We start from the raw sequence: 114976 nt of genomic DNA on the forward strand, positions 1-114976 counted from the left end.
ATGCGGGAGGCGGTGGAACAGGAAAATGAAAAACTGAAAAAGGAAAATGAAAAAGTGGCCCTGGATTTAGAATTAATGGCCTCGGAAATTCAGAGGATTAAAGAGGGGAGGGAAAGTGAGCGTGACCTCTTGACGGCGCGTGAGGCCGAGGTCGTCAAAAAAGGCCAGATCCTCACGGCAAAATATGGAAAAATTCAGCAAGAATACCAGAAACTTAAAAGCCAAAATCGCGCCTTGAAAGATACTATTCAGCGTTATCAAAAAGAATTGAAAGAGGCGCGTCAGGCAAAAGTGGAACGAGAAGCTGAGGCTCCCGAAACGATGTCTTCTACAATGACTTCCTCAGAACCGAATTCTGTCGTGGCTTCTATTCCCAAAACCTCGTCTGAACCAGCGCCTGTGGTGACTCCGAGCAAAGGAGCCCTGGCGCCCGTAAATATCAATACAGCGTCAGCCAATGATTTAGTTCTCTTTTTGGGGCTCACCAAAAATATGGCGGAAAAAGTTATTGCCAACCGTCCGTACCGTCTTCGAGGAGAGTTGGTCGCCAAACAGGTGGTTCCCAAGGCCACGTTTGATGTGATTAAGGATAGGATTACCGCCGCAGCGAAGTGAGACGTGATAACTTATGCGTGACGTGTGAAGCGTAGAATAAAAGTTAATTTTCGTAGCAAGCTTGGGAGTTTGCGTGTCACGAGTCTGGTTCCCCGGCAATTTTCCCATCCACCATATGAATGACCCGATCTGCTTGCTCGGCAAGGCGTTCGTTGTGCGTCACAATGACAAAGGCCGTGCCTCGTTTTTGATTCAACGTTTTTAATAATTCAAAAATCGTCTCTCCGGTGTGAGTATCTAGATTACCCGTTGGTTCATCAGCCAAAACCAGGTCCGGGCTTTGAATTAAAGCGCGCGCCACCGCCACACGTTGTTGTTCCCCTCCCGAAAGTTCTCCGGGCTTGTGATGGAGGCGATGTCCCAACCCGACATCGGAGAGCAGAGCCTTGGCCTCTTGCAACATTTCTTGCTTGGGACGATTTTGCATCAACGCGGGAAGAAACGTATTTTCCAGCGCCGTAAATTCAGGAAGCAAATGATGGAATTGAAATACAAACCCGATCCGGCGGTTTCGGAAAGTGGCTAATTCCGTTTCGGACAACCGGAACACATCTTGTCCTTCGAACAATACTGTGCCGGTGGTGGGCCGATCGAGGGTGCCCAGAATATGGAGAAACGTGCTTTTGCCAGCACCGGAAGCCCCGATCATCGCCAGCATTTCTCTTCGGCGAAGAGTCAAATGGATTCCCTTCAATACCTCGACGGTTTGGTGGTCAAGCCTGAACGATTTGCACACGTCGTTCACTTGGAGAAATGGACTGTCCATTTTAGGGTGAGCCATACAATTTATTCATATCGGAGGGCACTAACCGGAGCGAGTTTCGCGGCTTGCCAGGATGGATAGACGGTTGCCGCAAAGCTGATGAGAATGGCCGAGCAGGCCACCAAAAGGACATCCAAGCCTTGGACATGAACGGGAATGTGGGAGATGTAATAGACGGTCTGGTCAAACGTCCAATAATTTTCAATGAGATAAAGGAACGTATATCCCAACGGTATGCCAATGATTGTCCCAGTTAATCCAATGACCAACCCGTTGAGCATAAAGATCCGCATGATGGCTTTGGGGGTCGCCCCCATGGCTTTGAGAATCGCAATCTCCCGCTGTTTTTCATTCACGATCATGGTGAGCGTACCCACGATATTAAAGGAGGCGACTAACGTGATCAGGACCAATAGGAGGAACATCATGGTCTTTTCGAGTTTCAAGGCAGAGAACAGATTGCGATTCAATTCCATCCAATCCCTGGCGGAATAACCGAGGCCGAGAGCGTCGTCGATGCGTGAGGCAATGGCGTTGGCAGCGAAGACTTCAGTCACTTTCACTTGAATGCCTGTCACTGTGTGACCCAACCCAAAAAACTTCTGGGCTTCTTGGAGCGAAATATACGCCAATGATGAATCGTATTCGTACATTCCTGATTCAAAAATGCCGACCACTTGAAAGGGCCGAATTTTTGGTGTCATGCCCAACGCACTGATTGGACCCACAGGCGAAACTACGTTCACACTGTTTCCCACAAACAATCCAAGGCGCAAGGCCAATTCTTTACCCAAAATAATGCCTGGTTGGGGAGTGGCCAACGAACCGTCATCCTTGGTGACAGCGGGCGGATTGGCTAAATCATTTAGGTTTCCATGCTTTACATTGTCTGCAACTTCTGTGACATCTGGTTCTTTGGCAGGGTCGATTCCGCGAAGAATGATCCCTTGAACTCCGGTTTTCGAAGTCAGCAACACTTGTTTGAAAATATAGGGCGTGGCCGCAATGACCCCAGGGACGGCTTCCACTTTGGTGACGAGGTCCGTATACCCAGCCATGGTTTGGTGACCGCGCTCCTGAACCACGACGTGTGATGTTGTACCTAAAATTTTTGCCTGCATATCCTCTTTAAACCCCGTCATGATACCGAGAGTCCCGATGAGTGCGGCCACGCCAAGCGTGATTCCCGTAATCGAAATGAAGGTATTAAACGAAATGGTACGTGTTCGGCGTTTGGCGCGAAGATAGCGAAGCCCGACAAAAATTTCATAGGGTAGGGTCACGGATGTTTCTCCGGGCGGAGCTGCGGAAAGAGAATGACATCCCGAATAGACGCTTGGTTGGTAAATAACATGACTAGGCGATCGATGCCGATGCCCTCGCCAGCAGTTGGAGGCATGCCATATTCCAAGGCACGGACAAAGTCTTCATCGAGATAATGGGCCTCTTCGTCACCGGCTTCTCGCTGAGCCATTTGGGTTTCAAAGCGTTGGCGTTGATCGATCGGGTCATTCAACTCAGAAAACCCATTCGCGATTTCACGGCTGGCAATAAACAATTCAAATCGGTCTGTGAGGGAAGGATCGGAATCCTTTCGCCGCGAAAGTGGGGAAATTTCCGTGGGGTAATCGGTGATGAACGTCGGCTGCGTTAATTTCGACTCCACGGTTTCTTCAAAGATGATATTCAAAATGCCGATGAGGGTGGCATCTTTGGGAATGTCCAGGTTGAGGGTTTTTGCCGCGTCTGCCGCAGTCTCACGACTTTCTAGCACCCTTCGATCAAATTGATTAAATTCTAAGATGGCCTCAAAATACGGGAGTCGTCGCCAAGGGGGTGAGAAATCGATCGTCTGGCCTTGGTATTCCAATGTCATGGTCCCGCAGATGTCTTGTGCCAATTTTCCCAAGAGCTGTTCTGTCAAAACCATTAAATCATGGTAATCCGCATAGGCTTGGTAGAATTCGAGCATTGTAAATTCGGGGTTATGAATGGTGGAGATCCCTTCGTTTCGAAAGTTTCTATTGATTTCGAATACTCGGCGAAACCCACCAACGATTAATCGCTTGAGATACAATTCCGGCGCAACTCGCAAATATAAATCGGTGCTTAAGGCATTATGGTGTGTGACGAAGGGTTTGGCTGTTGCGCCACCGGGAATGGGATGCATCATCGGAGTTTCCACTTCAAGAAACCCCTGTTCTGTGAAATAGTTGCGGATGCCGGTGATCAATCGGCTACGGGTTTCAAATATTTTGTGTACCTCAGGGTTTGCAATCAGATCGACATATCGTTGTCGATAGCGTGTCTCAATGTCAGTCAGCCCATGCCATTTCTCGGGAAGCGGGCGAAGGCCTTTCGACAAAAACGTCATCTTCTGGACTTCGATGGTGAGTTCATCGGTTTTGGTTCGAAACAAATGTCCTTCGACGCCGATCCAATCGCCCAAATCCAATTCTTGAGAAACCCGAAAGCTATCATCTCCGAGAACATCTTTTTTCAGATACACCTGCATACGATGCGCGCCGTCCTGCAACGAGGCAAACGCGGCTTTCCCAAACCGGCGAAGTGCCACAATGCGTCCGGCAAGACGACAGTCGATTTTCTGTTGTTCAAGTTCCTCTTTGGTTTTGGATCCGTGAGTAGCCATGAGAGGTTCAATGTGATGTGTGACGTCAAAGCGCGTGCCATAGGGCTGAATACCCATATTTCGTAGGGTATCGAGTTTTTGAATCCGGAGCGTGCGTTGTTCGTTTAATTCTTCCATGGGCCCATTCCAATGTCTGTATAGATGAAAGTCAGATTGTTGTTGACGAGAAGAAATGCCTTAGGGGGTCGAGTCTGCCATCTTGAATTTTAAATAGGCTTCGATAAACGGATCAATGGCGCCATCCATCACGACCGAGATATTGCCGGATTCATGATTCGTTCGGTGATCCTTGACCATTTGATAGGGTTGAAATACATACGACCGAATTTGGCTGCCCCAGGCAATATCCTTTTTTTCTCCAATAATATTTTGAAACTCCGCGTCTTTCTTTTGTTGTTCCACTTCAAAAAGTTTGGCTTTGAGCACCTTCATGGCGCCCAATCGGTTTTGTAATTGCGAGCGTTCATTTTGACATTGCACGACAATGCCCGTGGGAAGGTGGGTCATGCGAATGGCCGTCTCAACCTTATTTACGTTTTGTCCGCCCGCGCCACCAGCCCGAAAGGTGTCGATCCGTATGTCTTTATCATCAATCTCAATTTCTACATCGTCATCAAGTTCCGGGCACACTGACACCGCAGCAAAAGAGGTATGACGACGTTTATTCGCATCAAAAGGCGAGATGCGGACCAAACGGTGAACTCCCGCTTCGGATTTCAGGTAGCCATAGGCATATTCACCTTCAACGCCCAGGGTGACGCTCTTTATGCCAGCTTCGTCACCGGGGAGCAAATCGATCGTGTTGACCTTGAAGCCATGTCGTTCAGCCCAGCGGACATACATCCGCATGAGCATTTGTGCCCAGTCTTGTGATTCCGTTCCACCTGCGCCAGGATTTATACCGAGGATAGCCGAATTGGCATCATGTTTCCCCGACAACAACTGTTCCGTGTGCAGTTGATCAAGGAAAGTTTCTAACTCTTCAAGTCCCTGGGTGAGCTCGGATTGAAGGTCGGGATCGTCCGCTTCCCCTATAAGTTCGAGGGTGGCCTCCAAATCCGATTGCCGACGCTCAAAATCTGTGATGCGGGAGAGATCACGTTCTATATTGGCTTTGCGACGCCCAACCTTGGTGGCATTTTGTGAGTTGGTCCAAAAGTCGGGTTGTGCACTTTCCTGTTCGAGTTCTTCTAATTCGTTGCGAAGCCGAGGCAGGTCAAAGACGCCTCCGTAAATCTTGGATAGTGTCTCCAGTGGTTTCTAAACGGCTCCGAATGTCGTCAAGCATTCTTTACTCCTTTTCGAGTGAACGTGGTGTTGGAAACTGAAAGATGGTGTCCACCGCGGTTGGTTTGCGGAAAAATCGAGTAAACCATAGCAAAAACAGCGTCATTATAACACAGCCCCATGCAAACACATCGCCAAATTGCGTGTACCAGGATGAGGGGTTGCCAAGAGGAAGAGCGTAGGTGATGGCCTGCTCTGTAAAAATCGGCGTGGCATCCACAATTTTCCCTGAAGGGTCGATTATCCCGGAAATACCGGTATTTGCTGCGCGAGCAAATGCCATACGGTTTTCCACAGCTCGGAAGACTACCATGGCAAAATGTTGGTAGGGGGCTACCGTCTCTCCGAACCAGGCATCATTCGTGATGGTGACCAGGAAATTCGCACCTTCTTTAGCGAGTTTCCGAACCAGGTCAGGAAAAATGACCTCATAGCAAATAGCCACGCCAAAAAGTGCCTGGTTTTGATCTGCACCATGGCGAATCGACAAGAGTGTCGGTCCAGGACCTGGCTGAAAATCCCCAATGCCTACCACGAGTTTTTCTAGAAAAAAGAGTAATTGTTTGAGGGGAATGTATTCTCCAAATGGCACGAGATGTTGTTTGTCATACCGACCGGTGAGTGTTCCATCGGGATTCAACACATAGGCACTGTTGAGCAGATAGGGTCTACCATCGTCGTGCCGACGAACCGCAGGGCTCCCAAAAATCAGGGGAACTTGGGCCTTTTTCACAATATCGAGAACCAGCGATTGGTAGCCTGGTTCTTGTTCAAAGAGAAACGGTGTCGCAGCCTCTGGCCAAATGACCACGTCGGCCTGTGGCGAGATGGCTTCGGTAAGCCGTGCATAGCGCTCAATCGTATCGACTCGATAAGCGGTGTCCCATTTCAACGCTTGGTCAATATTGGCTTGTACTACGCCGACGTTGAGTGTCCGCGAATTTAGAGAGCTCGAGGAAAAATTTGTAAGAGCGACAGACCCATAAAACCAGATTGCGAGAAAACTCCCTAGGGTAACGGCTAAAGGTTTCCATGGAGGAAGAAGTGTGGCGCGAAGTTTTGATTTCGCCAAGACCCAACGTAACAATAAAAATATTGCCACGTTGACTAACACCAGAACAAACGACACGCCATAGACGCTGGTGATATCAGCAATTTGAATAATCGGGAGCCATTGAAATTGGGAATATCCGAAGAGTCCCCAGGGTAACCCACTCAAGGCATAGGTTCGGAGGAATTCTAGGGAAACCCATAAGCAGGGAGCGAACATCCAGGCCATGTTGGACCAGCGTTTTTCCATCCAGAGGAACCCCCACGCATACACCCCTACAAAAAGGCCAAGGTACGTGGTCAGCAAAAACATGAGAGCGATGCTGATGGGGAGTGGGACTTGTCCATAGAGATGCATGGCCACCACGACCCAGTACATCGTTCCTACAAAAGAGAAAAATCCCGCCAGCCATCCCCGAAAAAATCCCTGACGGGGTGTGATGTCCAGCAATATGCGATGGAGGGGCAATAGCGCTATCCACGCCAAACTTCCCCAAGGAAATCCATCAGGAAGATTTGACACGGAGAGGGAGTAGGCAACGCCGGTGAGCAGGGCATAAAACCCCACGCGCTTTTTTGACATGACGCGGTACGGTAGGGGAAACCACCCATTGATGCAAGCGTGAACACCGAGAAGGTAAGTTAATTGGATCCCATGACAAGAGACCCAAGAGGGCCTGCGAGTACAGGGGCGAGCATGATGCCGATTTGAGGAAGTTGTTCGCCCAGCGTGATGGAAAGGTCGTGGTCTTTGAGCCAGGCTTGAGGGTCGTGAATTCTTCCCTCGTGGTGATCCCGTTGAAGAATGTGACGAGCCTGGGCACTCAGCGTTGTGGCGGCGGGTCCATACGTGGCCATAAGCATTAATGTGAAACTGGTTCCCCAGAAAACCGTGATGGCCAGGGCCGTGTTGGATGCTGCCGATTGGAAGGATGCATCCTGGAAAAGTGAGGCTGGCCATTGCAGCCAGGCATGCATATGTAAAATCCCAGCGACCAAGGCAATGGATCCAATGTTGAGGGTATTTCGTAATTGATGCATCTGAGTCGAGAGGGTATCCAGTGTGGAGGGAGACTTATCTGGGGGTGTGGCGAGGGCGCTGCTGGCTGCAAGGATAATAATGGCTGGTACAATGACCGCAAAAGTGTTCAATATGAGGAGAATGAATTTGACATTCGAGAGAAACTGAGGATGGAAAAGACCTGAATGAGAAAACGTTGTAAATGTGAACCCAAAGATCAGGCGATACATGGCGGCTTCGGATTGCACTTGATAGATCAAGCCAAGTATTCCGATTCCCATTAGGACAGTCCCGATAGAAAGAATAAGGGGCAGACGGCTTCGGAAATGACTGTGCCAAATAATCTGGCATCCTGCTACGGTTCCATAGACAAATGCCACCAAACTCAATAACGCCATGGCGAGCCAAGCATATCGGCCTCTGCCTTCTTGGAGAACCCGAATATCCAGAGATTCGGGGTTTTGGTGGGCCAGGCGTTCGAGAGCGGTGGTGACTCCTGTCATTGAAGGGGCAGAGGTGATTTCAAATAACAATTGTGCCAGACCCAATATTAACAGGGGTGGAATGAGAGCTAGCAAATAACTGTGTGGGGTTAATTTGGAGGAAGTATTCATGAACAACGTGAGTCAGATGATTTTTAATGAAGAACTAATTGTGCATGTGAAACTACAGATACCTTCAATACTTGTGTGACTGTCGCAAAGTCCATGACCCTGAAGGAAATCGTCGGCTATTCTAGGGAGAGTGGGTCTAAGGGTCAATCAAATTTGAAACATGAAAGCCAAGGGATGCTGGTGACTCATAGATACAGGGCGGGCGCTGCAAGGGTTATTCTCGCAGCGCCCGATTTGGTGAAGTGAAAGGCGAAGCCGCCAGAAAGTTTAAGCTCGTTTGGTCATACGATAGCCAACCAACCCGATCAGTCCTGATCCCAAGAGAATCATAGAGGAAGGCTCTGGAGTTGGTGTGGTCCCGCCAATTTCGTTTACGAGTTTGGCAGTAATGGCCGATTCGAAATCCCCAAATCCATTGGCCACTTGCACGAAGGCATCTGTACCGCCAATGACATTATTGGTGTAGTAATCATCCAAATTCGGAAAGGAGGATGTGACAATGGGCAAGCCATTGATGATAATGCCCGATGCCACTGCCAAGTCTCGTTGTTGAGTGACGGAAGTTGGATTGGCTCCGACGTTTTCCTCCCCATCGCCTGACACATCCATAACCATTTTCAGTCCCTCAAACCCATTATTGCTAAGCAAGTTCGCCGCCGAAATCTGAATGCCACGAGCGATGCTGGTTGAAAGGCCCGTGTTTTCTCTGCCTAAGGTGCTGAGAAAAGTTCCAAAATTGCTGGCGGTGGCGCTCGTGACCAAATTCCAGCCTGTGGAAACTATCGCGTTGGTTCCGAATTGAACGACTTGAACTGCAATGCTTTGGTTCGTTCCACTGTTAATGGCATTTTGGACGGCCGCGCTTTGGAAGGCATTGGCATAGCCTTGTCGTTGGAGGTCATATTCAGATGCGCTGATGCTTCCAGAGACATCCCACACGAGAGACAATTCCACGTCCACAGGCACGGCCTGTGCTTGAGAGGTCATGGCGAGGCACAGGGCAGAGATTGCAAAGAAAGAGACAGCGGCTTTTTTCATGTTGGTCATTGTGATCATGGCATTCCTCCTATGGTTGGCTTTTTAATCTCTAGGAAATTTTGGCGCTTCCCAGACTTTCTTGTTGTTCGCATCCTGCTTTTAGGTAAAGCAGAATGTGTGCCAGAGGAATATTAGGATAGGCGTTGGAGCCAACTCGTCCTCGTTATTAACCATTATGGGTGGATCCGAATAGAAGGCATACGTATCCTTAAAAAAAGAAGGTATCTGAGCCAGAGGATGGGTGTGAAAGTGTAAAAGAATTTAACGGGAAACTGCGTCTCTGGATGATGAATGAGAAATTGTTACGCGAAATGACGTAGTTAGATGGAGGGGGGAGTGGGAAAAATTCCTGACAGGGTTATTCTAGGAGAGTGCCACAATCAGGGAGGTTCTCAATCATCCATAAAAAACAAATACCAATCCAAATCAACATGCCTAGTAAGGATGGCGACAAGAGGGGATAAAGTGATTAAGGAAACCGAGAGGCGAAATGAAAACGGCCGGCTTGGATGAAAGTCCAAGCCGGCCGTTTTTTTAAGAACAATCCGGGGTTCGTGTCTTACGCTTGTTTTTTCATACGATAGCCAACCAACCCGATCAAGCCTGATCCCAAGAGGATCATCGTTGAAGGTTCGGGCACGGGGTTGCCGCTAATTTCCGATACGAGTTTTTGCTCAATGGCTGCTTGGAAGTCCGCAAAACTGCCAGCCAAGATCACAAAGGAATCTGTCCCACCTTGGACATTGTTTTGGTACCAAGTTTCTAAACTCGATCCACCGATGGGTAAACCGTTGATTTGGTCGATTCCTGCTAACAGGGCTGCGTTGCGAGCTGCGCTGGTCGAGGCGCCATTGTTCTGCGTGCCATCTCCGGATACGTCCATAACCTGGAGCGCGCCATCGAAACCATTGCCGCTAAATTCACCGACCCCGAAGTTAATCGCGGAACCTGGGGCGGTGAGTCCTGAATATGGGCGCCCGGCGGCAAGGAGAGTGGTTTCAAAAGTGTTGGCAGAAGCCAAACTGTTCATTTCCATCCAATCCACGGCCACTGATTGTTGGCCACTTCCGGACCAATATATTAATTGAACGGCTATCGATCCAATGGTCCCATTGCTGATGGCCGTTTGGACAGCGGCGCTTTTAAACGCATTGATATAGCCAGTTCGTTGCAGGGCGAATTCGGTGCTATCCACACTGCCAGAAATGTCCACGAGGAGCTGTAATTCAACATCGACGGCGGTGGCTTGGGCTTGGGTTGTCATGGCCAAGCACAGGGCGGACATGGCGAAGAAGGAAAGGGCAGTTTTCTTAATGTGTGAGAAGTTGATCATGGCGGACCTCCTTGAGAATGAGTGAGTAAGTTACGAACAGTTTGTGTTCCGGTTCGTTTGGCGTCTTGCCATGACATAAAGCATAAGGTGTGCCATTTCCCGCGCAGCGCGTGGAACTCTAGGTGTTTGGTGTTCCTGACAAATGTTTGTGTCAATTGATGTCGGATACTGATGGAGAATTTAGAACAAAGTTGTGAGGTAACATCGGGCAAAGGCAAAACTATTGTAAGGGATACCGACAGGTTATGGCCTATTACCAGGATGGTTCACGTAAAGATAGCTGGAAAATCAGTTGGTTCGGTGGGCAATGGCAATTGATAAGTCTTTTGACGTATGGAAAAGGGAACTCAATGAAAAAAGAAAAGCCTCACAAAATCAAATGGTAACCGGAGGAATCTTACGTCAACGTCTAGTGAAAATTTTCCTGACACCTCTTTCTGAATTTCTGAATTAAGGAGGGCAATGAATTTGGGAAAGATAGTCATTGGTAACGTCCAGATAAATTAGGAAAAGTAAATCGTTATCGAACGATTGAAACAATTAGTTCAGGTGGGCGGTAAAGAAGTCCAAGACTCGGAGTTCGTAGTGAAATCCTGCTATTGCATGTGCCTGTCCATGGTCTGCTCCTGGAATGAGCCAAAGGGTCGTGTGAGTTTGATTCGCGTTAGTGAAAATTGCCTGGGAATGATCGGTTTGGATTTGGGAGTCGTCTTCTCCATGAATGAGTAAGAGAGGGGTCTCGAGGGTGTGCACAGTTTTTTCAGGTGATGCGTGATCCATTTCCAATCCGAAGAGCATTCGGGCGTACAGACCGGTGAGGTTGACCATGAAATTATTTAAGGGGCGGGGCACGAAGAAATACTGGTGCTCTACGATTTTGGCGAGCGAGGCGTAGGGACTGTCCGCAACAATGGCTCGAATGCGTGGATCTTGAGTTAACACAAAAATTGCCGCACTCATTGAAAAGCCCATGGCCCCGATTCGGGTCGTATCGATATCGCCGCGTTGATTTAGATAGTCCAGAGCGGCTTTCACGTCGAGTGGTTCTCGAATGCCTACCGTAGTGATCCAGCCTTCGCTTTCCCCGAAATATCGAAAATCCATCAAGAGCAAATGAAACCTTTGGTGTAAAAAGAGGACGTGTCTCAGAATATTGGCTTTGTCGAATGGGTAGCCATGTCCCACAACTATGGTAGGAATAGTTTTTAGGGATTTTTGAGTGGGTGTGGGGGCTGAAGGGGATGCTGGAATAAACCAACCACGGATGACCAAATGATCCGCCGTGGTAAATTCGACAGGTTCATAGGCCAGCCCAAAATGACTCGGATCTACATCGGTCTTAAACGTCAACGGATGGAGACCCAACAGAAGGTTGAGCAAAGGAAGAAACAAGATGAATCCGAGCAAGAAGAACAAAAATTTGGACATGAAGGATTTCAGCGAGGATGCCATTCAACCTAACAATCTGGGATCACAATAATAGAGGGAAATGCGAATCGTAATCAGAAAATCGGATATGGGCTCGTGATTCTTCTCAGCATCATCCAACCCTGGGAAGTAGTCAACAAATGTGGGAGAGATCTTTAGACTTGCGCAAAGGGTCATGTCTCCCTAGGATTCAAACGCCGTCAATATTCTCCAATTGTTCAAGGAAGTGCCTGAATGCCACGTGTGGTGTCATTAATCCCAAGTGCCACTGAGCTTGTCTGTGCCCTAGGCGCTCAAGATGATTTGGTGGGCCGCTCGCATGAATGCGATTTCCCTCCGAATGTAAACCATCTTCCGATATGTACTTCACCCAAATTCGATCCTCAAGGCAGCAGCCAAGAAATTGATACTCGGGTAAAAAATCTCCTGCGTGAGGCGGTGTCGGTATATCGTATTGAGGCCCAGCAACTTCGGGACTTACGACCTGATTGTATTCTCACACAGGCACAGTGTGAAGTTTGTGCGGTCAGTTTGGCGGAAGTGGAGGAATTAGTCGAAGGGTGGGGTGGGACTCGACCCTCCATCGTGTCGCTTTCGCCGAATCAATTGTCCGATGTATGGAATGATATTCGGCGAGTGGCGCAGGCTCTGAGGCGGTCCCAAGTCGGTGAAGAACTGATTGTTCAATATCAACAGCGCGTGAAGTCGATCAGTTCACAAACGGAACGGATCACCACTCGACCGACAGTCATATGTATTGAATGGCTAAACCCTTTAATGGCATCGGCCAATTGGATGCCCGAACTGATTAACTACGCTGGCGGACAGAACGTATTTGGGCAGGCAGGAGAACATGCACCGTGGATTACGTGGGAATCGGTTCAACAGGAAGATCCCGATATTCTATTATTGCTCCCTTGCGGATTTTCCATTGCACGGACGCGCAAAGAAATTCATTTGTTGACTGATCGTCCGGGGTGGAAGGACCTCAAGGCAGTACAACAAAAAAAAGTGTTTCTCACGGATGGAAATCAATATTTTAATCGTCCAGGACCTCGGCTGGTCGACTCAATCGAAGTTTTGGCAGAAATCTTTCATCCAAATATGTTTACCTTTGGATATGAAGGGCGAGGTTGGGAGCGGTTGTAGGGGGCTCTTTAAGCCCAGGATCTAAGCCCACCATAAGATTTCGCAAAAAATAGGGTTAATCCCGGTGAGTATTCTCTTCCTGATCACTTCCAATGTTCCGGGCCCGTTGAATAAGTCGACCAAGTTCGTCCATAGCTCCATAGGCCCGTTTCAGCATTTCCTGGAAACGGTCGTGATGGTTCAGGTCTGCCAAATCGCGGACAAGGCGTGCATAGCCGTGTCGAGTGCGTTCGTCCATGGACGGGATCCATACCCTTTGGAGTGGTTGGGGGTCTTGCGATGTTTGATCGCAGGTTCTTGTTTGTCTTTTCGTCATTTTTGAAAATTTTCTTGCAATCAAAGTGTTGATTGCTCTTTTTGAGATCTGTAAGATGCCGCCCCAAGAGTTTGTCAAGAATTAAATGGCTGCAGGATGTGGCCGTGTTGGGTAAGGAAACACATGAATATTTTTTGGCATCGTTGGCTAGGCATTCTTTTGTTATTGGGAATTCTGAGTAGCATCCCGGCTCATTCTTTGGCAGCGGTGGAAGCGCAGAATGTCATTAAATTTGGGACCATTGAATTGGGTATCCAGTCTGGATATTGGCAAGCGTTCACGGGATTGGGGAATGCCGTGTCCTCTAACCGAAGTGCGGTGTTTGTCCTTCCACAGATCGGGGTTGTTGTCACGGACAAAATTGAAGCGGGCTATTTCAGTGGGGCCATCGAGGTTCTCGCCGAACCAGTTGGGGCCCATTTCTTTGAACCCTTTAGTGCCTCGTTGGCAGGATTTTCTATCGTGGGACGATATAACTTTTTGGCTTTTGGTCGTTTGATGCCCTATTGGGATTTTGGCATGGGTGTTTCTTGGACGGATTTAGCCCCACGAATTCCTGAGCAAAGCACGCCCTTTGAATTTTTGCTTGAAACGGGTCCAGGGCTTCAATATTTCTTGACTCAAAACTTTGCGCTCACCGGCGCTCTTCGATTGCATCATATCTCCAATGCCAATATTGGCTCGAGAAACACTGGGATCAATGCCGTGCTCGGGCTCCTTGGTGTGTCTTACTATTTTGATTAGCCGGGTGGTCCCGCCTAGATAACTTGTCTTTCATGAACCCCTTCCCGTCCTCAACTTCGGGATTCCACTTCTACAATGAGATGGAATCCCGACTTCCTAGGTTGGGCCTTATTCAAGGGACACCAAGTCAGTCCAGCCTCATTCGAGACATTCAGAATGCCCCATTAGATAAACTGCTTGGTTCGGCCGTTCAGAACCAATCAATGGCAGAGGCAGTGAAGGCAGGTTTGTGTGTGGGCTTGGATGCCTGGGAAGAGGCCCATGCCATTGCGCAGGACCTCGATACCGTCGAGGGGAGTTATTGGCATGGCATCGTTCACCGGCGAGAACCAGATCCTGGCAATGCCAAATATTGGTTTCGTCGTGTAGGACTTCATCCTGTTTTGAAACAATTAGGGAGTCAGGAAACCCTGGAAGAATTAGCATCCCTGACTGTCTTTGACATCATTGTTCAATCGGGCTCATGGGTCCCTGGCCGTTTTATCGATTTGTGCATGGAATGTGAGCGTGGGGAAACTCCGGAAATTAAACCCGAGTTGCAAGCGCTTCAAAAGAAAGAAATTGAACTCCTGCTGACCTATTGCATCCAAAACGCGATGGGTGCATAAATTTTCTTTCCCTCATATTGTCCCACTCCCCCTCCCCAAAGTAGGGAATAAAAACATCATGAATCTCTCTCAGGATATCATCCAGAAATTCCGCGAAGAATATCTCACCTCCCTTCCTCCCATCATTGACCGTGCCTCGACCGTGCGTTTATCTCACCGCTGGGATGGGTTGTTTCAGTGTTCGATCACGCCTAGGGCTGAGTTAATATCGCCAGACTTGCTTTCTTCCATGTTGGATTTGTACCAGGTGCCATCCTTCGAACAACTCCTTCCTAAGTATTTAGGTGAGGATGCTCAATGGGGGGGCATCGTATCTCCCCGTGTCGCCAATATCACTCGTGAACCCATTGCCTATGTGGAGCAGTGGTTTGTCTCTGACCCTGGTGACCTAAAAACATTAATTGAGGCCATCAAAACTCGGTGGCCTTTCCCTTTCGCCGCTATTTGGATTCCCCTGTCTCCGCGGCATCGATGTGCTTCAATTCTTCCGGGGTGGGAGTCAGCGCGGTTGGCGGAATGTGCCTATGTGGCCGATTGGGGTTGCACTCGGCCCGATGTGCCGTCGGTGACAAAATTCAACCAATTTTCTTGCGCCTTGAATCAAGGATTGGATGAATGGTGGCCAGACCTGTTCCAAGAATTGAATCGAGACATCTCAGCTTCAAAAGCAGACTCCGAAATTTCATCACTCAAGAACAGTCTGGAGTCTTGCCTGAGAACTGGAGGAATTCTCACTCTCCACGATGTTAGGGGAATGGCGGCTGTTATATCTTGGGCTCGGGGCAGTGACGCAGAATTGTTGATTCCTCAATGCTGGAATATTCCGTGTATTTTTGTTCGGCCTGATCTTCGAGGTCAGGGTTTGGCCAAACACCTCTACGCTCTTGCCTCTCAGAATATGCTCCTTGAAGAAAATCCATTCATGTGCGCGCGTGTTCATGGTGAAAACCAGGCGAGCTGTAAAGCTTTGGAGTCTGTGGGCGCTGAACGGGTGATGGAAATCTTTACGGTGGAATAAGTTCTGAAATTAAAACACGCCAATGGCATGAATTAGTACGATGGAGACCGCAATGGGGGCGATGAAGCGAATGAGGATCTGCCAAAGGGAATAGCCAGCCTCAGTGTTCATATTCAGTTCGGCATGACTGGTGTCCTTAGTCATGAGCCAGCCAGCAAAGATCGCAATGCCAATCCCACCTATGGGGAGCATGAGGTTAGACGTTAGGAAGTCGAGGAGATCGAAAAAGGTCATTCCAAAGACTTTGACGTTGGTCCAGAGATTAAAGGAAAAGGCCGTGCCCAGTCCCAGAAGCCAGGTAGCCAATCCGGTCCACAGCGCGGCTTGTTTCCGAGTCATGTTGAAATTTTCGATCATCATGGTAACAGCAGGTTCAATGAGTGAAATCGAAGACGTCCAAGCAGCGACCAGAAGCAGCACAAAAAACAATGTACCAAACAACATGCCCGCGGCCATGTGCCCGAAAGCCACAGGGATGGTCTCAAAAATAAGGCTGGGCCCGGCTCCGGGTTCGAGCGTATTTGCAAATACGATGGGAAAAATCGCCATGCCCGCAAGAAGGGCGACCATGGAATCGGCAAGAGCAATGGCCACGGAGGTACTTGCGATGGATGTGCCCTTGGGCACATATGAGCCGTAAATCATGATGGTTCCCATGCCCAGGCTCAGGCTGAAAAATGCTTGCCCCATAGCGGTAAGCATACTTGTTCCTGAGAAATGGCTGAAGTCTGGAGTAAATAAAAAGGCCAACCCTTTCATGAAATATCCGGTTGTCATGGCGTATCCCACGAGAGTGAGCAGTAGCACAAAAAGCGCGGGCATGAGGTAGGTCACGGCTTTTTCTAGTCCGCTTTGAACCCCTCGGCCAACAATATACATGGTGATGATCATGAATAGCGTATGCCAGCCCACTTGAATCAATGGACTTCCGACAAATTCTTGGAAAAGAGCCGATGCCCCCTCTCCGTTCAGGCCGGAGAAACTCCCCGTAGCGGAATGGATGATATACCCAATCGTCCATCCTCCGATTACGCTGTAATAGGAAAGGATGAGCATGCCGGCAAGGGTTCCGCTCCATCCGATGAGTTGCCAGCTTTGGCTGGCGTTGTTTTCCTGAGCCAGCGCACGCATGGTGTTGATCGGTGTTTGGCGTCCCCGCCTTCCTATCATGACTTCCGCCATCATCATGGGAATGCCTAACGCGGCTACGCAGAGGATATAGACCAACACAAAAGCGCTGCCACCATGAATTCCTGTGAGGTATGGAAATTTCCAGATGTTTCCCAGCCCTACGGCTGCGCCAGTTGCGGCCATGATAAAAGTCCAACGTGAGGACCATTGACCATGGATGGATTGTTGATCGTTGCTAATCATGCCTGTGTTGATCAGCTTTCTTTGCGGCGGCTTGGTTTATTGGAACGGGTGTATGTAGATAAGTACAAAAAGACATTCTTTATTGCCGGCGGAGTGTAGCCGTCAGTATAAGGGGTTGCAAGGGTTTTTTCTTACAATAGTTCGGGTTGAAAAAGGGACGACTTGAGATCGAATCGTCGGCTGACTATAGTGAACCGCTTTGATGCCCTCTGGATTTCCAATGGAGGACAGTAGGAGGATTTTGCCCCATGTCAGATAAGGAAAAAGCTACGCGTCGGATTGTCGTCCTGGCTCCGATGCCGCCGGAAAAATCGGCGTATGCCCTGGCGCGGTATAGCCGGTCTCCGGATTCCATTGAAGAGAGCTTACAGTGGGTCCACGGTCATTCGTCGGAAAAGTTTTGGGAACAATTTTATTTTGCCTATGGTCATGGCTCCATTGCCGATCTTGGGCATGTGACGATCTCCTTGGAAAATATTTCCGAATTAGCTGCGATTCGTGTGGAAGACGAACCGTTGTGGGATGGGCAGGCCAAGTCGAGTCGCTACCAAAATTTTGCGGTATCCGGGTGTTACATGCCCTCGAATATCGAAGGCACGGAAACCGAGGCGCTGTATCGTGGCGTGTTGGGCAGCCTTTTTAATCTGTACCAGACCTTTCACAACCCCTTACAGCAGTTTCTTCGCGAACAATCCCCCAAGCCCGATGCGATGAAGCAAAGTGATTATGACCGAACCATTGCTGCGCGTACTTTTGATGTCACGCGGTACCTGTTGCCGCTGGCTGCGAAAACGAATGTGGGTCAGGTGGTGAGTATTCGTACATTGGAAAAACAAATTACCCGCCTGCTTTCAGCGCAGTTGCCGGAATTAAAAGCTATTGGGGAAGAATTAAAAGATGCCTGTGCGAAGCGGCCCTCGGATGTTTGGCCCACGCTTTGCGGAAGTGATGGTTCTGGACTCGAACCCCTCGCTCCTACCTTAGCACGTCATGCGAATGCCAATGCGTATCAAGCGGAGGTATATCGAGATCTCCAACGCTATGCCAAGAAGGTGTTGAGAAAAGCGGGCCTTGATACCCCAACAGCCTGGGCTCATCGAAATGACCCTGTGGATTTAATTGAACCCCATCCTTTGCAAGATGAATTAGTTGCGACCCTGCTGTATCGGGCAAGTCATGCGCCGTATCGCAGTATCTTGGAGGTGGTGCAAGGCATGTCGATTGAGGAAAAAGAAGAGACCATTCAAGTCGCCTATCGACACCGAGGTCCCTATGATGAACTGATTAAGGAATTTCGATGTGGGTATCCCTTAATTTTTGATGTGCTGATGGATATAGGCGGGTGGCGCGATATGCACCGCCATCGTCGTTGTCAGCAAGTGCAACAGAATTTCACAACCATGCATGGGTACGATATGCCCAAACCGTTGGTCGAAGCAGGATTGGACCGGGATTATCAATTGGCCATGGATGCGGTGAAGCAAGACTTGGAACGTATGCGCGGGCTGGATCAAGAGTCTGCGATTTATGCAATCCCCTTTGGTTTCAAAGTGCGCTGCTTGTTTAAAATGGATTACGCGGAAGCCGAGTACATTTCGCAACTGCGCTCTGGGGTCAAGGGCCATTGGTCGTATCGGACCATTGCTTGGCTGATGAAGAAAAAAATGACGGAGCAATATCCCTACCTAGGGGAGTTGATCCAAGCCACGCCTCCTGATGTCGAAGATACTCTCACACGATGATAATAGGTAGGAGTTACAATCATTCATGAATATATTACGAGAACAACATGTCTGACGGGGCGAAAGTTGAGGACGCCATTACCCAAGGTAATTGGGAGCAAGCCTGGGATGTGGCCACGCAATGGTCCCAATCCGAATCCGCTGGTCCTCCCGCATTTTTTGTGCTGAATGTGCTTCATCTCTTGAGGGGAGAGTTTGCCCTAGCGTGGAAAATGCACGCCAAATCGCTTCATGAGGAAGAGGATATTCAGCAAGTGCGGGCCTGGGTGGATGGTCTGCTTGAGAAATATCCACGCGAAGGCTATGTGCACTTATTTCTTGGATTGTTTCTCGCACAATCCGGGCAGTCGGAGAAGTCTTTGGAAAGTTATCAAGAGGCGTCCCGCCTGAGGCCAGAGTCCCCCTTTCCTTATTTTTTTCAAGCCCAAATTTATCAATGGATGCGAAAGACGGATCAAGTGATCAAGGCCTATCGTCAGGCCGTCAAACTAGATCCGAATTATATCGCTGCACGGTTAAATTTAGGAGTGGCCTATCAAGAGCATGGTCAATTGGAAATGGCCATTCCGCAATATAGGGAAATCATTAAACTTAGGCCGGACGAAACCTTGGGACATAGTAATCTGGCCTGTGCGTTGGCCGAACAAGGTAAAATTGATGCGGCGATAAAGGAATATAAAACGGCCCTGGAATTAAATTCGGAAGATGCCGAACTTCACTTTGCCTTAGCGGGAGTCTATGAACAAAAGGGGCGGATGGATATGGCCCTTCGGGAATATCAGGAGACACTACGGATCAACAAGGAGTTTGCCCCGGCTGCTACCGCCGTTGGGTGGATTCTCATGGAAAAAGGTAGAGTGGATGAAGCCTTGGATAATTTTAGTACTGCATTGAAGTCCAATCCCGATGATGCCCAAGCCACGTTCGGCGTGGGTCGCGTGTATGACAGAAAGGGTAAACCAGATCTGGCCGGCGACCATTTCCAGCGGGCGTTACAATTGGAAAAAGATCCCACCAAGAAAACAGCCATTTTGAATTTTATTGACAAGATTGTGGGCGGGTATCACGATTAAGTTGTGATGCGTTAACTAGTAGGCGTGAAGCGCAAAAAAATAGATTGTTAGGAATAATAAATGGGCAACAGAAGAAACACTTCTTGGGTGCTTCACTCTACACGAAGATTCTAAATGTCCTGAATCGACTGTCGAAGTGAAGTGATTTGTTTCGGTGGGTCCCCGAGTTTGCCGAGTTCGGCCTTGATTTGGTCTTTTAGGTAGGATGAATACCCGACGCGATCTAAGAAAAATTCAAGCAGCTTGTCGCCCAGAATCGCGCTTTGTTTTTTCAATTCTTCGACGTCTTCATCGCTGACCGGCACATAGGTGCTGCCAATGTGCAACAACACCTTATAATAATCACCTTCTGCTCGCCGTTCGAATCGTAACCCGTTCATCATCATAAATAACCGGTTGTTTTTTCCTTTCCGATGCCTGGCGGTCCGCATTGTATGCAAACCGGCCTTGGGAAGACAAGAGAGAAGGAATGAGGTATTGGGCATAGCCTTCTATTGTGACGGGTGGCACTCACAATCCTTGACCCCCATGAGGGTGTAGTGGTAGCGTAGGTTCCTTCCAAACTGCACCGTGACTCGATCCTCTGTTTTCCCAGTTTAACAGATTTGATAGGAAGAAGATTTTCTTGGTTTTGAGGTAAATTTTGCGTAGGATCTATTCGGGTTTTATCACAAAGCGTAGATCGTCGATGACGATACTCTGTGTGGGGCTGATGTTGGAGATATTGGGAGTGTTACAAAATTTGGAGAAAGAATTGTATGGGTAGAAAATATAATTTTAGTGCTGGACCGGCCATGTTACCGGAGGCGGTGTTACAGCAAGCTCAAGAGGAATTGTCGAATTGGCATGGTGCTGGGGCTTCCATTATGGAGATGAGCCATCGGGGTAAAGAATTCGTGTCAGTTCATGCCGAAGCGGAAAATGATGTCCGTGAGCTATTAAGTATTCCTACCAATTACAAGGTGCTTTTTTTACAGGGTGGGGCAACGGCGCAATTCGCGACTATTCCCATGAACCTGTTACGTGGGAAATCCAAGGCGGATTACGTATTAACGGGGTCTTGGGGGAAAAAAGCGATCAGCGAGGCGAAGAAATATTGTACGGTGAACCTTGCGGCTTCGCCTGATGGAGATAAATTTACTTCGATTCCGCCGAATGAACGTTGGTCCCTGAGTCAGGACGCGGCTTATGTCCATTACACGCCCAATGAAACGATTGAAGGCGTTGAATTTCACTGGATTCCCAAGACCGGCGATGTGCCACTGGTCGCGGATTTTTCTTCCACAATTTTGTCAAGACCGATTGATGTTAGCAAATTTGGCCTGATTTACGCTGGTGCGCAAAAAAATATTGGTCCAGCGGGGTTGACCCTAGTCATTGTGCGGGACGACCTCATTGGGAATGTGTTGCCGATTACCCCAAGTCCCTTTGATTATGCGAAGCAAGCCGAAGCGGATTCCATGTTAAACACCCCACCAACCTTTGGGGTGTATTTGGCAGGATTGGTGTTTAAGTGGCTCAAAACTCAAGGCGGGCTTTCAGCGATGGCCAAGGTCAATGAACGCAAGGCTCAGAAGCTCTATGCGGCAATCGATAATTCTAGTTTCTATAGCAATCCGGTGGAAAAGGCCTCACGCTCCTGGATGAACGTGACCTTTATCCTGGCGAATGCTGAATTGGATAAAGAGTTTCTGGCCGGTGCGGAGGCTGCTGGATTAACGACCCTCCAAGGACATCGGTCAGTGGGTGGCATGCGAGCCAGTATTTATAACGCCATGCCGGAAGCGGGAGTAGATGCCCTCATTAGCTATATGGCGGATTTTGAGAAACGGAAAGCCTAATCCTCGCAGCGAGCATTAAGGGTGTCAGGGGAATACATTGTTTCAGATCTGAGTGAAAGAATAGGGAAGATTATATGAAGATTCTGGTGAGTGATAGTTTATCGACACGTGGCGTAGAAGTTCTGCAACAGGCTGGGTATACCGCGGATGTTAAGACGAAATTGAGCAAAGAAGAATTGCTCGAGGAAATCAAAAACTATGATGGCATCATTGTACGGTCGGCAACCAAGGTAACCGCGGAGGTCATTGAGGCCGGGGCTCAACTGAAAATCATCGGACGTGCCGGATCGGGTTTGGATAATGTGGATAAAGAGGCTGCAACTCGTCGCGGCATTGTGGTGATGAATACCCCGGGTGGGAATACAATCACAACGGCTGAACATACGATTGCCATGCTGGTGGCCATGAGCAGAAAAATACCTCAAGCCACTGCCTCGACTAAAGCCGGCAAGTGGGAAAAAAGTAAATTCATGGGCACGGAACTCTATAACAAGACCCTTGGTCTTGTCGGTCTCGGACAAATTGGAACCGTGGTGACCAAGCTCGCGCAGGGGCTTTCTCTGAATGTCATTGGTTACGATCCTTTTCTGGCTTCTGAACGGGCGAAAGAACTCGGTATTGAACTGGTGGAATTGCCTGAATTATTTCGGCGGTCCGACATTATTTCCGTACATACGCCGCTCACCAATGAAACTCGGTCCATTATTAATGCCGCGGCCTTTCAGCAAATGAAAGATGGGGTCATGATCGTTAATTGCGCGCGTGGAGGAATTGTCAACGAGCAAGATTTGTTTGACGCGTTGCAAAGTAAAAAAGTGGCTTCGGCAGCGTTCGATGTGTTTGAAGAAGAGCCGGTGAAGCCGGATCATCCGTTACTCTCGCTGGATAATTTTATTTGCTCTCCCCACATCGGAGCCTCGACTGAAGAGGCCCAGGAAAATGTAGCTATCGCCATTGCCGAGCAATTCGTTGATTATTTCAAAAAAGGTGTGGCTCGCGGAGCTGTCAATATTGCTTCGGTTCCACCGGAAGCCCTGCCTATGCTGCAACCCTATCTGGGCCTAGCCGAGCGGATGGGATTATTTCAAGCACAACTTATTGATGGGGCAATTGAGGGAATAACCGTTGAATATTGTGGCGAAGTGTCCAATTTAACGGTGGCTCCTCTCACGGTGGCCGTGCTGAAGGGCTTGCTGTCGCCGATTTTGGAAACAGTGGTCAATACCGTCAATGCACCGTTCATTGCCAAAAAACGTGGCATCGAAGTGAAAGAAATTAAAAGTAGTGATGCTGGTGAATATACTAGCCTCATTCGAATTCATGTGGAGGCGGGAAAACAGACGCATCGTTTGGCGGGAACATTAATTCATAAAAAAGATCCTCGCATTGTGGAAAGCAATGCCTATCCTGTTGAAGTCATTCCCGAAGGCTATATGTTGCTGATTTATAATGTTGATCGTCCTGGAGTCATTGGGATGGTAGGCCAAATACTTGGCCAGTTTGACGTCAACATTGCGCGCATGCAATGTGCTCGGGCCAAAAAAGGTGAGAATGCTTTGTTGATCATTGGCATGGATGGTCCACCTCCACCCAAAGTCATCGAAACGATTAAGCAAGAAAAAGATATTTTGTCCGTGCGACTTGTTGATTTGACCCAGTCGCCGTAACCCCACGATACGTTCCATGGCTTCTCGTCAACCTCAACCCGTGGAACGCCGGTCCTTTCTGCTAGGCAATCCCACTCGCTCCCTTATTCCCATGGGCATGGCCACCTTGCTGCCGGATGCCGCACAGCGGGTTCGACATCTGGAAGCCATGATTTTTGAAGGCTTCGGTCGTTGGGGGTATCGCGAAATCATTCCCCCGACATTTGAATATCTTGACGTCCTCTCGACGGGCTTACCTGCCGAAACCCTTGAAAAATGTTATAAGTTTGCGGATTGGACCACGGGAAGGATTCTCGTGCTTCGTCCGGATGTGACGGCCCAAATTGCGAGAATCGTGGCTATGGGAATGGCAGGGCAAGGCCTTCCACTTCGCCTAAGTTACCGCACCACAGTATTTCGTTATGAACCCGAACATGCGGGACGAGAGCGAGAGGTGTTTCAGTTAGGCGTGGAGCTTATTGGGGTGGATCAGGCTTCGATGGATGCTGAAATCCTGACCCTTCTCGTGGAATCCTTGAAAACTTTAGGAGTCTCGGACTTCAAAGTCTCTCTCGGCCATGTGGGCTTTTACCAAGGGTTGTTGGCCAAGTCAGGCATGTCGCCTCAAGGACAAAAACAAGCCGAGATTGCGGCTGCCCACAAGGATATTCCCAATCTTGAGCGAATCCTCAAATGGGAAAAGGTCCCATCCACTCTGTCCAAGGCTATTCTTGAGGCACCGGGACGATATGGCCGGGAGGAGGTATTGGAATGGGGTCGTCGGGTAGCCGGTCGGGATTTGCGTCTTGTGAAACCAATCGAACGGCTCACGCAAGTGTATCGATTGCTCGAAGGTACAGGGATTCAAGAGCATCTTCTTTTGGATCTCGGAGAATTTCGTGGCTTTGATTACTATGATGGCATTGTATTCGATGTATTTTCAGGGAAAGTCGGCTGTGAATTAGGAGGAGGCGGGCGTTATAATCACTTGATCGGTCGGTTTGGCCGGGAATTGCCTTCAACGGGATTTGCCTTGGATATCGACCGGGTGTTTCATGCATTGGATCATGTTAGCAGCGAGCAAATTTTATCTTCCTCATCGGTGCTACTCATGTCTCCTCACGTTCGTTATGGGGAGGCATTTAAGGCGGCGCAATATCTTCGATCCAAAGGATTGACCGTGCTTCAGGAGACATTATCGAGTCCAGCCTCTTCGCAGAATCGAGTGGCTCGGAAGCGAGCCATGGAAGCTTCTGTTGGTTGGTTGGTCTTGTTAGGTCACCCTCGTACCAAGTCTCAAGCCTTTGTCGCCATTCGCATGGGAGCGAAAGGGAATCCACAACGAACTCTTCGGCTTGAAGAGTTACCGGGCTTGATTCAGAAGGAAACTCATGCCTCAGACTGATCACTCCGAACTTCGTCTCCCTCCTCAGAACCTTGAAGCTGAACAGTCGGTTCTTGGCGCCATATTGTTGGATAATACCTCCCTGAGCAAGGCCTTTGAGGTCATCACAGAAGAAGACTTTTATCGAGGGTCCCATCGGATGATCTATCAGGCCATGGTCGAATTATCCGAATCTAATGAAGTCGTGGACCAAATTACTTTAACCGCACTGCTGAAATCCAAGGGACAGCTAGAGCAAGTGGGGGGAGGAGCCTATGTGGCCGAGCTGGTTCAGGCCGTCCCGAGTGCGTCCAATATTCGTTATCACTGCAAAATTGTTCGTGAAAAAGCCTTGTTACGCGGGTTGATCCGAACGGCAACAGAAGTGGTCACGAGGGGCTATGATGAGGTTGGCCAATCCGATGATTTGTTAGAATATGCGGAACGAGAAATCTTTCAACTTGCCCAAGGTCGATTGGGACGCTCCTTTGTCCCGGTGAATCAAATCATTAAGGAAAGTATCGAGATTGTCGATCGGTTATATAACCGGAAAGAAAAAATCACGGGTGTCCCGACAGGGTTTACGGAATTAGATGAAATCACAGCAGGGCTCCAAGCCTCAGATCTCATTATTATTGCGGGTCGTCCCAGCATGGGAAAAACCAGCCTTGCATTGAGTATGGCAGAACATGCCGCGATCAGAGCGGAAATGTCGGTGGGGATTTTTAGCTTGGAAATGTCCAAGGCGCAGTTAGTCCTGCGGATGCTGAGTTCACAGGCTTCGCTGGATTCCCATGCTTTGCGGACTGGCCAATTGACGGAAAAAGATTGGCGCTATCTCTGTGATGCGGCTGACCGGCTTGAGCGGGCCAAAATCTTTATCGATGATTCCGGGGCTCTCACTGTGCAACAAATGCGAGGAAAGGCCAGGCGCCTCATTGCGGAGCATGGTCTAGATTTGCTGATCATTGATTATTTACAATTAATGCAAGGGCGGAGTGATTCGGAATCTCGCCAGCAAGAAATTTCGGATATTAGTCGTGCCCTGAAAGCTTTGGCCAAGGAGCTCAATATTCCAGTCGTGGCCCTTTCTCAGTTGAGCCGTGCAGTGGAAAATCGGACGGATAAACGGCCGGTTCTATCAGATCTTCGGGAATCTGGAGCGATTGAGCAGGATGCGGATGTGGTCATGTTCATTTATCGCGACGAGGTTTATAATCCTGATACAGAGGATAAAGGTATAGCCGACATTCTTGTCCGAAAACATCGGAATGGTCCCACTGGTGACCGACAGCTGTTCTTTCATGACCGCTATGCTAAATTTGCCGACATTGCTAGAAATGAAGTGACCTAACCAGCCGGGAAATCTTGAAGGGAGGCAATTCGACATGTTCAATCGGGTATTATTATCCCCGCGAAAACATCCCCTCGTCCGGAGGTGGCAAGAGCGCTTGCTGGTCACGTTTTTAGTCGTTCCGGTGGCCGTGGTGTCCTGTGCAGCGGTGCCAGAGCCTGCATCAGAATCCATGCCTCAACCAGTTTCTTCTGAACTCGCACTTCCCCCGTTAGCCTACTATCATTTTCTGCAAGGGTACTTGGCTGAACTGGATGAAGATTTCCCTGGAGCCCTTGAGCAGTATCGCGCGGGGCTCCAATTCGATCCCAATTCTGCCTATTTGCGGTTTCGAATGGCGAGCTTATATTTCACCTCTGGAAACATTCAAAAATCCATGGATTTGTTGGAACAAATAGATGTGAATGCGTTTAGCGATACTAGGGTGTTGACCCAAATGGCTAAAATGTTTGCAGGTGCGGGGAAAACCGAGTCCGCTCTGGAATTATTTGATCAGGCGATTGAAAAAGGTCCTGATCGCTCTCAAAGTTACCTTGAAAAAGGGATCTTTTTACTGAATATGAAACAATTGGCTGATGCCGAGACCTTCATGGCTCGAAGTGTCGAATTGGCCCCTCATGTTCCTATTGGGTATTTCTATTTAGGCAAGGTCTATCAGGAGCAGGGAAAAACTGAAGAAGCCAAAGAGAATTATCGGCAAACTATTGCTCGCGCTCCGTATTTTGAGCGGGGACACCGTGAATTGTTTCAATTGTTGGAATCAAATGGTCAAGTGCAAGAAGCCGTGTTGGTTCTCGAGGAATATCTCTCAGAGGTAAATCCCCACCACAAAAAATTTCGGCAAGAACTGATTCGATTGCTATTGAGCCAAAAAGAATATTCCCGTGCCTTACAAGAATTAGACTTTATGATTGAAGATGATCCTGAGGATTTAAACGCCCAGGTGCGCCGAGCTTTGGTTTTCGCGGAAATGAAGGATGCTCCCCGAGCCATTGAGGAAATGACGAGTATCGTGAAACTTCATCCTTCAAAGTTACAAGTTCGAGATTATTTGGGCTTGCTTCATGAACAGACCGAGCAATTTGATCGAGCCATCAAAGTCTATCAAACCAATATTGACCTAGATCCCACATTCTATGATAGTCGGATTCATCTGGGATATTTATTGTACCGACTGAAGCGGTATGACGAAGCCGTACCTCATCTCCACCATGCGGTGGAACTGAATCCTGGAAATGCGGAGCCGCATTTGTTGTTGGGTCTTACCTATACTCAATCGGAAAAGCATCGATTGGCTTTGGATACATTTGAGCAAGGCCTTGAGCGACATCCTAAAAATGTGGATCTACGATTTAATCTTGGCGCAGCGTATGACAAGGTAGGACGATTCCCCGATGTGGTTCGTGAAATGGAAGCGGTATTGGAACTCAATCCAGATCATGCGGATGCCTTGAATTATCTTGGGTATAGTTATGCGGATCGTGATGTCAATATTGAAAAAGCGGTAGCCTTAACCCGACGAGCAGTCGCGCTGAAACCTGACAATGGATATTATGTCGATAGCTTAGGCTGGGCGTTGTTTAAAATGGGGCGCATCAAAGAAGCTCTCAATGAAATCAAGCGTGCCGCAGAGTTAGTCAAGGATGACCCCGTGATTTTCGAGCATATGGGTGAAATTTACTTAAAGGAAAATGATCGCGATAATGCGAGACAAGCCTGGCTGCGATCGCTCAAATTGGATCCCACCAATGGAAAGTTGAAAGATCGCTATAAAGGGGAGGGTTTTGGGGACCCCGGAGTCGCCAGTGAATCATCGGCCCAGCCCCAGGTGAGTCAATATGCGGAGTAATACACCGAGGGATTTCCCACCAGAGCTCAGATCGGCTAGATCCAACATCGAAGGTTAAGTTAGGCTAAAATCTACCGATGATCTCTATCGACGCTAGGTCAGGGCCGAATTTCTCTAGGCCATATCCACTCGGCAACTTAAAGGAGAGTCCCATGTTCAGTACGAATCATCCTCAACGGGGGTTCAGCTTGACCGAGCTGATGATCGTAGTGGCCATTATCGGGATTTTAGCCGCGATCGCCATCCCCAATTTCATGCGGTACCAAGCCAGGGCAAAACAATCAGAAGCCAAAAGCAATCTCGTCGCAATCCATACCGGGGAAATCGCCTATTTTGCAGAGAATAATAGCTATATTGATGATTTTAATGCCATTGGTTTTGCGGTGACCGGATCTTCTCAGCGGTATTACTATGAGCTTGGTAATACGAGTTCAGGAACTCTACCACCTGGCTGTACTGCGTCGACGCTTGATAATGTGTCGACGTCAGGATTTACCGCTGTGGCGATTGGAAATATCGACGGAGATCCAACCTGTGATGTTTGGACCATTGATGAAGGAAAAACTTTAGTCAACGTCATCAACGATGTTTCGTCCTGATGGCCAGGCCCGCACCCTTTCCCCGATAATAAAAATTCTCTATTCAACAATCATAACAATGTGGCCTAGTCGGAAATGGGATTATGTTGGGTGCTTGAATAAGGTTGTCTTCGTGTCCTATCCCATTTCTCTTGACCAACTTCGACCCCTCTGGTATAAGCCACCAGGTGTCGACCCCTATGTGGTAGGTTTTCGTCGTATGTCGTTGATATTGTGATTGTTCTAAGCATCCACCCTCACAATATTTTCATTAAAAATGCGCTTCTATCATGGATCTATTTAAGAATATTTTAGGGCGTTTATCTGACAGCTTTTTCACTTCGGTTCAAGTCGGATTAAAGTCCAGGCCACGAAAACGAAAGAGTCCTTCCCTGAAACTTGTTTCTGACAATCCCAATCCCGTCCCGATGGTTGAGCCCCTCCTCGCGAAATCGGGGCATTCTCCCGTTGGCCATGCAGAAGCTATTGAAGAGACGTTGCAGCGAAGTAAGGCCTGGTTATTGAGCCAGCAGGATGTTGAAGAGGGATTTTGGGTAGAAGAATTAGAAGCAGACACCACGTTGACCTCAGAATATCTTATGCTTCGCCGCTATCTTGGTCTGGCAGATGCGGAACGAGAAGCAAAAGCCATTCGATATTTACAGCATACTCAATTGGAAGATGGAGGATGGCCAATTTTTAATGGGGGTCCTATCGATATTAGCGCTTCAGTGAAGGCCTATTTTGCACTCAAATTAGCTGGGGTGTCTCAGGATGAGCCCTATATGCAAAAAGCCCGTCAGGTCATTTTGGACAAGGGGGGAGTGGTTTCAGCAAATGTGTTTACCAAAATCACCTTGGCGTTGTTTGGGCAATATGATTGGCGGGGAATCCCGAGTATGCCCCCTGAAATCATTTTAGCTCCCAAGGGATTTTATTTTAATCTCTATGCTGTTTCCTATTGGTCCAGGGTTGTCATCGTTCCCTTGCTCATTATTTTTGCCTTTAGACGAACGTGCGAAATATCTCCGGAAGAAGGCATTGATGAGCTGTTTCTCATTCCACGTGACCAGGTTCAGTATCGAGTCGAACCTCCATTCCAAAAGGATCGCTCCTTGTGCAGCTGGAGAAACTTTTTCGTTTGGGTTGATGGCATTCTGAAAGTCTATGAACAGTATCCCATTAATTCATTACGCAAAAGAGCTATTAAAAAGGCAGAGGCATGGATGCTGGAGCATATGGAAGGCGATGGGGGTATCGGTGCCATCTATCCAGCCATGGCTAATTCTGTTTTTGCCCTTTGTGCACTTGGCTATCCCACCACACATCCTCTCATTGCCAAAGCCCTTCGTGAAATTGAAGCGTTGGAAATTGAAACTCCTATTACTGAAAATGGGCAATGCCTCGATCGGCTTCATATGCAACCTTGTCATTCCCCTGTATGGGATACGGCTCTGACATTAAATACGCTTATTGAAGCTGGCCTCCCTTTGGATCATCCTGCACTTCTTAAGGGCGCTTCTTGGTTGCGGTCCTGCCAAACCTCGACGGTGGGCGATTGGATTGTTTCTTCACCGTCCGCCAAACCCGGCGGGTGGTATTTCCAGTTTGAAAATGAGTGGTATCCTGATGTCGATGATACCGCAGCGGTGGTGACCGCGTTAACCAAGCTTTCCCCTCATCATCCGGCTGATGTAGACGAGGCAGTTCGGCGTGGAAGCGAGTGGGCCCTCGCCATGCAAAGTTCCAATGGTGGATGGGGCGCGTATGACAAGAATAATGATCGACTAATTTTTAATAGAATTCCCTTTGCAGACCATCAAGCGTTACTTGATCCTCCGACCTCGGACTTAACGGGTCGTTGCCTGGAAATGCTGGGTACGTTTGGCTATGACCAATCTCATCCGTCGGTGGCTCCCGCTTTAGAATTTCTACGAAAAGAACAAGAGGACGATGGCAGCTGGTATGGCCGCTGGGGAGTGAATTATTTGTACGGGACCTGGTGTGTCTTGGCCGGTCTTGAGGCGATTGGGGAAGACATGTCCTCCCCCTGGATTCAAAAGGCGGTGGCCTGGTTGGAGTCAAAGCAAAATGTGGATGGCGGGTGGGGCGAGTCGTGTACCTCCTATGCCGATCCTTCCTGGTCTGGCGAAGGCGAAAGCACCGCGTCACAAACGGCTTGGGCACTCATGGCTTTGCTTTCTGCGGGTGTCGCCGACTCCCTTAGTGTCGTGCGTGGCGTCAATTACCTTCTCCGTCATCAGCAATCTGAGGGTACCTGGCAGGAGCCGTTTCATACGGGCACGGGTTTTCCTCGTGTATTCTATCTTCGATATCATGGATACAGTAAATATTTTCCAATGTGGGCGTTAGCCATGTATCGGAATGTCCGAAGCCATGGTTGTACCAGGGCGGAAGAAATCCGTCATAAGGCCCAACTCTCCAGAAGGCCGAAATAACGGCGCGCGATTTTTTTTCATCGCTATACTCTCAATCTCCACCCCCAATCTGGAGTGCCTCCTGCAACGGATTGCCATTTTTACAGCAACTCGGTGGGAATTTCAGGCCATTCAGCAGGCCCTAGCTGGAGGGCGAACTAAAAAGACGGAAGGCCTGCGCCAATATACTGTAGATTGGCCCAGTGGGTCTGCAACGGTGATTCAAACGGGGATCGGCCTTCAAAAAGCTAAGAAGGCATGTCGACAAATCTTGACCGGGACACATTATGATTTGGCCATTTCTTCTGGTTTTGCTGGGGCGCTTATTTCTTCTTCCATTGGGGCCTTGGTGATACCGAATGTTGTCGTCCTGGGTAGGGGCGAATCTGCCGAGGGATCGGAGTCGTTCTCCTACCATTGTAATGTAGAATATTCCTCGATTATCCGTCGGGTTCAAAAGAGTCTTAATCTCCAGTGTGTGTCGGATGCGTTAGTGTCGGTCTCTTGGATTGTCTGTTCAGCTTCAGAAAAACGAGCGCTTTCCAAGAAATATCAAGCCAGCGCTTTGGATATGGAAAGTGCAGGGATTGCAGCGGTGGCACAGGAATATCAAGTTCCTTTTTTAGTTATTAGAACGGTTTCGGATTTAAATGATGAAACTCTACCGCAAGAGTTCAATTTTTTTCTTTCACCGACTTTCTGGATGAAGGGTCTCTGGCGAATGGTGAGTCGTCCTGCACTTTGGTGGCATGTTTACCGACTTCGACAGCAGTCGAAGGTTGCTTCCAGAGAATTGACGCGATTTTTTGAAATGTTTGTCACCCATCTCAGACAACGTGAGACATGTCAACTGTGAAAAAGTCTTGGGGGCAAAGAAGGTGATGCTGTGGATAATTGGAATTGGAGAACGTACGCTAGCGCTCGTTCAAAGTATGGGCCATATGGTGTTGTTTCTTCTTCGTGCCATTGCATGGTTTTTTCGTCCCCCTTTTCGGTTTCACCAGATTCTCAAACAATTACATTTCATTGGATATAAGTCCACTTTTGTAGTGGTTCTTACTGCCGTGTTTACGGGAATGGTGTTAGCTCTTCAGGGGTACTATTCCTTACAAAAATTCGGGTCAGAAGCGCTGCTAGGATCAGCGGTGGCACTGAGCATGATTAGGGAGCTTGGCCCAGTGTTGGCATCCTTGATGGTAACCGCCAGGTCAGGGTCCGCAATGACGGCGGAAATCGGAATCATGCGGATTACCGAGCAGATTGATGCCATGGAAACCATGGCGATTAATTCCTTGCAATATCTGATTTCTCCGAAAATAATAGCCGCTCTGGTTGCTGTTCCGCTGCTGGTGGCTATTTTTGATGTCGTAGGGATTTATGGCGGCTATCTCGTTGGGGTGAAGCTATTGGGTGTGAGCGGAGGATCCTATTGGAGTTCCATCGAATCCGCAGTGGAATGGCGTGATGTGTATGGGGGCATTATAAAGTCTCTAAGTTTTGGGCTTATTATCAGCTGGGTCTGTTGTTATAAAGGGTATTTTACGAAGATGAGTGCCGAAGGACTGGGGAAGGCGACCACGGAAGCCGTGGTCTTGTCTTCAGTGTTTATTCTTGTCTGGGATTATTTTCTCACATCGGTCTTGCTCTGATGAACACATTCGGCTTGGTCTTCATATTTGACGTCCTCGATCCCTTCCCGATGCTACAAATGATTGGGTGTAATTCATGATTACTCTAAAAGGTGTCGAAAAGAATTTTGGCAAGCAACGTATTCTCCAGGGGGTGGATCTGATTATACCCACGGGGAAACTCACCACCATTATCGGTCCGAGCGGTGAAGGAAAAAGCGTACTGTTGAAACACATGATAGGATTACTGAAACCGGATCGTGGTGAAGTCTGGGTGGATGATGTTGAAATTTCCCATCTGAATGATCGAGACCTCAATGAAGTCCGTCGTCGTTTTGCCATGTTGTTTCAAGCGGCGGCGTTGTTTGATTCCATGAATGTTTTTGATAACGTGGCCTTTCCGCTCCGGGAAAAAGGATTGGCTCCCGAATCTGACATTCCCCGAATTGTCGATGGTCTGTTGGAGCGCGTGGGGTTAGTGGGAATGGGGCACAAGCATCCCTCTGAGCTTAGCGGAGGCATGAAAAAACGCGTTGGGTTAGCTCGTGCCTTGGTGATGGGACCGGAGATTATCCTATTTGATGAACCGACGACCGGGTTAGATCCCTTGATGGCTAAGACGATTCATGATTTAATTCGTTCCATGCATCGAGTATTTGGGTTTACCGCGGTTATGGTGAGCCATGAAATTCCTGAAATCTTTGCCATCTCTGATTGGGTGGCCATGTTGAAACACGGCAAAGTTATTGCCATGGCTCCATCGAAAGAATTTCAATCTATTAAAGATCCCATAGTTCGTGAGTTTATCTCGGTGAACGAGGGAAGCGTTGCTTAAGAAGTTTGAGGACCCGCAACTTCCGTCCGGTTAAGCCCGTGACGAAGGTTGCCTGTTGGGCATGGAAAGGGAGAAGGTAGGAAATTCATATATGGAACGACGTCTTGAATTTTCCGTTGGGGTGTTTGTCCTGATTGGGCTGGTTTGTTTGAGTTATTTAGCCGTCCAACTAGGAAAACTTGAGTTGGTTGGTGGGGACTATTATGAAGTTCAAGCCGAGTTCTCTTCCACATCTGGACTTAAATCTGGAGCCCCCATTGAAATAGCCGGCGTGCAAGTAGGGAGAGTCCGCGGCATCAAATTACAAGATTATCATGCGTCGGTAACCTTGGCTGTTGATGAGGGCGTCAAGGTCTATAGCGATGCTATTGCGTCCATAAAAACCCGAGGTATTATTGGTGAAAAATTCATGGAATTATCACCCGGTGGTTCTGGAGAGGTACTGAAGCCTGGAGATACGATTCAAGATACCGAAGCCGGGATTGACCTTGAACAGGTCATTGGGCAGTTCATTCATGGAAATGTGGAGTGAGGGTTTCAGTTGTTCAAGAATGTCCTATCTTTCTAGGGAAGGAAATTTGTCATGAGCCATTGGTGGTGTAAACGGGTACGCTCTTTGTGTCGGTGGAGTCAGGCGATGGCTTTTTTGGTTTTTTCGGCTCTTGGTGCCTTCGTCATGTTTCCCGAATCAGTTGCCGCAGTGGAAGCAGGTTCGGCAACAGAAGCTCTCAAGGAAACGATTGATCGGGTGCTGTTGGTATTGGGTGATGAGCAATTGAAGAAACCCGAGCGCGTGGACGATCGGGTCGCGGCCTTGGAAAAAATTATCGAAAAACGGTTTGATTATGAGGAGATGGGAAAGCGCACTCTTGGCCTAGAATGGCAAAAGCTTTCTCCTGATCAACAGAAAGAGTTTGTTGGTTTATTTCAGAAGTTTCTCTCAAGTACTTATGCTGGCAATGTCGATGGGTATTCTGGGGAACAGGTGGAATATCTCAAGGAGCGTCGAAAGGGAGATTTTGCGGAAGTTCAAACCAAGGTATCTTCTAAAAAACTTGTGGTGCCCTTGGATTATCGCCTCCTGAAAAACTCTAGTACTTGGCGCGTGTATGATGTCGTCATCGATGGCGTTAGTTTAGTAAAAAATTTCCGTGGTCAGTTTAGCCGGATCATGAAGGCCAACGGATATGAAGGTCTGGTGGGGAAGCTCCGAGCAAAAACGAGTAAAGGTGGCGTGAAATAATTATCCTTCTCCCCTTATCACTCGCGGATGTTGAAATGTGTCGTCGGGCGTGGCTTTATGTAGGGTTTATAGTTGGGTTATTTGTTCTGCCTTTTTCTAGTCTTTCCAACCCATTGGACTCTAAGGATATTGATTACCCCGCCTCTCTCGAAGCTCATTTGCAAGAATTACATCAGGCGTATCTTGACTCTCCCAATAATTTCACAATTTTGATAAACCTTGCGAGCACCTATCTCGATGCGGGGGATGATTTTTATATCGACACCGTCAAGCGGATAGAAGCCTATCAGGCTGGGGCTGATTTTGCGAAAAAAGCCCTTGCTTTAAATCAACAAGATGCCCAGGCCCATTTTTTGTATGCGGCGAATCTTGGTCATATAGCTCAACTCCAAAGTGTCTTGGTTTCGGCGTTTCTCATTCGTGAAATCAAGGGGCATGTGGAAGAATCGATTCGATTGTCGCCCAATTATGCTCCAGCGTTACATATGATGGGAATGATCTTGGATGGGTTGCCGTGGTTCTTAGGAGGAGATGCGGATGAATCGGTTTCCTATCTGGAGCGCGCTGTGGCCGCCGATCCTCATTATACTCATGCCAGGCTCAACTTGGGAAAAATCTATCTTAAGCAGGGCCGAAAGCAAGCAGCCCAGGAACAATTTTTATTAGTCACGCAGGCTTCATCCCCGAGGGGAAGATATGCCTGGACTCACCGTTACAATCCTGAAGCGCAAAGACTTCTTCGTCAATAAGTTGTGAGCCTCTTAGGATTGTAAGTGGGGCAGAATGTGGAGTAGTTTTTTTGTATAAAAAGTTGCTGGCTACTGTAGATAGGGAGTAATGTGTCCAAAATTGTGCCTCACAGAAGTGATATATTTCTGGCCGATCGAGTTATTTTGTCCCTCACGATTCCTTGACAGTCTATGGTAAGTATGCAAACATTTGAATGTTTTGGAAATTTTTCATTTTCTTAATTGTGAACACTCCCACCTGAACGATATTCCATAAAGAGGTAATCGGTATGTCCATCCTAAACAGGATTGAAAGCCCCAGTGATTTAAAAAAACTCACCGCTGAACAGCTTCCACAACTCTGCGAAGAAATTCGGCAGCAGATTATTCCGGTGATAGCCAATGTGGGCGGCCATTTGGCGTCTAATCTTGGTGTGGTGGAGTTAACAGTTGCGCTCCATTATTTGCTGAATACCCCAGAGGATCTCATCGTGTGGGATACCAGTAATCAGGCCTACACCCATAAACTCTTGACGGGTCGTCGGGAACAGTTTCATACCATCCGACAATTTGGCGGAATGAGTGGATTCTGTAAACGCGAAGAAAGCCCCTACGATACGTTTAATGCCGGCCACGCCGGAACAGGTGTTTCTGCCGCGGTTGGCTTTATGGCGGCGCGTGAACAAAAAGGACAATCGCATAAAGTCGTGTGCGTGGTTGGGGACGGTGCTTTGACCTCGGGATTAACACTTGAAGGATTGCAACAAGCCGGTGGTTTGCAAAAAGATCTTTTGGTGATTTTGAATGATAACCAGATGTCGATCTCCAAAAATGTCGGAGCAATCTCTGCTTATCTGAATCGCACCATTACTGGGGAGTTCTATTCCAAGATCAAGCATGAAACTTCACAAATTTTAGGATCGATTCCACAAATTGGCGGGCCGGTCAAGAAAATGGCAAGTCGCGCCCAAGAACTGGCCAAAGGATTGGTGTTGCCAGGATTGCTATTTGAGGAATTAGGCTTCCAGTATGTTGGCCCCCTTGAAGGCCACAATTTTGAGCATTTACTGCCGACCCTTGAAAATGTCCTCAAACTCAAAGGTCCTACGTTATTGCATGTGGTCACCAAAAAAGGGTTAGGCTATGAGCCGGCTATGAAGAATCCCGTGTGGTTCCATGCCTGTTCGCCCTTTGATATTGAAACTGGAAAACCCGCGAAAAAACCTACAAGGCCCTCCTATAGCTCCGTGGCCATGGGGACCTTGGTGGAACTCGCCAAGACCGATAAGCGCATTGTGGCCATTACTGCTGCGATGTGTGAAGGAACAGGGTTAAGCGTGTTTGAAAGGGCTTTTCCAGAACGGCTGTATGATGTGGGTATAGCCGAGCAGCATGCCGTGACCTTTGCCGCAGGGTTAGCTGCACAGGGAATGCATCCAGTCATTCCGATTTATTCCACCTTCCTTCAAAGGGCCTATGATCAAGTAGTCCATGATGTGGCGACACAAAATCTTCCGGTGACCCTTTGCATCGATCGAGGTGGATTGGTTGCTGAGGATGGGACAACACATCATGGTGCGTTTGATTTTGCATATCTGCGCCATATTCCTAATATAGCCATTATGGCGCCGAAAGATGAAAATGAACTGCAGCATATGATGAAAACGTGCGTGACGTATAATGCGCCCTCTGCTGTACGTTACCCACGTGGTTCGGTACTCGGCGTGGAAATGGATCCTGTGGCGGAATCTTTGCCAATCGGAAAAGGCGAGTTGTTGAGATCAGGTCACGATATTGCCCTCGTCGCAATTGGGATCACTGTTCATCAAGCAGAGGAAGCGGCTGAACGCCTGGCGCAGGAAGGTATTTCTACGGCAGTGATTAATGCGCGGTTTGTCAAACCTTTGGACGGCGACCTGATTCGGCAGATTGCTCAGCAAGTAAAGTGCCTCCTCACTATTGAAGAATCTTCACGAATGGGTGGGTTTGGCTCAGCGGTGCTGGAATTTTTATCCGACGAGGGTATTGTGAATATACCTACCAAATGCCTTGGGTTGCCAGATTGGTATATAGAACAGGGCCCGCAGGATTTACTGCGAGAAAAGTATGGCTTAACTGCGGATGGTATTTATGAGCAGGCCAGGCAATTACTCGATCGTGTTTCCGCGCATACCGTTCTTACCTAGGCCCTAAGGTGTGTTTTTATGCACATTACACGACGTCCAACTAAATCCATTCGCGTCGGTTCCGTCAAAATCGGTGGCGGGGCTCCAATCTCTGTGCAATCAATGACCATACCACATCCTCGCGATGTGAAAGCGACTGTGTCGCAAATTCACCAGTTGGAAGAAGCTGGCTGCGAATTGGTCCGAGTTGCCGTTCCAGATGATGAGGCAGCTAATGCCTTGCCTGCTATCAAATCACAAGTGTCCATTCCCATCATTGCTGATATTCACTTCGACCATCGATTGGCCTTGAAGGCGGCGAAAACCGTGGATTGCGTAAGAATCAATCCCGGAAATATTGGGCCGTGGTGGAAAATGGCGGAAGTTCTGCAAGCCTTGAGGGATAATGATATTCCTCTTCGGGTGGGTGTGAATGGTGGATCTCTTGAACGTCCCCTGTTAGAGAAATATGGTTACCCCACCGCCCAAGCCTTGGCCGAATCGGCCCTGAATGCCGTTCATGCCATTGAAGATGCCGGATTTACGAATATGAAAGTTTCGTTAAAGGCCTCTGATGTGCACATGGCGGTTGATGCCTATTGGTTGTTTGCCCATCAATCAAACTATCCCTTGCATATTGGAATTACGGAAGCGGGAACTGCCATGACGGGCGCTGTAAAATCGTCTATTGGCCTGGGGTGGCTTCTTTCTCACGGCATTGGAGATACTCTCCGAGTGTCCTTAGCCGCAGATCCGGTGGAGGAAGTCCGAGTGGGCTTCGAAATTCTTAAATCTCTCGAATTGCGGCATCGAGGAGTGAATGTCATTGCCTGCCCCACCTGTGGGCGGGTAGAGATCGATGTTGTTCGTATGGCCAATGAATTGGAAAAACGGTTGGGACATATTACCAAGCCCTTGAACGTTTCCGTATTGGGGTGTGTAGTCAATGGGATTGGAGAAGGCAAGGAAGCGGATATCGGCATTGCTGGTGGCCAAGGCATGGGCATTCTGTTTAAAAAAGGAAAGCTCGTAAAAAAGGTCCCTTCTGAAGAATTAGTTGATCGTTTGATCGAAGAAGTTGAAATAATGGCGCTTGAAACGGAAGAAGAAACGTCAGCGTCCCTCGCCGCATTGCCTGATTTTGAAAATGCCCTTTCTCTTCCTGATTCTGATCGAGAACTTCCCGTCTTGCCCAATCGATAATATTCTCTTCTGTGTTGAATGCCTACAAGTTGATTGCGCGCGCTGTTGAAACTTCCGTTTTCCTTGTCAGGCTGTAGGGGGCCTCGTTATAATGCCGACGTTGGCGCCGTACCCAAGTGGCTAAGGGAGCAGTCTGCAAAACTGCGATTCAGCGGTTCGAACCCGCTCGGCGCCTCCAATATTTGTTTAGGATAACCGATCGAAAGGGAGGTTACCCTTTGTGTTTGAATCTGATTTCTTCTTCTTTTACCTTCTGCAGATTCAATTGACCGCTATCAGGGCGGGTGGTACTATCCCAGTGTTTTAGGGCGAAATTTTTACGGTTTGTCCGATAGAGTTTCTAAGGAGAATCAAATGGCCGTTCCCATATCCCAGATGTTTACCGTTTCAAGTTATGTGATTGCGCAAAAACTCAAAGGTGTAAAGCGGTACCCGCTGGTATTAATGCTCGAGCCAATTTTTCGATGCAATTTGGCATGTGCAGGATGCGGAAAAATCCAATACCCGGACCACGTCCTGGATCGACGGTTGACCCCCGAACAATGTTGGGCCGCCGCCGATGAATGTGGTGCCCCCATTGTCAGCATTCCCGGGGGTGAGCCCCTCATTCATCCCGAAATGCCTGAAATTGTGCGTGGATTAGTTGAGCGAAAAAAATATGTCTATTTATGCACGAATGCCATTTTGTTAGAGCGAAAAATCGAAGAATATCAGCCTTCGAAATATTTAACCTTTAGCATTCATATGGATGGGCTCCGTGATGAGCACGATCTCGCCGTATGTCGTGATGGGGTATACGATGTGGCTGTGAAGGCGATTAAAACGGCGCTAAAAAAAGGGTTCCGTGTAACGACGAATACGACCCTTTTTGACGACGCCAATCCTGATCGTGTGCGGAAGTTTTTTGACGAGATGATGGGGCTAGGCGTTGAGGGTATGATGATTTCCCCAGGGTATAGCTATGACAAAGCCCCTGATCAAAATAGTTTCCTGAAGCGTGATCGGACCCGCGAATTATTTTCTAAGCTTCTTTCGAATCGAAAACGAACATGGCAGTTTAATCAATCTCCATTATTCTTAGAGTTTCTCATGGGGAAACGAGATTATGAGTGCACTCCCTGGGGAAATCCAACCTACAATGTGTTTGGATGGCAAAAACCCTGTTATTTATTGCAAGATGGATACGTGTCAGATTTTTCTACCTTGCTGAATGAGACCGATTGGGAAAAGTATGGCACAGGGCGAAATGATAAGTGTAAGGATTGCATGGTCCATTGCGGGTATGAGGCTTCTGCGGTGGAGGCTACCTTTAGCTCATGGTCAGGTTTTACAGGGACAGTCAAGGCCACTTTGTTTCCAAATGCGACCTAAATATTCCCTCCGACTCGCAACCTTAATTTTTATAAAATGTCTCAGGATCAACTTCCCCAACACCAAGAAAAAGATTTACAGGGCTCGGAGCTTCGTCCGAATACCGATGAAGAGCTTTGTGGTGCGGTGGATCAGGCCTTTGACTATCGTGGAGACGTGACCATTGAACTCAAATCTGGGGAATCTGTCGTGGGATATGTGTTTGGCAGAACGAAAACAGATTCTCGGGCAGATTTAAATCTGTTCCCCACGAATAAACCGGGTTACATTACCATTCAATATGGGGATATCGCGGCTATTATTTTTTCTGGGAAAGATACAGCCTTTGGGCAATCTTGGGAATCTTGGATTCAAAAGAAAAAAGAAGAGGGGAGAAAATAGCCTTTCTCACTCTCGAATTGTTTCCTTAGGGGTTTTGTTGGAGTAAGCACCTCTGCACATTCCCGGTTCACCCACCCATTCACCCTCCCTTCCATCTTACAGTTCCTTCTGTCGCCGAATTAATTCATCGTGTATTCTTGACAACTTTTTGGAGTTTATTTCTTAAAGAATATAGGAAAAAAGTCTGACTGTGTCCGCCAAGAGAGAGAAAGTCGATATTTGGATTTAGGGCAATTGACTCGAGGGAGGGCGAAGACCTCCCTTTTTATTGACAGGCCAAAGGCCCATATGCTAGAAGTCACGGACCTTTTGCCTAGAAATTTCCTGCCTAAACATAATGGGGATTGCGTAAGGGCTGGGGTGGTGCTACTGGGCTCTTCTATGAAAAGGCGTATTATCTGGATGGGTCGTCTCGAGTGGCAAATCTCGGAATCGATTCTACGCAGCCAGTCACCTCTTATTAAGTTCATAAATTATATGTCCTAGTTGTGGTGTGTAAGAGAAGCCAGGGATGACTCTTCTTTTTCGTTTTCTGAAAATTGAAAATTTATGGTTCGAACAAATTTAAACTCTGAATCTGGATATGAGGGAATGGATTCATGTACTGACTTCTTAATGGAACTTGCATGGGAGAAGTCGTTTTTTTTACAAAGGGGAGGGTCAAGGGATGGACTGTCCTTTTAGACTCGATATGGAACATTTAAATAAAGTTGGTGGAGGAGCCATTATGAAGAGTGGGATTTTCCGAATGTTATTCACAGGGCTGTCCATTGCAGCCATTGGATTTACTTTATCAGCATGCGGGGAAGAAAAGCCGCCTGCTCCACCACCGCCACCGCCACCAGAATATGCGGATAAACATATGCCCGATGGATATTGGGGAAACCCGGACATCCTGGAAGAGGGTAAAGCTATCTTTACTGGTGCACAAAATATTGATGTGAATTGTGCCAGTTGTCATGGGAAAGATGGGAAGCCGGTCAAGGCTGGTGCCCGTGATTTCCGTAAGGGTGAGTTCATGAAATTATTCTCTGACTCCCAATGGTTCTGGCGGATATCTGAAGGGGTCACCGGTACCAAAATGAAGGCTTGGAAGAGCAAGCTTTCCGAAGATGAAATCTGGAAGGTAATTGTGTTTGAAGCTAACTTCGGGTTGCCAGGACAAAAATATGACCCAGCCACCAAGGCTTGGGTTCCCATAAACTAGGAAGAGACGAGGTGCGAAGAGGGTCTTGCCTTATGGCGATGGCCCTCTAGTCAATGTGTTACAGACTATTATTGTAAAGGGAGGCCACGATCCCAGATGACACTGCGTCGCAGTTTACTCATAATGACTGGATTTTTGCTGGCAGGAGCCGCGGCGGCTTACGCCCAAATTCCCGAAGCGCCGCCAGTTGAGTTTCCTTATGCTGGAAATCGAACTGGTGTCTGGATCGTGGCGCAACTCCACATTTTATTCGCCGCGTTTATCCTTGGGGCCCCCATTTTTGCGGTAGTCTCCGAATGGTTGGGGTACAAAAATCAAGATCCTAAATATGACCGTTTAGCCAAGGAGGTAACCAAGGTTACAGTCATACTCTATAGTATGACTGCCCTGACGGGTGGGCTATTTATCTTTGTGCTTCTTGCCACCTATCCCGATTTTACTACTTGGCTGATTAAACATTTTTTCTTGATCTTCGCTTTAGTTTATCCCCTCCTGTTTATTCTCGAAACAATTATTCTCTATACATATTTTTACTCGTGGGATTCCATGAAGGGCAGCCGGAAAGCTCGGCATATAGCCCTGGGAGTTCTGTTGAATATCGTGGGGACGGTGACCTTATTTGCCATTGATGGTCCAACTTCCTTCATGAATACCCCGGCGAAAGCGGCTGGGGACCTGTCTCTTGTTGAGTTTATCCAGACAGCAGGCTTATGGGACAAAATGGCCAACTTTAGCTGGATGCCACTAAACCTCCATCGCCTTGTTGGAAACGTAACCTTTGGTGGTTTTATCGCTGGTCTCATTGCTGCGTATATGTATATGGGGGCGAAGACGGATGAAGATCGTTCTTATTATGATTGGATGGGGTTCGTAGGCAATATGATCGGAGTTGGAGCGCTCCTCCTTCTTCCCTTTATGGGATATCTCCTGGCCTATGAGCTTTGTGATTATGACGCTTCAATTTGTCCTTATATGATGGCAGATCAGCTTTCGATGTTCTTTGAAATGCAGGGGGCCATGGTCGGGCTGATATTTTTGGCCAGTAATTACTATATTTGGCTCAGTATGAAGCGGATTGAGGGGGTAGAAAAAGTCCGTATGTCCGGGATGGTCATGATTGCCGTCTTGCTTATACCCGCCGTGATGGGGGTGGCCTGGAAAATGTTCCCACCTCCGGACTGGAGGTCCTTAATTTTCTTGGGTGCGTTAGTGGCCTTGCCGCCGATTCTTAGTCGTTTGCCTGGGCTTCGGTTCACTGTATCAGCCTTTGCCATGATCAAGGTTGGATTTTTAATGATCGTGGTTGCCGATGCAATCTGGATGACCCCGCATGGGTTTGTCGCGACTCAAGCTATGGCGACGGAAGAGAATGAATTGCCGTCTTGGGCGAGTGAATTAGCCCTGATGCCAGCAAAAAATGCGGCAGCCTTTACCCTGGTCTTTCTCACCGTGGTAAATTATATTTTATACAATAGGGCTATTCGTCAAGGGACTATCATCTGGGGAAAAATTGACTTTGCTTCGCAGTTTGTATTGATCTTCCTAGCCTTTAGCGCCATTTGGACCATGGGTCTTATGGGAACGGTGCGATCCCTCACGAGAAAATATTTTCATGTATATAATCTGGTGCCCGACTTTACACCGGAGGCTTTTACGCCAACACTGACATATTCGGCATGGTGGATCACAGCGGTGACCATTGTATTTTTTGCGGTGGTTAGTTTTGCCATAATGGTGACCTTGCGCCCTGGAGGTGGGCAAAAGGCTGAGGTCCCTCAAGGGGTCGCGGTTCCTGCCGGAGGCAAATAGTAATTGTGGAGAATGAAAACTATGGCTGAGCAAAGCTTGACTCGGAACATTATGAAAAAGGGTGTAGTTGGTGTGGTCGTCGGCATTATTTTGGTGATTGCTGCGAGGGCGACCCATTTTCCGGAAGTTTTCCAGATCATGTTTTTTCTCTATGCAATGCTGGGAGCGTTGGTTTTTATTCTATTGGATGCTCCTAGCATGCCTCGGCTTGAAGGGGCCAAGGCGGCTATTGGACTAATTATTTTTTATGTCATCCTTTCAGGTGCCTACATCGGTGGTGCCTCTATTCTTCCACAGTACGATCCTGAGGATGAAAAAGGGAAAATTGACAAGGTGCTAAGAATGCGAAGGGCCATGAGTGAACAAGGTAAAGCCGAAGAGTTAATTGCTCGGGCCAAAGAGTTGAACGATCGAGCGGCTTCGATTGAAAAACAATTGCAGGCTCTTGGCGGTGGCGCAACGGTAGTGGTGGAGGAGCCTGTAGGTTCATCATCTGGCGCGGCTGCGGGTGATTTGGTCGCTCTAGGTAAGGAACAGTGGGAATTGCAAGAATGCTACAATTGCCACAAACTCTTTGGTCAGGGTGGAAAAAAGCGTGGTCCGATCTTAGATAATATTGGAAACCTGATGACACCTGAAGCGCTTCGTGAAAAAATCTTGGACCCCAAGAGCTGGATGGCCGAGGGTTTTGATAAGCAGTATAAAAAAGGCAAAATGCCCGACAAATATAAAGATTTAATGTTCCCTCAAGAAATTGATGCGCTGGTAGCCTTTTTGGCGACATTAAAAGATACGTCGGTGGATACTCCCAAACCTATCAAAATGAACTAACCTGATTGAGAAGGTGTGACGTTTCGATGCAACCAAAGTTAACAGCGAAAGCTCGATGTGTTGACGGAGAAGTTGGGAAAATTTCCAAGGTTATCGTTGATCCTCTCTCCCATGAAATCAGTCATGTGGTGGTGAGGGAATACAATGGTCAGCAAATGGATCGGCAGGTGCCGATGTCACAAATCCAGGAAATTCCCAATGAAGAAGAAATTGTGTTGCGTTGTACCTCCGCGGAATTTGGTCAATTCCCTGTGCTGGATCGTGACGGCTTTGTCACCATTCATGATGTGGAAATTGCGCATTTGGAAGATAATTTGCATGTGACGCCTGGTGAGGTGTTGGTGCCCTATCCCCGGTTGGAGCATCCAGTGCCGCGCCGAAGTTTCTTCGCCAATATGACACATGCCATTGGGGCATTAATTGCCTTGCCACTTGCCTTTCCTGTTTTGAAATATCTCATGAAGCCTATGTATCAACCGTTTGATAACTCATGGTTTTCCGTGGGCAATGTCAACAAAATTAAAAAAGAGAACATTGGGTATCAATTCAAGTTTACTCGAGGGTTTAAGGAAGCCTTCATGCCTGAACAGCAAATTGAAAAAAACATTTGGGTCGTTCAGGCAAGTGAGAAGGTCCGAGAGGCAGTCTATGGAGGCGAAGACAAGAAGTTTTATGATAATAAAGGCGATGTCGTTTGGGTGAATAAAGCCAATGCCCCTTTTATCGGTTTTTCGGGAAAATGTCCCCATCTGGGGTGTGGTTATAAGTGGAGAAAAACCAGGAATTTCCCAGACGGAGTCTTTTTGTGTCCCTGCCATTTAAGCCTCTACGATGAGGCGGGCAAAGTCCTTGATGGGCCCGCTCCCAGAGCTCTTGATGTCCTTCCGATGGAGGTGAATGGAGCCGGGGAAGTCAAGATCATCGATATCGAATATAAAGCCGGCGTCAAAAAACAAATTCGGCTCTTGTAATACAACTCTTGCGTAAATTAAGGATTGCATGAACGGCCAATCGAAATCAGGCAACGAACCTAATGTGTTTGAAAAAGTCGTTGACTTTGTGGACGAACGAGTCGGCCTGAAAACTCTTCAGGCGAAAATGTTGAATGAGCCTGTTCCTGGTGGTTCGCGTTGGGCTTATGCCTTCGGCTCTGTGCTGCTCTTCATTTTTATTTTGCAGGTGGTCACGGGCATCTTGTTGATGTTCTATTACGTGCCAAGTACGGACCATGCGTATGCCAGCACCCAATACATCATTCATGAAGTCGATTATGGTTGGTTTCTCCTGAGCTATCATTTTTGGGGATCCTCGGCCATGGTCGTCATGGTATTTGCGCATATGTCTCAAGTTTTTCTGTGGGGGGCCTATAAGAAGCCAAGAGAATTGATATGGTTGGTTGGCCTTGCTCTGTTTGGATTGGTCATGGCTTTTGGGTTTACAGGATATTTACTTCCTTGGGACCAACGGGCCTATTGGGCTACAGTGGTCGGCGTTGAGATTATGGATAAGACTCCGATCGTTGGGGATTTCATGGCCAGGTTTTTAAAGGGTGGTCCTACGCCTGGGCAAATGACGTTGAGTCGATTTTTTGTGATTCACGTGATGGTGTTACCGGCTGCCCTCATGGGTTTGGCGGGCCTCCATATTTTCCTCTTTAGAAAAGCTGGTCCCGCTGGTCCTTTTCGGGGAACTCCTGAGCAGATTAAGGCCAAAACCGATTACTTCTTTCCAAGGCAAATTTGGAAAGATATTGTGGCGATGGCCTCCACCTTCCTGATTATTTGTAGCTTAGCGTTTTTTGAACCCGTGGTCCTTCTCCATGAAGCCACCCCTGATCCTGGTGATTATCATCCCGAGCCTGAATGGTATTTTTTGTTCTTATTTCAACTCTTGCGCCTGAAAATTTTTGGCGGTGAGTTTGGCCAATTTCTTGGCGCCATCGCGATTCCTGGGGCCTTTATGGCATTTTTAGCCGCCTTGCCATTTATCGATAAAAGCCCTGAGCGGGATTTATTTAAACGCCCATTGGCGTTGGTTGGATGGATTGTGATTATGACCGGCATTTTAATCTTTACGGTGTCGGCGATTATCAATAGAGAATTTTTGCATTAATTCCTTATGTCCAATGCCAAACTTGGCCTCTTAGTTTTTTGGCCTACCTTCTGGACGGGCTTTCCCCTCAAAATGGTAATAGCCTTGTTGCTATTAGCTGGGCACGTGCATCCATGGGAGGGCATTGGGCTTCAGGCCCTGTTGGTGCTTTCAATTCCCATTGATATTTGGGCGTTGGGCCTATGTTCTCGAACGGTATTTTTGGAAAGGTTGAGCGTGGATCCTCCCAAGGGATCGGCGCTTCGCTTATGGGCGCAATGGGCTGTATTTTCCATAATTTACCTTCCACTTTTGTCCATGATTGTCGGAGGAGTAAAGGCGTTAGCCAAATCGGCGACTGAAGCGACGCTCCACTATTTCGAAGAAACATTTATGGTCATCCCGGTGGCTGAAAAAATTACCATTGAGTTGGTCATGTGGGGGATTCCAGCGACTATTGTGTTAATTATTTTGCTTTATGGCTGGTTATTTGGATTAGGGGCTTTAGCCCAGCGGCATGTCCGGGCATCCACTCCCGTTAGTGGGTCATTTCAAGATATTGTGTACAAATGGGATCTTCTCAGGATTCCCAATGATCAACCCTTGACCTTGGTGGCCTTTACTGGCGTCGGCCTAGTGTTGGTGTTTTTGTTTTGGGGACTTATTCCAGTCAGTACCCCCCATCCGCATGAGGAATATCAGTTCATCAACGTAAAAAACGAAGAAGTGATGGTTGAGCCCAAGGCAGTTCTGAAAAATGCGGAACAAGTCTTATTGCGTGCTGAAGCCACCATCAAAGAATTAGAAAAAGATAATCCTGAAAGTCAAAAATCTGAAGCTGACAAAAAATCAGCAGAAAAACCAGAGACAAAATCATCGGCCCAATAAGGTCAACAAGAGGCGTATCGCAAATAGGCTGATGTTTTTTGAGGTAGGGGACACATCGATGAGGGATTACATATGAAAAACCATGGCACATTTGAAAAATTTCAGTGTTGGTTGCCAAAGGTAAGACTTTCATCCCTCTCTGGGTGGAGTATATTTTTGGCGTTGGTCCTTCTCCCAGCATTGGTCTGGGCTCAGGATGCTGCCACCCAAGCCATGTCGGTGGAATATCGTGACATTCCAGGCATTGGAAGTCGAAATCTTATATGGGTTGTAGCGCAACAACATTTACTCTTAGCGGGGTTTGTCCTTGGAGTGCCCATCTTTGCCTGGGTTTGTGAAATCGTTGGCTGGAGAACAAAAGAGCCTCGTTACGACAAGCTGGCCAAAGAGTTTACCAAACTCCTGACATCCGCGTATGCCACGACAGCGTTGTTTGGAGGAATTCTACTTTTTCTCTTGATAGGTCTTTATCCAAAATTGATGGCCTATTTGTCTGATGTCTTTTTCCCTTCGTTTATTGCCTACTGCCTATTGTTTTTATTAGAGACGGCCACCCTTTACATGTATTGGTATGGTTGGGATGCGATGCAAGGGAATAAAAAGGCCTTTCATGTCTTTTTAGGGTTCCTATTAAATTTGTTTGCCCTAGGCATCATGATCGTACCTAATAGTTGGGCTACGTTTCAGGCAAGCCCGGTGGTCATTGGGGATGGCACCGCCATCGAAAAAGCTTGGGCAGCTATGCAGAATCCCACTTGGTGGCCGGTGAACATTCATCGGCTCATCGCTAATGTTGTCTTGGGTGGATTTATATGCGGGGCTTATGCCGGTGTGCGCTATCTTCTCGCGCAGTCCAGGGAAGAAAAGGAGCATTACGATTGGATGGGCTATGTCGGTAACTTCATTGGCGTATTTGGAATGTTGCCTTTGCCGTTTGCTGGATATTGGCTTATGCGCGAAGTCTACCAATATAACCAACAAATGGGCATTACCCTCATGGGCGGTTTTCTCGCGTGGCTCTTTATCTTGCAGGCCATGTTGATCGGAGTCCTGTTTCTTGGGGCCAATTATTATTTCTGGATGGGAATTACCTATCGAATTCCCGGATCGGCCCAAGGCTACAAACGCCCAATTCTCGCCATGTTAATTGTGCTTATGGTGTGTCTGGGGGTATGGATGACGCCACATTCTTTGGTGGCGAGTCTTGAGGAAGCCAGAAAAATGGGAGGGACCCATCACCCGCTCCTTGGCGTGTTTGGTGTGATGTCGGCCAAAATGACCGTCTCGAATTTGATGATCCTGGTGACGTTCATGAGTTTCATCATGTATTGGCGAGCCGGGAAGCAGGAAACTGCAGCATGGGCAAAAATTGCGAAATCCGTCATGGGAGCCCTTTTAGTCATTGCGGGAATTTCGGTGGTGGTACTGGGGGTGTGGGGATATTTTGTGCCAGCCATCATTCGGATCAATTACTTTTCCGTGGCCCAGGTGCTCATTGTGTTATTTATCATGGTGACGTTTACGCCGTTGACGGCATTGCTCATGAAGAGTGCCAAGACGACCACGGAGATGGTTTGGGGGCAGATGCCTATTCGCGCCGGCTATGCATTAGTCCTCAACGCGGTCATGGTGATCTTGTTGATGTCATTGATGGGCTACGCCAGGTCTTCCTCCCGCGTGCATTGGCATATCTATGGCGTGATGCGTGATACATCGGAATATGCATACTCCCCCGCATTGGGATATGCTGCAGCCTTTATGTCCCTGAATACTTTTGTCTTTTGTCTCCTCGTAGCGTTCATCTTCTGGGTGGCTACTATGGGCGATAAAGCGAAAAAAGGACCGGAGCAAGGTCAACCTGCAGGTGAAGGAGAAAAAATTCCCGGAGGGGTGACCCCAGCAATGGCTGGAGGAGCGCCTCGAGAGGGAGAGAGAGCCTGATAGGTTCCGAAAACGGATATAGCGTCTGGCAAAGGATCTATTTTTGAATTGGGAATTACCTAACCTGAGCGAGGACATATGAGTGAAGTAGCGTTACTCCAATTAATCGGTCTTATCGTCGTAGGGCTTGGGGTCCTTATTCTGCTCTTTATCAAGGCAAAGTTCTTCAGGGTGATTGGTTTTGTGGTCATTGTGTTAGGGGGGTTTAGTTTAATTGCGTTGAGTGTACCCCAAATGGCGTCTTTGCCGCCGGCCATTGAAACGTTCGATATTACGCAGGTCAAGACCCCAGATGATTTGGCCTCCATTGGCCAAAAGATTTTCTTTAGTAAAGGCCAATGTGCCTTGTGTCATTCAATCGGCCCCAGTGAGTCAGCCAGGTGTCCGGATTTAAACGGAATTGGGGCGAAGCTTGCGCCAGAGTTTCTTTATGAAAGTCTGACCCAACCTCAAGCCTATATCTACCTAGATTTTAGACATGGAGGCGTGCCGGAAGAGTACCCAGCGAGAATGCCGTACATCAATAAAAACCCGATTGCTTTGTCCAATCAGGAAATTTATTCGGTCATCGCGTTTTTGCAAAAGATGAGCGGTGAGCCTGTGAGTATTAAAGTTGAAGATGTCCTTCGTGAAGGGAATGAGGGTGAAATGAAGGTGGCCTCTGTTGCAGTTCACGGGACCCCGTAACCAAATCTTTCCGTGCCATTCGTGCTGGATGAAGGACTTGTTGAATAATTAGTTAGGAGAGTGAAACATGAAAAGCCCCCTTGCGAAAGCCGGAATCTTGTTAGTGGGAATGTATGTGTTTCTCAAATTCATTCTCCCGTTAATGACTGCGCCACTTCCAGCAAGTTTAATTTTCTTATATCTGGCCCTGACGTTTGCCGCTTCGGCGATTTTCTTCACGATGAGCGGCGATGGCCTCGATGAATTTATGGGGCCGGTGGGGAGATTTCTTACTGGGGAAGGCCAAACGGGCATTGCCAATACGGCGAGGATTTTGGTCTTTTTAGTTTTTCCGTTACTCGTCGGGTGGCAAACCTATACAAAATTAGCCCCTAGTGATCAGCCGCCAGCAGAAAACAGAACCATTCATCCGGCGCCCCCAGGGGAATTCGTGGGATTAGCCAATCCTTTCCCCAAAACCGAAGAAAACATCATGATGGGAAAAGGCTTATATGCGGCTTTCTGTTCACCCTGTCATGGTGCAAATTTTGACGGAAAGGGACCGGCGGCGCCAGGGTTTAATCCGCCTCCCGCGAATTTTAGTGATCCAGGGACTATCGCCCAATTGCAAGAGGCCTATCTGTTCTGGCGAATCAAGAAAGGTGGCGTGGGTCTGCCCATTGAAGGAATGCCGTGGAAATCAGCCATGCCACGGTGGGAAGTGGAATTGCCCGATGACTGGATTTGGAAAATTATCATGGGTGAGTATGATGGTGCCCATCAATCCCCACGAACTTGGGAAGAAGAAGAATAGGAGTGCTGAACACAATGGGACAGGTTGTACAGCATTCGAGGAGTATGCACATGGGACGTGAAAAAGTTCTGGGTGTCGCATTAGGAGCGATCTTGATGACGACGGGATTGAGTGCTTCTTTGAGCATTGCCAGTGAACCACCCCCTGAAGGGGATACAGGAAGTGTGGCCGTTCGTTTATATTTGACTGAAGGCGCCTTGCCGACCAATGATCCCAATGCCGCATCGTGGAATACCATCCAACCCTCAGAATTTAAGCTAGCGCCACAGGTGCATTGGCCTGACCGAATTCAAGAAGTGACCGTCAAGTCAGTGAAAGTTCGCGGAATGCACAATGGCCAAGACTTAGCCATTATGGTGGAATATGAAGACCCATCCGAAAGCCCGGCGGATGCTGCTGCGTTAGAATTCATGGTGGGGGATAAAATGTCCCACTTTGCGCATGGACAAGAGATGCTTCAGGTGGAAGGTGGACCGGTCAATATTTGGTATTGGAAAAATTCTGATGGTAAGGGCACGGATATGAGTGCCAAAGGATTTAAAACCCTACGGGTACAAGACCAACAAGATGTCTCTGCCATGGGGACCTGGCAGGGTGGGACATGGCGTGTGGTTTTTTCTCGACCCTTGGCTACGGGGGATGAACATGATGTTCAAATTACTCCTGGGGAGTGGCGGAACATCGCGTTTGCATTTTGGGATGGCGAATTAGTCGATGGCGAGGCAAGAGAGAAAGGCTCGCAGAAAGCTGTCTCCTCTTGGTGGTCGGTTCGGGCTGAACCTTCACCCGACAATTCTCTTTATGGATATGTCGTGTTGGGTATTGCGATTGCTGCCGGCTTTGAATTTTTCTTGATAAGAAAAATCCGGAGAGGGAACCAAGCATGAAGGGGGAACAAGGCATGCATCGGGTATGGATCAAAGGTGCAATCGGTGTGGCACTGGGATGTGCAGTTATAAGTGGCTGTGCCTTGCTGGAAAGTGAGGAAGCTGCAAAAGGACGAAAGCTCTATAATCATTACTGCATGCATTGTCATGGAGAAAGTGGTCAACAGCAGGAAGGATTCAATTGGGGGCGGATGCCAGATCCACGTCCTCGAGATTTGTCCGAATCCTCGGCCATGTCTACCTTTTCCGACCAAGAAATTTTTAACACCATTTCCAGGGAAATGAGAGATACGTCATTACAGGAAGTACTCGATGACGAAAATTATTTTGCGGTTCCCACGATGCCTACCTTTAAATATACCCTATCAGAAAAAGAGGTGTGGGCGATTGTCGGCCATGTGCGGACTCTTCATGGTGGGTCCCTGGAATTTGATGTAGAAGGTCGAGGCGCACAGTTGGAATCTGAATTTAATGCGGCCAAAGCTGAGTATGATCAAGCAAAGAAGGTGATGGAAGAAGCCGTCGCCAAAAAGGAAGCGGAGGATGCTGCCAAAGCAGAGGCCGCGGAAGCCGCTGCGATCGCGGCGGGAAAAGACCCGGACGATATTGAAGAAGACTACGACGAATACGAGGATGAAATTCTCCTTCCCGAAGAAGAAGCATTTGAGGTCGCGGAAGAAAAATTTGAAAAGGCTAAAGCGGCGTTTGAGGGCTTTTCCAAGAGACCCAAAATGGCCCAAATCCGGCGACCAGATTTAACGGTTTCGGATGATGGAGAACGTGCCAAGCTGGAGGAGGAAGGAAAGCATCTGTATTCCAAAAAATACGGATGTCATGGATGTCACAGTATTGGCGATGAAGGCGGGTTAGTGGGGCCAGCCCTGGATCGTGCTGGGTTCCGTCTCAATGATACCTGGGTGTACCGGTGGATTCGGTATCCACAAGGCATGAAAAAGCATACCCGCATGCCGAATTTAGGGTTTGATGATCATGATGCCAGAGCGGTCACGGCGTATTTGGAAACTCTGCGTGCCCCAAAGCCGGAGAATCCCATTCCACTACCAGAATAGAGTCGACTAAATATTTTATTTTCTTTTAAAAAGGCCGCATCTTGCGGCCTTTTTATTTTATGAAACAGAGAGGGTTGAGAGACAAGTTCTTATATCGTTCCCACCCAAATACCTGCCAGAACGACCAGGCCCACTCCAACATGTTGGCGGAACATGGCAAATGCCATCGAGGGGCTGATGTCTTCCCGTAACTTCAGAACTTGTTGACTTAAAAAACCGGCCAATCCAGCTAATCCCCCATAGAAAGCCAGATTAAGATGTTCGAGCCATCCAGCTAGTGCCAAGAAAAGGATCATGATGATTTCTATGATTCCCACGGCTAGCCATAGGTAAGCACCAAAAATAATTGCTGAGGATTTCACTCCGATGTGAATGTCATCAGCTCGGTCTTGAAGGGCATAGATGGTGTCATAAGCCAAAGCCCAACAGGTGGTGGCAGCAAAAAGAAACCACATGGAGAGATCCAACTGATTTCTCGTGGCAGCCCAAGCCATGACGGCACCCCATCCGAAGGCCAAGCCTAAAAAAAATTGAGGAACATGAAAAAATCGTTTCGTAAATGGATAAAACGCCGCGAGCCCAAGTGCAATCGGGCTTAGCCACATGGTCAGCGGATTTAAGAAGGAAAGCAGGCCGATGGCGAGGACAAGAAACGTAACGAGAAAGAAGATGGCTTGAGAAGGCCGAAGGGCTCCACTAGCCAAGGGCCGTGCTTTGGTCCTCGTGACCTGTCGATCAAACGCTTGATCAGCCAAATCATTCATGATCACACCGGCACTTCGCATCACAAAGGCACCTAAGGTAAAGATAAGTAACAGCCATGGAGAAGGCGTTCCATTCGCGGCAAGGACCAAGGCCCAGAGAGAGGGAAGCAAGAGTAATAATGTCCCAGTTTGATTTCGGAGTCGAATCAATGAGGCCAGATGTGTCCAAGAATTGCCGGGTGTTGGGGAGGGCAGCACGGGATGGCCTTGTTCGGATGTCGGCATCGATGCTGAACTTAGCCTAGGGAAAAAATTACTGTCAACGTTTTTTGAAAAGAAACATACCGAAGCAATAAACAACCACAAAGGGTCATGTTCGTGAACGTGGGGCGATCGAATCGGTGTTCTAGGGTAGGGCGCGGGGAAAGAAGGGTAGATTGAAATCAATTATTTCACGAGAAAACGTGCGATACATAAGACCTCCTTGGAATCATCATCTAAGGAGACCACAATCATCCATTCCCCGAGATGTAAGGTGGGGTGAATGTCTTTCGTGCTCCACATCCGAAAGGACGAAGAGGCTTGAACCTTCAAGCGAATGTTGGCCATGGGTTCCCAGCCATCCTTAGTTTTTTTGTGCCAAAGATGGCGAATAGTGGTGGCTGTTGCTGAGGTCACACGATTCCAAAAAACCACCTGCCGATCGTTTGCTGCGGTCACGATAGGAAGGGAGGTGTCACGGTTCTGGTCTTTTTCGCAAAAGACTTGTGGAGCATAGGATTCAGCAGGCATTCGATCCACAATTTTTCTGGCGAGGTCAACCTCAAGCACTTCCGTCTGGCTCCAGCCAATAGAGGGGAGGAGAACGGATGTGCTGAATAGCAAGAACAAGAATGAGAGGAAGAAGCGAGTCATGGCACTGAAGAATAGCGAAGGCGAGCTTTTCATAGAATTCGAAGACCGTAGGTTATCTAGGAATCGATGTCAATAAAAGGATGGCTAGAGTATAGAGGACGATCCACCAGAGTAGTGTGATGCGTATCACGCAGTGGAGAGGAAAGCATTCATAAAAAGGCCTAGTGGTCAATGCTTGTGATGGAAAAAGGGAAGGGAAAAAAGGATCAAAAAATGGTGAGCATGTGGTCAAATGATCAGATTGGGTGAGTTGACAGGGGATATTCTACGAAATATGATGACGGCTGTTTTTGATGCGGGTTCCCTCCCAGATTGCGCAATCCTTCCATTCGAGAGCCGGCGTAGCTCAGTGGTAGAGCAGCTGATTCGTAATCAGCAGGTCGGTGGTTCAATCCCACTCGCCGGCTCCATATTTTTTCAGTAACATGAGATCGCTGAGCAAGGGACGGAATGTATTCTTCCCTTGCAACCAAGAGATAATCCTAGGGGCTGACAGAAGTGAGTCAATCCAGGAAATCAGGACATCCACATCGACCCGTACTCTCGAGAGCCTTGAGGGAGGAGGTCCTTCAATATCTCAAGGATCAAGGGGGACCCGCCAAGCACACAGCCATCTACATTCATTTTGCCTTGGAACGCCATGAGGACATTCCGGACATTCTTGACGAGTTCTTTTCGGAAGGGTTGATCCAGCGCAAGGGGGATAGTCATGTTATCCTGACGCGGAATGGGAAGAAAGCGTTGGAGCGTTTGAAGAGAGTGAAAGAAGAGCAACGTGGAGGCGCCAAAGAGTAAGGTTCTATTTCTTGTTTTTACCTTGCCTCTTCCGCATATTCTGCTGTCAGAATGTTCTCCAACAGCACTCGAAATTCTGGACGAATTGAATAGTACCCGGCATAATCGCACTGTACAAAACTGACTCGGTCGGCTAAGGATTCGCCGCGGGTTGGTTGAGCTCTGAGCCCTCTGACTTGCTGTAACGCGCCAATATCACTTTCCCATAGCCCCTCTTGCACTATCATTTCTCGAATCACCTCTTGATCAGCTTCTTCAAGATTGCGCCATTCTTCATCGACTTGTGCCTGTGAGATGACAGCGTTGTTCGCGGGAAGTGGATGAGTCAACGGTTGTGGCGCTGTGTGCGTTGGCGGGTGTGGTGGCGTGAGAGGTTTCGGGCGTTTTCTTCGCGGTCGTTGTTTCGTTTGTCCAAAGACAAGCAGTATTCCAAGAACGCTCAATGAAACAACCAAGATCAAAAAATTCGATACGGGAAGTGGCGCAAGCGCCACGTGCATAAGTAGGTCCATCCACTCCGTGGCCAATCCTGTCTCTTCAATCAGTCCTGCATGAATGAGTTGTTCGAGCAATAATCTGAGTCCAGCCAACAGGCTCACAATGAACGCAATGTAGTGACTGAGTGTCTTCATGTTGGATTCCTTCGGTGTTTTCTTGGTGATACAGAATGTCCAGCGCTGATCTAAGGCATTTCCGGTTTTCACACCCCTTCAGTTGCTCCATTCTTCCTTAGTTTCTCATCGACAGACCATTGCAACTTATTGAAATATAAGAGGTAAAAATTTTAATTGACTTCCGTTTCTCTATTTTGTAACCATTGGTTACATTAAAGAGGGCAAGCTCATGAAACCAGAAAACTTGGTAGCAACACGAAAAGCACTGGGGATGACACAGGAAGAGCTCGCGGCAGCATTGGGGACAACGCGGACTAGCATTGCGCGGTACGAGTGTCGGCAGCGGCGTATTCCCTCGATGCTTGAAGTGGCCTTAGCCAAATTAGCGCAGCCGGCTCGTGTGGTGATGGCCGGTGTCGTGGCGGCAGGGACGCCCATTGAATCCATTTTGCAATCCGAAGTGGTGGACGTACCGCCGGATATGATCGGCCAGGGCGATAATTTTGCGTTGCGCGTGAAAGGGGAGTCCATGCGCGAGGAAGGCATTTTGCCAGGCGATGTCATTATTGTGCATCGGCAGGAAACTGCGCGGAGTGGCCAGACAGTCGTGGCGCTCGTCAATGGCGATGCAACCGTGAAAACGTTTTATCAAAAAAACGATCGCATTGAATTGCGACCGGAAAATGCCACCATGCAGCCAATTGTGATCACGCCGGAAGACGACTTGCGCATTCAAGGGATTGTCGTCGGTGTGATTCGGTATTGTAAGAAAGGGTAGGGATTCACTATGTCACAACTTGTTACCACATTGCAGAGGATTTGTTTATGCAACGCCACGTTGTTTGCTATCGCATTCCCGCTTTTCAAGTGGCGTTGGCACGATTGGAAGATGTCTCTCTGCGCAACCGACCCCTTGCGATCGCACCGTCTGTAAATCCACAGACGATCCTGCTCGAGGCTTCAGACGAAGCGCGGAAAGAAGGCGTGTGTGCGGGGATGCAGGTGGGGCAGGCCACGCGCTTGTGCCCAGGACTGAAACTCGTTCCCCCGGATCCGCCAAAAATTCGAAATGCCACAGAAGCGATTGATCGTATTGTGAGTCGCTTTGCGCCGGTGTGGGAATCCGCGAGCCCCGGCCATGTGTTTCTCGATCTCACCGGGACCACGCGCCTCTTTGGTCGAGCTTGTGACACGGCCACGAAGGTCGAAGGAGAAATCGCTGAGCGATTTCAGTTGGTCGGGGTCGCAGGCGTGGCCAGTAATAAACTGGTGTCAGAAGTCGCCTCAACGGTGGTGGCTCCCTTGCAACTCTATGATGTGCGGCCCGGCGCCGAGCAAATGTTCCTTTCGCCGTTGCCCATTCGCACATTGCCGTTGCGGACCATGCAACGGCAATTCATCCATTCGCTCTTTGCTGATCTTAATATCAACACCCTTGGCCAGCTTTCGACGTTGGCCTTGGCCGATCTCGAAGCGGTCTTAGGACCGTTGGCAGGACAAGTCTGTGCTTGGGCGCAAGGGATTGATGATACTCCGGTCTTGTCCCCATTGAAGCAGCCTTGCGTGGAAACCACGCGAACGTTGGACGAAGATATGGTTGATGTGGAGGAGTTACGGGGGCTCTTGGATGGAACCTTAGAAACGCTATGTCGTGATCTGCGATGGCAACAACACTGTTGTCAACGCATCATGCTTCGTGTGCAGTATCGTGATGAACGAGAGGCAAGCGGCAACGAGCGCGTACGGCCGGGGAGTTATTGGGAAGGCGAGCTACAGCCAGTATTGCATCGAATTTTGACGCGGTGTCTTCGGCGACGCGTCAGAGTTCGTTCGTTGACGGTCACTTTGGGTGAGTTGCAGCCAGCCAGACAACAACTCGGTCTCATTGAGGCTTGCGCAGACTTCATGCCGTCGAAACATTCTGCAACCAACTGTCTCGCCCGTTCCAAACAACTCTCAATCGCACTCGATCGCATCCGCGCAAAGTTTGGCCATCATGCCATTAAGTGGGCGCATACGTAGCGTGCTATTCACCCATCTCCACGTTCATTCGGAATACTCCATGATGGAAGGCGTGTCATCGCTGGAACAGCTCTGCCACGCCGCCAAACAGTACGGCATGGATGCACTCGCACTGACTGATACCAATGGTCTATATGGCGCGATACGCTTTCTCGAAGTCGCCAAGCAGTATGGCTTGAAGCCCATCTTGGGCGCAGAACTTAGACAGGGTGCGAGACGGGCCGTGCTCTTGGTCAAACATCCTGAGGGCTATGCCAACCTGTGCCGACTCCTGTCGTTGCTACATAGTAGGGAGTCATGCGACATGATCAACGCCGTGGCCGAGTACAGCTTCGGGTTGATTGTGATTTCCGATGATGTGCTTGCGCTCAAAGCCTGGAAGAAACGCAAGCTAGCCGATCTCTATGTCGAACTCACGCCCGGTGCCATGATGCATCAGTCGCTGCAATTCAGCCGGGACTACAAGTTGCCGGTGGTGGCGACGAATCGCATACGGTTTATCAGTCCGCAGCAACATGTGCTGTACAAGGTACTCAGAGCTATTGCGTTGAATACGACGGTCTCTGCCCTGCCCAGAGAAGAATGCTGCGCAGAAACACATTGGTTGGCGCCAGCGTCGTTCATGGAAGAACAGTTTCCGCATGTGCCGGGGGCGCTCGACAATACACAACGCATCGCCGAGATGTGCCGGACCGAGTGGGATTTCAAAAACACCATCTTTCCTGCTTTTCGCCAACTCTCAGATGCGCAGGCGTTTGTGCTGCTTCGAGACAAGACCTACGATGGCGCAGTTTGGCGTTACGGCACGATCACTAAACCCGTCAAAGACCGTATCGAAACTGAACTGCAGATCATCCAAACCAAAGGGTTCGCGCATTGCTTCCTGGTTGTGGAGGAAATCGTACGACAGGCACCCCGAACCTGTGGACGGGGATCAGCCGCGGCATCGATCGTGTCATACTGCCTCGGCATTACCCATGTGGACCCCATCCGGCACAATTTATTTTTTGAGCGGTTCCTGAATATCGGACGGTCCGATCCACCAGATATCGATGTGGACTTTGCCTGGGATGAAAGAGATGGCGTTCTGGATTATGTGTTTGCCAAATATGGCGCAACTCGTGTGGCCATGGTGGCCAATCAAAACACGCTGGGGCTCAGGGCTGCGATCCGCGAAGTTGCTAAAGTCTATGGCATACCTACGGGAGAAATGAACGCGCTCATGCCACGTTTGGAGCGACATCCAGTGTTCAATCACCTGAGCGAGAGCAAGTCTATCAATGCCTGGGCTGAAACGCTGTGCCAATCGTTGCATTTGAGTAAGCCGTGGCTGGAAATTTTCACGGTGGCGGTGCAGCTTGAAGGGCGTGTACGAAACTTGGGATTGCATTGCGGGGGCATGGTGATTGTGCCCGACGAAATCAGGAAATACGTGCCTGTTCAAATTGCGGCCAAAGGCATTCCCGTTATCCAGTGGGAAAAAGACCAAACCGAAGACGCAGGGCTTGTGAAACTCGATATTCTAGGGAACCGTTCATTGGCCGTCATCCGAGATGCGTTACAGGCCATCGCCAAGAACACCGGTCGCGTGATCGACTACGCCACCTGGGATGCGATCAACGATGATAAAACTAAAGAGCTCATCTGTCGCGGCGACACCATGGGCTGCTTCTACGTCGAATCTCCTGCTACGCGACTCTTGCTCAAACGCTTATGGAAAGGCATGCCGCCTGAATGCAAAGCCCGCGCCGACGTCTTCGAGTATCTCGTGATCGTGTCGTCGCTTATCAGACCGGCAGCCAATCGGTACGTGCGAGAATTCGTACAGCGCGCTCATGGCAAAACTTACGCTAGCCCACATCCACTACTCGACGAGGTGTTGAGCGAAACGCATGGCATCATGGTGTACCAGGAGGATGTCACCAAAGTCGCCATGGCCTTGGCCGATTTTCCGATCGAAGACGCGGACCAGTTGCGAAAGGTGATGAGCAAAAAACATAAGCAAAAACAACTTCAGGATTACAAAGTACAATTCTATCGTGGCGCGATATCCAAGAATGTGTCGAAGTCAAAGATCGATGCGATCTGGGGCATGATTATGAGCTTCGTGGGCTATAGTTTTTGTAAGCCCCATTCGGCGTCCTATGCCCAAGTGTCATTTAAGTCCGCGTATTTGCGTGCGCATTACCCCGCGGAGTTCATGGCGTCGGTCATCAGCAATCAAGGCGGGTTCTACTCGACCAGCGCCTATCTGTCCGAAGCCAAACGCATGGGGCTTACGGTGTTGCCGCCGGATATCAATGACAGCGAGTGGGCCTATGTCGGCCATGGCTCCACAATAAGAGTGGGGTTCATGCAAATCAAAGGATTGCAAAAAGAATTCATCAACGCGATTATCAACGCACGAAACACCAACGGACCCTATGCGTCGCTGAGGGAATTCTTGGAGAGAGTCGACGCCGAATCTGCACAGACACGACTGCTCATCAAGGCCGGTTGCTTCGATAGCATTGCCGGAGAGGTCACGAGGCCGGGATTGCTATGGCGGTTATATGCGAGCGAAGGGCTTTTTCCTTCGAAGAAGGGAAGATGCTTGCCTTCCCTTTACGCTTCATCTCTTATGCCTTATGCGACATGTTTATCTTCCGACGCTTCGCGTTTTAAGTCTCACGCTTCACGCGCCTTGCCCATTCCACCGGACTATAGCGATAACCAAAAGATCAAAGACGAAATCGAACTTTTCGGCTTCCCGCTGAGCAAACACCCACTGGAGTTATACCACGATGTACTTGTAGGTTATGAATTTGTTCAGGCGTCAGAAATACACTTACATGTTGGCAAACAAGTGCGAATGGTCGGCTGGCTCATCACCGAAAAGTTTACCGAAACCAACGACGGTCAGCCCATGGAATTCGCCGTCTTCGAAGATCTCACTGGCCTCTACGAGGCCACGTTCTTTCCCAAGACTTTCCAAAAATATGGCCAGTTGCTCACTGGCAGCAAACCGTATCTCGTGGAAGGCCTTGTCGAAGAAGATCTCGGCGAGTGTACGTTGACGGTGAAAAAACTTGCAGTAGTGAATTATTTGGTCAACAGGAAAGGCCATTATTAATATGAAAGTTTCAAGCGATTGAAATCGAACGTTAATATATTTTCATGTATCAAAAGGCGTTTGACCATTCTTGTTCCTGGGGATTGTATCCTGGCCAAAGGTGGCGAGGTATGTCGTGTGTCTGCACTAAATGCTCGACATGCCCCGCCATATCAACCATTTAAAATCCGCGTAGGGTCTCCACGGGATAACGTAATTTTTTGACACCTGCGATTCGTGACAGTGTTCGCGTAATAACCTGTACGTCATTGTCAAAGGACCCATGGCTGAGGGGAATGGCTCCTTGTCCGTCCCACACTTCTTTTTGCCTTTTGCCCAGCAACTCGGGGCCTGGCGCACTGCCCCAAAACTTTTGCCATTCGGCCACGTGCTTGCGACAACGTTCATTCCAAATAGTGGGGCTTGCCGTTGTCTTTGGATTCCAAGCTTCTGACATCCCCAACAAGGGGGTTTTGTGAAAGTCCTCCAAGGCACGACTGACGAGGTACAAGAGCGATTTTCCATACGGCCCGACCGAGTCTGCTTGTTCCTGCGGGTCGGTCAAAATCTCCAAGTTGAATTGGGGTTTTTTCAGAATTTTCTTTTCAATTGCCGGCTGATAATGTTCCAGCGCAAATTCGAGGCTGCAGGCGGGAGCAAATAGCGTGCAACTCTCGATAGGGAGATTCTGTTTACGGAGGAGGTCCAGGAAGTATCCAAATAAAATAGAGCCAGCGGAATGTCCGGTGAAATGGATTTCGGTCTCCGGGTGATTCTCCCGGATTTGTGCCAGGTAGCTGGTCGTTAACCCTAGGGTGGATTTTGGGAAGTAGGCGGCGGCTTCGGCGTTTTGCTTCATCTGTGCCCAAATGGCTTTGACCAACACCTCTTGGCAAATGGCTTCAATGGCACGGTCTTTCGCTTCCTTCACCGCTTGTTTGAGAGTTTTGAACGCATCACCCCAGGCTTCTTGTGGCATCGTTCCCTCGATATCATCCTTGATGATGCCCAAAAGACTTTCGAGGAAGCCGGTTTTCCAGGTGAAGAAAATGGGATACAAGCCATTCGCCTCAAAATAGGGACCAAGAATTTTCACGCGCTTGATGGAAGCTTCTTCCTTGTTCAACCCGCCATGTGCATAAAACACGAGTTTTTTGTGATTTTTGTTCTGCAACCATTCCAGCGGTTTATCCAGCATGAGATCCTTAAAAGCATCCAAGGCCCCTTCGAATTGAATGCTCCGATTGAGCAGCAGCCCATTATTTCCTAGGACCACGGAATGCCGATAGGCTTCGTCTTCACTCCACGGTTTGACCGCCGAGTTGCGATATTGAAACGATGTGTCAGATTTTTTCAAGAAACCGAAAAACTGTGCAGGTTCTGCGCTCTTGCGGGTCAGTGCCTTGGGGGCCTGGTAATGAGGAGACTTTGCACCTACCATCGGCGCACCGAGCACCGCGACCCAGGCATCCGTTCCATTTTCGACCCAATCGGAATACGACAGAATAGCAAATCCGTTCGTGCCCCAGCTCGTGCCCCACGAGTTTTGTACGATAAAGCCATGCCGGGTATATCCCACAATTGCGAAGGCATGACCACCACGCTCACGATCGGAAGGTGGCTCAATCAGGGCGATGTGGAAATCTGGATCCTTCTTCCAGCGGCTGGCATCCCAACCATTATGAACATCCGAGGAGACATAGATCGCGCCCACTTCAAGAATGGCCGCTTGCATATCGGTGATCGAATTTTTATCAATCCGATAGTATGCTCCGAGCGGCCGAAGCGCCGCATCTTCATCCCATCCTTTATACGGTTTAATAAAGCGTACCCTTCCCCCTTTATCCCGATAAGGCCATAAGTTCTCCTCGCACACGCCATGACGATGCCAGCCTTTCATGGCACCGCGGCAACTGGAGCCTTCGTAATCTTCTCCCGGCCACTCGTCATAAAACCGAGCAAGATGATACAGCATGCGTGGGCTGACCGTTTCGGGAATTGAAAGCCCAGACCCTACTGCTTGTCTCCAGGTCAGGTAATTGATCACCGCTGCCAGACCAAATCCTGTACAAGCCCCTTCCCGCCCTTGATCCAAAATCCTATTGGCCGTCACATAGCTCGCCAAATGTTGCTCCACCTGCTGTGGCTCTGGAAAGGATGGCGGCAGGGATTGCAACAGTGGTTGATAACGGCGGTCTCGCAAGTCAACACGATCCGGTCTGGCATCGAGCGTACGCGATTTCAAGGGTGTCGTGGGCATACCAATCCTCCTTTGGTACTGGTGTCATCAGTTGGATTACTCATGGATCACGCCTCCTGCGTGAGAAATTGAAGAATCATCTGGCGAGGTAATGCGAAAAATTTGACCTCAGTATTCTGGTGAACGGAACAAAACCATACTCCATCTTCAAAAATTCGTCCATCGAGGTCCCAATGCAAGTAGAGTAGGTGGCATTTAGGGAGATTGCATGGACCATGCCATTTTGCATCCCTTGTGAAACGTCAATTTTTCTTATTGGTCAGGGGTGAGAATGTATCTTTCCGGATACATCCCTGTCTCAATCAGATACAATGACTGGAAGTCGGCCAGAAAATCAGGAAATCCTAAGAGCCCCGCGAAGCAGACGAAGGCGTTCAGCAAGGTCTTTGTCTGTAAGCCGGACGGGTTCATGGGAAACACTCCAGACCGGCTTTAACGGGGCGGGATCGGCTATCAGTCGAGGCACCACATGCCAGTGAATATGCGGGACCTGATTGCCCAGCAATTCAGAATTGATTTTCCGAACCGAATAAACTTGCGTTAAATTTTCCCCAACCAGGCTTACCTCTTCCATCAATTGCCCTCGTTCCCCTTGAGTCAACTGAAACAACTCAGTCTGGTGTTCTTTAAGAACCAATACCGTCCATCCGGGGAAAAATTGATCCTCAAAAAGATAGGCATCGGTTAGTCCAAGGGCCCCAATGAAATGATTCGCAAGAGGCCAGGCCTTCTCGCATATTTTGCAATTTTTCTGGGTTTGGTCATCCATTATACAATGTGAATTCCTTTTCACCGATGAAGTGGGTAAAGGTATAAGTATTGACTTTTTGCATGGTTCCAGCAAGGCATATCTTGTCAGGGGGCTGATCGAAAAGGACATTCGGCGAATGTCCTTTGATGGTGCAGCGGTTAGAAATTGTCTTAGTCTTGGACCAAAAACCTTACTGAGAATGAAATTCCTGGAAGTGTCATGAACCCATGTGGTGAGTCATTATTTCTAATCCACCCAGCCTTTTTCAATTAGATATCTCCGTATATCTTGCGCGGCTAAATCGTGCCCGAGAGCATTCCAATGTCCATCAAAAGGGAAACGGAATCGGAATTTATTCCCTTCTGTCTTTTCATGAAATAAATGAAAAGAGTTTAAATAGGGAATCTCAAGGCGTTCACAGATTTTCTGTAAAACAGTTGTCTCCGCATTAGCCTTTCCGTCGCTTGTGAATTCATAGACAAGAAATTTTGCCCCTGCATTTTGGGCTTTATTGTTCATGGCGTCAACAAGTGCTTCTGTAATTTTCCACTGATAATCCAGGATACGTTGAGGAATATTGACTGGCAAATTAACTGTCATGAGTCCCAAACGGGTAAACACCGAAGTGAGGAGGCTATTCCGCTTGATTAAATCTTTGAGTGCCCCTGGAGTCTGAAAATAAGAAAGGTCATGTTTTAGATGGTCGAGCGCCTTTTGCGGATCGTGGGTTTTTTGTTTTTGTTCACTTTTCTTTGGTAGACCCTGATTGTAATAAGCCTCCAAATCTGGATCCGACATGATCCACTGATCGAAGGGCTCAAAAACTTTGGGAACTGGTACCCCGGAAAGAAGTAAATTACCATTATGGTCTAACCGGAAATAGGATTTTCCGAAAGTCCGATTGGGTTTGTGAATCGTGACATTATTTTCCGGATCGTTGGGCACAAAAATATAAATGACAATATCAGGTTGAAACCGCAGGCCAGTTTCTTTCATGAAAAGATACGACTGATCAGTCCCGTATCCACGAGTCCCGCCATTAATTACTTCAAACTGTCCTTCGGAGGATAATCGGGATTCAAGTCTTGTGTCGATGACCTCCTCTTTTTCAACCTCCAATCCCACGGTAACAGAGTCCCCGAGAAGGAGAATGCGACCAGTTCCGTGTGGTTTTTGGAAGGTATATTCGTCATCTCGAAGTCCAAGAGAATTGGTTTTTACTTGAGTCCGCATGCGCTTCTTTTTCCTGATAAATTCAACCTCAAGGTCGGCGGTTTTTTTCCATCCCAGTAATGAGTCATATTCCCAAAGGATGTCCTCATAACTATGGCCAGGATACTGGGCTTGAAGATACATCGCATAACTGCGAAAGCCTATTTCAGTAAGAATGAAGCAGAAGCCAAGACTAAAAATGAAAATGCGTAGATTTACGGGAAGGGAAAGAGTGAGCCAAAGAGCAAACCCATAGAGCAAAAAACGACCGGCAGGGTAATTGAGTGCCAGGAGCCCAAGCCCTGCTACTCCCATTATCAAACCCAAAGAATACCAGGTCGCATTTCGCTTCTTGAGAGACAATGTCGGCCCGCCTCTATTGGGGCCAGGTTTCGCAGGTAAGGAATCGGTCAACATTTTCTCTCCACGGGTATTTTCACGTTTAGGTGTTGGCCATTTGATTCAATGATGAAAATTTGTCTCCACAAGGCCAAACCCGCGAAGTAAGTCATACCTTTTGGCAGAATGATGTACTCCTGCCCTAAGAGCAGTGAATAAAAGAATCATCTCTGGGAGTAACAGAAATCCCAGTTTTAAGAAATAAGCCAATCGGCGTAATACGGAAAATTACTTACCGAGGGATAGCCCCTAAGTTGTGGAGCGTCGAGCGAAAAAGGTTTGGGCAGGATTCGTAATATTCATGTTCTACGGTGATCTCAACGACAGGTTAGCCATTGATAATTTTTTTGTTTTTTTTAGGCGAGGCTTCGGATACAGTAATCTCAGCGCTTGAGCTTCTGGATTTTTTGTTTTACGTAACGGGAATCGTCTTCCTTGTTATTTAGCTGAAAAGATTTTCCATGGCAGTCGCCACTGGTAGTCGTTTAATACATTGAGTGCTTTGCATAGGTTTTTCCCCACTTAGGCTTAGATTTCAAGTTGACTATGGAACCTCAAATTTTACCTTGGGTGGATTGGTCGGATGAGCAAATCCTCGATCTTCGTTTTTGCGACTTAGGGGTCAAACTTCCTGGGAGCCCTATTGCTCCCTTTATTCGCCAATTGGACCATGAGTTGAAGCAGCGTGGATTGGAGTTTCGTCCACATTGCTGGTTGTCCGATGACTGGTTTTCCCCCGATGGCGTTCCCGGGATTGCGGTCCCCTTTTATATGGCCCATCCCCGATTGCAACGCTTGGAACTCAATCAAATGTTGGAAGTCGAAGGCGGAACCGCGGAATGGTGCTTGCGTATTCTTCGACATGAAGCGGGGCATGCCATTGAAAACGCCTATCGACTCCGGCGGCTGCGTCGTCGACAAGAATTATTTGGAATTTCCTCCCAAGCCTATCCTGATTGGTATACGCCCAAACCTTATAGTAAAAAATATGTCGTGCATCTGGACATGTGGTATGCCCAAAGTCATCCAGACGAGGATTTTGCCGAAACCTTTGCCGTATGGTTGGACCCGGAATCGAAATGGAAGCAACGCTATGCGGGGTGGCCTGCCTTCCGCAAACTTCAGTACGTGGATGATTTGATGCAGAGCCTGGTGGGAAAAACCCCTCCCGTAGCGAATAAACATCGGGTTGATCCACTTTCGAGTCAGAAGAAAACACTTCGGCAACATTATCATGAAAAGCGCGAACGATATGGCTTAGACTTTCCGGATTTTTATGAACGAGACTTACGTCGGCTCTTTTCAGATCATCCCGATTATAGCCAACATCCCCGAGCCGACCAATATTTGTCAAAAATTCGGAAAGAGGTTAGGAAGCGAGTCACGTATTGGACGGGGGAATACCAATATACCATTGACCAAGTTCTTAAAGAGATGATTGCCTATTGCCGGAAGCATAAATTGCGATTGGTGGGAACTGAGGAGCAAACAAAAATGGACTTCATGGTGTTGTTGACTGTGCAAACAATGAACTATTTGCACGGTGGTCATCATCGGGTGGCGTTATGAAAAAACTTCGCATTCTGGCTCTTATGCATGAGGATTTGGTTCCGCCGAATGATGTGGAAGGGTATGATCTTTCCACGGTGCCTTGGAAAACCGAATTTGATGTGGTGGAGACGTTAAAAGATCTGGGGCATCAAGTGTGTCCCGTGGGCGTATGGAATGATTTAGCAGTGATTCGGGATGCTATTGAAACCTTCAAGCCACACATTGTTTTTAATTTGTTAGAGGAGTTTGCCAGTCAACGAACCTACGATCAAAACGTTGTGTCTTACCTAGAGTTACTCGGTGTCCCTTACACCGGGTGTAGCCCAGGCGGGCTGATGTTGGCCCGGGATAAGGGGTGGACCAAAAAAATCTTGTCGTATCATCGAATTGCCGTGCCAGAGTTTATGGTGGTACCGGTGGGGAGAAAGGTAAAACGACCTAAACGTCTGACGTTTCCGTTGATTGTAAAATCCATGACAGAGGAGGCTTCATTGGGAATCTCCCAGGCTTCAATCGTCGAAGATGATGAAAAATTGCAAGAACGAGTCGATTTCATTCATCACAGCAATTCCGTGGGAACGGGGGCGTTGGTGGAACGGTATATCGAAGGACGGGAGCTTTATGTCGGGGTCCTGGGTAATACCCGGCTTCAAGTTCTCCCGATTTGGGAATTGGTGCTCAGTAATTTACCAGAAGATGCAAAAAAGATTGCGACGGCCAGAGTCAAATGGAGCGATAAGTATCAAAAAAAATATCAAATCCGATCGCAAGTGGCCGATGGCCTCTCTCCTGAGTTTCAACAAAAAATTCACAATGTGGCCAAACGTGTGTATCGTCATTTGGCCATTACCGGGTATGCTCGAATCGATTTACGCCTAGACCAAAACGATCACAATAAGGTGTATGTGTTAGAAGCCAACCCGAATGCCCAATTGGCCTATGGCGAAGATTTTGCCGAATCAGCGGAGCATGCCGGCCTCTCCTACTCCGACTTGCTTCAGCGGATCATTAGCCTTGGTTTGCGGAAACATGCCGACCGAAGTCAACGGTAAGGCCTAAGGATGATCCTTCTTCAGTCTGAGCTCGATGGCCCAACGCAATAATCTCCGCAGTTCATGTCTGAATATTCCTACAATTGACTCCAGTCGATAAACCATTGGAAGAGAATGATGTGATTCATCTTGTCCACAAGGTGCTGACCACTGGTATTAATGGATTGGTTTTGGTACCCAAAATCGAAACTGAGGAGGGCATTGACTGTTCGGTGAATGCCCACAAACACACGGTTTTGGTCGAATCCTGATTGGGGGCCACGGCTAATAGTATTGAGGTTGACAAATAACTCATCATAGATGACCAGTCTCCAAATTCCTTCGCTTCCGATAGGAAAATCCACTCGAAGCATTTCTCTCGCTCGTAGAGCCACGCCAATCGTACTTCGTACAAACCGTTCTTCCAGGCGGGTTCGACTGAAAATTCGCAACCCTGAAAGGGTCGGTCGATAACTCAGCTCCTGGTACAGACGATGTTCGTCTCGAAAATTGGGTTGATAGTTCGTAATCCACCCATAACCTTGCCAGAGGGAAAGATTCGGGGTGAGTTGATAGCCAAGCGCGGGACGAATCAGTAGTTGATCAATCTCGGACATGTTATCTCCGAATCGTGGATTAACCTCGAACCAGCCTCGGAAACGTTCGGACAAGGTGAGTTGATTATAGAGGGGAACCCACACCTGGCCGTCATGGTTTGGCACGGCCCAGGCCGTTTCTCCCCCTATCGTATTTGACAACCAGAGAGCCGCAATCAAAACGAATCGTCGAACTTTTTCCCAATCTGTTCTCATAACTTTTCCATCGAACTTACATCTCGCAGGATCGATACGGTTTGAGTAGGGTCGCCTTTATCTCATGGTAGCGTTGTTGCTTTCAATCAACCTGAATAAACGGTACCAGTCGACACCTTCGCATTAAGGCGACCATTTAATGCTTTCTCGTATAGGTAAGTTCCATCATTTTCATTTTGCTGCTGCCTGGATGTGTTCCGTACATGACGAACGTCTGTGTATTGGCATCTACCAATGTCCACACGGCTCGATGGCTCATGTGCCCTCCACCTGGGGCCTCATGGTGCCCGGTGAGCGTAATTGTTTTTCCGTCTGGGCTTGCCGTCCCTTCCATCATAAAAATTCCCGTGGCCATCGTGTCCATCCACGCAGTGACGTATTTTTGTTGAATATTGTCATACGCATCGATGCCAATCCCCGAGAAGGGTTGGCCCATCATTTGACCAGTGATCTCCTGGTAGAGGAAGCGTCCGCCCAGCAACATCTTCAATTCGGCACTGCCTGTGGATTCCATCGGAGGCTTGCCTGGCTCCATCCATTCTTTCATGTGGGTCGTCCAACTTCCGGCCAGGCTAGCAAACAATGTATGCGGCTCCCCTGGGGTCGCCATCTTTTGATACATCTCCATCATTTTTTGCATATCCATCGGCATGTCTGAATGCTTCTCTCCAGCATGTCCGGGAACGGTAGTCATCACGAGGAAAAAACAGATAAGTGCCAAATTCATGAATCGCATAATGCCCTCCTTTTCGTTGTGTGATTTTCTTTGATTTGAATTAATGAAATGTTACTCGTATGAGTATCCGAAGCTGAATGGACAAATCAAGAGTACTTCTTACTTGTTCATTGGCAAGTCAGGTATGGGCCGTGATTCTGAGGAATGTATTATATATAGTTCTGGTCCCGTAGAAAAAGAAGGGGTAGGCTGAGTTATTGTTGAGCTATGGAAATGAGACCCAGGTCTTTTGTTTCGGGATGAGGGCTGGATTGATCCCCCTTCCCTTGGGATGACAGGAATTAGCCTTGGTTGTGCGAGTGCGTTGGCCTGGCTCCTTGGAGCATAACCTGACTCACATCATACAAAGCCATTGACCAGGCTAAGTGCATTTCCGTGGACCAGGACTCCCCAAGAAATTCCTGAAATGTCTTGAGCAACGTGACCCGAACGGAGTCGTAATCCTGAGGGCGGACTCCATAGGTTTTATGCTTCGCCCCAAGTTCCAGAAGGGTGTGTGTCAATTCCTCACGATGACGAAATCCCTGGGCTACAACCGTTAAGGTCGACCAGAGTTTTTTGTGCTGGTCCTTCATGGAGATTCCATGGAAAAGAGGCATGAGGTTTGGGAACTCTTCAAATAACCTTTCGTAAAATCTTGTGGCAAATGCCTCTCCCTTTGGTGCAAGTTGGCTTACACTTTGATCCAACAAATGTGCCTGCCATTCCATGGGATCCAAACTCCTAGTCTTTAATCTATACCAAGGCTCTGAATGTTCAGTTTCGGTTCGAGGATACATGGCATTCTTAAAGAAAGAGCCGGACGCATAGCCATTTAAGGCGGGCAGAGTCCACGGGTTTGACAAGAAAATCCCTGGCGCCACCGATGAGGGCAAAAAGAAAATCAAAGTGCATTTTCTCTGTGCCGACCACGACAATGGGAATCTGACGGTTTTGGGCATAAAGGTTATGGAAGACATGAAGATGGGACTCCTCTTTCACGTCCAAATCTAAAATGATTCCATCGTATGGCAGGGATTTGGAGGGCTCCTTCCCAAATTTCGACCCAGACTCTACCGTTACCTGAAGCCCCATCCCATTCAAGTCATCACCCAAGGCATAGACAAATTCCTGATCTTCGGAAAGGAGGAGGATTTGATTTTGAGTTTGACTCAAAATGGGAGGGTGGCCTTCCTTCATCCTAATTTCCCTTGGAAATTTTGCGATAGGAGTAAACATGTGATGATCACTAGTGCTTGACGTTGAGGCTGATAATGGCAAACTCCACGGGACCCTCGATTCCCGAATCTGTGACGATCAATTCTCCCCGCATGATGGGATGCAATTCACAATGATAGGGATAGCGCCCTGGTTTGAGCCCAGTGATGGTAAAGCTCTCATTGGGGGGCACGGCCCCTGAATCAAAGAGGCACGGCCCTGCATTGGCACAATCATCATGTCGAACCGTGTGCGGAGAGGCCGTGGGATTCCTCCAGTGAATAGGCACCTGCGATGGAACAGCTGCTTCATAGGGCCGGTAGTAGGGAGCCCAATTTTCCATATTGATGAGCACCGGAGAGTTATTCATATTCCCGGCTTCTGCCACGTTGGCCATACCAAAGAAAATAAAAAGGGAAAAGCTCAAGCCCCATTTAATTAGGTGTGACATCACGGAATCTCCTTTTCAGCAACGTCCCCCAGCGATGCAGGGTTTTTCAATGCCTTCCATATGATATTTTTACCTCCAGGGACTGTGAAAATTCGATTCTTTGGACGACAGTTCTGCATAAAATTTCCATAAAAAATTTAGGGAAAACCATAAAAATCTGGATACCTGTGAAAAGATATAATGGTTGAGCGGAAGGAAATGTAAAATTCAGGCAGGTTCAGATTTGAAACGATAACCCACACCGGGATCAGTGAGGATAAAGCGAGGTTGGGCCGGAGTATGTTCTATTTTTTTTCGTAATTGTCTCACGAGTACCCGTAGGCTTTGTGTATCCTCCTCGTGGCCTGGCCCCCATATCGCAGTCAACAGCATGCGTCGCGTGAGGACCCTTCCGGCGTTCTGGGCCATATATTTGAGAAGTTCGAATTCCATCGGTGTGAGCTTGATCGGTTTTCCGCTGAGACAGATTTCTCGCTGTTCAAAATCGATTCCGAGATCACCAAACGTCAGGGTGGGGGTGAGATCCTTTGACCCCACGGCCCGGCGCAAGACCGAACGAATCCGTGCCACAACTTCTTCGATGCTAAAGGGCTTGGTCACATAATCGTCAGCACCCTGCTCCAAGGCTTCCACTTTCTTTTTGTCGTCTCCGATGGCCGAGAGAATGATAATGGGGAGCGGTGAACGCTCTCTAATCTTTTGGGTCAGCTCAATGCCATCGATGCCTGGCAGCAATAAATCGACAATGGCGACGTCCGCGGGACTCTGTTGTAAGAGGTCTAAGGCTTTTTCCCCGGTTTCGGCGGGGAGAACGGCATAGCCCTTCTCTTCCAGACTCATTTGCAAGCAGCGCCGGATTTCCCGCTCGTCATCGACAACTAAAATCCGTGCTCCCTTATTCATGATGAGAACTTTCTTCTGCTCCTGGTCCTGGTGGTCCCGGTTTCTGGTTATCAAAATTCAGTGGAATCGTGAAGATGAACCTGGTGGTGTGCTCAGGAACAGATTCTACCCAGATTCTACCACCATGGGCTTCGATAATGCTTTTACAAATGGCTAATCCTAAGCCAGTCCCTCGAATGCTGCGGTCTCCTCGGGAACGAACGCGATAAAACCGTTCGAAAATTTTGGGGATCTCTGTTGGGGTGATGCCCTCTCCGGTATTGGATACGCGTGCCTCAATTGAATCGTCTACGCGAACGACCTGCAGGGTAATCGCAGAGCCTGCACGAGAATATTTAATGGCATTATCTAAAAGGTTCGCCAATACTTGTTGAATTTGGACTCCGTCAATGAAGATCGGAGGCAAATCATCTTCCAAATCCAGCAGGAGTTCCCGTGCGCGTAAACTTTTCCCAAGAGAGTTAATGGCTCCTTCAACCAGGTCTTCAAAAAGTTCCCAATCGCGTTTGGGTTGGAGGGTTCCGGCTTCAATTCTGGACATGTCTAAAAGATTTTCAACGAGACGGGTGAGGTGATCAATTTCTTGATTGATCGAGTTCAAGTATTCCTTTCGGGTGGTGGAGGATTCCTCCTGGGATGAATCGAGTGCCCTTGAGACCATAGCTTTAATGGACGTCAAGGGAGTTCGAAGTTCATGTGAGACTGAGGACAACAAGGCAGACTTGAGGGTATCGCTTTGCCGTAATGCGTGAAGGACTTGGGCTTCACTGTGTCGTAAATCCTCTTGGGCTTTTTGGCGTTCGAGCGTCTCCCGCTCTCGCTCGCGGTTAACTCGTGTCACCTGCAGGGTGAGCAAGATCCCAAGAAGGCCAACCATGACGCCGACCACGATCTGTCCTTCGAGCATTTCGGTGACTTTGTCCCGAGACGCCCTAGAGAGCATCTTTACCGCGTCCTCACTGATATTGTGAAGGTCCACATATAGACCACGAAGTTCCTTCAAAGCATCTTGGTAAGGCGGATCAGTCACCGCGAGTTTGAGAAACGCATCAGCTTTGAACGTAAATTGTTGTATGAGGTCGTGTTGCTGTTCCAGGATTTGGCGGATGTCTTGAGTAGGAGCTGGTGGCAACTTCTCTGTTTCATCTTCCCCAAGATTGATGACGGCTTCTCCCCCATAGGTCAAGGCCTTCAGGGTTTCGTCCAGAATCCTGCGGGTATAGTGATAATCCGCTTCTCCCCCGTGAGAGACAAGAAGGATTTGCATCATGTGCCGGGTGTTGAGCATCCGCTGGCGACCGGCGAGATCAATGACCACCGCATCCGACCGTTGGCTTTGAAACGTCATCAAGGTGTAAACAACCATTCCCACCATCGTAATCACATACAGTGCAATGATTCCGGCAAAACTTGCGCGAATGCCAAAATTTGGCTTTAGAAATAAAGGGAGTCTGATATTTTGATGAGGCATGGTACTACCACTATATCTCAAGATGGCCGTCTTATTCAGGATAAAATTCAACGAAAGTTGGATTTCTCATGAATTTGAAAAATTGGCAAATACCCCGACGAGCGAAGGGAAAAATCCCTGAGCGATGGTGAATACCAGTTCTCATCCGGGGAAGGGGATCATTGTAAATCGCATAATAGTCTCCTTGCTGTTGAGGATATTAGTTGGTATTACCAGATTCGGAATAAACGAATTCTTTAGGACTGGGATCAGTGCGCCAAGGCTCAATGGAACTACACAAGAGCACTTTTCATGCAGAGAAACTGTCATGAACCAGGGTTTTCACTAGTACATTTTTCACCGTAATTAAACCAAGATACTTGCCAGCATGTGAAAGGAGAAAGCATTGAGAATGCACTTGTGTTGTTGGAGAGCAATCGGATTTTATGGAAGGGTATTGTGCGCGGGCCTCGCTTTGTGTGTGGGTGGTTGGGGGATCGCATCTTCAGCCATGGGCAAGGAGTTACAAGCCACGCCGTATAGACCGACGGTGTCGAATCCAGCTTATCTGCCGGTACCCAACTATGTAGAAGTTGAAATGGGTTGGCAATCTCTGAAGGCCAAGTCCACAGAGCGTCATCGGCATAGCATCCCTTATCTCCTCAAGTATGCCTTTACCGAACGAATCGGGGTATTGATCGGTGGAGAGGCCGTGGTCATGGAAGATCAAGCGAATCGTCCAACCCAAAGCGGGTTCGGCGATATCACTGGGCTTGTCAAGCTTGTCCATCCACTGAATACCATCATGCCGTCGGCATTCGGTCTTGAAGGAGGAATGAAGTTTCCTAGTGCGCCGAGCACCATTGGAACGGATCGCACGGATTTCTTACTCAATGGAATCTATAGTCTGGCCTATGGCCAATTCGGCCTGGATTTAAACCTGCTCTATACACGGTTGGGAGGTGCCCAAGGGACGCAGGGAAAAAATGAGGTGGGTTGGGTGACGACTGCCTCTTATTCCGTGACTGATCGAGTCGGTGTTGCCGGGGAATTTTTTGGCTCTCACCGGGAAGGGGTTCGGCCCTTTCTCCAATATTTAAGTGCGCTGAGCTATGCGATCACACCACGAGTCGTAGGCGATGCCGGCGTGGCGTTTGGCCTGACCGGTGCCTCACAAGAATGGACATTATTCACAGGGCTAACAATACTAACCTGGTCGCCTTTTTAAATGTATCGTAGCCGAACGGTTTTCCTTTGCATCCCTTAATACGTGTGAAACACTTTGGAGGTGATGATCCATTGGCCATCTTCTTTCAACAGCGTGAACAGATCGGTAAAGCGGAAGCCCAGCCAATTGTGGAGTTCTAGCCGTGCGGTGGCTACGGTATCCGCAACATCGATGTTCACGATGTACGCCACCAAGTCCGAGGCAGGCGGATTCGTATCCACCCAATCAAATAATATGGTGATGGGGCCGGCGAGGAGACTGGCACCAAAATATCCATGAATCGTGGCATTGTCGTGAAACGCGGGCCTCATCAGCGATGCCTTACCTTTGCGTCCACCCTGGACGTATCTCTGGATGACGGATGAGATGGCATCGAGTGCCTCTTCTTTTTCAGAAACTGTATCCTTGATAAGTACGGTGTGTGACATGGATTGCCTCCCTTTCTTCTTAAAATTGATTAAGCGACCTGAGATAAACTTTCCGTGGCTATCGTGGAGTCCAAGAATGGATAATCCGTGTAACCTTTTTCAGTCCCACCATAAAATGTTGAGGGATCCGGTTGGTTCAACGGCGCGTTCAATTTCAAACGCAAAGGCAAATCCGGATTGGCAATAAACAGGGAGCCAAAGGCGATGAGATCCGCGTCTCCGGAATTAAGCCCGGCCAAGGCTCGGCTTCGATCATAGCCGGCGTTTGCCATATACATTCCGTGAAACGCCTCTCGCAGCTTTTGCTCGTCGAACGGTTGCCCGGAACGAACGGGATAGGCCCCATCGCCGTACCGACTTCCCACCACATGGAGGTATGCGAGCCCGAATTGGTTTAATTGTTTCGCGACATTGCCAAACGTGAGGTGTGGCTGCGAGTCATACATGCTGTTAAAGATATGGACCGGCGAGATTCGCACGCCCACACGATCAGCACCCCATACCTCGGTCACCGCTTGTGTAACTTCCATCAAGAGACGTGCCCGATTCTCAACTGATCCACCATAGGCATCGGTACGATGATTCGTGCCATCACGCAAAAATTGATCAAGGAGGTAGCCGTTGGCTCCGTGAATTTCCACGCCATCAAATCCGGCTTTGAGTGCGTTGCGGGCAGCGTCGCGAAATTGTTCGATGATCCCTGGAATTTCGGAGGTCTTGAGTGCGCGCGGGGTCACCATTGGCTGAAGGCCCTGGTATGTGTAGGCGTCCCCGTCTGGCTTGATGGCTGACGGTGCGACCGGCAGTGCTCCGTTGGGTTGCAGGGACGGGTGAGAGATTCGACCTACATGCCACAGCTGGAGAAAGATGCGCCCGTGTTGTTGATGGACGGCCTCCGTGACTTTTTTCCAGCCTTTCACTTGCTCTTTCGTATGAATGCCCGGCGTGTTCGGATAACCGACCCCTTGCGCAGAAACCTGGGAGGCCTCCGTGATGATCAGGCCCGCCGTCGCACGTTGGGCGTAATATTCAACATTCAGAGGTTGGGGTATATTGCCTGCGCCAGCTCGATTTCTGGTAAGCGGTGCCATCACGATTCGATTGGATAATTCGTAAGGTCCGAGACGAACCGGTCTCGTGAGGATGTCTTCAATTACGTTGAGGGGCATAGGTGTTGAGGCGGCCGTCTGCATGGAGAATCTCCCTTGAATGAACGAGTTGGTGTTGAGTAAAAAATCTAAGATCATACTGTCGCGCTATTACAAGGTGCATGCCATGTGGTGAGTTTGCACAAGTGCTTGATTTTGAAGAATATAAGAAAATCCATCTCATTGATCCTCATTGAACAATCTAGTGACATTTCGTGGGTGACGAAAACTCGTTGTGAGTCCGCGGCCTATAGTCTGTGACGCAAGGCCTTCCAGCAAACAGGACAGCCGTCCTGTTACGCCGCAGTTCTCGTAGACTCCAAGGTAAGGTTCAGATTGTTAATTTGTGTGTGGGAATGCTCCCGTCCGGTTCTCCGAGTGGGGAGCATGAACCCCGCATCTTCTAATGTTTTTCCCGATACCGTGGACCATTGAGAATGACCAGGTATCTCTTCCAGCAGTGTATAAAGAGAAAACCCTTCTGTGTGGTTTGCGCCTTCCTGCCATCCGACATAAAACGCTGGGGCGACAAGACGTTTCTTCTGCCCAACGATTTTATGTGGCAAGCGCATTCGCCCTGGTGTCTTGAATACGGGAACCAGGTTTCCTGGAATCCTTCTCGGGAGTTGTAGATTTCTGCCTTGATTGAATGTCGTCATGATCCTCACCATATTCTAAAACGGCCCGTGGGCGTATGGCCCACGGGCGTTCTCTTGGTATGTCATCAAAGATCCGCTGGGGCTTTGTCTCGGATCTCTTTCCAATTTTCATTCGCAGTCTTGATGTGACCTGGTATATCTTTGTTCCATTTGGCTTGAATGTTTCGATCCAAATTCACGTAAAGTGTTCCATTCACGATCTTCCAGACTTCTGGGTCGGCCACGAATTTCTTTCCAACCGCCACGCCATAGGCGCACCATCCCCCATAGGCTGGGGCATACTTGCTCGGGTTGGCTTCGAAAATGTCTTTGTGTTTTTCACTGGAGAACGCATAGGTCACGCCCTGGTAATCTGCGACATGATACCCGCTGCCGCGTTTGGCCGCGCCTTCGGTGAAGTAGGCGACCGGATCATAGCCACCAATGCCTGGTGTGCTATGGGCGACATCTTGGGCGAACACCGGGGTGGCCACCATGGCGACGAACAAGGCGACCACTGGTAAAAAGGTTTTAACGTTCATGGTGTATCTCCTTTTCAGCGTTTGAAGGTTGTTGTGGTTAATGTATACAGATCTGTATATTTCGAATGTAGTATACTCAACGGATCATTCGTTACAGGGGGAAGAAAAAATTAGTGCTCAATGAAAAAGGGAATGGTGGGACATGGCCAATGAACTCCACATCCACGAAGCGTTTAAAAATGGCGATCTTTCAGCGCTAAAACTGGCGTTAGGTGATCCCCCGGATTTTCCAAACTGTTGCGGACCATTGGGTATCGGTGTGGTGTTGGAATATGCCATTTACCATAGCCCCCTCGCGTTTATACAAACGCTCCTGGAATTGGGCGCGAATCCCAACTATGAAGATCATGCAGGCTTTCCTTCCCTCATCGCGGCGTTGTCTTGCCCCGAGCGATCGGACCGACCAGAACTCCTGAAACTGTTGCTCACCTTCGGCGCCGACATTCAGCAGCGGGGCGTGAACGACTATACGCCCCTGCACTATGCCGCGGCTGGGAACGACGTTCCCATGATTGAGTTTCTCTTAGCGCATGGAGCGAATCCTGATGCCAAAACAAGGGTCGATGATTATGCGACGCCCCTGGAGGAGGCCCAGCTCTTGGGACAGAAAGAAGCTGTCGCACGGTTAACGCCAAAAGATGAACGAAAATGACGTTGTTGGGAATTCCGCGTGATGGCGCAACATGAGTTGGTACTCACGACTCATGCCAAACTCCTCATATTCTCTTACTGGCGCCTCTAATTTCTGATGGGGTGGTGCTCTCCATCTCAGGAATGGTATGGCATAATGCTACTGAACCCCATAATCAAAAAAGATTGAAATGCTCTAAGCAGGAGCGAATTTTTTCGGGAGTAGGCCTTTCGTCGAGTCTTTCTCGATGAGGAAATAAGGAAGGACACAAAAAATGGCGCGTAGGAACGACAGCGATCAACAGTCGAGGAAAAAACTCAAAGCATCGGATCTCCTTGTACGTGCCTTGGAAGCAGAAGGTGTGGAATATGTGTTCGCGCTTCCAGGTGAGGAAAATCTGGATTTGGTTGAGTCCTTGCGACAGTCAAGCATCAAGCTGGTGTTAACCCGACATGAGCAGGGGGCTGGATTCATGGCCGCTACGTATGGCCGTCTTTGCGGGAAGGCCGGTGTGTGTTTGACGACCTTGGGTCCTGGCGCGACGAACCTGGCCACTCCGGCCGCGTTTGCGCAGCTTGGGGGGATGCCGCTTCTGATGATCACCGGTCAAAAACCCATTAAACAATCCAAGCAAGGGCAGTTTCAGATTGTGGATATTGTCAGTTTATTTTCGCCGATCTGCAAAATGGCCAAACAGATTGTTCATGGTAATACCATTCCTGCGCTCGTCCGCGAAGCCTTTCGCTTGGCTGAGGAGGAACGCCCCGGACCCGTGTTATTGGAGTTGCCCGAAGATATTGCCGCGGAGGAGACGACCCAACCGGTGCTGACACCTCACGTTCGGCATTATGCGGTTGCCGATGATGCCGTGCTTCAGGAAGCGGTGGGTCTTATCAAGGCTGCGAGGATGCCGTTGGTGCTCATCGGGGCTGGGGCAAATCGGAAAGAGGCGCATCGCGCGTTGTCGAATTTTATCGAGACCACCCGTATTCCTTTTTTTACGACCCAAATGGGCAAGGGGGTGGTTGATGAACGTTCTGATTTCTTTCTGGGCACGGCAGCGTTATCCTCCGGCGATTATCTTCACTGCGCCATTGATCGAGCAGATTTGATCATTAATATCGGACATGATGTGATAGAAAAACCGCCGTTTTTCATGACGGAAAGTGGGAAGAAAGTCATTCATATCAATTACAAAGCCGCCCGGGTTGACGAAGTGTATTTCCCACAGCTGGAAGTCGTGGGTGACGTGGCACGGTCGGTGACGCGTCTACAGGAAAAACTTGGTGGGCCCGTTTCCTGTGATACCGCCTATTTCGATACCGTTCGTGGTGAAATTGAAACCCATATTGCGGAAGGACATGACGATCTTCAATTTCCCATCATTCCCCAGCGTCTGGTAGCAGATACGAGAAAGGTCATGGGTGACGCCGACATCATTGCGTTGGACAATGGGATTTATAAAATTTGGTTTGCGCGAAATTACAAAGCCCATCAACCCAACACGGTGCTCTTGGATAATGCGTTGGCCACTATGGGCGCGGGGCTATCGTCAGCCATGGCGGCCGCGATGCTGTATCCTGATCGGCGTGTCATGGCGATTTGTGGAGACGGTGGATTCATGATGAATAGCCAAGAGCTGGAAACGGCGATTCGGTTGAAGCTGAATCTAGTGGTGACGATATTGAATGATTCCGCGTATGGCATGATTCGATGGAAGCAAACGGCCTCCGGATTTGAGGATTGGGGATTGGAATTTGGTAATCCTGATTTTGTGAAGTATGCTGAAAGCTTTGGCGCCACCGGCCATCGCGTTCAAGCAACGGAAGATCTCGTTTCAATTTTTGAACAGGCCTTTACGGCTGGCGGGGTTCATCTCATCGATCTGCCGATTGAATATTCCGAAAACCAAAAAGTCTTGGTTGAGGAACTCGCACAGAAGGTCTGCAAGCTCTAAATGCGTTTGACGAATAGGCAACGAGAGGGAGCTGGCCATTGATCAAGAAGGAATGAAGGCAGTCACACGTGTAGATCTATGGAAGCCTAACCTCTCCCTTCCAACTTTTCCCTCTTCGGAAAAAGTTTCCCTCCTGACAAAGGAGGGGAATAAAGAATCAAAAATCATCATCAGTTAAGCTCCTGGCGAAGAGGTTTGCATGTAATCATTAAGTGCCGAACGAACTTTGGATCGGCCCCGATGCAAGAGCACGCGTTGGTTGGATGGCGAGATAGTCAAGAGCTCACAAATTTCTTCGGACTCGAGGCCTTCGATATCACGGAGAATCATGACCTGCCGTTGATTCGCCGGAAGGGAATGGATGGCGTTCTCCATGAGCGCCATGCCTTCCTTCGATAACAGCCGCCGTTCCGGTGTCTGTTCATCCCAAGTGGATGGAGGTAACGCCCAATGTCCGGCAAGGGCACCAGATGTGTGAAACCGTTCCGGCTCCAAACCAAGATCATCATCTTCATCACCCGGGAACGTAGCTTCGGTAAACGATACATACCGGCTTTCGCGTTTCCCTCGGGTCTTGGCACGGTTGGTCAGAATTTGAAAGATCCACGTTTTCAAAGAAGACCGGCCTTCAAATCGATGAATGCCCTCCAGTACACCCATCCACGTTTCTTGAACCACTTCTTCCGCCACGGCGTCGGAGGGCACATAAGACTTGGCCAGTCGTAGCAAACGAGTATGGTGGCGGTCGACCAACGAGCCGAATGCCGCTTCATCTCCATTGCGGAGAGCGTGCAGCAATTCCTGCTCTGGGGACTCAGCATCCAGCACGACAGATTGATATTGTACTGAGTTTAGGGCCGGGGAGTCAGGAATGAGTTCTCCCAAAGAATATTCAAGTTCGTTTATGGCCACGGAAACAGAATGCGTAAGTGAAGGTTGAGTAGAATTCATCATGGTCCGGCCTCTTAATAAATTGGGTTAAGGATTGTATTGGTCCTTTGTATCTTTGGGGCTGTTGAATACAGTAGGTAATGCAAGTTCCAGGTAAGCTCGACATCACCAATGGGATGGGAATGTTCAAAAAAGTCCGTCCAGCAAGGCCGCAGTCTTTTTGACGCGCGGAGCGTACGCTGAGTACGTGAGCACGGCAAAAGGGCGAGAACGCCGCTGGCGGCTTTTTTCAACATTCCCATTGTTAGTCGTGAGCAATCGGTGTTGGGTTGTATGGCGACGCATCCAAAAACTCCCAGGTCACGGGAGCGGCGGGCGTGGTCTCCAACCAGCGATCAATGTGCAGTAGCCAATACCGTTTGGTGCCACCGGTCTCATCAGGCAGATTGTCCACGTCATAAAGAATCTCCGGTCGGCCAATCAGTTGCAGCGTGCGACCGGACTCGAAATCGGGAAAGATCAACCCGGCGCGGGGATGCGCCGTAAAGTTGCCCAGGGTGTTGAACATGGAGTTACCAATGTAATCCGGGATGCGAAGGGTCCGATCATCGACAATGTTCACGAATCCGGATTGGCCGCCACGGTGCGACGCATCCACACCCCGTTCGGGATGCATGCTCGCCACAAAAAACGTGTCGGCTTGGGAAATGATGGAACGTTGGGTAAGACCAAGCCCCTCCCCCGAAGCGGTGGAGATCGGCACCAGGTCGAATCCAGCCGAGTCGAGTCCGATTGACGAAAGCGTCAAGTGGCGTTTCTGAATATACTTGGGGCAATTGGGATACGACTCGTCCACATGAAGTTGCAGCACGGAATCGGAGACGCGGGTAATCCGGCCGTTGATCCGCAACCGTCGACGCGAGGCCAGTTCTATAGCCAACATGCCGACGCTAGGATTGCGTTGAATGTTCTTCCAGAAAGGATCGTCAGGATTCGGCAGCATGCGGCTGAGGTCGAAGGTGACCGTGCGGTCATCCTCCGCATGCATGAATCCCGGCGTGCCGATGAAGAACGAAGCCCACACATGGTCATCCTGGTCCAAGCTGCCAAAAACCGCCATGGGCAGTTGATTCAAAAAACGCAACGCCCCTTTAATGATGGAATCTTGAATCACGCGCGAATTCATCGCGCCCTCATCCAAAACTCCCACACGATCCTGCACCGCTAATTCACCTTCGTGATATGGGTTTTCAATCTTCATAGTCCTGCTCCTTAAACCTCTTTTCCTCCCCTTTGTAAGGGGCGCAATTTCCAAAGGGAACTGCGGGTGGGGTAGCCCTCCTAATCCCATCCTCCCCTTTGTAAGGGGAGGGAAGGTGGGGTAGAGTCTTTCACGCTTTTATCTGTTCTCATGACAATCAATAATTCTACTGACCTTCTCTACCTCCCAACTTTTCCCTCTTCGGAAAAAGTTCCCGTCCTTACAAAGGAGGGGAACCAAGACCCAATAACGTGACTAAGACTAAGTAGGCTTGCTTTTCCCTTTCCTCCCCTTTGTAAGGGGAGGATAAAGGTGGGGTAGAATCTTCGATTCGAGTTAAAACGTAAGAACCGTCGAACCTTCCGCAACAGCCGTGCGAAAACTGTTCAATCCGGAAGTGCCGGGAATCGGATTGTTCTTAATCAAATCAAAACCGGACTTCTGCGCTTCCTCTGCACCGCCGAACACATCAGCACAGCCACAAGACACACCGGCGACTTGATCCTTCACCGCCTCAAACAACTCATGCGCCGGGTGATCTTTCTTGGTGAGCTCACCAATCCAGCGCGTGCCCGCACCTTGAAACACAACAGACACCTCGTCGCCCGCCTGTTTAAAGTCATAAGCCGAGGCCAACCCATTAAACACGCGACCGAGAGCTTCCTCTGAACCATTCTTGGGATCTGAAAAAATAGCGACGGTGACTTTCATAATGTAGTCCTCCTAAAAAGTTGAAAGTGAATGATATTACCGAACGTTCGGTATAGTTATAGGGCAAAAAATATATGCCCCGGGTAGAGTTCTTAATTCATTCCTCTCCTTTGTAAGGAGAGGATAGGTGAGGTAGAGTTTTCCACGCTTTTGTTGGTTTTCATCACATTGGATAAGTTCATAAAGCGCCCTCTTACTCCCCACCGCCCCTCCTTGCAAAGGAGGGGAACAGAGAAAAGTCTTCCTCCTATTCCTCCCTTTTCTAAGGGGGCGAAGGTCCGAAGAGGGCATGAGCAGGTGGGGTAGAGTCCTCATCAATTCTTCCGTAACAAAGTCCTCGGCAAATCATCGAGCATGCGTTCAAACGGCCCATAATCCTTTATCACGCGGGCGACCACCAACGTACCTTGAATCTGACTCACGGCATCTTGCGCCTGCTGCTTCGCTTTCTTTGGGGAGACGCCAGCTTCACGCGCAACCTTCGCGAGTCCATCCACCCACGCGCTCATCCCTTGCCGGATATTCTGTTGAATGATGTTGTCATTTGACCCAAAGGAAAGGGAATCAAATAAGCAACAATTCTTGCCTCCGGCATAAAACGCGTGGAGTTCCTTCCCCATATTCCGGATGCGTTCTTCCGGGGTTCCCGGGCCGGAAAGTGGACCTAAAACCCTTGTCGCGAGCCATTCCCCCGCGCGGCCCAACACGGCTTTGGCCATGTCTTCCTTTCCTCCGGGGAATCGGTGATACAGACTGGCACGTTGGAGACCCGTGGCCTCCGAAATGACGCTCAGGCTCGCCCCTTCATACCCGTAGGTTCGAAACACGTGCATGAGCCGGTTCAGTAATTCATCTTCATGGACTTTTGTGATGGGCATGCTTGCTCCTTGGTTGCCGCATTATTTACCGAACGTTCGGTATAAGTCAAGAGTCAAATGAAAAAAAGTTTTGTTACAGCTCAAGGGAGAAAAAATAAATATGTATAGGAGGGGATGTTAAAGAAACAAAGTTTGAAAAATGTCTAAAAAATTAAATGGTTATAGTTATAAGATGATGCTAAGGAAGAATGACTTTTGTCCTCACCATTGGACTGTTCAATGTGGTTTGGAAATTTATGAACTGAAAAGAATCAATGAAATATTACGTTTGTCTTCGTATTTCGGCTTCTATTCTATGCCGGTGTGAAGATTGAGCAAACCATTCAGAAATACTTCTAAGCAACTGGGAGACATGGGGATGTGTAAGGCGACGCTGATCTGCCCATTGTGCATACTGAGCGGAAAGTTCCGCGTCGGGTTCCCCTTCTCCAACATAGCGAAAACCTGGCTTTGCAACTGCTCCTCCAGAGAATCCACTTGAGATTTGGGGAGACCAGTATCGCTCCAAAACATTACAAACGTGTTCTGGTGGCCAGGGTTCTGCCGCATTGATGTCTGCTCTCGCCAATGCACCACCAATTGTCTTTTCAGCGTCTTCTTTTCTGTTTACTGTATCGGCTACATCTAATGCCTGTTCAATCCAGGAGTGAAGCATCTGTTCGTTGTTCGCATTAGTTCCATTGAGTCCAGGAAGAGAGTCAAATTCATTAAGAATTCTATATGCAACATGGAATAAGGCTTCATCATGACCATTAGTAGACTCTTCTTGCTCAGATTGCTGTTCCTGGTCTTCAGGCGGATAAAGAATTTTGAGAAGCTCTACAAAAAAACCTGGATTATTTTTGAGATGGGTTTTGATTGCTGGGTAGCCTCGTCCCCGACGTTCAATCAATGGGAAATGAGCAATTTCCAATCCAACTAATTTTTCGATCGGAACATCATTATTTCTATCAAGACATTCAAATAGGCTTGTGACAGTGTATCCAAAGTTATTCGTAGCGATGGGATTCGGGAGTCTTTCTAAAACCTCAGGCAACCTTTTTAATGCCCCTATTACAAGATCACTTGGAACTGGGCAGTGCGCGAAGGCAATGGTGTATATTGCTCGTTCGACTCTGTGATAGCGTAACATTGATTTGACAGCACGCACTACTTCTTCAGGGTTATTTCTCCTGTCCAAATCACCGTTCTCCCAATACGTACTGGCAGCATCCTCGCCTCGTTCTTCGACTGCATCCCAAACAATGGAGCAGGATGGTAATCCCAAGGAGAACTTGGCAAATTCCTCGTCAGACAACGAAGTCGCATATCTTTGAATAAAGGCAGGGATTTCTAGTCCTTCAATTCTAAACAGTTCCCCAACCAAAGAACGGGCAATGGTTAACGCCCTTACATCAGGCTGATTCAAGAAGTGCAAAAGTATAGCTTTCCTCTGATCCTGGTTGATTTCAAGGTGCGCAATTGCTTCTCCCACAAGTCCTGATGGATCTATGGTTCCTGCCAGGCGCTCCAAGGATTGAACGCCCCCGTCTTCAAATATCCTTTTAGCTGCTTCTATACGACGAATCTTTATATTTTCCTCTCCATTCTCCCACAAAAGATCAGGCCTTATATCCGCAAAAAGCCATTGAAAAACCTCTACCGGGTCTGATGGTTCAACCGATATGGCTAATTGTTCAATGCGATCGATTTCCTGAGGATGTAAAGCCCAGTCCGTATGAGAAAACGCTCGATGATGACGGACCAGTTTCATTATTTGATGGTAGAGGGGAATCGTTGATAACGAGTGCCCATCTATTGAACTGATGAATGCCTCCAGAGATTCCATTACCTTGGTTCTTCCATTAGGATGGAGATCACTTAAGACATGAACAAGGTCTATCCGTCTCTGAATCTGACTGCCGCCAATCTCAAACAGAAGGTCAAGTAAATGTTCCACTCGACTCTGATACTCCCCCCAGGTTTCTGGGATATCAGGCGTAGAGTTTATTTCACGAAACTGGGGAGGGTATTTAACAAGACGCATTTGTGGTCCTGGTAGTAATGAGACTAGTAACGGCCATGCCGCTTCTGGATTGTCGAGGCCAAGCGATCGAAGGAAAGGGAGTTGGCTTGCAAAGGGTTCACCGTTTGCTGGCTCCCTAAGACAAAAAGTTTCAAGGAAGGTAGTACGTGGCGTTGGTTCAGAATTGCCGCCGGGATCTAGCTGGTTGAGTTTAAGAAGGGCTTCCGCGCAACGCCTTAGATGTTCGGAAAACCATCGAACCCTCTCTATTGCCCACATTATGTAAACGATGGATGAAGTAGAGAACAGGGAGTTAGCATTGTCGAACAATCGTCTGGCTGACTCTTCATTGGCAAGCAGAAATTCTAAGCAGTCAAGGAATTGGTCAGGCGCGGCTTCAGCAAGGTCGGGCAAATGAACTTGTAAAGACAGCCATCGTTCAATATCCCCAGCTGGCGATAGGCACTCTGAAAGAATATGTCTTCCTATGGACGTAGCACTTGGGTGCACCACGAGCCTCAAGCGATCTTCAGCACCCGCCAGCCTTACAAGTTGTTCAACCATTCCTTCTCGCATCAGTTTAGATTCACTAAATTCCATTCCATAAATCGGGCCTGCCCAACGGTGTCCGGACGGTAGATCAAGAGTAGGATCCCGTTGACTTAACAAATTGATAAGAACAGTTGTATATCTGTCCCATGCTGTTTGAGTAAGATAAGGTGCTAGGAGGGACAAAGCATCCAAAGGCGAGGCGAGAAGATATGTGTCACCGTACTGCCGCACGGGCGCATCGGTCGTGTGAATCCATTGGTTTAATTGGTCTTCGACAATTGCATAGGGCTGTCCTGCAAGTTCGGCGACCACTTTTCGATCCCCTTCGTGGTTTCGGTTCCAGCGACCTGCCAGCAACAAAGGAATTAGGGCTTGAGCACAGTCAGGTGTTGCCCATGGAGGGGAGCGCCGTTCCGGCGCCTTGGCAAGTTGCCGCATCAAAACCTGAAGACTCCGTCCCGAATTGTTAGAAAGTTTCCGCGCTTTTATTTCTTCTAGTCCAGCAGATTGGAGAGCAGTTCGAAGTTGTTCTCTTTCAAGCCAAGGGGCAATGATCATTCCATCCTGGGTTTTCCCATCCCATCCGCTGGGAATTACCACCCAGTGTGCATTTCCAGTTAAATCCCCTAAGCCCAGATGTCCACGGTTAAACAAAGGCATAAATATGAGGGGGCGGTTTGTAGCCGTTATTTGTCGCCATGCTTCTTCATCATGAACGACTACAGCATTAGCAAAGAGATATTCCATTGTGGGTCCGCCTGCTTTTTGTGCCCACGCACAAAGTAAGAGTAATGATTCATCAAGGGTATCTGCTCTAATCCGAAGAATTTGATTCACTCCTTCAGCCCAATTTTCAAACTTTCCATATAAAGATTCACGACCTGCTAAGATTATGTCGGGTGTCAGTTCAGGTTCTGAGTCCGAAATAACGCGACGCCAAAAATCGACGAGCGCTTCAACTCCGTCGGGTTGCTTGCCAATCGATCTCGCAAACCAGGAGCTAACCCCTGGGCACTGCTCTAACCACAATTCAAGATTGTCAGCATCAATGATGGTTACTTTTTTCCAACCCCCTTTCCTGGCTTTTTCTTCCGCCCATTTGGTTTTATTTTCTTTCCTGTACAGCCATCGGCGAGGGGTTACGAATAAAAATGTTGTCTCTTTACGGATTTTCTTTGGAGTTTCTTTATTGCGTTTTTCAAAGTCATCATTAGCCTTTTTTTTGGCATTTTTATTTTTGCCAAATTCCCAGACGGATAAACCATTAGGGACGGGAAATGAACAGGATTCTGCATGTAGTTGTCCGTCCCAACCAGGTCGGAAAATGCTATCGCCACCGGGAAAGGCTAGACTACCAATTTGGCTAGCAGAGGCAAGAACTAGTCGTCGAATAAGGAGGGGTAGATCTTCCTCGGCCTTACGAGTGTTCGCCCACTGTTCAAGGTCTGTTGCAGTTACCCAACGCATGACTGAATCCTGGTGTATCGTTTTACTCTATAAAAAAAGATATTTATTTAGCACTCTAAGGGTGCTTGTTTGAGAATTCCTGATCTTGGCCTGACCTATTGTAATCTTTTCCGAGGTTTCGTGAACAGAGTCATAGAGTATAGGAAAAAACAAGAAAGGGGCACGATTAGCAATAACATATGCGGCCTAGCAATTATCCCGAAAACAGGGCATTTATATCTTAGGCCGTTCAGGAAAATCCAAAACCTCAAAGGAGTCTATTGGCATGATCAAATTTGTGATGTGTTTACGCTGGAAATCAGGTATGACTCGCGAGGAATTTCAAGAGTATTGGATACATCAGCATGGCCCGTTCTTTATGAAAAACGCTGCCACGATGAGGGCAAAGAAATATGTGCAATCGCTGACGGTCGATACACCGCTAAACGAAGGGCTTAGGAATTCGAGAGGCATGTTGCCGGAATATGATGGTGTCGCCGAGGTGTGGTTTGACTCAGAACAAGACGTTATGGCGGCCATGAATACCCCGGAAGGGCAGAAACTCAGCGCCGCACTCCTCGAAGATGAGGGGAAGTTTATCGACCACTCCCAATCATCGGCCTTCATTTTGAAGGAGCATGCGCTTTCAGAATAGAAAACCTTTCTCGCTTTTTTCTTCCAACTACGGCTATTAGCCCTGAATTACTCCACCGGCCACTTATCACAAAATCTTCTCTTTCTTGATTGACAAATGATGGTAAATATACCATCATTATCTATGGCACGTCGAATCTCATGGATTAAGGCTGCGCAGAAGGCCTTTCTTGGTTTTCCACTCGATGCGCAGGACCAGATTTTGACCGCGCTTCGTCTGGCGGCGACCGGGAGAAAGGCCGATATCGCGAAACCGTTAAAAGGGTTTGGTTCGGGGATTCTAGAAGTTGCCCTCGCGCATAGAGGCGATGCCTATCGCACGGTGTATGCGGTTCAATTTGGTGATGACTTGTGGGTCATCCATGCGTTTAAGAAGAAGTCCTCGCAGGGAATTAAGACGCCGAAGAAAGACCTGGATGTCATTGAAGAGCGGATCAAGCATTTAAAAAGGGAGTTGCGATCATGAAAAAAGATAAACTCGAAGTCGTCAGAGGAAGCGATAACCCGTTTCGTGACATTGGTTCGCCCAATGCGGATACGAAGCTCTTAAAAGCTGATCTGAGTGGAAAGATTATTGATATTCTGGATAAAAAAGGATGGTCGCAACGGCAAGCCTCTAAAGAGACTGGCATTGATCAAGCCGATATTTGCCGGATTCGAAATGCCGATCTTAAAGGCTTTACCATCGACCGGCTGGTTAAGATTCTGAATAACCTCAACTATACCGTTGAGGTCACGGTCCGTCCGAACCGCCGTCGTACTCGCGTCGCGGTTCATGCGTCAGTGTAAGAGCGAAGACGCCATGTCCTATCAAGGCGTCCTGCCTTTTCCCTTAGGCAGATTTTCGTCGTTTGGTTGCTTGGTCCAAATCGTACGTGGCCTGGAGATTCATCCACAGCTTGGCTGATGTCCCCAAGACTTTGGCTAAATCTAATGCCGCATCCGCCGTAACCCCGCGCTTGCCTTTGATGAATTCATTCACTCGAGTTCGTGTCCACCCTATTTTTTGCGCAAATTGCGATTGATTCATTCCTGCAGGTTCGAGAAATTCCTCTAACAACATTTCCCCAGGGTGAAATGGATTTTTGGGTTGGTTCATAGCCATCCTCCGCATGCCAGTCTATTTATGATAGTCAAGAATTTGTACGTTGAAAGCATTGCCACCTTCCCAACGAAATACCACTCGCCATTGATCATTGATCCGAATAGAATGATGACCCTTTAGCTTTCCCTTTAGCGCCTCAAGTCTGTTTCCCGGGGGGACTCGCAAGTCTTTCAGTTCTGCCGCATCATGTAGATATAGGAGTTTTCTTCTCGTGATGCGCCTCAATTCTGACGAAAAACGCCTTGTGGCTGATGAATGGACATCGTGAAATAGGTCCTGAGCTAGCTGATTTCCAAACTGTTCGATCATTGTATCATGTTATCGGAATATGACAACTCCTTCAATAGCTATGTCGTCATGATAGTTGCGCTGGGAGGAAATTCAGAGGCCTGGAGCAGATTTGCAGTTTCTTTATGAAACATGGCGGCGATTTGCGGGCTAGAAAATATGTGCCGCGCTCCTCGAAGATGAGGGGAATTTTCTCGATCGCTCCCAATCGTCGGCCTTCATGGTGAAAGAGCATGAGCTGTAAGTGAAGAAACGGTTCCCGACCTCTTTCTAACCCCCTTTTGCGTGTCCTTTACTTTATGTTGAATGAACGGTAGGTTCTTTTTTTCGTTAGGTGAATGCGCTGTAGTTCTTCTGGTCGCTCGTACACGGATAGTATTCACATGTTTCAGATCAAAGGACTCGATCACATCGTTATACGCGCTCAGGACGCCGAGGCTTTGGTTACGTTCTATTGTGACGTCCTCGGATGCGTCGTCGAACGCAAGACTTCTCCTGAATTTGGGATTGTTCAGTTGCGTGCCGGTCGTTCTTTGATTGATATTGTGGCGGTTGACAGCGAGATTGGGCGGATGGGTGGTGGACCCCCCGGAAAAGGGAACCGAAACATGGACCACTTCTGTGTCCGTTTGGAGACTTTCGATGAGGACACCATTCGCGAGCACCTCAAGCATTACGGGGTCGTCGGTAGCCAACTGGAAACACGCTACGGGGCTGAAGGGAATGGGCCGTCCATCTATATCCAAGACCCGGAAGGCAATACGGTCGAACTCAAAGGGCCTCCGACTGACTAACCACGACCGATCACGATGTACTGGTTAGGCAATGTCTCTTTGCAAATCTCGCCGTTAAAACCCTCCACCTGGAGTTCGCCATGACTTTCTCGTGAGGGAGTCGCTGCGAAACAGAGACCCTAGGGTGAAAAACCTAGGTACAGGGCCTGCAATAACACACTTCCCTTCAGCTAATTCTTGAAGCCTTCTCCCCAAACATTTTTTCTCCGAAAATTATAAGAAAATACAAAAAGATATCTTCCTCCAAGTAGATCAACGGCGATTAACCTCAATTCTTCATGCCCAACCTGGCAATTTTTTCAGTTGATACCACGGGAAACCGATAAAAATGGTAACCATTCAAGTGGCTTGGAATTGGCCATACAAAATCCTTTGGGTAATTTTCGAGGAAGAGACTAACAGGGGACACGTCTCAAAATAAGGCTTTTTATGGGAGCACGGAAGCCGGGCGTATGACTTCGCAGTGTTGGGTGCAATAAATGGTGAATTGAATTTGGGGCTGAAACCGACATTTCGGAAAAAGAAGGTTTTGGGAAATATCCGAGAACTGATTGTCACATGACGAGGAGAGACCAAATGAAACAAACTTTATGGAGTGTAGGATTTTGCTTAGCCTTGGTTGGTCTTACTGCCAATCCGGCGAAAGGGGTAACCTTGGATTTTGAAAGTTTGTTGCACGGAGATGTCGTGAGAAACCAATTTGCCAGTTCTGGGGTGACTGTCAGCGTCTCCAATCCTAACGAGAGTAATGACATGTTTGACCTGGGGGTTATCTTTAATGCCGATCCTCTGGCCCACCCAGGAATCTCCGATGATGACCTTCAAGGGCCAAATTGGTCTACCGGCAATCTAAGCACAAACACGGTCTTGGGAAACATTTTGATCATTCAAGAAAACCTAAACAACCGACCCTTGGGCTCCGATTACGAAACCGATTCAAGCGGGCAAGTGGTCAAGATTACCGATCCCCTTAAGGTCGATGATGAAGGGAGAAGACCAGCGGGGTCTATTTTCTTTGATTTCACCTCTAACATTACGAATTTTGGGTTTGATTTGGTGGACATTGAACAAGTCAGCGCCGATCTCGGTGCGGTGCGTTTTTTCAGTGACAGCAGTTCAGTTACTCCAATACTCGATATCGACTTGAACACGCTCCTTACCGCCAACAGTGCTGTGGTTGGGAATAATTCTATCAATCGGATTGCTCCCATCGATTTGACAGGTTTGGGAGCTATTCGACGAGCAGAGGTAAAATTTGGTGGATCTGGAGGGTTGGATAATGTCACTGCTGATGCCGTTCCCGAACCTAGCACGGTTTTATTAATGGGCTCTGGCCTGGCGGGGCTAGCCTGGTGGCGCTGGCGAAGAAAATCATCCTCCTAAAATAAAGTTGAAGTGGACGAAGAGGAGGCCATGATGGCGAATTCGATTAGGTCACCGAACCAAAATGTGGCCCTCGAGGTGAGACACTCGTTAGTGAAAAAGGCCAGGTAGCTGTCCTTCCATGATTTTTTATCCAAGCCTAGAATGTGTTCCTGCAGGACTTAAACCAAAATTCGTTTGAACCACCCCAGGTACTCTATCACAAGCACGCAACCTGATCCCTTTTCCTCTGCTGAGCGATTCCCCGGACTGAGCGTGAAGATCAAGGCGCTGGTGACAATGGCGATTCAAAATAGAAATAGGGATCAAATCTTTTGTTGAGAGTTTTGGGTTTTGGCTCAGGCTTGAGTTAAGCCCTTTTGTCATCCCGAGTCGCGTGAGCCGGTTTGGTTGAGACTGGATTCATAGCCTCACATGCCGGTTGATGTTTATCGAAGACCAGGCCAATTGAATTACTACGTGTGAAATTAAGACCTGACGCCACCCCCGCCCCCTCCACCTTACAAGGCAAGATCCCGGAACGGTTCATTGACTATTTGATCGTGTTTTCCCAACAATAGGTGCCGCGAGCGCGTGGAAATTCCTATCCATTCTTTTCGATGAGGGAGCGCATTATGTTGCATATGTTTCAAAAGATTCGCCAATCACTCACCGGCAATCATTCCTCCTCTACCTTTTTTCAACTACCTCTTTTTATGACAGGCAACGTATTTGTCTGTCCTTTGATCTTCGCGATCGGATTTTTTCTGCAAGCCCTGTTGTTCCCTATACCGGCGATTTCGCAACCGCAAGAGATTTTCCCTGAGGGTGATCAAGAATATTTTCAAGCCCTCCTGGCACTCGAAAATGACAAGGAGTACAAAAAATTCTTGCTGGAAAGTGTTTCTTACGCTGATGGCAAGAAAGTGGAATATCGTGATTATAAAGGGGTCAGGCCTACTGGCGATGAAACAGGAGCCGAATCTGCTGATACGAGGGAGAATGCCGGTCATTTTGGAAAACCTACATACGATGCCTTGCGCAACATGGATTGGTTCAGGAAAAACAATTATCAAAATTTCATCCGAAATGTTGGTCAGAATATTTACCCGGTCATCATTGCGAGTGACTATGAACCAGGGAAAGAGGGGGTCGGCAGCTCCTATTACTTGTATCGAAGGGGCCATCCTGTCAAAACGGTCACGCCTACTTCAGTCATGTATGAGATGGAAAAAATTCTTGCCCACATCCCAATGGGCGTCTTCATTCTAATCTCTCCCTACTTTGATAATGTGGCCGATCGACCCGAGGGGTGGGAAGCACCGCTTATTGAATATAAACAACATGTTGAACATATCAAAGGGCTTTTGGAAAAAAGTGATTCGCATCACGCGACATCGATCAGAGCCATACAGATGTTAGATCTGGTGAATCACTATTTACAGGACTGTATTGAAAATGGTGCTGGTGATGAACAGTCGTATAGTGCGTTTGCTCATCGAATAATCCCCTACGTTGCGGAGGCCATGAAAGCCGCCGTGGAATTGCAAGTGCAAGCGGGGGTGCGCGCCATGAGCCAATGGAAACAAGAGTTAGGTCCGCAAGAATGGGACAAGCTTCATGTGTTAATTCCCGTGGTGTGGCCCGTGGCGGAAGGCAATCCGCGACGGCAGATTTTTGAACATCTCATGATACCTGAGCGGGCGAAAACAAACATCTTTGAGGTTCATGCACGATCGCATGATGAGGCCCGAACGACATTAGGCAGAATTAAAGGGGATTCGGTGATGGCGAATCTCACATTCGATAAGAGTACCCCCTTTGGCATGGGGAGTTACCTGCGTTTATCATCGCCAACCGATCTCGTTCAGGGGGTCACGGCCGAAGAATTGAAGAAGTACCCTAAACCCAAGGCAAATCATCTCCCTATGAACACACCCGACAGCGATTAAGAAAAGGATTATTTTATAGAGAACCCAGGGTCAGCAACCGTTGCTGACTCTAAACCCGCTTCTCGAAGATTAAGGGAAGTTTATCGATTACTCCGAATCATCGGCTTTCATTGTGAATGAGTATGAGCTGTAGGATAAGAAAACGTTTCTGCTCCCTGGTCTTTCTCTCGCGTTAAGATTTGGCTTCTTCGTCTTTAGGGCGCTCAGGAGAGGAGCAAGTGGGACAAACCTTCTTCAGGCTTTCCTCGAACGGACCCGTACATTCGGAATGTGCGGAAGCATACCATGGCACCGTTTGTTCAGTACTCGACCCTTTCGGGGTATCATTGATCAGCTCAATCGCCAGTGGAACCATGCCATGTTGCTGGATTGAGTTGGGTCTATCGTCGGGGCTGAGCCTATCCGAATACGCGAGTCTCACCTCAATGATCCAGGGCTCCGGGGGGAAGAGCATCTTATGAAAGATCCGTTGGAAGGCCAGTATTTCTCCTGATTCATAAATTCGAAAGATGCGTGGTTCTGGTGCACGCCCGTTGCACGGACAATTGTTTAACGGAGACTCATCGATACGGCTTGTGTATGCCGTTGCCGAACTTGGATCAAATGCATAGGCTTGATCGAACCACGGTTTGTAGGAATGTCGATCATATGTCATGACATGTAGACATTCACTCACCAAGTACGTCGCCGTTGATCTGGAAAAAGCCTCTCGCAGGATCTCTTCGTCTGCAAGAGGCCAATTCGCTTTGCATTATCATTATGGAATTTCAACAATATCCGATTTCATTGGTCCAAGCAGACTTAACAATTCCGCTTGTTCGGCTTTGGGCACGTTTAGCGTATTCAGGGCGGCGACCAGATCGCTCACGAGCGCTGAAAACTCCGCATTCGTAATGCCCATCCCCTTATGCGTGGTGATCATATCCCTCCCAGAGTAGGTGCACGGTCCATCTGTAGCTGCACAGACTTGATCCACCAGGTGTCCCTTTAATCGCGGGATATTCGTCGTGGCAAAGCGACCATTAATTCGATTGTCCTTGCTGACATTCCCGACGAACTCATCGATGACTTTCACAATAGCGGGTTTCCCCCCTAACCGGTTGTACAAAGAATCCGTCATCTTACCAACGGGGGGTTCGGTCGAGGTACAGGCTGCTGAGGTGAGCCATACCCCGATGATCACGCTGGCTTGAACTGTTCTCATGAATGCATGCATGTTTTTGCCTCCTTGTGAGTATATGATTAATAGTATCGAATCGATACAATTAACTATCGCAGAGGATTGGGTATTTGTCAAATTTGTATCGAGGCGATACAATTCATTCATGAATGTCGGGGATGTACAAGACCTGTTAGAAAGACTGAACAACCTTCTTCGGATGGAGGCGCGGACCTTTGGACTGAAATATGGATTGTTACCCGTCCAAATCGAGGCCCTGACTTACCTGACACGATGCAATCGCTATTCAGATACGCCACAAGCGGTCACGGAGTATTTGGGGCTGACAAAAGGAACCGTCTCACAATCCCTGAAAATCCTAGAGCACAAGGGCTTTTTAAAAAAACACCAAGACACTAAAGATAAACGGATTACCCACCTCACCCCAACCGCGAAAGGACGAAAACTTATTGAGCAATCCTTTCCAGCCAAAAGCCTGAAAGCGGCATTAGCCAAGATGAAGTCGTTACCGGTAGGAAACCTTGAGGAAAGCCTGCGAACGCTCTTGCGCGAGATGCAGTACATCAATAGCCGTAACACATTTGCCGCTTGCCATACGTGTCGATTTAATGAACAACATCCAAATGGGTACGTGTGCGGGTTGACGAAGGAACCGTTGAGTGATCGAGAGATACAATTGATTTGTCGTGAACATGAATACCCATCATGAACGAATTGTCTTTTTATTCATGCCCATGGTTTAGTATGAAAATGCCGGCATCGGCGTTTGCTCAAACACTTGCGGCTTAGCGAAACGCCAAAGAGGACACCATGACTGAACAACGTATGGACGCTGAATTGGACTCTCCTACTCCTAAATCTCTCGTAGAACAGTGGGTGTGCGCCTTCAATAAGGCTGACGTGGAGGCTCTTGTTACTTTCTATGCCCACGATGCGGTGAATCATCAGGTGGCATTCGATCCTGTGGAGGGCAGAGAGGCCATTCGAGCAATGTTTCAACGGGAATTTGCGAACGCCACGATGACCTGTCTAGTTGAAAATCTGTTTGAGGATGGTGAATGGGCTATCTTGGAATGGCGTGATCCATTAGGGCTACGGGGATGTGGCTTTTTTCATGTTGTTGGTGGCAAGATCCAATTTCAGCGAGGGTATTGGGATCAACTAAGTTTTTTACGGCAACAAGGCCAACCCTTGCCGACCGAATAGTCTTTATCCGTCTCTCATATAACCGCGTATCTGTGAAAAGCAAAGGTGTTAGAAACCTTTGCTTGTATTCTAGAACTGCGCACCTTAGATTCGACGCAACGGTCATGGAGTTGAAGCTTCACAATGTCCTTTCCTTTTCATATCTACAACACAAAGCTCTACTGTTTCTTGAGGGGAACTAGTGCCTCAATCTAAGAAAGCACGAACACAATACATGTGTTTGTTATGCGGCATATTCTCGGAAACCGGTCCTGGTTTTTGCGCGGTCAATCTTCATGACTTCAAACAGTTGAAATTGAATGAATTGAAGAATGGATATGCGGAATCCTTTCAGAAAGGGTATGCCCATTTGTCTTGCCTCGAACAGTTTATTCCTTCCGGTGAATCTGACGAAAACAATTGTGCTGTGTGTCGTTCTGTGATTCATCAACCATCTACTGCTCTGAAACTTGCGGTGTACGTATATCGCAAACGCGGCTGTTATACCGTCATCCCTATTCATGAGAAATGTTTTCGCAAGATTAAGCAAGAACAGTTTCATCTCTTACGGTGAGATGGGTTTGGGGTCAAAACCTGGCTCCACCCCTTAATTGCAGACAAAACCGCCCATTATTTACACATCAATTTCCTTTCAAATAATCTTTTTTTGCACATTTTGGCTTTTTAATATCCATTCGATCTTGTTTGGCAAAATTTTTTGTCTTTTTTCCCCATAAAATACTGGGCCATCAAAGCGCAACGGTTCTTCATATCTACCGATAACAATCTCATTGTCTATTATGTGGCCTGTTAGGTGGAGAATGGCCAGTGAAAACACGCTGAAGGAGGGAACCGCTATGGGATTAGGTGCTATTGCTCAAAATGTTTCCACAGCAATTAACGGGTTAATCGTCAATTCGGTTTTTCAAAATTCCCGGAGTCAGGCGACACCGATTGAACAAAACCAACTGGGGCAAACCGACTCCGTCAGCATTTCCTCAAAAGCCAGGGAGCTTTCAAGCAAGTCCAAATAATAATAGGCCGCGTGCGAATCCTATCATGGGCCTTACCTTCCAAAGTCGAATTCAAATACTTTAAAGCCGGACTGGTCTTCTCGGGTTGATAAATCAAACGTCGAAGATCCCCCTGCTCCCTGTCGCGGGTACAAATCTACGTCGCGGAGCTCCATCGAACGGGACGGTTCTGGGCCAGCATCTGTACGCCATTCTATTTGTGGCGAAGCTGGGGCCCGCCACGCATTAGGATTAGGGGGAGGTTGACGCCATTTCGAGGACTTGAAGACTTGGTCAGAGAAATCGGAGCGATAGGCACTCTGATCGGGCAAGTGAGACAAGGTGGTTGCCTGTTGAATTTTTTCCGATGCGAGAAGCAACGGGATGAGGAGCACCAATCCCCACACCAGGTTGATGGGGGCAGGCGGTTCGAGGCAAAGACGATGGGCCGTCATTTGCCTGACCCGACTTCTGCTCGCCAATCCACCGACTCAAACCAATAGTTCTGCGTGGAATCCAACCACCCGTCTGCCTCATGCGCGGTGATCCAAGCGTTGAGGAAATTCAAAAAATCCTGGTTTCCGTGATTGACGGCAAAACCGGCATAGGTTTGGAGTAAAGGGCGAGATAAGGGTTCATCGACTTTTTGAGGATGATCGATGGCCAAAAATGTCGGAATGGGATTGTGTTCAACATACCCGTGCACTTCGCCTTCCAACAGCGCATGAATCGCTTCTTGACTATTGGCGTACAGTGTAAGATTGGCCTTAGGAAATACCCGACCCACCAAGTCTGCCGATACCGTTTTCGAAATGGCTGCCAGATTAATCGCAGAATGGTTGAGGTCCTTGAGCCCGGTAAAATCCTTCGTGAGTCGAATATTGGTGGCTAACCCTACACCCGAATTGGCATAAGGCTGACTGAAGCTGACTTGCAGTGCCCGTTGGGGGGTGATGGTGATCCCCGCCACGATGATATCAATATTCTTTTTGTGCAGGGCCGGAATGATGTCTTCCCAGTCAAAGGGTTTCAATTCTACTTTCACGCCAAGGTCTTTCGCCAATTGTTTGGCCACGTCGATTTCGAACCCGATCAATTCGCCCTTCTTGTTTTTCATTGTCCAAGGCGTAAACAGCGACACGCCGACACGCAATGTCTGGGTCTCCAGGACGCGTTTCAGCGTTCCCTGATGAACCGTAGCGGTTTGATCAGCCATCAGGAATGTTGGAATACACAATAGATAGAATCCAAGCATGCCGATGACTAATCGGCGAGTGAAAGCAGAGTGGAAAACATTCATGTGCAATATCACCTTAGAAATATTGGGTAAATGAAACGTGTATAGGGTAGACCGAGGGGTTGTGATGCCAAACAAGAAAAGCACAAGTGATGGTCGGTATTGAATGACGTCATCACTGTAAAGCTTTTTGTCGTTAATTATCAAATCACTTGGTTTTCGTTCCCCTTCAATTGAATAGATGGTTTTTAGGAAATTCCCTCCTCGCAGCGTTAGTCGTGCGCCAGAGGCTTATCGGTAAACACATATTCTTTAAATTCTTTGCTGAACGTCGGGTCTTGCCGGCGGATTCACTCCAGCACCATGGCCGCATGATTTTTTTCTTCATCTCGGTTGTGGGCCAAAATAGCCTTCAACTCAGAATTTTTTTATAATTAGGGTCAGACACGAATTAATTTTCTTCCGTCGATTTGCTCTCCTGTGCTTCGCACCGAAGCATAGCAAGCCCTAACGCGGACCATCTGCCACGGTGTCCGAGGTTGTGATTTCGTCGAATCCCAGCTCATGGCTGTCGTCGACGATGATGTCCCTCAGTATAACTAAGAAGGAGGTGGTCAGGCCTTCAATGTTCTTAGTATTATTGGATCAAAAATGGTCATGGCCCTCTGCCCAAACGGGAGAGGGCCAGAAGTGGACTTTCTCGATAATCTTTTACTTCACCCCAAAGAGGTCAAAACACGTCATTTGTTGTTCATGGTTGCAAGTTGCGCGAGCCTTTCCTTTTAATCCTGCGCAATTGTCGGCAATCAATGTCGAAATACATTGGCCAAGGTTTTTAAATTGAGGTGCTGGTTCAAAATCATAGGAGGCATCGGCATTCGTGCCGGTGATGTCGACTTTGTCAAAATAGCCGATCTGTCCTTGATTAAAACTTCCTACTCCAACACTGACGGCTACAAGATCGGCCTGGCCAAAATCCGGGGTCAGTGTAGTCAACCAATCGGCTAACGTGGGACAGACCGGAGCACCACATCCACCTGCGCCATTTGGTGCTCCAAATCCGCCAGTCGTCCACCAGCCACCAACTATTTGATTAAGGTCAGATCGCATCCAGACATCTTGTGCCGGATTATTGCCAAACCCGTTTTGATACGGTTCGTAGACGAGGGTGGCAAAACAATCACCCCCAATTGTTTCATCACACACCGGGTTAAAAAAGGTTAACTTAATTGATGGAGCCGCGTTGAGATTTTGCCCGGCGTTGCTGGCTTTGTGCCACGAGTACCCAATTCCTATCGTTGGAATAATACTGGAGGCCGTTCCAAAACTATTGGCCACTGCTACTTCCGCTTTTGCGGGATTGGTCGAGTCAGTCGTTAATTTTGCCGCACCATTAGGCAAGGGTTGATTGGTTTCGAGATCCCCACCCAGTCCCGTCAGGTCCGCAATACTTGCCGTTCCCCCAATACGGACATCACTTTCAAACCATACCCCTGGGGTTGGCGGATTTGGCGTGGGATTTGGAGCGAAGCCGGTGACGGTGGTTTGAGCAAACACAGTCGAAGCGAACGCAAGGACACCGAAGAATGAAACCATGCATGGGATTGAATGAAATTTTTTCACCATGAGAACCCCTTTCTGATTAAAAGTAATCGATAAGGACTTCACAAACTCGCGCTGAACATTTCTAAAGGGAAAAGATAAATCCATGGTGACTCTAGCAGTTCTATAATTTCGACAACAATTGGGATACTTCCCTAATGGCATTCGTTGGGAATTTTGGCCCTTGGTAACGTGTAAGTAGATGGGCTTCGATCTTGCTTGACAGGTGCTGCCTATCCATTTTCCCTATCAGTCGGGCATTCATATTTTTAGTTTGTCAATGAAAGGTTCTTTACTTTTCCGCCTTTTCGAAGAAATGAGGTGGTGATCACGGTGGTCAAACCGTGACCCTTCTTTATAGAGGAAATGCCATCTCTTGTGGCGGGATTGGTAGAAAGCCCTGGAAATCGAACAATCAAGGGTATTGTTGGGTGGTTTAAGAATATTTGGCGTTGTACAATTTAAACAATTCAAAAAAGTCGGGGTTTTATCCATGGAGGTATTTATGAAATACGTTTTTACCGGATTGCTCGTTGGCATTCTTTTTAGCAGTGGTACGGTGTCTGCCCAAGAATTCCCGGATACCCGGTGTCTCACTTTGGCCAAAGAGTTTAGCGAGACTCCCGATAGCCTGACTCTCCAAGAGTTAGAGCGCTTGCGGTTTTGTGTGCAGCAGACCTTGGCACATCGCGAAAAGAATTTAAAAGGGGAAATTTTGAAGGGCACGATTATTGAGCCACCATCCCCGTCAGATGGACCAGTAGACACACCACTCCTGGCAGACCCAAAAACCTTGAAGACCATTCCATAGGTGCATTGTTAGAGGAATGGCTCGAGTTGGTGGCTATCCGGCAACGATAATTGGATTCGGAAAGTTGCAACCTATCCCTTGCTTCAAATCTTGATCTTTTCTCAGAATCCTTTAAGCACGATCTTGCCCCGTGTGCTTTGCCGAGACGAAATTTAGTATCCACGGGGTTGGCTGTCCCGGCGATGATCTTGGCGGGAAGAATCGAGGCCTTCGACTTAGGATCCCTCTAGGGGAATGTCCTGCACGGCATCTTCCAGGGCAATGGGGTCACGGCTTTTATAGTCAGTCACCCTTATCAAGAAGATATTTTCTTGCAGATAAATTGAGTGACGAAGGCTTTTCCAGTATGAAATGTCCCTTCACGTACATCCCGTTCGGTTTCTCTTTGATGAATGATTTGCTGTCCAGAAAAATAGGGAATCAGGTCATTAAGCGTGACTAGCCACTCTACGTTTTTGGGGCCGCCTGTCTCATATTGTAATTGTTTGGGATGATAGGATTCCAAAATGAAGATGCCATTTTCTTTCAGCCCCTTAAGAGATTTGCGGTAGACACGTTTCCGTGTGTTTGGATCCGTATGTGCGGAGATAGAAACAATGACGTCCCATGTTTTTTCGCCAAAATCAAAATCGTTGACATTGGCCACAATATATTCAAACGACACGCCATGTTCTCGCGCCAGTTTTTCGGCTTTTTCTTTTCCGGACGCCGATATATCAACCGCCCACACCTCATACCCTTGTTGAGCTAAAAACAGCGCATTTCTCCCTTCTCCCTCTGCCAGACAAAGAACGCAGCCCGTTGTAGGGAAATGACTGATTGAGGCTTGTAAAAATGTGTTTGGATCTGTGCCGTACACATATTCCGGCTGGCTATATCGCTCATTCCAAAACGTTTCATCCATGGTTTCCTTCTCCTTCGCAAATGGGGGATAGATCTTGCGTCAACATGGCCTTAATTCGCAACATGGTATGGTCTCATGCCTCATTATAATATGACTTGAGAAAGGAAGGCTCGGAATCTGGATAGAGTCAATGTCCGTTAGTGGGTTCCTAACCTTTTTCATGGATATCTGGCAGGGAGAGGAGGTTGCATCCTTGGTAGTGTATTATGACAAGAGAGCAGTCGCTCATTTGGAACCCTGGTTTTGGCTTGAACAGTACCGGGGGAAACGATAGGGTTGTTTCTAACGAAAGTAAAATCTCTTTTCGCAAAGGAGTTAACCGTGGGAGCTGTCTTATTTCATGTAGCCTTTCCCATGAAAAATGTTGAAGATACGAAGCGGTTTTATGTGGACGGACTTGGTTGTGCCTTAGGGCGTGAGTCAAAAAACGCTTTGACGCTCAATCTGGGTGGCCACCAAATCGTAGCACAGATGACGACCGGGGTGTTAGAGAAACCTCAAAGTATTTATCCCCGCCATTTTGGGCTTGTGTTTACGTCGAAGGAAGAATGGCAAGCCATGGTGGATCGGGCCAAAGACAAGAAGTTGTCTTTTTATCAAGAACCCCGTACCCGGTATGCGGGATCTCCGTTGGAGCACCACACCTTCTTTTTGGAAGACCCCGCACACAATCTGCTTGAGTTCAAGCATTACACCCACGAATCGGCCATCTTTGGAGAACGGAAATTCAGTGACGTGGGCGATGACGACGCATTGCGGTAACGAGAGTTTCCGAGTTCTTGACCAAGAACATCGCTCCTGACATGTTTTTCATAAAGCAGGGTAGTCGACAGATTTGCATTGGTTCTTATGTGGCAATGTTAGACTTGATCCCTTCTCTTCTGTACACGTAAAAAGTAGACATGAAGTTTCTTTGTTTCACCATGTATCAGGCTGTTGTTTGCATGACAGTCCTTTTGTTTGCCCAAGGCTTACTGCCTCCAAATTTAGCGCATGCAACTCCCCCTATTCATGTAGGCGACTGTACATCATCTTTTCACTTTAAAACGCTTGAAGCACGAGAACAGTGTGCGCAGAGTTTTCTGGCTGATCCTGCTTGTGTACGTATGAAAGGTGTGCCCCGTCAGCGAATGACGGAATGTGTGGAAATGACCTCAAAAGAAGTCACGGCACTGTGCGATGCAAAGACATCTCCGGAAGAAACCTATGCCTGCCGTATGGAGCATAGAGGACAAAATCCTTCAGGAAATCGACAAGCCAATCCCGAAGATGAATTAACCCGCCAGGCCAAACTAAAAACATCTGCAAGAAAACTTTGTCATTGGCACTTGCCGAATAGCGTGCCGTTTTGGTATCGCGGTGACTATGCGCATGGAATGTACGAATGCCGATGCCCCAAGGCTCTTATACTGAATACTAGCGGCACAGCCTGTGAGGCTAAACGATAAATGGTGAGAAGAAATGGACAAAGAATTCTGGTGGCCAATCGCAAATCATGCTCAATGTCATGCACACATTTCCTATCCAAAATGTCTAAGGAAAGGCTTGGCAATCGGACACTTTGGGAAGCCGGAGGAAACCCGAACTCAAAAACCACGACGGCCAAGTCCCGTTAGATTTGATGCATCCTGCAAGACGTAACCAATTTTAAAAGCTGATATCTCACCAAGAAATTGGTCAATGAAGATACGCTGTAAATAAGAAACTCTTGACGAGATTAGACAACCTGTTTCCACGTGACCTAATGAGTTATTCGGCAAACGGGCGGATAGCACCGGGGGAAAAGAAATGACTCCCGACCCTTTATTTCCTCCCTCACGATTCATTGCTATGGCTAATGGTTTTTTCCCCATAAGGAGAACAAAGGACTAACTGATTTCCCTCAAAAGATTTTTTACGGCTTTCACATTGTCGACGCAATTTAAAAAGAAGATGTCCATTTAACATATAAATAATTACTAATATAAATAGCCATAGACACAAGGAATAACAGATTGAGCCTCTGAAATATTTGATGTGCGTGAACGTAATAACCAGCGCCGCCAAAGCGAACATATAAAGGTGTGATTTAAGAATTTCTGGCATTATCCAAAATGGGATTAAACGCTTCCAGAATGTTTTAGAAAAACCTTCGAAATCAATTTTGTGACACGGATCCCAACCTGGGCTAAATTTATAAAGGCCAAGGATTCTCTCTAGCCCTGCAAGCACAATCTGTAGGGCCCGGTAGGTATAACTAACATTTAACAAGTAAATCACACTGCTTAAAAGGATGGCCATTGAGAGGTAAAAGGAAATCGTCGTAAGGTCGGCAAATTGGGTTGCCTTATCTTTGGATTCTATGGTTTGAACCCAAATCCAGCCAAAACCTGTAAGGGCAGCAACTAGTGGAGTGTAAAACTTAAATGTTTCTGTAAGCCGCGCGTTGACCATTTGAAAAATTTGGTCATGGTATTTTTGTAAGGTTTCCTCATTTACCTTTTCGATAGGTAGATTCCTTTTCTGAATTTCTGGTTTAATTTCGTTGTCCATGTCTACATTATTAATACAGGCTGTGAGGAACTTTTTTAGGGGGTTGATCGGGTTTTGAAAATTGCTTCTTCTGGATTGTTGATAGCAGAAAGAATATTCTCAGCCACTTTCTTGATCAGTTTGTCACCCCAAAAAGGATCATTCACATCGTAATAGATAACTCGAATATGCTGAAGATCAAATGGCACATCTTCTTCATTCGAGGAAATTAATACTACCGGCTTTTCAAGTGCATGAGATAACCCAAGCTCATAATACACATTGGGATTTCTGGTAGTAAGCTCCGCAACCAATACTTTTGCTTCATTGATGCCAGTCCAAATCTGGTCCATTACTTTGCCAGTTGCAAAAATGTCGGTATCTGCTCGAACCGCTTTCATTCCGGCTTTTTCAATCGCTGGTTCATAAATTGATTGGTAATAAGATCCAATAGGGTCTGCGAAAGGCATAATTACAAAACAGGAATCTCCTGATTCGACTTTTGCCTTTTTCCCAAGTTTTTTAATATTTTCATCGGTTGTGCCTGCAGGGGCTAACTCTTGGGATACATCAAGGATTCGTCGCTTGCCGTTATGTTCTTCAATGAGATGGGCAGATGTCAGTGTTTCAATAAATATCTCGGTAAATTCACCGACCTTATCTCCAGGAATTTTAAACTTGTCTGTGAGAGCATTATTGAAGAATTGATTGTCGGGTATATTCTCACCCCGATAGTGCTGGTAGACCGAAGAGATGTCTGGGGCCTTTAAAGCAGCTTCCCGGTATCCGTCGATCTCATCTTTTGGCTCCTGCGGGCGAATAATTTTTTTTGCAAGATCGGTAACTCCAACTTTTCCTGCTTCTGGCCTGTCTAATAAGCCGTATTTTATCGCTGAGCTAAGTTCTACTCGAAATGGACCATTGAGACCGACTCCGACGAATTGGGCAGCTTCCTTGTCGCTACAAATTTTTCCCGCATTTTGATCAAGAATCGCTCGTGGAACTCGAAGTGCTTTTAGAACGGAATGTCTGGGATATTTTGGGGTACCGTCGCCAACAGTGTTGGTTTTAGCTTTACTTTTCAGCTTCTTTTTTGGCGCTTTCTTTGTGGGCATTATGGGCTTCCTTTGGTTATATTTCTTAATTGGCCAGGTTCATTTATCATTATTTGTAAATGCTACCTAAACCCCTGGCCAAAAGGAAAGAGAAAACTGAACAAAAGGGTTTCCGATTGGGAATGTCCGAAATGACGTTGAACGGTGATGACCACGGATTTTGAGGTGAGGGGGTTGCTTTTGTCAGCGACGCTGTCGATGGGGACAAGGATGTTGGCTGCGAGAAAGTGGGTGTCGACGTAGGGAAATTAGGGTCAAACTGAATTACTCTCTCAACTTCTTTGGCAATAGCCCTGCCAATGTATTTCGCTCAGGACATTATTTTGTCTCTGGCCGAGTGGTGGTTCGTAATAAACAAATGAGCTCACCATCATCCACACAGAGGCGCACCTGATCGGTTTCAGGGTCAGTCGTGATCGTGGCGACATACGGTTCCGTATCACCAACGTCCAGCGCAACCTGCCCTTCGCTGGGATCGAGACATTCCCACGAGCCTGTCGTGGCATTGGCCCCGACGACTCTTATCATTCCCTTGGCCGAATGTGCATGAGATGCCTTTTGGCTTTCATCCAACGCGAGTTCCATGTAGTCCACTTGTTCATTCTTTTTTTCAGGTATCCAAAATCCTGTTGCGTGCTGACAGGCCGAGAGTGCGTGCGATTTCGGTTTCTCGACTTCAGGTTCTACAGCCGCTTGTTTTCGAGGGGTGGTGGGTCGCAGACATTGTTGTACCGATTCCTCATCGTCCATCTTTTCGCGTTTTTTTCGACAGGATTCGCGCTCCATTGGAGACAGGCCAATTTGATTCTGCGTGCATTTTCGATATTTCTCCTCGCACCGCTTCTGTTTTTTCTCTGATTTACCCTCACATTCGAATTTGGCAACACACGACGCTTCCTCTTCGGTCAACGCCGCTACGCGTAGCGCATCCGGAAGCAGCTCTCGGCACGGTGTTCCAGTCTCCAGAATTTTCCAATCTTCGGGCGTGAGACTGCTCCATAAGTTCTCACATCGTTGATCCATTGCTGCGTCTTGACTCATCTTCCCAAACGATAGGGTAAAGCCGGATTTTGCTGCCGCGCGTTTGCCACACACACGTATGGTCGATCCCAAATATCCGCAATTATCTGGGTGTTCTGTATTGTGACCTGCCAAACACCACTGTTCCTTGAGACAGATGGCGTTCCGCAGTTCATACATCACATCTTCTGAATTCAGCAGCGTGTTCAGCTTGGTGATGCGTGACGGGGTAAGACCCGAGTCTGAGGACAGTGATGATTCAGCACTCGAAGCCTGGGATGATGGCGAAGTTGTATGGGCCGACGAGGACGGTTTGCCGGTTGCCTGAATTGTGGCCTCGTGGCCTACCGCTGGTTTGCCATCTGTTACACGAACTGTGATTCTCTTACCGTCCACGCGGACGACCGAGCCCGTCCCGGATTTGGTGCGAATATCAAGGTCGGCAATCTTCAGCATAAACTGCACCTGATCCCCAATGCTCGGTATCACGGTTTTGGAAGCCCCTTTTCCAATCTCCACCACGGCTTCGCCCTTGCCAACGGCACTCACGGTTCCCGTAATCTTGGTTGTCGCCAACGCAACTGGTGGTATCGTCAATACGAAGAGAACAATCATTGACATGAATGCCACTGAGATACAGAATTTTTTCAACGCTTCACTCATCATTATTTATCCACCCAATAACATGATGTGTAGGTCGTGGTGCCAAACAGCGCGTTGTTTTCTGAACATTGGCACGTTGGATTGCGCATATGTGACGGCGGTGGTGGCAACTGCTGACAACTTCCGGCTGTGGGAATATCTCCTCCACTGCCAAACCCGCCACCAGGATTTCTTAAGCCTCCTGAGCTACCGCTTCTTCCAGTAGGACCCTCATCTTTAAAGATCCCATCATAGCCAGGTCCACGCTGTCGTTGCCGACGCTGTTGGCGCTGTTCTTGACGTCGACGATCATTTTCTTGCCTAAGTTGATCGGCTCGCTCCAACATTTCCTCCATGAAGGACGGTTCATTCTGACGCCCACCTCGATCAGGAGGCGGATCATAGGCTGGATCATCATACGGATCGTAGGCCGGACTCTTGGGAGCCTCTCTCATGCACCGGTTCCCTGATGACGACGGGCGGTATCCGGTTTTACACCGGCAGCGGGCCACACGGTTTCGCGAATCCCAATACGCTTCGGCATTGCCGAAATTGGAACAATCCATTGCGGCCACTTGCCCTGACGGCGAAGTTACCACCTTGTGCTGGTTGACGACCCCGCTCATACAAATCCCGGCGTTCGTCTGGGCTTGCGCAATCGGATCCCAAAACAGCATGCCCGCGTCATGCTGGGCATCGATTTCAGAGGCCCAGTCACGGCCTGATGCCTCTTCCTTTTCAGCCACCGCGCGCGCTTCTTCCAGCAGTTTCCTCAACGACTCAGCACTCGATTTTACCGAACCCATCTTGAAGAATACATTCATCCCAATCGCTTCGATTTCTTTGGGTTCCTTTTCAATATGGCCGGCTTCGTTTGTCAGCGTGTTTTGCATCCCTTTGATTTCTTGAATCGCTGCCAGATCACGTTGTTGACCTTCACTGCCTTGGCGCGCGTCAGCCTGTTTTGCAATGGATGCCCCCTGACTGACGATCCCGGATGCTTGCGACGGGGCGGCCTGAATCAATTGAACGACTTGTCCGGCATCTCTTATCATCTGTTGAATCTTCTCTTTCTTGTTCAACAATCGCTCGCCTTCATTCATCAATCGATACATTTCATCGGCATTGGATGAACTGACTCCCATTTTGTTGGCCTGCGATTTGGTGTTTCGCATACGGTTCACAATGCTCGACGCTGTTCGATGCAACCCGCTGACGCGACGGTTTCTCGTGGTGGCTGTTTGCAGAATGCGGTCGGCTTCATCGAGAGGCGGATTCGCTTTGATGGTTTCATACGCCTCGCAGATGCTTAAGGTGTGCTGTTCAATTTGATCGCGTACCCGCGCGAGGTCTTCCCCGTCCTTTCGTAAACGGTTGAGGATGTCCTCCGGACTTCCTGAGGCAGGCTTCTTGGAGGCCTCGATCAATCGTTTCAACGCTTGTGAAATATGCGCATACATTTCATCAAACATTGTGATGTCCCGTTCGATTGCCTGTGTTTGTGTTTTGAACTCCTCCATGGAGGCTGTCATTTGCGCACGTAATGCAGTCATTTGCTCGACGAGGGCCTTCATCTGCGCCAGCAGGCCGGCGGTTAGGCCTTCGGATTCTTGGTCGTCGTCCTTGTCTCGACTGCCATTTTGCGCTAATCCCTCTTCGCCTTGACCTCCGCCTGGTTCCTCATCGCCGCCTTTTTTATCCTCTTCCTTTTTCTCATTCTCATAATGCTTGCGGTATTCCTCGAGGATGTCTTCCACACGTTGTTGGTGAAGTTTAAAACGCTTCACCGCGAGATCCGAATCATCGCTGCTGCCTTCGGGATTCGGTTTGGTTTGTTTGGCTCCGTTGGCTCCTAAATACGACGGGACCTTTGCGACTAAAAAGCGGCTGTTCACATGAATCCATAGCTCGGAAAACGTTTCATGAAACGTTAACTGCTCCAGAATGCCTGCATCATACGAACCTGCGGTTGTGTCCAGCTGGGCAGGATCAATGTCCGATTCTTTTTTGATGGCTTGCATTTTCTGCATCAACGTCTGTTGTGCTTCTTTAGGATATTTCTCCCATTTTATTGATGCTTTTTGATCGTACGAACTTTTTCCATCAAGAAAATACGGACCCGTGAGCATGCGTAACCCTTGATCTTCGGTCCGGGCACCAAGGAACGCCTCGGCTTTGGCGCGTGCTTCCCGCACGCCTTTATACGTTTTCAGACTTTTTGCGACAAACGCCGACAGTTCTTCATACACATCCCAGACATCGACATCACCCTTGACCTCACGGATAACCCCGCGTAGATAATCCTTCATCCATGTCACAAACTGCACCACGCCCCCGCCGAATTTCTCATCAATGGTTTCTTGTAGCTGGACGCTGATGTCCAGGTCCTCGGCGATGTTGAACAGTTCTTCGTACATCTTCAGGAATTGCCCGCTGATGAGTGCTTGTTCACCGGCCTTGCGATCTTCAAGCTTCGATCTTAATTCCTGCAAAAACTTGACCTTAATTTGTTCAAGCCGCGTATAGAGCTGGTAGCGAAAATGCTCTTCCAATTTCGGTCCAACATTCGGATGTGTTTTCATTTCCACAATCAATTGAATCCAGGGATCGGTTTTCTTGAACGCGTCTTCAAATGCATCACGGTTGTGCCACCATTCAAAGACCCCGTTGGACATCTTCTCCATCGGAAAGCATGACGGACGTTCTTTGGTTGGGAGTTTCAGGCAGCCGCCCATTTCACGGGCATCGGCGAGTTCCATAGTTATCAGCTCATCATACTTGAATGTTTTTCCCTGATAGCTGACGGACAACAACGTCCAATTCGTCACCTTGATATCCTCGCCGACTTTTTCAATGGACCCGATCTTAAATTCCGCCCCGTCGTATAAATTGTCTATAAAGGTTTCCAATTCCTCGCCAATATGGGCTTCGATACCGGTCATGGCCACTGACTGGCCCACGCCGACGGCAGCCGACACAATCGCTGCCGGTGGGACTAGCGTACTGGTCATTTCCCACCCAACACCGTAGTAATCCCCCATGACATACCGTTCGACCGCGCCACCGAACGGCACACGGCGTTTGAAAAATTCCGCGGCCAAGCCTTCATAATCCTCTTTCAAGATCTTGCCCCAATACACCGGCAATTCATCCTTCAGGTTGTACACCATCATGCCGGTCATCATCCCTTGGCCCACTTTCGATCCGGATACCGATTCATTAAATGTGTTGTTGATGCCTTGGATGGCGGTTGCGCCTGCGCCTCCCGCTCCTCGAATAAACTGCAATCCACGCCTCGTGAGTTTTCCTTCAAAATGGTTATTGAGCCAGTTCGAAATATCACCAAGCTTCTTATTGTAGGCACTTTCCGCATAGTCGAATTGAACATCAAACCGTCCTTCTTGACCGATGGCATTCAAATACATATTGGCTCGTTCTTTCCAATATTCGCCCTGGCCTCGCCGCAGAAACTTGATGTAGCTGTCTCCTTCACCATGGCGAAGTTTATGGAGAAGCGCATCATCAAAGAAATCCAGCACATCGTTGGTTTTACTGGCTGTCATCATGATGGCGCCCCACGCCATTTTGACATTCAAATCTTTTCCGGTTTTCAACATCTCTTCAACCCACTGATATGCCTTCGACATTTCCGGATCAAGGTATTTGACGAGATTGTTCTTGGCGACTTTTTGTTTAAACGTTTTCACCAAATCGCGATACTGTTTCACATACTCCGGAAATCTCGGGTCCATATGTTCATGGACGCCCGCTTGATGGTCATGAAGCAAGAGGTTTTCGACTTCGATCATCTCATGGTACTTGCGCATCTCTTCATGAATGGCTTTTGCCTCTTCAGCATCATTTTCACCAAGGTTATTCACGCGCTGTGTTAATTCCGTGAGGACACTTTCTATTTTGCCAGTGGCGTTCTCCCACAACGCTTGGCGTACGCTTTCCCAAAAACCTTTAATCAACGCTTCATTCGCCTCAATCGTCGCCTTTTCCTTTCCATCTTGATTAATGTCCAGATGAACTTCAAAAGGTATTGGCTGGCCAATCGTGTTGTAATACCACTCAATAAAGAAAACTTGCATCTTTGGGTTGGCTTTATATTGGGTTAATTTTCTTGAAAGTTGTCGTAACGCGCTTTTTTCGCTGCTCCCTTTTTTGGCTTCATCTCCCATCGCCTTAAAGCTTCGATCTCCGTATTTACCTGCTTTGACAAACGATTCCAGGTCCGTATACACATTCTTGCCGGCGATATCGTGCTCAAAGTGGCGAATCATTTCCAAACTGACCCCCGGTTCATCGGGCCAGTTCATTTTTCTCACGTCCTCTAATTTGTTATTAATGTCGCTCATTTCGACTTCCATGAGCATTTTTCTACGTGCCTTTTCAAAGGCTGTTTTCTCGTCTGACACAAACGGGGCTTTGCCATCTTCACTAAAGACGATTTCTTTTAAGTGCTTGGTCACTTTCTCAGCGAACGATTGGCCTGAAAAATGAGGATATACTTCAGCGGTGGCCTTCCCTAAGACCGTACACGGAATGTCGAGTTCTTCCGGGGTTTTGCCGTTGTAGCGGGCTTTAATTAACTCATCAAAAATCAATTTGACGGCATACGCGGCATCGAGATCACCTGACAAAAAGTTAAAATCAATATCTCCTGCGAATTTTAACTGCTCAAACGATTCATTTGGCCAACCGCCAACCTCGCCGTAATAAAATGTAAATTTAGGATTTCCATGCCGTTGCTGATAGATCCTCAGCGCTTCGTCTCTTGTCGTCATCACCACGTTGTAGCGATGCGTGAGTATTTTGGCTTCAACAAATGTTCCACCGGAGTCAAAAATGGTTCCGAATACCCAATCTAATCCTGTTCTTCCTAAATAGTTTCCGACATCCTTTTTTACCTCCATTAGGGTGTGACGTAATTCCTTTCCAGGCTCGGTGGGGAGTTTGCTGACTTCCTGATAAAACTGCTCCGGGGTCATTTGGTTATGCTTGACCTGAATCAGCATATTCACGATTTTCATCTTCGTATCGACATCGGGAGATTTGCCGGCACGCAGGGCATTCCGAAAATCATTATTCATGACTTCTTCCGAAGGATCTTTTTTAATTAGACCTTCGGGAATATTGCCTCCCCAAAGCCGTGGATTATCCGATTCGGTAATCTCCGATTGGATTTGAGCAAAGGCAGGAGAATGTATTACTAAAACAGTAATCGTTAAGAATAAAGCAGGAAGGATTCGGGCTGGCATTCGCATCAAGAACATGGTCTTCCTAACCAAAGTATGGTCTTCCTGACCAAAATTGGACTGATGATGGGGGAGGGGCTGTCCTCGGTTTTCCTGAAGCGTCCTTTTCTATGGGAACCATGCCTTTATGTCAATACAAGGCACTTGCCCCCTACCTTCTCTTAATCCGATTTGGGAATTGAATGGTAGGAAAGTGTGAGCTAGCTCACAATCCTCATATTTTATATGTAGCAGAATATGTTTATTCCTTTTGTAAGATCTATGGGTATAGGAACTCACCCTTCGCTCGATTTTTTCCTGGAGTATTCGAAGGAAGTTGAAACAAGAAAAGACATGTTGCGAAGACCAAAGAGGCAGGCCATTTTTTCACGCCTCCATCAATCTTAACTGCCACATTTCATGGCCCCACGAAATTTCAAGGCAGTTTTAGGATATCTCCCTTCACCGAAATTTCTTTAATTGCCACAACGTCCTAATATTCCTGAACTTTTACTGTTTGGCTCTCTCTAAATACCTTTGGCAACAAGCTTGCACTGTATAATTAAGTTAGGACGTGGTTGCCAATTAAGGAATGTTCATCAATGACGCAAGGAGAGTGCATGGAGAGTACGCAAAAATACAACGTGGAAAAATTAAAAAATTTTGCGTCAAGTGACCTGCCTAATTGGATCAAGCGTGTCCTCAACACTGAGGAAGACGGTACATTTGAAGGCGAGCACAATGCCGAAACCTCCGAAGTTTCATTCCAAGTGGCCCGTTGGAATCTCCTCGTCACGCGAGAACTCATTCGACAAGGACTTTGGACCCCCACATCAAAAAACCTCGAGACGCTCCATAAACTCAATCTGAAATATAATATTTCCCCCTTGTCATAATTCTTCAGTTTCTACATTTCTTCTTTCAGTTATTCTCCTGTTATTTTTTCTGGAGCACGGGATACCCCAATGTGTAGATCCACTTGTCGTCTTTTTGGGCATTTCGTGGCGCTAAGTCTTTGGCCGGGGTATGACATGGGATGCAATCCACTTTGTAATCCGTAGAAACCGTTTTGACGCGATCATCCGCATTGTAAAACGACCATCCCCAGCCATCGCCCCACAACGGCGAACTTTTGAACCGGCCTTTTGTATCTCGCACCAGCACAAAGAAGCCTTTGATGGTCGTGGCATGGCCAACAGCCGGTCCGGTGGTCATGGACATGGTTTCTGCATGGAGTAATTCTTTCACGATCACCGCTCCGTCGGGAAATCGTCGTTTTTTCTGGTAATATTCGATGGTTTCCGGCTGCGTGTACACCACATGATATTCGTGAATGGTGGCAGCTCCGTCGTCGATTTTGGTATGCGTCCAGGTGCCGAGTGTGGGCCACAGGGTATAGTCTTCAGGGACGCTGATCGCCCCGGTTTTTGGATCAACATTCGGCAGAAAGGGTTGTTCTTCATTGGCCATGATCCAGCCTGCCCAGGTTGTCACAACGGCCACTACCGCTGCTGTTATTACGTTGAACTTTTTCATGACGACTCCTTGCGTTGTTGTAGATGAATAAATCTCATACACTTAACCCTTATTTAGATCTGTTTTATTTACGCCTCTGAGAAACGTATTGCTTTTCGGTATACAGATCGGTATATAAGCGTACAGTCATGATGGGCGCGCGAACGTTACAGATTTTTTTTGACTGACTCGGCTGACATGACATGAGAAACCTTGTGGTCTTTCCTTGTGGGAACGAAACAATTCAAACTTTCTAAGCGAGATCAGCTGGTTCAGACGGCTGTGAAGCTATTTGCCGAGCACGGGTTTCATGCGACCGGCGTCGATGCCATTGCCGAGAAATCCGGGGTGACGAAGCGCACACTCTATGCCCACTTTCGTTCCAAGGAGGACTTGGTTCTCGCTGCCCTTCGTCACTATGATGGTGTCTTTCGCAACGATTTCATACAAAAAGTCGAAGAGTCAGCGAATACTCCCCGAGGTCGCTTGCTCGCGGTGTTTGATGTGGCTGAGGAGTGGTTTCAGCAAAACAATTTTTACGGCTGCATGTTCATCAATGCGGTCGGTGAGTATTCCGAACGAGATTCCGCCATTCGCCAAGTGTGCAGTGAATTTAAAAGCTTGGTAAAGGGGTATATTCGAGAGTTATGCGCAAAGGCTGGAGCCAAGGATCCTTTACGGCTGGCAGAAGAACTGGCCCTCTTATTTGAAGGCGCGATTGTGACGGCGCAAGTGTCGCAAAATCCCAAAGCCGCGGAGATTGCGAAACGGGCGAGTCGAGCGCTCATCCAAAAAGCGACTTCATAACACTCCTTTGGAATGGGTGAGCTCAGGCGGTGAGAGTTTTCGGCCCTTTTCGTCCTGGTCTATTGAGTTTATCTGGCAAAAAGGAGGATGATGAAAGAAAGGTCCGAGTGTTGACCCTGTAAGGAAGGAGGTTTGGCCATGTTCAAATCGAACCTATG

The 114976-nt window shown here is 48.2% G+C and carries 108 protein-coding genes, 2 tRNA genes and 1 pseudogene (2 of these 111 running past the window's edge); 63 read left to right on the top strand and 48 right to left on the bottom strand.

The genetic code is table 11. The features are described 5' to 3' along the window. Nucleotides 1–615 carry the 3' portion of a helix-hairpin-helix domain-containing protein gene (locus tag PPG34_RS14265; protein WP_313834085.1) on the top strand. Its footprint begins 171 nt before the window's first position, so 615 of the gene's 786 nt are visible here — the last part of the coding sequence; its start codon lies off the left edge, out of view; it ends in the stop codon at nt 613–615. Between the two features lie 76 nt (nt 616–691). Here the strand turns inward: PPG34_RS14265 and PPG34_RS14270 are convergent, their stop codons facing one another. The 9 genes from PPG34_RS14270 to PPG34_RS14310 form a co-directional block, all read right to left on the bottom strand. Further along, on the bottom strand, nt 692–1396 hold the full coding sequence (locus PPG34_RS14270) for an ABC transporter ATP-binding protein (RefSeq protein ID WP_313834086.1): 705 nt from the start codon (nt 1394–1396) through the stop codon (nt 692–694). A gap of 5 nt (nt 1397–1401) precedes the next feature. Further along, on the bottom strand, nt 1402–2661 hold the full coding sequence (locus PPG34_RS14275) for a lipoprotein-releasing ABC transporter permease subunit (RefSeq protein WP_313834087.1): 1260 nt from the start codon (nt 2659–2661) through the stop codon (nt 1402–1404). Then, nucleotides 2658–4145, bottom strand: a complete 1488-nt coding sequence (gene lysS / locus PPG34_RS14280; protein ID WP_313834088.1) for a lysine--tRNA ligase — start codon at nt 4143–4145, stop codon at nt 2658–2660. Before lysS ends, PPG34_RS14275 begins: the two co-directional genes overlap by 4 nt. 60 nt (nt 4146–4205) lie before the next feature. Then, nucleotides 4206–5316 (bottom strand): peptide chain release factor 2 gene (gene prfB, locus PPG34_RS14285; protein ID WP_338140928.1). Its coding sequence is split into 2 segments (ribosomal slippage): nt 4206–5246 and nt 5248–5316, totalling 1110 coding nucleotides; the frame shifts between segments, so codons are not numbered across the junction. A 3-nt stretch (nt 5317–5319) separates the two neighbouring features. Next, a complete protein-coding gene (gene lnt, locus PPG34_RS14290; RefSeq protein ID WP_313834090.1) occupies nt 5320–6948 on the bottom strand; it encodes an apolipoprotein N-acyltransferase in 1629 nt (542 codons plus the stop codon). A gap of 59 nt (nt 6949–7007) precedes the next feature. Beyond that, on the bottom strand, nt 7008–8000 hold the full coding sequence (locus tag PPG34_RS14295) for a hypothetical protein (RefSeq protein WP_313834091.1): 993 nt from the start codon (nt 7998–8000) through the stop codon (nt 7008–7010). A 267-nt stretch (nt 8001–8267) separates the two neighbouring features. Beyond that, entirely contained in the window at nt 8268–9056 is a 789-nt protein-coding gene (locus tag PPG34_RS14300) for a DUF1194 domain-containing protein (RefSeq protein ID WP_313834092.1), read from the bottom strand. A 541-nt stretch (nt 9057–9597) separates the two neighbouring features. Then, the gene (locus PPG34_RS14305) at nt 9598–10371 is read right to left on the bottom strand and encodes a DUF1194 domain-containing protein (protein ID WP_313834093.1); all 774 of its coding nucleotides are present in this window, start codon (nt 10369–10371) and stop codon (nt 9598–9600) included. Between the two features lie 540 nt (nt 10372–10911). Then, nucleotides 10912–11799: an alpha/beta hydrolase gene (locus PPG34_RS14310; RefSeq protein WP_313834094.1), complete on the bottom strand. Its 888-nt coding sequence runs from the start codon at nt 11797–11799 to the stop codon at nt 10912–10914. Nucleotides 11800–12033: 234 nt separating this feature from the next. Here PPG34_RS14310 and PPG34_RS14315 point away from each other — a divergent pair, with 234 nt between their 5' ends. Then, nucleotides 12034–12948 carry a cobalamin-binding protein gene (locus PPG34_RS14315; protein ID WP_313834095.1) on the top strand — a complete coding sequence of 305 codons (915 nt, stop codon included), beginning with the start codon at nt 12034–12036 and terminating at the stop codon, nt 12946–12948. 55 nt (nt 12949–13003) lie between these two features. Here PPG34_RS14315 and PPG34_RS14320 read toward each other — a convergent pair whose 3' ends face one another. Continuing rightward, nucleotides 13004–13186 (bottom strand): hypothetical protein, encoded by a 183-nt coding sequence (locus tag PPG34_RS14320; RefSeq protein ID WP_313834096.1) that lies wholly within the window; start codon nt 13184–13186, stop codon nt 13004–13006. Between the two features lie 201 nt (nt 13187–13387). On the opposite strand from PPG34_RS14320, the gene PPG34_RS14325 reads away from it, so the two are divergent. The 3 genes from PPG34_RS14325 to PPG34_RS14335 all read left to right on the top strand — a co-directional run bounded on the left by PPG34_RS14325 (nt 13388) and on the right by PPG34_RS14335 (nt 15634). Continuing rightward, entirely contained in the window at nt 13388–14008 is a 621-nt protein-coding gene (locus tag PPG34_RS14325; RefSeq protein ID WP_313834097.1) for an acyloxyacyl hydrolase, read from the top strand. Between the two features lie 80 nt (nt 14009–14088). Beyond that, nucleotides 14089–14616, top strand: a complete 528-nt coding sequence (locus PPG34_RS14330; RefSeq protein ID WP_313834098.1) for a hypothetical protein — start codon at nt 14089–14091, stop codon at nt 14614–14616. A 58-nt stretch (nt 14617–14674) separates the two neighbouring features. After that, the gene (locus tag PPG34_RS14335; RefSeq protein ID WP_313834099.1) at nt 14675–15634 is read left to right on the top strand and encodes a GNAT family N-acetyltransferase; all 960 of its coding nucleotides are present in this window, start codon (nt 14675–14677) and stop codon (nt 15632–15634) included. 9 nt (nt 15635–15643) lie between these two features. Here PPG34_RS14335 and PPG34_RS14340 read toward each other — a convergent pair whose 3' ends face one another. After that, nucleotides 15644–17005: a sodium-dependent transporter gene (locus PPG34_RS14340; RefSeq protein ID WP_420888104.1), complete on the bottom strand. Its 1362-nt coding sequence runs from the start codon at nt 17003–17005 to the stop codon at nt 15644–15646. Here PPG34_RS14340 and PPG34_RS14345 point away from each other — a divergent pair. The 3 genes from PPG34_RS14345 to PPG34_RS14355 all read left to right on the top strand — a co-directional run bounded on the left by PPG34_RS14345 (nt 16979) and on the right by PPG34_RS14355 (nt 19823). Then, nucleotides 16979–17107, top strand: a complete 129-nt coding sequence (locus tag PPG34_RS14345; RefSeq protein WP_313834288.1) for a hypothetical protein — start codon at nt 16979–16981, stop codon at nt 17105–17107. The two genes, PPG34_RS14340 and PPG34_RS14345, sit on opposite strands and share 27 nt — an antisense overlap. 149 nt (nt 17108–17256) lie before the next feature. Then, nucleotides 17257–18750 (top strand): FAD-dependent thymidylate synthase, encoded by a 1494-nt coding sequence (locus tag PPG34_RS14350; RefSeq protein WP_313834101.1) that lies wholly within the window; start codon nt 17257–17259, stop codon nt 18748–18750. 47 nt (nt 18751–18797) lie between these two features. Further along, the gene (locus PPG34_RS14355) at nt 18798–19823 is read left to right on the top strand and encodes a tetratricopeptide repeat protein (RefSeq protein WP_313834102.1); all 1026 of its coding nucleotides are present in this window, start codon (nt 18798–18800) and stop codon (nt 19821–19823) included. Nucleotides 19824–19933: 110 nt separating this feature from the next. Here the strand turns inward: PPG34_RS14355 and PPG34_RS14360 are convergent, their stop codons facing one another. Beyond that, nucleotides 19934–20254 (bottom strand): hypothetical protein, encoded by a 321-nt coding sequence (locus tag PPG34_RS14360; RefSeq protein ID WP_313834103.1) that lies wholly within the window; start codon nt 20252–20254, stop codon nt 19934–19936. 327 nt (nt 20255–20581) lie between these two features. Here PPG34_RS14360 and serC point away from each other — a divergent pair, with 327 nt between their 5' ends. The 29 genes from serC to PPG34_RS14505 all read left to right on the top strand — a co-directional run bounded on the left by serC (nt 20582) and on the right by PPG34_RS14505 (nt 52671). After that, on the top strand, nt 20582–21664 hold the full coding sequence (gene serC, locus PPG34_RS14365) for a 3-phosphoserine/phosphohydroxythreonine transaminase (protein WP_313834104.1): 1083 nt from the start codon (nt 20582–20584) through the stop codon (nt 21662–21664). Nucleotides 21665–21738: 74 nt separating this feature from the next. Then, nucleotides 21739–23331 (top strand): phosphoglycerate dehydrogenase, encoded by a 1593-nt coding sequence (gene serA / locus PPG34_RS14370; RefSeq protein WP_313834105.1) that lies wholly within the window; start codon nt 21739–21741, stop codon nt 23329–23331. 16 nt (nt 23332–23347) lie between these two features. Further along, on the top strand, nt 23348–24715 hold the full coding sequence (gene hisZ, locus PPG34_RS14375) for an ATP phosphoribosyltransferase regulatory subunit (protein WP_313834106.1): 1368 nt from the start codon (nt 23348–23350) through the stop codon (nt 24713–24715). Beyond that, nucleotides 24702–26048 (top strand): replicative DNA helicase, encoded by a 1347-nt coding sequence (gene dnaB / locus PPG34_RS14380; protein ID WP_313834107.1) that lies wholly within the window; start codon nt 24702–24704, stop codon nt 26046–26048. The genes hisZ and dnaB overlap by 14 nt, the downstream gene beginning before the upstream one ends. A 34-nt stretch (nt 26049–26082) precedes the next feature. Next, nucleotides 26083–27897, top strand: coding sequence for a tetratricopeptide repeat protein (locus PPG34_RS14385; protein ID WP_313834108.1), 1815 nt, complete (start codon nt 26083–26085; stop codon nt 27895–27897). 152 nt (nt 27898–28049) lie between these two features. Further along, a complete protein-coding gene (locus tag PPG34_RS14390; protein WP_313834109.1) occupies nt 28050–28496 on the top strand; it encodes a type IV pilin protein in 447 nt (148 codons plus the stop codon). 269 nt (nt 28497–28765) lie between these two features. Beyond that, nucleotides 28766–30934 (top strand): squalene--hopene cyclase, encoded by a 2169-nt coding sequence (gene shc / locus PPG34_RS14395; RefSeq protein WP_313834110.1) that lies wholly within the window; start codon nt 28766–28768, stop codon nt 30932–30934. Next, the gene (locus PPG34_RS14400; RefSeq protein WP_313834111.1) at nt 30873–31769 is read left to right on the top strand and encodes a 5'-methylthioadenosine/S-adenosylhomocysteine nucleosidase family protein; all 897 of its coding nucleotides are present in this window, start codon (nt 30873–30875) and stop codon (nt 31767–31769) included. The genes shc and PPG34_RS14400 overlap by 62 nt, the downstream gene beginning before the upstream one ends. Before the next feature lie 25 nt (nt 31770–31794). Then, on the top strand, nt 31795–32562 hold the full coding sequence (locus tag PPG34_RS14405; protein WP_313834112.1) for an MlaE family ABC transporter permease: 768 nt from the start codon (nt 31795–31797) through the stop codon (nt 32560–32562). A gap of 76 nt (nt 32563–32638) precedes the next feature. Continuing rightward, nucleotides 32639–33376 carry an ABC transporter ATP-binding protein gene (locus tag PPG34_RS14410; RefSeq protein WP_313834113.1) on the top strand — a complete coding sequence of 246 codons (738 nt, stop codon included), beginning with the start codon at nt 32639–32641 and terminating at the stop codon, nt 33374–33376. A 91-nt stretch (nt 33377–33467) separates the two neighbouring features. Further along, nucleotides 33468–33908: an outer membrane lipid asymmetry maintenance protein MlaD gene (gene mlaD / locus PPG34_RS14415; RefSeq protein WP_313834114.1), complete on the top strand. Its 441-nt coding sequence runs from the start codon at nt 33468–33470 to the stop codon at nt 33906–33908. A gap of 51 nt (nt 33909–33959) precedes the next feature. Next, the gene (locus PPG34_RS14420) at nt 33960–34619 is read left to right on the top strand and encodes an MlaC/ttg2D family ABC transporter substrate-binding protein (RefSeq protein ID WP_313834115.1); all 660 of its coding nucleotides are present in this window, start codon (nt 33960–33962) and stop codon (nt 34617–34619) included. A 35-nt stretch (nt 34620–34654) separates the two neighbouring features. Continuing rightward, nucleotides 34655–35368: a tetratricopeptide repeat protein gene (locus tag PPG34_RS14425; RefSeq protein WP_313834116.1), complete on the top strand. Its 714-nt coding sequence runs from the start codon at nt 34655–34657 to the stop codon at nt 35366–35368. A gap of 269 nt (nt 35369–35637) precedes the next feature. Further along, nucleotides 35638–37533: a 1-deoxy-D-xylulose-5-phosphate synthase gene (dxs, locus tag PPG34_RS14430; protein ID WP_313834117.1), complete on the top strand. Its 1896-nt coding sequence runs from the start codon at nt 35638–35640 to the stop codon at nt 37531–37533. Between the two features lie 18 nt (nt 37534–37551). Then, entirely contained in the window at nt 37552–38715 is a 1164-nt protein-coding gene (ispG, locus tag PPG34_RS14435; RefSeq protein ID WP_313834118.1) for a flavodoxin-dependent (E)-4-hydroxy-3-methylbut-2-enyl-diphosphate synthase, read from the top strand. Between the two features lie 102 nt (nt 38716–38817). Then, nucleotides 38818–38893 (top strand) — tRNA-Cys (locus PPG34_RS14440). 176 nt (nt 38894–39069) lie between these two features. After that, the gene (gene hpnH, locus PPG34_RS14445) at nt 39070–40086 is read left to right on the top strand and encodes an adenosyl-hopene transferase HpnH (RefSeq protein WP_313834119.1); all 1017 of its coding nucleotides are present in this window, start codon (nt 39070–39072) and stop codon (nt 40084–40086) included. Between the two features lie 36 nt (nt 40087–40122). Next, on the top strand, nt 40123–40467 hold the full coding sequence (locus PPG34_RS14450; protein WP_313834120.1) for a hypothetical protein: 345 nt from the start codon (nt 40123–40125) through the stop codon (nt 40465–40467). A gap of 727 nt (nt 40468–41194) precedes the next feature. Then, the gene (locus PPG34_RS14455) at nt 41195–41674 is read left to right on the top strand and encodes a c-type cytochrome (protein WP_313834121.1); all 480 of its coding nucleotides are present in this window, start codon (nt 41195–41197) and stop codon (nt 41672–41674) included. Nucleotides 41675–41770: 96 nt separating this feature from the next. Then, a complete protein-coding gene (locus PPG34_RS14460) occupies nt 41771–43483 on the top strand; it encodes a cytochrome ubiquinol oxidase subunit I (protein WP_313834122.1) in 1713 nt (570 codons plus the stop codon). Between the two features lie 21 nt (nt 43484–43504). Further along, complete coding sequence (locus PPG34_RS14465) at nt 43505–44314, top strand: c-type cytochrome (protein ID WP_313834123.1); 810 nt, start codon at nt 43505–43507, stop codon at nt 44312–44314. A gap of 26 nt (nt 44315–44340) precedes the next feature. Continuing rightward, complete coding sequence (locus PPG34_RS14470) at nt 44341–45285, top strand: Rieske (2Fe-2S) protein (protein ID WP_313834124.1); 945 nt, start codon at nt 44341–44343, stop codon at nt 45283–45285. A gap of 28 nt (nt 45286–45313) precedes the next feature. Then, nucleotides 45314–46426 carry a cytochrome b gene (locus tag PPG34_RS14475; protein WP_313834125.1) on the top strand — a complete coding sequence of 371 codons (1113 nt, stop codon included), beginning with the start codon at nt 45314–45316 and terminating at the stop codon, nt 46424–46426. Between the two features lie 72 nt (nt 46427–46498). Further along, the gene (locus tag PPG34_RS14480) at nt 46499–47293 is read left to right on the top strand and encodes a hypothetical protein (protein WP_313834126.1); all 795 of its coding nucleotides are present in this window, start codon (nt 46499–46501) and stop codon (nt 47291–47293) included. A 72-nt stretch (nt 47294–47365) separates the two neighbouring features. Then, nucleotides 47366–49234 carry a cytochrome ubiquinol oxidase subunit I gene (locus tag PPG34_RS14485; RefSeq protein WP_313834127.1) on the top strand — a complete coding sequence of 623 codons (1869 nt, stop codon included), beginning with the start codon at nt 47366–47368 and terminating at the stop codon, nt 49232–49234. Nucleotides 49235–49312: 78 nt separating this feature from the next. Then, nucleotides 49313–49921: a c-type cytochrome gene (locus PPG34_RS14490; protein ID WP_313834128.1), complete on the top strand. Its 609-nt coding sequence runs from the start codon at nt 49313–49315 to the stop codon at nt 49919–49921. A gap of 67 nt (nt 49922–49988) precedes the next feature. Next, complete coding sequence (locus tag PPG34_RS14495) at nt 49989–50714, top strand: c-type cytochrome (protein WP_313834129.1); 726 nt, start codon at nt 49989–49991, stop codon at nt 50712–50714. Between the two features lie 50 nt (nt 50715–50764). Beyond that, nucleotides 50765–51601 carry an ethylbenzene dehydrogenase-related protein gene (locus PPG34_RS14500; protein WP_313834130.1) on the top strand — a complete coding sequence of 279 codons (837 nt, stop codon included), beginning with the start codon at nt 50765–50767 and terminating at the stop codon, nt 51599–51601. Continuing rightward, complete coding sequence (locus PPG34_RS14505) at nt 51598–52671, top strand: c-type cytochrome (RefSeq protein WP_313834131.1); 1074 nt, start codon at nt 51598–51600, stop codon at nt 52669–52671. The genes PPG34_RS14500 and PPG34_RS14505 overlap by 4 nt, the downstream gene beginning before the upstream one ends. A gap of 89 nt (nt 52672–52760) precedes the next feature. Here PPG34_RS14505 and ubiA read toward each other — a convergent pair whose 3' ends face one another. Both ubiA and PPG34_RS14515 read right to left on the bottom strand, forming a co-directional pair. Continuing rightward, the gene (ubiA, locus tag PPG34_RS14510; RefSeq protein ID WP_313834132.1) at nt 52761–53660 is read right to left on the bottom strand and encodes a 4-hydroxybenzoate octaprenyltransferase; all 900 of its coding nucleotides are present in this window, start codon (nt 53658–53660) and stop codon (nt 52761–52763) included. Between the two features lie 162 nt (nt 53661–53822). Further along, the gene (locus tag PPG34_RS14515; protein ID WP_313834133.1) at nt 53823–54323 is read right to left on the bottom strand and encodes a DUF2914 domain-containing protein; all 501 of its coding nucleotides are present in this window, start codon (nt 54321–54323) and stop codon (nt 53823–53825) included. Between the two features lie 302 nt (nt 54324–54625). On the opposite strand from PPG34_RS14515, the gene PPG34_RS14520 reads away from it, so the two are divergent. Next, nucleotides 54626–54700 (top strand) — tRNA-Thr (locus PPG34_RS14520). 88 nt (nt 54701–54788) lie between these two features. Beyond that, on the top strand, nt 54789–55085 hold the full coding sequence (locus tag PPG34_RS14525; RefSeq protein WP_313834134.1) for a hypothetical protein: 297 nt from the start codon (nt 54789–54791) through the stop codon (nt 55083–55085). 17 nt (nt 55086–55102) lie between these two features. Here the strand turns inward: PPG34_RS14525 and PPG34_RS14530 are convergent, their stop codons facing one another. Beyond that, entirely contained in the window at nt 55103–55717 is a 615-nt protein-coding gene (locus tag PPG34_RS14530) for a hypothetical protein (protein WP_313834135.1), read from the bottom strand. Between the two features lie 211 nt (nt 55718–55928). Here PPG34_RS14530 and lexA point away from each other — a divergent pair, with 211 nt between their 5' ends. From lexA to PPG34_RS14545, 3 genes are read left to right on the top strand one after another with little or no spacing between them, the layout of a single operon-like run. Further along, complete coding sequence (gene lexA / locus PPG34_RS14535) at nt 55929–56477, top strand: transcriptional repressor LexA (RefSeq protein WP_313834136.1); 549 nt, start codon at nt 55929–55931, stop codon at nt 56475–56477. Between the two features lie 47 nt (nt 56478–56524). Continuing rightward, entirely contained in the window at nt 56525–57721 is a 1197-nt protein-coding gene (locus PPG34_RS14540; RefSeq protein ID WP_313834137.1) for a DNA polymerase Y family protein, read from the top strand. After that, on the top strand, nt 57696–60833 hold the full coding sequence (locus PPG34_RS14545; RefSeq protein ID WP_313834138.1) for a DNA polymerase III subunit alpha: 3138 nt from the start codon (nt 57696–57698) through the stop codon (nt 60831–60833). The genes PPG34_RS14540 and PPG34_RS14545 overlap by 26 nt, the downstream gene beginning before the upstream one ends. 160 nt (nt 60834–60993) lie before the next feature. Here PPG34_RS14545 and PPG34_RS14550 read toward each other — a convergent pair whose 3' ends face one another. The 3 genes from PPG34_RS14550 to PPG34_RS14560 form a co-directional block, all read right to left on the bottom strand. Continuing rightward, nucleotides 60994–63072: a C1 family peptidase gene (locus tag PPG34_RS14550; protein WP_313834139.1), complete on the bottom strand. Its 2079-nt coding sequence runs from the start codon at nt 63070–63072 to the stop codon at nt 60994–60996. A gap of 334 nt (nt 63073–63406) precedes the next feature. Beyond that, the gene (locus PPG34_RS14555; RefSeq protein WP_313834140.1) at nt 63407–63841 is read right to left on the bottom strand and encodes an HIT family protein; all 435 of its coding nucleotides are present in this window, start codon (nt 63839–63841) and stop codon (nt 63407–63409) included. Between the two features lie 228 nt (nt 63842–64069). Continuing rightward, nucleotides 64070–65452, bottom strand: coding sequence for a hypothetical protein (locus PPG34_RS14560; RefSeq protein ID WP_313834141.1), 1383 nt, complete (start codon nt 65450–65452; stop codon nt 64070–64072). Between the two features lie 528 nt (nt 65453–65980). Between PPG34_RS14560 and PPG34_RS14565 the strand changes: the two genes are divergently transcribed. Next, complete coding sequence (locus tag PPG34_RS14565) at nt 65981–67003, top strand: putative zinc-binding metallopeptidase (protein ID WP_313834142.1); 1023 nt, start codon at nt 65981–65983, stop codon at nt 67001–67003. Next, complete coding sequence (locus tag PPG34_RS14570) at nt 67000–68037, top strand: D-alanine--D-alanine ligase family protein (RefSeq protein WP_313834143.1); 1038 nt, start codon at nt 67000–67002, stop codon at nt 68035–68037. The genes PPG34_RS14565 and PPG34_RS14570 overlap by 4 nt, the downstream gene beginning before the upstream one ends. A gap of 77 nt (nt 68038–68114) precedes the next feature. Here PPG34_RS14570 and PPG34_RS14575 read toward each other — a convergent pair whose 3' ends face one another. The 7 genes from PPG34_RS14575 to PPG34_RS14605 all read right to left on the bottom strand — a co-directional run bounded on the left by PPG34_RS14575 (nt 68115) and on the right by PPG34_RS14605 (nt 73586). Next, nucleotides 68115–68828: a DUF2490 domain-containing protein gene (locus tag PPG34_RS14575; RefSeq protein ID WP_313834144.1), complete on the bottom strand. Its 714-nt coding sequence runs from the start codon at nt 68826–68828 to the stop codon at nt 68115–68117. 136 nt (nt 68829–68964) lie between these two features. After that, nucleotides 68965–69564, bottom strand: a complete 600-nt coding sequence (locus PPG34_RS14580; RefSeq protein WP_313834145.1) for a DUF1579 domain-containing protein — start codon at nt 69562–69564, stop codon at nt 68965–68967. Between the two features lie 281 nt (nt 69565–69845). Beyond that, nucleotides 69846–70343: a globin domain-containing protein gene (locus tag PPG34_RS14585; RefSeq protein ID WP_313834146.1), complete on the bottom strand. Its 498-nt coding sequence runs from the start codon at nt 70341–70343 to the stop codon at nt 69846–69848. Nucleotides 70344–70350: 7 nt separating this feature from the next. Next, entirely contained in the window at nt 70351–70743 is a 393-nt protein-coding gene (locus PPG34_RS14590; RefSeq protein WP_313834147.1) for a response regulator, read from the bottom strand. A gap of 49 nt (nt 70744–70792) precedes the next feature. Then, on the bottom strand, nt 70793–71212 hold the full coding sequence (locus PPG34_RS14595; protein ID WP_313834148.1) for a cupredoxin domain-containing protein: 420 nt from the start codon (nt 71210–71212) through the stop codon (nt 70793–70795). A gap of 207 nt (nt 71213–71419) precedes the next feature. Then, entirely contained in the window at nt 71420–72115 is a 696-nt protein-coding gene (locus PPG34_RS14600; RefSeq protein ID WP_313834149.1) for a response regulator transcription factor, read from the bottom strand. Further along, on the bottom strand, nt 72108–73586 hold the full coding sequence (locus PPG34_RS14605) for an ATP-binding protein (RefSeq protein WP_313834150.1): 1479 nt from the start codon (nt 73584–73586) through the stop codon (nt 72108–72110). The genes PPG34_RS14600 and PPG34_RS14605 overlap by 8 nt, the downstream gene beginning before the upstream one ends. Nucleotides 73587–73971: 385 nt before the next feature. Between PPG34_RS14605 and PPG34_RS14610 the strand changes: the two genes are divergently transcribed. Beyond that, the gene (locus PPG34_RS14610) at nt 73972–74793 is read left to right on the top strand and encodes a transporter family protein (RefSeq protein WP_313834151.1); all 822 of its coding nucleotides are present in this window, start codon (nt 73972–73974) and stop codon (nt 74791–74793) included. Nucleotides 74794–74828: 35 nt separating this feature from the next. Here the strand turns inward: PPG34_RS14610 and PPG34_RS14615 are convergent, their stop codons facing one another. The 4 genes from PPG34_RS14615 to PPG34_RS14630 form a co-directional block, all read right to left on the bottom strand. Beyond that, nucleotides 74829–75221: a nuclear transport factor 2 family protein gene (locus PPG34_RS14615; RefSeq protein WP_313834152.1), complete on the bottom strand. Its 393-nt coding sequence runs from the start codon at nt 75219–75221 to the stop codon at nt 74829–74831. Nucleotides 75222–75250: 29 nt separating this feature from the next. Then, nucleotides 75251–76414 (bottom strand): alkene reductase, encoded by a 1164-nt coding sequence (locus tag PPG34_RS14620; RefSeq protein ID WP_313834153.1) that lies wholly within the window; start codon nt 76412–76414, stop codon nt 75251–75253. A 251-nt stretch (nt 76415–76665) separates the two neighbouring features. Continuing rightward, the gene (locus PPG34_RS14625) at nt 76666–77028 is read right to left on the bottom strand and encodes a hypothetical protein (protein ID WP_313834154.1); all 363 of its coding nucleotides are present in this window, start codon (nt 77026–77028) and stop codon (nt 76666–76668) included. A gap of 65 nt (nt 77029–77093) precedes the next feature. Next, nucleotides 77094–77549, bottom strand: a complete 456-nt coding sequence (locus tag PPG34_RS14630; protein WP_313834155.1) for a YHS domain-containing (seleno)protein — start codon at nt 77547–77549, stop codon at nt 77094–77096. 142 nt (nt 77550–77691) lie between these two features. Between PPG34_RS14630 and PPG34_RS14635 the strand changes: the two genes are divergently transcribed. Further along, on the top strand, nt 77692–78201 hold the full coding sequence (locus tag PPG34_RS14635; protein ID WP_313834156.1) for an ankyrin repeat domain-containing protein: 510 nt from the start codon (nt 77692–77694) through the stop codon (nt 78199–78201). Between the two features lie 253 nt (nt 78202–78454). Continuing rightward, nucleotides 78455–80137 (top strand): acetolactate synthase large subunit, encoded by a 1683-nt coding sequence (locus PPG34_RS14640; protein ID WP_313834157.1) that lies wholly within the window; start codon nt 78455–78457, stop codon nt 80135–80137. Nucleotides 80138–80311: 174 nt separating this feature from the next. Here PPG34_RS14640 and PPG34_RS14645 read toward each other — a convergent pair whose 3' ends face one another. The 5 genes from PPG34_RS14645 to PPG34_RS14665 form a co-directional block, all read right to left on the bottom strand. Then, on the bottom strand, nt 80312–81091 hold the full coding sequence (locus tag PPG34_RS14645) for an RNA polymerase sigma factor (protein ID WP_313834158.1): 780 nt from the start codon (nt 81089–81091) through the stop codon (nt 80312–80314). A 241-nt stretch (nt 81092–81332) separates the two neighbouring features. Further along, nucleotides 81333–82379 carry a pyridoxamine 5'-phosphate oxidase family protein gene (locus PPG34_RS14650; protein ID WP_313834159.1) on the bottom strand — a complete coding sequence of 349 codons (1047 nt, stop codon included), beginning with the start codon at nt 82377–82379 and terminating at the stop codon, nt 81333–81335. 246 nt (nt 82380–82625) lie between these two features. Next, a complete protein-coding gene (locus tag PPG34_RS14655; RefSeq protein WP_313834160.1) occupies nt 82626–83000 on the bottom strand; it encodes a DsrE family protein in 375 nt (124 codons plus the stop codon). Between the two features lie 314 nt (nt 83001–83314). Continuing rightward, entirely contained in the window at nt 83315–83878 is a 564-nt protein-coding gene (locus PPG34_RS14660; protein ID WP_313834161.1) for a TetR/AcrR family transcriptional regulator, read from the bottom strand. Between the two features lie 262 nt (nt 83879–84140). Beyond that, entirely contained in the window at nt 84141–87902 is a 3762-nt protein-coding gene (locus PPG34_RS14665) for a hypothetical protein (RefSeq protein WP_313834162.1), read from the bottom strand. A gap of 265 nt (nt 87903–88167) precedes the next feature. Between PPG34_RS14665 and PPG34_RS14670 the strand changes: the two genes are divergently transcribed. The 3 genes from PPG34_RS14670 (at nt 88168) to PPG34_RS14680 (ending at nt 89324) form a co-directional block, all read left to right on the top strand. Continuing rightward, nucleotides 88168–88536 carry an EthD domain-containing protein gene (locus PPG34_RS14670; protein WP_313834163.1) on the top strand — a complete coding sequence of 123 codons (369 nt, stop codon included), beginning with the start codon at nt 88168–88170 and terminating at the stop codon, nt 88534–88536. 123 nt (nt 88537–88659) lie between these two features. Continuing rightward, nucleotides 88660–89001, top strand: coding sequence for a type II toxin-antitoxin system RelE/ParE family toxin (locus tag PPG34_RS14675; RefSeq protein ID WP_313834164.1), 342 nt, complete (start codon nt 88660–88662; stop codon nt 88999–89001). Further along, complete coding sequence (locus PPG34_RS14680) at nt 88998–89324, top strand: helix-turn-helix domain-containing protein (RefSeq protein ID WP_313834165.1); 327 nt, start codon at nt 88998–89000, stop codon at nt 89322–89324. Before PPG34_RS14675 ends, PPG34_RS14680 begins: the two co-directional genes overlap by 4 nt. A 43-nt stretch (nt 89325–89367) precedes the next feature. Here the strand turns inward: PPG34_RS14680 and PPG34_RS14685 are convergent, their stop codons facing one another. Together PPG34_RS14685 and PPG34_RS18395 are read right to left on the bottom strand one after the other, a co-directional pair. After that, nucleotides 89368–89634, bottom strand: a complete 267-nt coding sequence (locus tag PPG34_RS14685; protein ID WP_313834166.1) for a HigA family addiction module antitoxin — start codon at nt 89632–89634, stop codon at nt 89368–89370. 21 nt (nt 89635–89655) lie between these two features. Then, nucleotides 89656–89949 (bottom strand): type II toxin-antitoxin system RelE/ParE family toxin, encoded by a 294-nt coding sequence (locus PPG34_RS18395; protein WP_420888072.1) that lies wholly within the window; start codon nt 89947–89949, stop codon nt 89656–89658. Between the two features lie 362 nt (nt 89950–90311). Between PPG34_RS18395 and PPG34_RS14690 the strand changes: the two genes are divergently transcribed. The 3 genes from PPG34_RS14690 to PPG34_RS14700 all read left to right on the top strand — a co-directional run bounded on the left by PPG34_RS14690 (nt 90312) and on the right by PPG34_RS14700 (nt 94036). Continuing rightward, nucleotides 90312–90722, top strand: a complete 411-nt coding sequence (locus PPG34_RS14690; RefSeq protein ID WP_313834167.1) for a VOC family protein — start codon at nt 90312–90314, stop codon at nt 90720–90722. Between the two features lie 576 nt (nt 90723–91298). Continuing rightward, nucleotides 91299–92105: a PEP-CTERM sorting domain-containing protein gene (locus tag PPG34_RS14695; protein ID WP_313834168.1), complete on the top strand. Its 807-nt coding sequence runs from the start codon at nt 91299–91301 to the stop codon at nt 92103–92105. Between the two features lie 614 nt (nt 92106–92719). Next, a complete protein-coding gene (locus PPG34_RS14700) occupies nt 92720–94036 on the top strand; it encodes a hypothetical protein (protein WP_313834169.1) in 1317 nt (438 codons plus the stop codon). A 172-nt stretch (nt 94037–94208) separates the two neighbouring features. Here the strand turns inward: PPG34_RS14700 and PPG34_RS14705 are convergent, their stop codons facing one another. Further along, a complete protein-coding gene (locus PPG34_RS14705) occupies nt 94209–94691 on the bottom strand; it encodes a hypothetical protein (RefSeq protein WP_313834170.1) in 483 nt (160 codons plus the stop codon). Between the two features lie 102 nt (nt 94692–94793). Then, nucleotides 94794–95252 carry a group I truncated hemoglobin gene (locus PPG34_RS14710; protein WP_313834171.1) on the bottom strand — a complete coding sequence of 153 codons (459 nt, stop codon included), beginning with the start codon at nt 95250–95252 and terminating at the stop codon, nt 94794–94796. Nucleotides 95253–95361: 109 nt separating this feature from the next. Between PPG34_RS14710 and PPG34_RS14715 the strand changes: the two genes are divergently transcribed. The 4 genes from PPG34_RS14715 (at nt 95362) to PPG34_RS14730 (ending at nt 97435) form a co-directional block, all read left to right on the top strand. Then, on the top strand, nt 95362–95925 hold the full coding sequence (locus tag PPG34_RS14715; RefSeq protein WP_313834172.1) for a MarR family winged helix-turn-helix transcriptional regulator: 564 nt from the start codon (nt 95362–95364) through the stop codon (nt 95923–95925). Between the two features lie 101 nt (nt 95926–96026). Then, a complete protein-coding gene (locus PPG34_RS14720; protein ID WP_313834173.1) occupies nt 96027–96422 on the top strand; it encodes a nuclear transport factor 2 family protein in 396 nt (131 codons plus the stop codon). Between the two features lie 181 nt (nt 96423–96603). After that, nucleotides 96604–96975 (top strand): hypothetical protein, encoded by a 372-nt coding sequence (locus tag PPG34_RS14725; protein ID WP_313834174.1) that lies wholly within the window; start codon nt 96604–96606, stop codon nt 96973–96975. 247 nt (nt 96976–97222) lie between these two features. Continuing rightward, a complete protein-coding gene (locus PPG34_RS14730; protein ID WP_313834175.1) occupies nt 97223–97435 on the top strand; it encodes a hypothetical protein in 213 nt (70 codons plus the stop codon). A gap of 32 nt (nt 97436–97467) precedes the next feature. On the opposite strand, the gene PPG34_RS14735 is transcribed toward PPG34_RS14730, so the two are convergent. From PPG34_RS14735 to PPG34_RS14745, 4 genes and pseudogenes are all read right to left on the bottom strand, one after another. Continuing rightward, nucleotides 97468–97869 (bottom strand): hypothetical protein, encoded by a 402-nt coding sequence (locus PPG34_RS14735; protein WP_313834176.1) that lies wholly within the window; start codon nt 97867–97869, stop codon nt 97468–97470. Continuing rightward, entirely contained in the window at nt 97866–98714 is an 849-nt protein-coding gene (locus PPG34_RS14740; RefSeq protein WP_313834177.1) for a transporter substrate-binding domain-containing protein, read from the bottom strand. Before PPG34_RS14740 ends, PPG34_RS14735 begins: the two co-directional genes overlap by 4 nt. A gap of 209 nt (nt 98715–98923) precedes the next feature. Then, a pseudogene (locus PPG34_RS18400) lies at nt 98924–99079 on the bottom strand (ferritin family protein); the annotation flags it as partial. 283 nt (nt 99080–99362) lie between these two features. Then, a complete protein-coding gene (locus PPG34_RS14745) occupies nt 99363–100277 on the bottom strand; it encodes a hypothetical protein (RefSeq protein WP_313834178.1) in 915 nt (304 codons plus the stop codon). Between the two features lie 481 nt (nt 100278–100758). On the opposite strand from PPG34_RS14745, the gene PPG34_RS14750 reads away from it, so the two are divergent. Next, nucleotides 100759–101064: a hypothetical protein gene (locus PPG34_RS14750; RefSeq protein WP_313834179.1), complete on the top strand. Its 306-nt coding sequence runs from the start codon at nt 100759–100761 to the stop codon at nt 101062–101064. Between the two features lie 295 nt (nt 101065–101359). Here the strand turns inward: PPG34_RS14750 and PPG34_RS14755 are convergent, their stop codons facing one another. Next, nucleotides 101360–101968: a class I SAM-dependent methyltransferase gene (locus tag PPG34_RS14755; RefSeq protein ID WP_313834180.1), complete on the bottom strand. Its 609-nt coding sequence runs from the start codon at nt 101966–101968 to the stop codon at nt 101360–101362. 321 nt (nt 101969–102289) lie between these two features. Between PPG34_RS14755 and PPG34_RS14760 the strand changes: the two genes are divergently transcribed. Both PPG34_RS14760 and PPG34_RS14765 read left to right on the top strand, forming a co-directional pair. After that, the gene (locus PPG34_RS14760; RefSeq protein ID WP_313834181.1) at nt 102290–102730 is read left to right on the top strand and encodes a VOC family protein; all 441 of its coding nucleotides are present in this window, start codon (nt 102290–102292) and stop codon (nt 102728–102730) included. 140 nt (nt 102731–102870) lie between these two features. Beyond that, nucleotides 102871–103416 (top strand): hypothetical protein, encoded by a 546-nt coding sequence (locus tag PPG34_RS14765; protein ID WP_313834182.1) that lies wholly within the window; start codon nt 102871–102873, stop codon nt 103414–103416. A gap of 367 nt (nt 103417–103783) precedes the next feature. Here PPG34_RS14765 and PPG34_RS14770 read toward each other — a convergent pair whose 3' ends face one another. The 4 genes from PPG34_RS14770 to PPG34_RS14785 all read right to left on the bottom strand — a co-directional run bounded on the left by PPG34_RS14770 (nt 103784) and on the right by PPG34_RS14785 (nt 112526). Further along, on the bottom strand, nt 103784–104500 hold the full coding sequence (locus PPG34_RS14770; RefSeq protein WP_313834183.1) for a hypothetical protein: 717 nt from the start codon (nt 104498–104500) through the stop codon (nt 103784–103786). Between the two features lie 35 nt (nt 104501–104535). Then, nucleotides 104536–105594, bottom strand: coding sequence for a hypothetical protein (locus PPG34_RS14775; protein WP_313834184.1), 1059 nt, complete (start codon nt 105592–105594; stop codon nt 104536–104538). Between the two features lie 318 nt (nt 105595–105912). Continuing rightward, on the bottom strand, nt 105913–107235 hold the full coding sequence (locus tag PPG34_RS14780; protein WP_313834185.1) for a hypothetical protein: 1323 nt from the start codon (nt 107233–107235) through the stop codon (nt 105913–105915). A 44-nt stretch (nt 107236–107279) separates the two neighbouring features. Beyond that, complete coding sequence (locus tag PPG34_RS14785; RefSeq protein WP_313834186.1) at nt 107280–112526, bottom strand: hypothetical protein; 5247 nt, start codon at nt 112524–112526, stop codon at nt 107280–107282. Between the two features lie 590 nt (nt 112527–113116). Between PPG34_RS14785 and PPG34_RS14790 the strand changes: the two genes are divergently transcribed. Continuing rightward, complete coding sequence (locus PPG34_RS14790; protein WP_313834187.1) at nt 113117–113392, top strand: hypothetical protein; 276 nt, start codon at nt 113117–113119, stop codon at nt 113390–113392. A gap of 40 nt (nt 113393–113432) precedes the next feature. On the opposite strand, the gene PPG34_RS14795 is transcribed toward PPG34_RS14790, so the two are convergent. Further along, entirely contained in the window at nt 113433–114032 is a 600-nt protein-coding gene (locus PPG34_RS14795; protein ID WP_313834188.1) for a cytochrome P460 family protein, read from the bottom strand. Nucleotides 114033–114239: 207 nt separating this feature from the next. On the opposite strand from PPG34_RS14795, the gene PPG34_RS14800 reads away from it, so the two are divergent. Together PPG34_RS14800 and PPG34_RS14805 are read left to right on the top strand one after the other, a co-directional pair. Next, nucleotides 114240–114818: a TetR/AcrR family transcriptional regulator gene (locus PPG34_RS14800; RefSeq protein WP_313834189.1), complete on the top strand. Its 579-nt coding sequence runs from the start codon at nt 114240–114242 to the stop codon at nt 114816–114818. 138 nt (nt 114819–114956) lie between these two features. Further along, a protein-coding gene (locus tag PPG34_RS14805; RefSeq protein WP_313834190.1) for a Tll0287-like domain-containing protein crosses the window boundary here: on the top strand, nt 114957–114976 show its 5' end (the start). The gene runs 571 nt beyond the window's last position; the window shows 20 of its 591 coding nt (coding positions 1–20); the start codon lies at nt 114957–114959; its stop codon lies off the right edge, out of view.

Origin of the sequence: Candidatus Nitronereus thalassa (assembly GCF_032191465.1) — a bacterium.
In the GTDB taxonomy this organism is placed as follows: domain Bacteria; phylum Nitrospirota; class Nitrospiria; order Nitrospirales; family UBA8639; genus Nitronereus; species Nitronereus thalassa.

What these genes read in the sequence shown, in the direction of transcription:
- PPG34_RS14625 (WP_313834154.1), bottom strand. Translation starts at nt 77,028, where the DNA reads ATGACGACATTCAATCAAGGCAGAAATCTACAACTCCCGAGAAGGATT.
- PPG34_RS14660 (WP_313834161.1), bottom strand. Translation starts at nt 83,878, where the DNA reads ATGCCCATCACAAAAGTCCATGAAGATGAATTACTGAACCGGCTCATG.
- PPG34_RS14560 (WP_313834141.1), bottom strand. Translation starts at nt 65,452, where the DNA reads ATGTTGACCGATTCCTTACCTGCGAAACCTGGCCCCAATAGAGGCGGG.
- PPG34_RS14650 (WP_313834159.1), bottom strand. Translation starts at nt 82,379, where the DNA reads ATGGGATTAGGAGGGCTACCCCACCCGCAGTTCCCTTTGGAAATTGCG.
- PPG34_RS14790 (WP_313834187.1), top strand. Translation starts at nt 113,117, where the DNA reads ATGGAGAGTACGCAAAAATACAACGTGGAAAAATTAAAAAATTTTGCG.
- PPG34_RS14350 (WP_313834101.1), top strand. Translation starts at nt 17,257, where the DNA reads ATGTCAGATAAGGAAAAAGCTACGCGTCGGATTGTCGTCCTGGCTCCG.
- PPG34_RS14775 (WP_313834184.1), bottom strand. Translation starts at nt 105,594, where the DNA reads ATGCCCACAAAGAAAGCGCCAAAAAAGAAGCTGAAAAGTAAAGCTAAA.
- PPG34_RS14655 (WP_313834160.1), bottom strand. Translation starts at nt 83,000, where the DNA reads ATGAAAGTCACCGTCGCTATTTTTTCAGATCCCAAGAATGGTTCAGAG.
- PPG34_RS14635 (WP_313834156.1), top strand. Translation starts at nt 77,692, where the DNA reads ATGGCCAATGAACTCCACATCCACGAAGCGTTTAAAAATGGCGATCTT.
- PPG34_RS14665 (WP_313834162.1), bottom strand. Translation starts at nt 87,902, where the DNA reads ATGCGTTGGGTAACTGCAACAGACCTTGAACAGTGGGCGAACACTCGT.
- PPG34_RS14580 (WP_313834145.1), bottom strand. Translation starts at nt 69,564, where the DNA reads ATGCGATTCATGAATTTGGCACTTATCTGTTTTTTCCTCGTGATGACT.
- ubiA (WP_313834132.1), bottom strand. Translation starts at nt 53,660, where the DNA reads ATGCCGACATCCGAACAAGGCCATCCCGTGCTGCCCTCCCCAACACCC.
- PPG34_RS14480 (WP_313834126.1), top strand. Translation starts at nt 46,499, where the DNA reads ATGGTAATAGCCTTGTTGCTATTAGCTGGGCACGTGCATCCATGGGAG.
- PPG34_RS14710 (WP_313834171.1), bottom strand. Translation starts at nt 95,252, where the DNA reads ATGCATGCATTCATGAGAACAGTTCAAGCCAGCGTGATCATCGGGGTA.
- PPG34_RS14310 (WP_313834094.1), bottom strand. Translation starts at nt 11,799, where the DNA reads ATGTCCAAATTTTTGTTCTTCTTGCTCGGATTCATCTTGTTTCTTCCT.
- PPG34_RS14645 (WP_313834158.1), bottom strand. Translation starts at nt 81,091, where the DNA reads ATGATGAATTCTACTCAACCTTCACTTACGCATTCTGTTTCCGTGGCC.
- PPG34_RS14620 (WP_313834153.1), bottom strand. Translation starts at nt 76,414, where the DNA reads ATGCAGACGGCCGCCTCAACACCTATGCCCCTCAACGTAATTGAAGAC.
- PPG34_RS14530 (WP_313834135.1), bottom strand. Translation starts at nt 55,717, where the DNA reads ATGAAGACACTCAGTCACTACATTGCGTTCATTGTGAGCCTGTTGGCT.
- PPG34_RS14590 (WP_313834147.1), bottom strand. Translation starts at nt 70,743, where the DNA reads ATGAAGGAAGGCCACCCTCCCATTTTGAGTCAAACTCAAAATCAAATC.
- PPG34_RS14300 (WP_313834092.1), bottom strand. Translation starts at nt 9,056, where the DNA reads ATGATCACAATGACCAACATGAAAAAAGCCGCTGTCTCTTTCTTTGCA.
- PPG34_RS14500 (WP_313834130.1), top strand. Translation starts at nt 50,765, where the DNA reads ATGGGACGTGAAAAAGTTCTGGGTGTCGCATTAGGAGCGATCTTGATG.
- PPG34_RS14570 (WP_313834143.1), top strand. Translation starts at nt 67,000, where the DNA reads ATGAAAAAACTTCGCATTCTGGCTCTTATGCATGAGGATTTGGTTCCG.
- PPG34_RS14715 (WP_313834172.1), top strand. Translation starts at nt 95,362, where the DNA reads ATGAATGTCGGGGATGTACAAGACCTGTTAGAAAGACTGAACAACCTT.
- PPG34_RS14730 (WP_313834175.1), top strand. Translation starts at nt 97,223, where the DNA reads ATGGCCAGTGAAAACACGCTGAAGGAGGGAACCGCTATGGGATTAGGT.
- PPG34_RS14550 (WP_313834139.1), bottom strand. Translation starts at nt 63,072, where the DNA reads ATGCCCACGACACCCTTGAAATCGCGTACGCTCGATGCCAGACCGGAT.
- PPG34_RS14765 (WP_313834182.1), top strand. Translation starts at nt 102,871, where the DNA reads ATGAAGTTTCTTTGTTTCACCATGTATCAGGCTGTTGTTTGCATGACA.
- PPG34_RS14780 (WP_313834185.1), bottom strand. Translation starts at nt 107,235, where the DNA reads ATGTCAATGATTGTTCTCTTCGTATTGACGATACCACCAGTTGCGTTG.
- PPG34_RS14420 (WP_313834115.1), top strand. Translation starts at nt 33,960, where the DNA reads ATGAGCCATTGGTGGTGTAAACGGGTACGCTCTTTGTGTCGGTGGAGT.
- PPG34_RS14555 (WP_313834140.1), bottom strand. Translation starts at nt 63,841, where the DNA reads ATGGATGACCAAACCCAGAAAAATTGCAAAATATGCGAGAAGGCCTGG.
- ispG (WP_313834118.1), top strand. Translation starts at nt 37,552, where the DNA reads ATGCACATTACACGACGTCCAACTAAATCCATTCGCGTCGGTTCCGTC.
- PPG34_RS14295 (WP_313834091.1), bottom strand. Translation starts at nt 8,000, where the DNA reads ATGAATACTTCCTCCAAATTAACCCCACACAGTTATTTGCTAGCTCTC.
- PPG34_RS14325 (WP_313834097.1), top strand. Translation starts at nt 13,388, where the DNA reads ATGAATATTTTTTGGCATCGTTGGCTAGGCATTCTTTTGTTATTGGGA.
- lnt (WP_313834090.1), bottom strand. Translation starts at nt 6,948, where the DNA reads ATGTCAAAAAAGCGCGTGGGGTTTTATGCCCTGCTCACCGGCGTTGCC.
- PPG34_RS14680 (WP_313834165.1), top strand. Translation starts at nt 88,998, where the DNA reads ATGAAAAAAGATAAACTCGAAGTCGTCAGAGGAAGCGATAACCCGTTT.
- lysS (WP_313834088.1), bottom strand. Translation starts at nt 4,145, where the DNA reads ATGGAAGAATTAAACGAACAACGCACGCTCCGGATTCAAAAACTCGAT.
- mlaD (WP_313834114.1), top strand. Translation starts at nt 33,468, where the DNA reads ATGGAACGACGTCTTGAATTTTCCGTTGGGGTGTTTGTCCTGATTGGG.
- PPG34_RS14450 (WP_313834120.1), top strand. Translation starts at nt 40,123, where the DNA reads ATGTCTCAGGATCAACTTCCCCAACACCAAGAAAAAGATTTACAGGGC.
- PPG34_RS14305 (WP_313834093.1), bottom strand. Translation starts at nt 10,371, where the DNA reads ATGATCAACTTCTCACACATTAAGAAAACTGCCCTTTCCTTCTTCGCC.
- PPG34_RS14425 (WP_313834116.1), top strand. Translation starts at nt 34,655, where the DNA reads ATGTGTCGTCGGGCGTGGCTTTATGTAGGGTTTATAGTTGGGTTATTT.
- PPG34_RS14600 (WP_313834149.1), bottom strand. Translation starts at nt 72,115, where the DNA reads ATGAATAAGGGAGCACGGATTTTAGTTGTCGATGACGAGCGGGAAATC.
- PPG34_RS14585 (WP_313834146.1), bottom strand. Translation starts at nt 70,343, where the DNA reads ATGTATCCTCGAACCGAAACTGAACATTCAGAGCCTTGGTATAGATTA.
- PPG34_RS14575 (WP_313834144.1), bottom strand. Translation starts at nt 68,828, where the DNA reads ATGAGAACAGATTGGGAAAAAGTTCGACGATTCGTTTTGATTGCGGCT.
- PPG34_RS14740 (WP_313834177.1), bottom strand. Translation starts at nt 98,714, where the DNA reads ATGAATGTTTTCCACTCTGCTTTCACTCGCCGATTAGTCATCGGCATG.
- PPG34_RS14720 (WP_313834173.1), top strand. Translation starts at nt 96,027, where the DNA reads ATGACTGAACAACGTATGGACGCTGAATTGGACTCTCCTACTCCTAAA.
- PPG34_RS14495 (WP_313834129.1), top strand. Translation starts at nt 49,989, where the DNA reads ATGAAAAGCCCCCTTGCGAAAGCCGGAATCTTGTTAGTGGGAATGTAT.
- serC (WP_313834104.1), top strand. Translation starts at nt 20,582, where the DNA reads ATGGGTAGAAAATATAATTTTAGTGCTGGACCGGCCATGTTACCGGAG.
- PPG34_RS14640 (WP_313834157.1), top strand. Translation starts at nt 78,455, where the DNA reads ATGGCGCGTAGGAACGACAGCGATCAACAGTCGAGGAAAAAACTCAAA.
- hisZ (WP_313834106.1), top strand. Translation starts at nt 23,348, where the DNA reads ATGGCTTCTCGTCAACCTCAACCCGTGGAACGCCGGTCCTTTCTGCTA.
- PPG34_RS14755 (WP_313834180.1), bottom strand. Translation starts at nt 101,968, where the DNA reads ATGGATGAAACGTTTTGGAATGAGCGATATAGCCAGCCGGAATATGTG.
- PPG34_RS14270 (WP_313834086.1), bottom strand. Translation starts at nt 1,396, where the DNA reads ATGGCTCACCCTAAAATGGACAGTCCATTTCTCCAAGTGAACGACGTG.
- PPG34_RS14690 (WP_313834167.1), top strand. Translation starts at nt 90,312, where the DNA reads ATGTTTCAGATCAAAGGACTCGATCACATCGTTATACGCGCTCAGGAC.
- PPG34_RS14460 (WP_313834122.1), top strand. Translation starts at nt 41,771, where the DNA reads ATGACACTGCGTCGCAGTTTACTCATAATGACTGGATTTTTGCTGGCA.
- PPG34_RS14630 (WP_313834155.1), bottom strand. Translation starts at nt 77,549, where the DNA reads ATGAACGTTAAAACCTTTTTACCAGTGGTCGCCTTGTTCGTCGCCATG.
- dxs (WP_313834117.1), top strand. Translation starts at nt 35,638, where the DNA reads ATGTCCATCCTAAACAGGATTGAAAGCCCCAGTGATTTAAAAAAACTC.
- PPG34_RS14360 (WP_313834103.1), bottom strand. Translation starts at nt 20,254, where the DNA reads ATGCGGACCGCCAGGCATCGGAAAGGAAAAAACAACCGGTTATTTATG.
- PPG34_RS14485 (WP_313834127.1), top strand. Translation starts at nt 47,366, where the DNA reads ATGAAAAACCATGGCACATTTGAAAAATTTCAGTGTTGGTTGCCAAAG.
- PPG34_RS14390 (WP_313834109.1), top strand. Translation starts at nt 28,050, where the DNA reads ATGTTCAGTACGAATCATCCTCAACGGGGGTTCAGCTTGACCGAGCTG.
- PPG34_RS14595 (WP_313834148.1), bottom strand. Translation starts at nt 71,212, where the DNA reads ATGTCACACCTAATTAAATGGGGCTTGAGCTTTTCCCTTTTTATTTTC.
- shc (WP_313834110.1), top strand. Translation starts at nt 28,766, where the DNA reads ATGGATCTATTTAAGAATATTTTAGGGCGTTTATCTGACAGCTTTTTC.
- PPG34_RS14615 (WP_313834152.1), bottom strand. Translation starts at nt 75,221, where the DNA reads ATGTCACACACCGTACTTATCAAGGATACAGTTTCTGAAAAAGAAGAG.
- PPG34_RS14685 (WP_313834166.1), bottom strand. Translation starts at nt 89,634, where the DNA reads ATGAACCAACCCAAAAATCCATTTCACCCTGGGGAAATGTTGTTAGAG.
- PPG34_RS14405 (WP_313834112.1), top strand. Translation starts at nt 31,795, where the DNA reads ATGCTGTGGATAATTGGAATTGGAGAACGTACGCTAGCGCTCGTTCAA.
- PPG34_RS14515 (WP_313834133.1), bottom strand. Translation starts at nt 54,323, where the DNA reads ATGAAAAGCTCGCCTTCGCTATTCTTCAGTGCCATGACTCGCTTCTTC.
- PPG34_RS14785 (WP_313834186.1), bottom strand. Translation starts at nt 112,526, where the DNA reads ATGCGAATGCCAGCCCGAATCCTTCCTGCTTTATTCTTAACGATTACT.
- PPG34_RS14385 (WP_313834108.1), top strand. Translation starts at nt 26,083, where the DNA reads ATGTTCAATCGGGTATTATTATCCCCGCGAAAACATCCCCTCGTCCGG.
- dnaB (WP_313834107.1), top strand. Translation starts at nt 24,702, where the DNA reads ATGCCTCAGACTGATCACTCCGAACTTCGTCTCCCTCCTCAGAACCTT.
- PPG34_RS14335 (WP_313834099.1), top strand. Translation starts at nt 14,675, where the DNA reads ATGAATCTCTCTCAGGATATCATCCAGAAATTCCGCGAAGAATATCTC.
- PPG34_RS14565 (WP_313834142.1), top strand. Translation starts at nt 65,981, where the DNA reads ATGGAACCTCAAATTTTACCTTGGGTGGATTGGTCGGATGAGCAAATC.
- PPG34_RS14705 (WP_313834170.1), bottom strand. Translation starts at nt 94,691, where the DNA reads ATGACATATGATCGACATTCCTACAAACCGTGGTTCGATCAAGCCTAT.
- PPG34_RS14670 (WP_313834163.1), top strand. Translation starts at nt 88,168, where the DNA reads ATGATCAAATTTGTGATGTGTTTACGCTGGAAATCAGGTATGACTCGC.
- hpnH (WP_313834119.1), top strand. Translation starts at nt 39,070, where the DNA reads ATGGCCGTTCCCATATCCCAGATGTTTACCGTTTCAAGTTATGTGATT.
- PPG34_RS14735 (WP_313834176.1), bottom strand. Translation starts at nt 97,869, where the DNA reads ATGACGGCCCATCGTCTTTGCCTCGAACCGCCTGCCCCCATCAACCTG.
- PPG34_RS14745 (WP_313834178.1), bottom strand. Translation starts at nt 100,277, where the DNA reads ATGGTGAAAAAATTTCATTCAATCCCATGCATGGTTTCATTCTTCGGT.
- PPG34_RS14345 (WP_313834288.1), top strand. Translation starts at nt 16,979, where the DNA reads ATGGATGGATTGTTGATCGTTGCTAATCATGCCTGTGTTGATCAGCTT.
- PPG34_RS14695 (WP_313834168.1), top strand. Translation starts at nt 91,299, where the DNA reads ATGAAACAAACTTTATGGAGTGTAGGATTTTGCTTAGCCTTGGTTGGT.
- PPG34_RS14355 (WP_313834102.1), top strand. Translation starts at nt 18,798, where the DNA reads ATGTCTGACGGGGCGAAAGTTGAGGACGCCATTACCCAAGGTAATTGG.
- PPG34_RS14675 (WP_313834164.1), top strand. Translation starts at nt 88,660, where the DNA reads ATGGCACGTCGAATCTCATGGATTAAGGCTGCGCAGAAGGCCTTTCTT.
- PPG34_RS14475 (WP_313834125.1), top strand. Translation starts at nt 45,314, where the DNA reads ATGAACGGCCAATCGAAATCAGGCAACGAACCTAATGTGTTTGAAAAA.
- PPG34_RS14795 (WP_313834188.1), bottom strand. Translation starts at nt 114,032, where the DNA reads ATGAAAAAGTTCAACGTAATAACAGCAGCGGTAGTGGCCGTTGTGACA.
- PPG34_RS14545 (WP_313834138.1), top strand. Translation starts at nt 57,696, where the DNA reads ATGCCATTAAGTGGGCGCATACGTAGCGTGCTATTCACCCATCTCCAC.
- PPG34_RS14490 (WP_313834128.1), top strand. Translation starts at nt 49,313, where the DNA reads ATGAGTGAAGTAGCGTTACTCCAATTAATCGGTCTTATCGTCGTAGGG.
- PPG34_RS14540 (WP_313834137.1), top strand. Translation starts at nt 56,525, where the DNA reads ATGCAACGCCACGTTGTTTGCTATCGCATTCCCGCTTTTCAAGTGGCG.
- lexA (WP_313834136.1), top strand. Translation starts at nt 55,929, where the DNA reads ATGAAACCAGAAAACTTGGTAGCAACACGAAAAGCACTGGGGATGACA.
- PPG34_RS14770 (WP_313834183.1), bottom strand. Translation starts at nt 104,500, where the DNA reads ATGGACAACGAAATTAAACCAGAAATTCAGAAAAGGAATCTACCTATC.
- PPG34_RS14605 (WP_313834150.1), bottom strand. Translation starts at nt 73,586, where the DNA reads ATGCCTCATCAAAATATCAGACTCCCTTTATTTCTAAAGCCAAATTTT.
- PPG34_RS14400 (WP_313834111.1), top strand. Translation starts at nt 30,873, where the DNA reads ATGGTTGTACCAGGGCGGAAGAAATCCGTCATAAGGCCCAACTCTCCA.
- PPG34_RS14320 (WP_313834096.1), bottom strand. Translation starts at nt 13,186, where the DNA reads ATGGACGAACGCACTCGACACGGCTATGCACGCCTTGTCCGCGATTTG.
- serA (WP_313834105.1), top strand. Translation starts at nt 21,739, where the DNA reads ATGAAGATTCTGGTGAGTGATAGTTTATCGACACGTGGCGTAGAAGTT.
- PPG34_RS14750 (WP_313834179.1), top strand. Translation starts at nt 100,759, where the DNA reads ATGAAATACGTTTTTACCGGATTGCTCGTTGGCATTCTTTTTAGCAGT.
- PPG34_RS14330 (WP_313834098.1), top strand. Translation starts at nt 14,089, where the DNA reads ATGGAATCCCGACTTCCTAGGTTGGGCCTTATTCAAGGGACACCAAGT.
- PPG34_RS14455 (WP_313834121.1), top strand. Translation starts at nt 41,195, where the DNA reads ATGAAGAGTGGGATTTTCCGAATGTTATTCACAGGGCTGTCCATTGCA.
- PPG34_RS14315 (WP_313834095.1), top strand. Translation starts at nt 12,034, where the DNA reads ATGCCACGTGTGGTGTCATTAATCCCAAGTGCCACTGAGCTTGTCTGT.
- PPG34_RS14465 (WP_313834123.1), top strand. Translation starts at nt 43,505, where the DNA reads ATGGCTGAGCAAAGCTTGACTCGGAACATTATGAAAAAGGGTGTAGTT.
- PPG34_RS18395 (WP_420888072.1), bottom strand. Translation starts at nt 89,949, where the DNA reads ATGATCGAACAGTTTGGAAATCAGCTAGCTCAGGACCTATTTCACGAT.
- PPG34_RS14470 (WP_313834124.1), top strand. Translation starts at nt 44,341, where the DNA reads ATGCAACCAAAGTTAACAGCGAAAGCTCGATGTGTTGACGGAGAAGTT.
- PPG34_RS14700 (WP_313834169.1), top strand. Translation starts at nt 92,720, where the DNA reads ATGTTGCATATGTTTCAAAAGATTCGCCAATCACTCACCGGCAATCAT.
- PPG34_RS14410 (WP_313834113.1), top strand. Translation starts at nt 32,639, where the DNA reads ATGATTACTCTAAAAGGTGTCGAAAAGAATTTTGGCAAGCAACGTATT.
- PPG34_RS14505 (WP_313834131.1), top strand. Translation starts at nt 51,598, where the DNA reads ATGAAGGGGGAACAAGGCATGCATCGGGTATGGATCAAAGGTGCAATC.